Annotated in this window: 102 protein-coding genes and 4 pseudogenes (1 of these 106 cut by a window edge); 46 read left to right on the forward strand and 60 right to left on the reverse strand. The window is 62.8% G+C overall.

Going from position 1 to position 115,343, the window contains the following annotated elements:
- Positions 1-235, reverse strand: the 5' portion of a protein-coding gene (locus tag B0G74_RS25020) for a polysaccharide biosynthesis tyrosine autokinase (protein WP_132377537.1). It extends 2,009 nt beyond the left edge of the window; only the first 235 of its 2,244 coding nucleotides appear in the window; its start codon is at positions 233-235; its stop codon lies beyond the left edge, outside the window.
- A gap of 499 nt (positions 236-734) precedes the next feature.
- Positions 735-1,616 (reverse strand): pirin family protein, encoded by an 882-nt coding sequence (locus tag B0G74_RS25025; RefSeq protein WP_132379352.1) that lies wholly within the window; start codon positions 1,614-1,616, stop codon positions 735-737.
- A 102-nt stretch (positions 1,617-1,718) separates the two neighbouring features.
- Here B0G74_RS25025 and B0G74_RS25030 point away from each other — a divergent pair, with 102 nt between their 5' ends.
- A complete protein-coding gene (locus tag B0G74_RS25030) occupies positions 1,719-2,603 on the forward strand; it encodes a LysR family transcriptional regulator (RefSeq protein WP_132377538.1) in 885 nt (294 codons plus the stop codon).
- A 58-nt stretch (positions 2,604-2,661) separates the two neighbouring features.
- Here the strand turns inward: B0G74_RS25030 and B0G74_RS25035 are convergent, their stop codons facing one another.
- The 5 genes and pseudogenes from B0G74_RS25035 to B0G74_RS25060 all read right to left on the reverse strand — a co-directional run.
- Positions 2,662-3,360 (reverse strand): pirin family protein, encoded by a 699-nt coding sequence (locus B0G74_RS25035; protein ID WP_132377539.1) that lies wholly within the window; start codon positions 3,358-3,360, stop codon positions 2,662-2,664.
- A gap of 261 nt (positions 3,361-3,621) precedes the next feature.
- A complete protein-coding gene (gene wrbA, locus B0G74_RS25040) occupies positions 3,622-4,221 on the reverse strand; it encodes an NAD(P)H:quinone oxidoreductase (RefSeq protein WP_132377540.1) in 600 nt (199 codons plus the stop codon).
- A 136-nt stretch (positions 4,222-4,357) separates the two neighbouring features.
- Complete coding sequence (locus B0G74_RS25045; RefSeq protein ID WP_132379354.1) at positions 4,358-4,780, reverse strand: DoxX family protein; 423 nt, start codon at positions 4,778-4,780, stop codon at positions 4,358-4,360.
- 596 nt (positions 4,781-5,376) lie between these two features.
- Entirely contained in the window at positions 5,377-5,838 is a 462-nt protein-coding gene (locus B0G74_RS25055) for an MFS transporter (protein ID WP_279388617.1), read from the reverse strand.
- Positions 5,839-5,940: 102 nt separating this feature from the next.
- Positions 5,941-6,480: pseudogene (locus B0G74_RS25060) on the reverse strand (aldo/keto reductase); the annotation flags it as partial.
- Positions 6,481-6,638: 158 nt separating this feature from the next.
- On the opposite strand from B0G74_RS25060, the gene B0G74_RS25065 reads away from it, so the two are divergent.
- Complete coding sequence (locus B0G74_RS25065; RefSeq protein ID WP_132377542.1) at positions 6,639-7,553, forward strand: LysR substrate-binding domain-containing protein; 915 nt, start codon at positions 6,639-6,641, stop codon at positions 7,551-7,553.
- A gap of 251 nt (positions 7,554-7,804) precedes the next feature.
- Positions 7,805-8,641, forward strand: a complete 837-nt coding sequence (locus B0G74_RS25070) for an aldo/keto reductase (RefSeq protein ID WP_132377543.1) — start codon at positions 7,805-7,807, stop codon at positions 8,639-8,641.
- Between the two features lie 242 nt (positions 8,642-8,883).
- Here the strand turns inward: B0G74_RS25070 and B0G74_RS25075 are convergent, their stop codons facing one another.
- Entirely contained in the window at positions 8,884-9,498 is a 615-nt protein-coding gene (locus B0G74_RS25075) for a class I SAM-dependent methyltransferase (protein WP_132377544.1), read from the reverse strand.
- 3 nt (positions 9,499-9,501) lie between these two features.
- Positions 9,502-9,633 (reverse strand): hypothetical protein, encoded by a 132-nt coding sequence (locus tag B0G74_RS47500; RefSeq protein ID WP_279388618.1) that lies wholly within the window; start codon positions 9,631-9,633, stop codon positions 9,502-9,504.
- Between the two features lie 319 nt (positions 9,634-9,952).
- On the opposite strand from B0G74_RS47500, the gene B0G74_RS47675 reads away from it, so the two are divergent.
- Together B0G74_RS47675 and B0G74_RS25090 are read left to right on the forward strand one after the other, a co-directional pair.
- A complete protein-coding gene (locus tag B0G74_RS47675) occupies positions 9,953-10,231 on the forward strand; it encodes a DUF1488 family protein (RefSeq protein WP_132379356.1) in 279 nt (92 codons plus the stop codon).
- 25 nt (positions 10,232-10,256) lie between these two features.
- Positions 10,257-11,048, forward strand: coding sequence for a PhnD/SsuA/transferrin family substrate-binding protein (locus B0G74_RS25090; RefSeq protein WP_132377546.1), 792 nt, complete (start codon positions 10,257-10,259; stop codon positions 11,046-11,048).
- A 16-nt stretch (positions 11,049-11,064) separates the two neighbouring features.
- Here B0G74_RS25090 and B0G74_RS25095 read toward each other — a convergent pair whose 3' ends face one another.
- The 4 genes from B0G74_RS25095 to B0G74_RS25110 form a co-directional block, all read right to left on the reverse strand.
- A complete protein-coding gene (locus tag B0G74_RS25095) occupies positions 11,065-13,119 on the reverse strand; it encodes an acetyl/propionyl/methylcrotonyl-CoA carboxylase subunit alpha (RefSeq protein ID WP_132377547.1) in 2,055 nt (684 codons plus the stop codon).
- 80 nt (positions 13,120-13,199) lie between these two features.
- The gene (locus B0G74_RS25100) at positions 13,200-13,985 is read right to left on the reverse strand and encodes an enoyl-CoA hydratase/isomerase family protein (protein WP_132377548.1); all 786 of its coding nucleotides are present in this window, start codon (positions 13,983-13,985) and stop codon (positions 13,200-13,202) included.
- 31 nt (positions 13,986-14,016) lie between these two features.
- Positions 14,017-15,624, reverse strand: a complete 1,608-nt coding sequence (locus B0G74_RS25105; RefSeq protein WP_132377549.1) for a carboxyl transferase domain-containing protein — start codon at positions 15,622-15,624, stop codon at positions 14,017-14,019.
- Between the two features lie 171 nt (positions 15,625-15,795).
- A complete protein-coding gene (locus tag B0G74_RS25110) occupies positions 15,796-16,977 on the reverse strand; it encodes an isovaleryl-CoA dehydrogenase (protein WP_132377550.1) in 1,182 nt (393 codons plus the stop codon).
- A 298-nt stretch (positions 16,978-17,275) separates the two neighbouring features.
- On the opposite strand from B0G74_RS25110, the gene B0G74_RS25115 reads away from it, so the two are divergent.
- From B0G74_RS25115 to B0G74_RS25125, 3 genes are all read left to right on the forward strand, one after another.
- Positions 17,276-18,022, forward strand: coding sequence for a TetR/AcrR family transcriptional regulator (locus B0G74_RS25115; RefSeq protein ID WP_132377551.1), 747 nt, complete (start codon positions 17,276-17,278; stop codon positions 18,020-18,022).
- 93 nt (positions 18,023-18,115) lie between these two features.
- Positions 18,116-18,958: a DUF72 domain-containing protein gene (locus B0G74_RS25120; protein ID WP_132377552.1), complete on the forward strand. Its 843-nt coding sequence runs from the start codon at positions 18,116-18,118 to the stop codon at positions 18,956-18,958.
- 127 nt (positions 18,959-19,085) lie between these two features.
- On the forward strand, positions 19,086-20,204 hold the full coding sequence (locus B0G74_RS25125; protein WP_132377553.1) for a 3-deoxy-7-phosphoheptulonate synthase: 1,119 nt from the start codon (positions 19,086-19,088) through the stop codon (positions 20,202-20,204).
- A gap of 201 nt (positions 20,205-20,405) precedes the next feature.
- Here B0G74_RS25125 and B0G74_RS25130 read toward each other — a convergent pair whose 3' ends face one another.
- Entirely contained in the window at positions 20,406-20,684 is a 279-nt protein-coding gene (locus B0G74_RS25130) for an HU family DNA-binding protein (protein WP_006049832.1), read from the reverse strand.
- Positions 20,685-21,034: 350 nt separating this feature from the next.
- On the opposite strand from B0G74_RS25130, the gene B0G74_RS25135 reads away from it, so the two are divergent.
- The gene (locus B0G74_RS25135; RefSeq protein ID WP_132377554.1) at positions 21,035-21,418 is read left to right on the forward strand and encodes a hypothetical protein; all 384 of its coding nucleotides are present in this window, start codon (positions 21,035-21,037) and stop codon (positions 21,416-21,418) included.
- Positions 21,419-21,603: 185 nt separating this feature from the next.
- Positions 21,604-23,577: an EAL domain-containing protein gene (locus B0G74_RS25140; protein WP_132377555.1), complete on the forward strand. Its 1,974-nt coding sequence runs from the start codon at positions 21,604-21,606 to the stop codon at positions 23,575-23,577.
- A gap of 85 nt (positions 23,578-23,662) precedes the next feature.
- On the opposite strand, the gene B0G74_RS25145 is transcribed toward B0G74_RS25140, so the two are convergent.
- Positions 23,663-24,394, reverse strand: a complete 732-nt coding sequence (locus B0G74_RS25145) for a DUF899 family protein (protein ID WP_132377556.1) — start codon at positions 24,392-24,394, stop codon at positions 23,663-23,665.
- A gap of 235 nt (positions 24,395-24,629) precedes the next feature.
- Between B0G74_RS25145 and B0G74_RS25150 the strand changes: the two genes are divergently transcribed.
- Both B0G74_RS25150 and B0G74_RS25155 read left to right on the forward strand, forming a co-directional pair.
- Complete coding sequence (locus B0G74_RS25150) at positions 24,630-25,568, forward strand: LysR substrate-binding domain-containing protein (protein ID WP_132377557.1); 939 nt, start codon at positions 24,630-24,632, stop codon at positions 25,566-25,568.
- A gap of 108 nt (positions 25,569-25,676) precedes the next feature.
- Positions 25,677-26,927: an MFS transporter gene (locus B0G74_RS25155; RefSeq protein ID WP_132377558.1), complete on the forward strand. Its 1,251-nt coding sequence runs from the start codon at positions 25,677-25,679 to the stop codon at positions 26,925-26,927.
- A gap of 65 nt (positions 26,928-26,992) precedes the next feature.
- Here B0G74_RS25155 and B0G74_RS25160 read toward each other — a convergent pair whose 3' ends face one another.
- A complete protein-coding gene (locus B0G74_RS25160; protein WP_132377559.1) occupies positions 26,993-27,598 on the reverse strand; it encodes a peroxidase-related enzyme in 606 nt (201 codons plus the stop codon).
- Positions 27,599-27,778: 180 nt separating this feature from the next.
- On the opposite strand from B0G74_RS25160, the gene B0G74_RS25165 reads away from it, so the two are divergent.
- The 4 genes from B0G74_RS25165 to B0G74_RS25180 all read left to right on the forward strand — a co-directional run bounded on the left by B0G74_RS25165 (position 27,779) and on the right by B0G74_RS25180 (position 31,385).
- The gene (locus B0G74_RS25165) at positions 27,779-28,195 is read left to right on the forward strand and encodes a cupin domain-containing protein (protein WP_132377560.1); all 417 of its coding nucleotides are present in this window, start codon (positions 27,779-27,781) and stop codon (positions 28,193-28,195) included.
- A gap of 335 nt (positions 28,196-28,530) precedes the next feature.
- Positions 28,531-29,550 carry a VTT domain-containing protein gene (locus B0G74_RS25170; protein WP_132377561.1) on the forward strand — a complete coding sequence of 340 codons (1,020 nt, stop codon included), beginning with the start codon at positions 28,531-28,533 and terminating at the stop codon, positions 29,548-29,550.
- A gap of 108 nt (positions 29,551-29,658) precedes the next feature.
- The gene (locus tag B0G74_RS25175; protein ID WP_132377562.1) at positions 29,659-30,192 is read left to right on the forward strand and encodes a MarR family winged helix-turn-helix transcriptional regulator; all 534 of its coding nucleotides are present in this window, start codon (positions 29,659-29,661) and stop codon (positions 30,190-30,192) included.
- Complete coding sequence (locus B0G74_RS25180) at positions 30,189-31,385, forward strand: MFS transporter (protein ID WP_132377563.1); 1,197 nt, start codon at positions 30,189-30,191, stop codon at positions 31,383-31,385. The genes B0G74_RS25175 and B0G74_RS25180 overlap by 4 nt, the downstream gene beginning before the upstream one ends.
- Before the next feature lie 41 nt (positions 31,386-31,426).
- On the opposite strand, the gene speB is transcribed toward B0G74_RS25180, so the two are convergent.
- The 3 genes from speB to B0G74_RS25195 form a co-directional block, all read right to left on the reverse strand.
- Positions 31,427-32,395, reverse strand: coding sequence for an agmatinase (speB, locus tag B0G74_RS25185; protein ID WP_132377564.1), 969 nt, complete (start codon positions 32,393-32,395; stop codon positions 31,427-31,429).
- 133 nt (positions 32,396-32,528) lie between these two features.
- The gene (locus B0G74_RS25190) at positions 32,529-34,022 is read right to left on the reverse strand and encodes an aldehyde dehydrogenase (protein WP_132377565.1); all 1,494 of its coding nucleotides are present in this window, start codon (positions 34,020-34,022) and stop codon (positions 32,529-32,531) included.
- Between the two features lie 102 nt (positions 34,023-34,124).
- Entirely contained in the window at positions 34,125-34,676 is a 552-nt protein-coding gene (locus B0G74_RS25195) for a cupin domain-containing protein (RefSeq protein WP_132377566.1), read from the reverse strand.
- A 467-nt stretch (positions 34,677-35,143) separates the two neighbouring features.
- Between B0G74_RS25195 and B0G74_RS25200 the strand changes: the two genes are divergently transcribed.
- The 11 genes from B0G74_RS25200 to B0G74_RS25250 all read left to right on the forward strand — a co-directional run bounded on the left by B0G74_RS25200 (position 35,144) and on the right by B0G74_RS25250 (position 48,058).
- On the forward strand, positions 35,144-35,344 hold the full coding sequence (locus B0G74_RS25200; protein WP_193372832.1) for a hypothetical protein: 201 nt from the start codon (positions 35,144-35,146) through the stop codon (positions 35,342-35,344).
- 303 nt (positions 35,345-35,647) lie between these two features.
- The gene (locus B0G74_RS25205; RefSeq protein WP_132377567.1) at positions 35,648-36,442 is read left to right on the forward strand and encodes a gamma-glutamyl-gamma-aminobutyrate hydrolase family protein; all 795 of its coding nucleotides are present in this window, start codon (positions 35,648-35,650) and stop codon (positions 36,440-36,442) included.
- A gap of 32 nt (positions 36,443-36,474) precedes the next feature.
- The gene (locus B0G74_RS25210) at positions 36,475-37,809 is read left to right on the forward strand and encodes a glutamine synthetase family protein (protein ID WP_106277425.1); all 1,335 of its coding nucleotides are present in this window, start codon (positions 36,475-36,477) and stop codon (positions 37,807-37,809) included.
- Between the two features lie 27 nt (positions 37,810-37,836).
- The gene (locus B0G74_RS25215) at positions 37,837-39,285 is read left to right on the forward strand and encodes an aspartate aminotransferase family protein (protein ID WP_132377568.1); all 1,449 of its coding nucleotides are present in this window, start codon (positions 37,837-37,839) and stop codon (positions 39,283-39,285) included.
- Between the two features lie 73 nt (positions 39,286-39,358).
- Positions 39,359-40,480, forward strand: coding sequence for a polyamine ABC transporter substrate-binding protein (locus tag B0G74_RS25220; RefSeq protein WP_132377569.1), 1,122 nt, complete (start codon positions 39,359-39,361; stop codon positions 40,478-40,480).
- A gap of 214 nt (positions 40,481-40,694) precedes the next feature.
- Positions 40,695-41,858: a polyamine ABC transporter ATP-binding protein gene (potA, locus tag B0G74_RS25225; protein ID WP_132377570.1), complete on the forward strand. Its 1,164-nt coding sequence runs from the start codon at positions 40,695-40,697 to the stop codon at positions 41,856-41,858.
- A complete protein-coding gene (locus B0G74_RS25230; protein ID WP_132377571.1) occupies positions 41,855-42,829 on the forward strand; it encodes an ABC transporter permease subunit in 975 nt (324 codons plus the stop codon). Before potA ends, B0G74_RS25230 begins: the two co-directional genes overlap by 4 nt.
- Positions 42,826-43,737 carry an ABC transporter permease subunit gene (locus B0G74_RS25235; protein WP_132377572.1) on the forward strand — a complete coding sequence of 304 codons (912 nt, stop codon included), beginning with the start codon at positions 42,826-42,828 and terminating at the stop codon, positions 43,735-43,737. The genes B0G74_RS25230 and B0G74_RS25235 overlap by 4 nt, the downstream gene beginning before the upstream one ends.
- Positions 43,738-43,775: 38 nt before the next feature.
- Entirely contained in the window at positions 43,776-45,353 is a 1,578-nt protein-coding gene (locus B0G74_RS25240; RefSeq protein ID WP_132377573.1) for a DUF3138 family protein, read from the forward strand.
- A 72-nt stretch (positions 45,354-45,425) separates the two neighbouring features.
- Entirely contained in the window at positions 45,426-46,718 is a 1,293-nt protein-coding gene (locus tag B0G74_RS25245; protein ID WP_132377574.1) for an FAD-binding oxidoreductase, read from the forward strand.
- Complete coding sequence (locus B0G74_RS25250) at positions 46,718-48,058, forward strand: FAD-dependent oxidoreductase (RefSeq protein WP_132377575.1); 1,341 nt, start codon at positions 46,718-46,720, stop codon at positions 48,056-48,058. Before B0G74_RS25245 ends, B0G74_RS25250 begins: the two co-directional genes overlap by 1 nt.
- Positions 48,059-48,105: 47 nt before the next feature.
- Here the strand turns inward: B0G74_RS25250 and B0G74_RS25255 are convergent, their stop codons facing one another.
- On the reverse strand, positions 48,106-48,480 hold the full coding sequence (locus tag B0G74_RS25255; protein WP_132377576.1) for a hypothetical protein: 375 nt from the start codon (positions 48,478-48,480) through the stop codon (positions 48,106-48,108).
- A gap of 262 nt (positions 48,481-48,742) precedes the next feature.
- Here B0G74_RS25255 and B0G74_RS47680 point away from each other — a divergent pair.
- Together B0G74_RS47680 and B0G74_RS25265 are read left to right on the forward strand one after the other, a co-directional pair.
- Positions 48,743-48,868: pseudogene (locus tag B0G74_RS47680) on the forward strand (DUF979 family protein); the annotation flags it as partial.
- Positions 48,869-48,878: 10 nt separating this feature from the next.
- Positions 48,879-49,889 carry a DUF2891 domain-containing protein gene (locus B0G74_RS25265; RefSeq protein ID WP_132377578.1) on the forward strand — a complete coding sequence of 337 codons (1,011 nt, stop codon included), beginning with the start codon at positions 48,879-48,881 and terminating at the stop codon, positions 49,887-49,889.
- Positions 49,890-50,085: 196 nt separating this feature from the next.
- On the opposite strand, the gene B0G74_RS25270 is transcribed toward B0G74_RS25265, so the two are convergent.
- Positions 50,086-50,511 carry a PRC-barrel domain-containing protein gene (locus B0G74_RS25270; protein ID WP_132377579.1) on the reverse strand — a complete coding sequence of 142 codons (426 nt, stop codon included), beginning with the start codon at positions 50,509-50,511 and terminating at the stop codon, positions 50,086-50,088.
- A 230-nt stretch (positions 50,512-50,741) separates the two neighbouring features.
- On the opposite strand from B0G74_RS25270, the gene B0G74_RS25275 reads away from it, so the two are divergent.
- Positions 50,742-53,123 (forward strand): DNA polymerase II, encoded by a 2,382-nt coding sequence (locus B0G74_RS25275; protein ID WP_132377580.1) that lies wholly within the window; start codon positions 50,742-50,744, stop codon positions 53,121-53,123.
- Positions 53,124-53,168: 45 nt separating this feature from the next.
- Positions 53,169-54,149, forward strand: a complete 981-nt coding sequence (locus B0G74_RS25280) for an LLM class oxidoreductase (RefSeq protein WP_132377581.1) — start codon at positions 53,169-53,171, stop codon at positions 54,147-54,149.
- A gap of 28 nt (positions 54,150-54,177) precedes the next feature.
- Here the strand turns inward: B0G74_RS25280 and B0G74_RS25285 are convergent.
- The 4 genes and pseudogenes from B0G74_RS25285 to B0G74_RS25300 form a co-directional block, all read right to left on the reverse strand.
- Positions 54,178-55,447, reverse strand: a pseudogene (locus tag B0G74_RS25285) (MFS transporter).
- A gap of 1 nt (position 55,448) precedes the next feature.
- The gene (locus tag B0G74_RS25290) at positions 55,449-56,003 is read right to left on the reverse strand and encodes a GAF domain-containing protein (RefSeq protein ID WP_132377582.1); all 555 of its coding nucleotides are present in this window, start codon (positions 56,001-56,003) and stop codon (positions 55,449-55,451) included.
- Positions 56,004-56,035: 32 nt separating this feature from the next.
- Positions 56,036-57,448 (reverse strand): MFS transporter, encoded by a 1,413-nt coding sequence (locus B0G74_RS25295; RefSeq protein WP_132377583.1) that lies wholly within the window; start codon positions 57,446-57,448, stop codon positions 56,036-56,038.
- 48 nt (positions 57,449-57,496) lie between these two features.
- The gene (locus tag B0G74_RS25300; protein WP_132377584.1) at positions 57,497-59,281 is read right to left on the reverse strand and encodes a gamma-glutamyltransferase family protein; all 1,785 of its coding nucleotides are present in this window, start codon (positions 59,279-59,281) and stop codon (positions 57,497-57,499) included.
- 224 nt (positions 59,282-59,505) lie between these two features.
- Here B0G74_RS25300 and B0G74_RS25305 point away from each other — a divergent pair, with 224 nt between their 5' ends.
- A complete protein-coding gene (locus B0G74_RS25305; RefSeq protein WP_132377585.1) occupies positions 59,506-60,183 on the forward strand; it encodes an FCD domain-containing protein in 678 nt (225 codons plus the stop codon).
- On the opposite strand, the gene B0G74_RS25310 is transcribed toward B0G74_RS25305, so the two are convergent.
- The 5 genes from B0G74_RS25310 to B0G74_RS25335 form a co-directional block, all read right to left on the reverse strand.
- A complete protein-coding gene (locus B0G74_RS25310) occupies positions 60,124-60,696 on the reverse strand; it encodes a nuclear transport factor 2 family protein (protein ID WP_132377586.1) in 573 nt (190 codons plus the stop codon). The two genes, B0G74_RS25305 and B0G74_RS25310, sit on opposite strands and share 60 nt — an antisense overlap.
- Positions 60,697-61,035: 339 nt before the next feature.
- Positions 61,036-61,833, reverse strand: a complete 798-nt coding sequence (locus B0G74_RS25315; protein WP_132377587.1) for a substrate-binding domain-containing protein — start codon at positions 61,831-61,833, stop codon at positions 61,036-61,038.
- A gap of 164 nt (positions 61,834-61,997) precedes the next feature.
- Positions 61,998-63,596: an FAD-dependent monooxygenase gene (locus B0G74_RS25320; RefSeq protein WP_132377588.1), complete on the reverse strand. Its 1,599-nt coding sequence runs from the start codon at positions 63,594-63,596 to the stop codon at positions 61,998-62,000.
- A 556-nt stretch (positions 63,597-64,152) separates the two neighbouring features.
- Positions 64,153-64,410, reverse strand: a complete 258-nt coding sequence (locus tag B0G74_RS25330) for a hypothetical protein (protein WP_132377589.1) — start codon at positions 64,408-64,410, stop codon at positions 64,153-64,155.
- 152 nt (positions 64,411-64,562) lie between these two features.
- Positions 64,563-65,012: an Rrf2 family transcriptional regulator gene (locus B0G74_RS25335; RefSeq protein ID WP_132377590.1), complete on the reverse strand. Its 450-nt coding sequence runs from the start codon at positions 65,010-65,012 to the stop codon at positions 64,563-64,565.
- A gap of 365 nt (positions 65,013-65,377) precedes the next feature.
- Here B0G74_RS25335 and B0G74_RS25340 point away from each other — a divergent pair, with 365 nt between their 5' ends.
- Positions 65,378-66,445, forward strand: a complete 1,068-nt coding sequence (locus B0G74_RS25340; protein WP_132377591.1) for an alkene reductase — start codon at positions 65,378-65,380, stop codon at positions 66,443-66,445.
- 80 nt (positions 66,446-66,525) lie between these two features.
- Here B0G74_RS25340 and B0G74_RS25345 read toward each other — a convergent pair whose 3' ends face one another.
- The 3 genes from B0G74_RS25345 to B0G74_RS25355 form a co-directional block, all read right to left on the reverse strand.
- Complete coding sequence (locus tag B0G74_RS25345; RefSeq protein ID WP_132377592.1) at positions 66,526-67,992, reverse strand: MFS transporter; 1,467 nt, start codon at positions 67,990-67,992, stop codon at positions 66,526-66,528.
- A gap of 182 nt (positions 67,993-68,174) precedes the next feature.
- Complete coding sequence (locus tag B0G74_RS25350) at positions 68,175-70,124, reverse strand: aconitase family protein (protein ID WP_132377593.1); 1,950 nt, start codon at positions 70,122-70,124, stop codon at positions 68,175-68,177.
- Between the two features lie 198 nt (positions 70,125-70,322).
- Positions 70,323-71,225 carry a LysR family transcriptional regulator gene (locus tag B0G74_RS25355; protein ID WP_132377594.1) on the reverse strand — a complete coding sequence of 301 codons (903 nt, stop codon included), beginning with the start codon at positions 71,223-71,225 and terminating at the stop codon, positions 70,323-70,325.
- A 257-nt stretch (positions 71,226-71,482) separates the two neighbouring features.
- Here B0G74_RS25355 and B0G74_RS25360 point away from each other — a divergent pair, with 257 nt between their 5' ends.
- A complete protein-coding gene (locus B0G74_RS25360) occupies positions 71,483-73,042 on the forward strand; it encodes a serine hydrolase (RefSeq protein WP_132377595.1) in 1,560 nt (519 codons plus the stop codon).
- An 11-nt stretch (positions 73,043-73,053) separates the two neighbouring features.
- On the opposite strand, the gene B0G74_RS25365 is transcribed toward B0G74_RS25360, so the two are convergent.
- Both B0G74_RS25365 and B0G74_RS25370 read right to left on the reverse strand, forming a co-directional pair.
- Complete coding sequence (locus B0G74_RS25365; protein WP_132377596.1) at positions 73,054-73,374, reverse strand: DUF1330 domain-containing protein; 321 nt, start codon at positions 73,372-73,374, stop codon at positions 73,054-73,056.
- Between the two features lie 137 nt (positions 73,375-73,511).
- Complete coding sequence (locus B0G74_RS25370) at positions 73,512-74,177, reverse strand: GntR family transcriptional regulator (RefSeq protein WP_132377597.1); 666 nt, start codon at positions 74,175-74,177, stop codon at positions 73,512-73,514.
- Between the two features lie 239 nt (positions 74,178-74,416).
- Between B0G74_RS25370 and B0G74_RS25375 the strand changes: the two genes are divergently transcribed.
- From B0G74_RS25375 to B0G74_RS25385, 3 genes and pseudogenes are all read left to right on the forward strand, one after another.
- On the forward strand, positions 74,417-76,690 hold the full coding sequence (locus tag B0G74_RS25375) for an alpha/beta hydrolase domain-containing protein (protein WP_132377598.1): 2,274 nt from the start codon (positions 74,417-74,419) through the stop codon (positions 76,688-76,690).
- A 25-nt stretch (positions 76,691-76,715) separates the two neighbouring features.
- Positions 76,716-77,516: a hypothetical protein gene (locus B0G74_RS25380; RefSeq protein WP_132377599.1), complete on the forward strand. Its 801-nt coding sequence runs from the start codon at positions 76,716-76,718 to the stop codon at positions 77,514-77,516.
- A pseudogene (locus B0G74_RS25385) lies at positions 77,511-77,960 on the forward strand (porin); the annotation flags it as partial. The gene B0G74_RS25380 and the pseudogene B0G74_RS25385, both read left to right, overlap by 6 nt.
- Before the next feature lie 67 nt (positions 77,961-78,027).
- On the opposite strand, the gene B0G74_RS25390 reads toward B0G74_RS25385, so the two are convergent.
- The 4 genes from B0G74_RS25390 to B0G74_RS25405 all read right to left on the reverse strand — a co-directional run bounded on the left by B0G74_RS25390 (position 78,028) and on the right by B0G74_RS25405 (position 81,583).
- Positions 78,028-78,885 (reverse strand): helix-turn-helix transcriptional regulator, encoded by an 858-nt coding sequence (locus B0G74_RS25390; RefSeq protein WP_132377600.1) that lies wholly within the window; start codon positions 78,883-78,885, stop codon positions 78,028-78,030.
- A 118-nt stretch (positions 78,886-79,003) separates the two neighbouring features.
- The gene (locus B0G74_RS25395) at positions 79,004-79,552 is read right to left on the reverse strand and encodes a carboxymuconolactone decarboxylase family protein (protein ID WP_132377601.1); all 549 of its coding nucleotides are present in this window, start codon (positions 79,550-79,552) and stop codon (positions 79,004-79,006) included.
- A 186-nt stretch (positions 79,553-79,738) separates the two neighbouring features.
- Positions 79,739-80,959 carry a porin gene (locus B0G74_RS25400; protein ID WP_132377602.1) on the reverse strand — a complete coding sequence of 407 codons (1,221 nt, stop codon included), beginning with the start codon at positions 80,957-80,959 and terminating at the stop codon, positions 79,739-79,741.
- A gap of 81 nt (positions 80,960-81,040) precedes the next feature.
- Entirely contained in the window at positions 81,041-81,583 is a 543-nt protein-coding gene (locus B0G74_RS25405) for a hypothetical protein (RefSeq protein WP_132377603.1), read from the reverse strand.
- A 635-nt stretch (positions 81,584-82,218) separates the two neighbouring features.
- Here B0G74_RS25405 and B0G74_RS25410 point away from each other — a divergent pair.
- Entirely contained in the window at positions 82,219-82,920 is a 702-nt protein-coding gene (locus tag B0G74_RS25410) for a GntR family transcriptional regulator (protein WP_132377604.1), read from the forward strand.
- Positions 82,917-84,224, forward strand: coding sequence for a LysR substrate-binding domain-containing protein (locus B0G74_RS25415; RefSeq protein WP_132377605.1), 1,308 nt, complete (start codon positions 82,917-82,919; stop codon positions 84,222-84,224). The genes B0G74_RS25410 and B0G74_RS25415 overlap by 4 nt, the downstream gene beginning before the upstream one ends.
- Before the next feature lie 30 nt (positions 84,225-84,254).
- On the opposite strand, the gene B0G74_RS25420 is transcribed toward B0G74_RS25415, so the two are convergent.
- Positions 84,255-85,130 carry an NAD(P)-dependent oxidoreductase gene (locus B0G74_RS25420; protein WP_132377606.1) on the reverse strand — a complete coding sequence of 292 codons (876 nt, stop codon included), beginning with the start codon at positions 85,128-85,130 and terminating at the stop codon, positions 84,255-84,257.
- Between the two features lie 487 nt (positions 85,131-85,617).
- On the opposite strand from B0G74_RS25420, the gene B0G74_RS25425 reads away from it, so the two are divergent.
- On the forward strand, positions 85,618-86,214 hold the full coding sequence (locus B0G74_RS25425) for a molybdopterin-dependent oxidoreductase (RefSeq protein WP_132377607.1): 597 nt from the start codon (positions 85,618-85,620) through the stop codon (positions 86,212-86,214).
- A 48-nt stretch (positions 86,215-86,262) separates the two neighbouring features.
- Here the strand turns inward: B0G74_RS25425 and B0G74_RS25430 are convergent, their stop codons facing one another.
- Positions 86,263-88,407, reverse strand: a complete 2,145-nt coding sequence (locus tag B0G74_RS25430) for a tetratricopeptide repeat protein (RefSeq protein ID WP_132377608.1) — start codon at positions 88,405-88,407, stop codon at positions 86,263-86,265.
- A 271-nt stretch (positions 88,408-88,678) separates the two neighbouring features.
- Here B0G74_RS25430 and B0G74_RS25435 point away from each other — a divergent pair, with 271 nt between their 5' ends.
- From B0G74_RS25435 to B0G74_RS25455, 5 genes are all read left to right on the forward strand, one after another.
- A complete protein-coding gene (locus tag B0G74_RS25435; protein WP_132377609.1) occupies positions 88,679-89,098 on the forward strand; it encodes a DUF2946 domain-containing protein in 420 nt (139 codons plus the stop codon).
- Between the two features lie 81 nt (positions 89,099-89,179).
- The gene (locus B0G74_RS25440) at positions 89,180-91,558 is read left to right on the forward strand and encodes a TonB-dependent receptor (RefSeq protein ID WP_132377610.1); all 2,379 of its coding nucleotides are present in this window, start codon (positions 89,180-89,182) and stop codon (positions 91,556-91,558) included.
- Positions 91,559-91,639: 81 nt separating this feature from the next.
- Positions 91,640-93,205, forward strand: a complete 1,566-nt coding sequence (locus tag B0G74_RS25445) for a PepSY domain-containing protein (protein ID WP_132377611.1) — start codon at positions 91,640-91,642, stop codon at positions 93,203-93,205.
- A 119-nt stretch (positions 93,206-93,324) separates the two neighbouring features.
- Positions 93,325-94,119, forward strand: coding sequence for a DeoR/GlpR family DNA-binding transcription regulator (locus B0G74_RS25450; RefSeq protein ID WP_132377612.1), 795 nt, complete (start codon positions 93,325-93,327; stop codon positions 94,117-94,119).
- On the forward strand, positions 94,116-95,282 hold the full coding sequence (locus B0G74_RS25455) for an MFS transporter (RefSeq protein WP_132377613.1): 1,167 nt from the start codon (positions 94,116-94,118) through the stop codon (positions 95,280-95,282). The genes B0G74_RS25450 and B0G74_RS25455 overlap by 4 nt, the downstream gene beginning before the upstream one ends.
- 7 nt (positions 95,283-95,289) lie before the next feature.
- Here the strand turns inward: B0G74_RS25455 and B0G74_RS25460 are convergent, their stop codons facing one another.
- From B0G74_RS25460 to B0G74_RS25530, 15 genes are all read right to left on the reverse strand, one after another.
- A complete protein-coding gene (locus tag B0G74_RS25460; protein WP_243658364.1) occupies positions 95,290-95,931 on the reverse strand; it encodes an isoprenylcysteine carboxylmethyltransferase family protein in 642 nt (213 codons plus the stop codon).
- Positions 95,932-96,010: 79 nt separating this feature from the next.
- Complete coding sequence (locus tag B0G74_RS25465; RefSeq protein WP_132377615.1) at positions 96,011-97,354, reverse strand: vWA domain-containing protein; 1,344 nt, start codon at positions 97,352-97,354, stop codon at positions 96,011-96,013.
- Between the two features lie 50 nt (positions 97,355-97,404).
- On the reverse strand, positions 97,405-98,034 hold the full coding sequence (locus B0G74_RS25470; RefSeq protein WP_132377616.1) for a TadE/TadG family type IV pilus assembly protein: 630 nt from the start codon (positions 98,032-98,034) through the stop codon (positions 97,405-97,407).
- Between the two features lies 1 nt (position 98,035).
- Complete coding sequence (locus tag B0G74_RS25475) at positions 98,036-98,566, reverse strand: TadE/TadG family type IV pilus assembly protein (protein WP_132377617.1); 531 nt, start codon at positions 98,564-98,566, stop codon at positions 98,036-98,038.
- Positions 98,563-99,429: a sterol desaturase family protein gene (locus tag B0G74_RS25480; protein WP_132377618.1), complete on the reverse strand. Its 867-nt coding sequence runs from the start codon at positions 99,427-99,429 to the stop codon at positions 98,563-98,565. The genes B0G74_RS25475 and B0G74_RS25480 overlap by 4 nt, the downstream gene beginning before the upstream one ends.
- 26 nt (positions 99,430-99,455) lie before the next feature.
- Positions 99,456-100,412, reverse strand: coding sequence for a type II secretion system F family protein (locus B0G74_RS25485; RefSeq protein WP_132377619.1), 957 nt, complete (start codon positions 100,410-100,412; stop codon positions 99,456-99,458).
- Between the two features lie 44 nt (positions 100,413-100,456).
- A complete protein-coding gene (locus tag B0G74_RS25490; protein ID WP_132377620.1) occupies positions 100,457-101,434 on the reverse strand; it encodes a type II secretion system F family protein in 978 nt (325 codons plus the stop codon).
- 27 nt (positions 101,435-101,461) lie between these two features.
- Positions 101,462-102,844, reverse strand: coding sequence for a CpaF family protein (locus tag B0G74_RS25495; RefSeq protein WP_132377621.1), 1,383 nt, complete (start codon positions 102,842-102,844; stop codon positions 101,462-101,464).
- Positions 102,845-102,898: 54 nt separating this feature from the next.
- A complete protein-coding gene (locus B0G74_RS25500) occupies positions 102,899-104,101 on the reverse strand; it encodes an AAA family ATPase (protein ID WP_132377622.1) in 1,203 nt (400 codons plus the stop codon).
- Positions 104,102-104,147: 46 nt separating this feature from the next.
- On the reverse strand, positions 104,148-104,441 hold the full coding sequence (locus B0G74_RS25505) for a hypothetical protein (protein ID WP_132377623.1): 294 nt from the start codon (positions 104,439-104,441) through the stop codon (positions 104,148-104,150).
- Positions 104,442-104,464: 23 nt separating this feature from the next.
- Positions 104,465-106,258, reverse strand: a complete 1,794-nt coding sequence (locus tag B0G74_RS25510; protein WP_132377624.1) for a type II and III secretion system protein family protein — start codon at positions 106,256-106,258, stop codon at positions 104,465-104,467.
- An 86-nt stretch (positions 106,259-106,344) separates the two neighbouring features.
- The gene (cpaB, locus tag B0G74_RS25515) at positions 106,345-107,178 is read right to left on the reverse strand and encodes a Flp pilus assembly protein CpaB (protein ID WP_132377625.1); all 834 of its coding nucleotides are present in this window, start codon (positions 107,176-107,178) and stop codon (positions 106,345-106,347) included.
- Between the two features lie 35 nt (positions 107,179-107,213).
- Entirely contained in the window at positions 107,214-107,750 is a 537-nt protein-coding gene (locus tag B0G74_RS25520; protein WP_132377626.1) for a prepilin peptidase, read from the reverse strand.
- A gap of 134 nt (positions 107,751-107,884) precedes the next feature.
- Positions 107,885-108,061: a Flp family type IVb pilin gene (locus B0G74_RS25525; RefSeq protein WP_132377627.1), complete on the reverse strand. Its 177-nt coding sequence runs from the start codon at positions 108,059-108,061 to the stop codon at positions 107,885-107,887.
- The gene (locus B0G74_RS25530) at positions 108,058-108,252 is read right to left on the reverse strand and encodes a hypothetical protein (protein ID WP_132377628.1); all 195 of its coding nucleotides are present in this window, start codon (positions 108,250-108,252) and stop codon (positions 108,058-108,060) included. The genes B0G74_RS25525 and B0G74_RS25530 overlap by 4 nt, the downstream gene beginning before the upstream one ends.
- Positions 108,253-109,430: 1,178 nt before the next feature.
- On the opposite strand from B0G74_RS25530, the gene B0G74_RS25535 reads away from it, so the two are divergent.
- Complete coding sequence (locus tag B0G74_RS25535) at positions 109,431-110,270, forward strand: metallophosphoesterase (protein WP_132377629.1); 840 nt, start codon at positions 109,431-109,433, stop codon at positions 110,268-110,270.
- A 66-nt stretch (positions 110,271-110,336) separates the two neighbouring features.
- Here B0G74_RS25535 and B0G74_RS25540 read toward each other — a convergent pair whose 3' ends face one another.
- The 4 genes from B0G74_RS25540 to B0G74_RS25555 form a co-directional block, all read right to left on the reverse strand.
- Complete coding sequence (locus B0G74_RS25540; RefSeq protein WP_207915729.1) at positions 110,337-111,224, reverse strand: amidohydrolase; 888 nt, start codon at positions 111,222-111,224, stop codon at positions 110,337-110,339.
- Between the two features lie 107 nt (positions 111,225-111,331).
- Positions 111,332-112,366: a substrate-binding domain-containing protein gene (locus B0G74_RS25545; protein ID WP_132377631.1), complete on the reverse strand. Its 1,035-nt coding sequence runs from the start codon at positions 112,364-112,366 to the stop codon at positions 111,332-111,334.
- A 38-nt stretch (positions 112,367-112,404) separates the two neighbouring features.
- Entirely contained in the window at positions 112,405-113,400 is a 996-nt protein-coding gene (locus tag B0G74_RS25550; protein ID WP_132377632.1) for an ABC transporter permease, read from the reverse strand.
- 49 nt (positions 113,401-113,449) lie between these two features.
- Positions 113,450-114,976 carry a sugar ABC transporter ATP-binding protein gene (locus B0G74_RS25555; RefSeq protein ID WP_132377633.1) on the reverse strand — a complete coding sequence of 509 codons (1,527 nt, stop codon included), beginning with the start codon at positions 114,974-114,976 and terminating at the stop codon, positions 113,450-113,452.
- Positions 114,977-115,343 lie beyond the last annotated feature (367 nt).

Consider the following 115,343-nt stretch of genomic DNA (forward strand, 5'->3'; position numbering starts at 1 on the left):
CCAGATCTTTCGAATCCGGCAGCGCGGTCGGCGCATTGTCCTCGACCCTGATCGAGATACTTGCTCGATAGATCGGCGTCGCGCAGAACGCGTACAAGGCGCCCATCAAAATGAAGGCCGCTGTTATCGCGGCGATCATTACGCGGTGATTAATCAACGTATCGATGATCGATCCAGGATCGAATTCATCATTACGTTCGGATAATCCCTCTAACGCTAGATTTTTGTGTTTCATGGGCACGTCTCGTCACGTAGTTTTATTTGACCGCTTTTGCAAGCGGATTCGAACGAGGGAAATGCGCGATTTAGCAGTAATGGTCCTTTTCCCTGACGCCACAATACGCACCGTGCTGCGCCAAGTATGCGCGGTAGTGCACACAATCTTCCCGGTGCTGATTCGCTATAAGCGGCCTGGCAAATTTTTGAGGAAGCGGGAATCGGATTTTTTAGAATAAGGGAAAACCACAAAATGTCCGACCAGACAGATTCGAGTTTTCACGGTGCTCTGCTGCCGCGCGCAGGCAGAGTCTCCCGTCGTTTTCAGGGAGTTCAGGAACGCAGGTTTGCAGCCGGGCGGCAGCGAATTTTTGGATTGCCTGATGGACGCGTCAGGCAATGCATCCGAACATCGCCTGACAGACAACGGCTGTAAGAAGGCTTGTGAGCTTGCCGCGTTCCAGCCGCGGCTTGCCCTTTCCAGAAGACGATGACGCGTTCGCGGACGAGCTACCGCATCAAGTATTTCGCGCTGTTGTGACGCGACGCTGTGCGGCCAGCTCGCGACCGACGCGGCGTATCTCGGCCTCGCCCCGCGCAAGCGCGTCTGCATTCGTATGCACCGAGTAGTAACCGAGCACCAGTGGATACGGATGCTTGATAGCGGAGCCGATGACGAACGACGTCGCCTCCTCGGCGTGTAGCTCAATGGGCGCGCCGTCGGATTCCTCGAACACGGCGAGTTGCCCTGCCTCGATCGGCTCGGACGCGTTCAGGCGGCCCTCGTCAATCGCCAGCCACGCGACGTTGTGCCCGGCAGGCGGCGCATATCGCCAGGTCTTTCCCGCGCTCAGTTGAACATGGAAGTAGTTGATGCCTTCAGGCGCGCGAATGTCGCTCGCCGCGGACCCGTGGCGGCCGAGGATGACGCGGACCGGCCCATCCCGCTGCACCTTTGCCGGCGAGATGTACTGGCTTTCCGGCGGCGAGTTCTCCATCGAAGGCGGTAGCGCGACCCAGAGTTGAAAGAGGCGTACGGTTTCCCCCGGCAATACATTGCCGTCGTGCCAGACACCATTGCCGGCCTTCATCCATTCGAGGCCGCCGGCCGAAAGCTCGCCATTCTTGCCGGTCGTGTCCGCATAGGAGATGCCGCCACTCAGCACGGTGGTGAGCGTGGCGATGCCCGAGTGCGGGTGGAAGCCGAACATCGGTTTACCGGTGGGCACGACCACGGCGTGATCGAGGAACACGAAAGGCTTGATCAATTCTCCGATATCGCCGGGACTGGCCAGGCGAGTAATGCCGCCGTGCGCGCTGCCGCCGGTGCGAAAAGCAATCCGGCGCGGCGCAAGCGCTGTTTCCTGAACCGGGGTGAGTACGGCTGTGTCGATGTTCATGGCTCTGCCTCGAGAAAAAAACGATACACGTAAGGTAAGAGCTTGCACTCCATCTTAAAAGCCTATATTTTTAGATTTCACCTATCGTCTGGAGCGATGGACATGCTTGATGGCCTCACACTGGACCAGCTTCGGACCTTCATCGCGGCAGTCGACGAAGGCAGCTTCTCAGCGGCCGGACGCAAGCTTCGGCGCGCGCAGTCGGTGGTCAGCCAAACCCTCTCGAATCTCGAGGCCCAGCTCGGGGTGAAACTGTTCGACCGCACGGCCCGTTACCCGCAGCTCACCGACGCCGGCAAGAGCCTGCTGCTTGACGCGCGTTCCGTGGCTGACACGATCGATGGATTCAAGGCGCGAGCGCGCGCGATGCGAGACGGTCTGGAGCCCGAACTCTCGGTGGCGATGGACGTGATGTACCCGATGGACAGCTTGACGAGCGCGGCAGCTCAATCCCAGAAGGATTATCCGCACACGCCGCTGCGGCTCTATGTCGAGGCGCTGGGTGGTGTGATGAAGCTGGTACTCGACCGGATTTGCAACATCGGCGTGATCGGCACTCTGCCGATCGTGACGGACGAACTCCAGGTCGAACTGTTGCGCGAGCTCGAGCTGGTTACCGTCGTGAGCCCTGCTCATCCGCTTGCGAAGCGCCGCGGCCTCGTTTCGGCGGCCGCCATCAAAAAGCACGTGCAACTTGTGCTCAGCGACCGAACCGCACTGTCCCAAGGAAGCGAATTCGGGGTCCTGTCGCCCTCGACGTGGAGGCTCGGAGATCTGGGGGCCAAGCATGCCTTCCTGAAGGCGGGACTGGGCTGGGGCCACATGCCGCTGCACATGGTCAAGGAGGATCTCGAAAGTGGCAGCCTGGTGACGATTCGCATTGAAGGCCTGCCGCGCGAAGTCGTGATGCCGATGAAGGTTGTCTACCGCAAGGACGCGCCGCCGGGGCCGGCTGCCCGCGCCTTCATCGCACAACTGGGAAAGTGAGCTAATACCGCGATCTCGTCTGAACGGGGTCCGCGTAGAGGGAGAACAAAAAAAGCGATCAGCCCGCGTCCACCATCACCAGTTCGGAATCTTCGAGGGCGGAGATCTGCACCGCGGCGACCTTCGTGATCGCCACGCCGTCTAGCGGCCCAACGGGCTCGCCATTCACTTCGATGCGGCCCGAGGCCACGACGAGATAAGCGCGACATGACGGACCCAACTCGTGTCGAACGCTTTCGCCTGCCCTTAGCATTGCGCCAAGCACACGCGCATCTGCGCGAATAGGAAGCGCGCCTTCATCGCGGGCGAACCCGCTGGCGAGAGCGACGAAACGCCCTGACCGGTCGCTTTTGGGAAACGGCCGGGTATCCCATGCCGGTTCACCACCGGCCTCGCGAGGCAGCAGCCAGATCTGGTAAAGCTTGAGCGGCACGTCGCCCTTGTTGAACTCGGCGTGGCGTATGCCCGTGCCGGCGCTCATGACCTGGACATCGCCTGCGTGGATCGCTCCCTCGGAACCCAAGGTATCTCGATGCCCGAGCAGGCCCTGGCGCACATAGGTGATGATCTCCATGTCACGGTGTCCGTGCAGGGGGAAACCGGTGCCGACCGCGATCTCGTCGTCGTTCCAGACAATCAGTGGACCCAGGGCGGCGTGCGCGGGATTGCCGTCGGCGCTGACCACGAAGTGATGTTTCGCGCGCAGCCAGCCGCGTTTCGCCCCGTCCAATGATTTCCAACGTCTGTGTGTGAGCATGTTCTCCTCTGTTTCGAGCCACCGCCAATGCGGCGCGCGTCACCTGTGCGAGCGGCCGAGTTGAGCGCCGCTGCAGATGATGAGCGTGGTGTTTCGGGTGAGTTCCGCCGTGGTTTCAGCGTGCGGTATGCAGGCCGGCGCCGGCTGGCAGCTTCTCACTGACAAGCATGCCGATGGCGATTCGATACGCGGACCGGCGGCCAGGCGGGAAAACGCCTGGCCGTCTCACGCAGGCGTAGGCGGTGCGAATTTGAGTGACGTTCAGCCAAACAGCTTGTTAGCCGTCCGGGCGATCAGTTCGCCCTGGTGGCGAGCACCGGCGAGCTCGATAGCGCTCGGCTGGCGCTGACCTTGTGCGCCTGCGATGGTCGTGGCGCCATACGGAGAGCCGCCGACAATTTCGTCCAGCGTCATCTGCCCCTGGTGGCTATACGGCAGGCCGACGATGGTCATGCCGAAGTGCAGAAGGTTGGTGATAATCGAAAACAGCGTCGCCTCCTGTCCGCCGTGCTGGCTGGCGGTCGACGTGAAGGCTCCGCCGACCTTGCCGTTCAATGCGCCGCTCATCCAAAGACCGCCGGCCTGATCCAGAAACGCCGCCATCTGCGACGAGATGCGCCCGAAGCGGGTCGGCGTGCCGACGACGATCGCGTCGTAGTTGGCGAGTTCGGCGACTGTCGCAACCGGCGCTTGCTGATCGAGCTTGAAGTGGGCGCCCTTCGCCACGTCCTCCGGCGCGGTCTCAGGCGCCCGCTTGACGTCGACCGTCGCGCCCGCCGCGCGCGCGCCTTCGGCGACGGCTTCCGCCAGCGCTTCGACATGGCCATACGAGGAATAATATAGAACCAGAACTTTCGACATTTCGACCTCCTTCCTATATCTGCGGTGATGCCACTGTGGGGAAAGATGTGCGCCGGACAACACGCACCGTGTTGCTGCAAGGGCCGATCCAGTTGAGACGATCCGGACGGTCGGTCGTCTCATCGGAGCCGTCTTCCTAGCTCGCGGTCAGAGGCGAAACGCCCGACGCTGTCCGCCCGGAGCGCGCATCGAGGCTGAACGCGCCGGCACCGAAGTAGGTGATCTGCAAAAGACCACCGGCCATCATCACGTTCTTGAGAAAGTGAATCATCTGGTTCTGATCGGCGAAGTTGTGGTGAAAAAACAATGCCGTGACCACGCAGAATACCGCCATTGCCAGTGATACGGCGCGAGCCCTGTAGCCCGACAGCAGCAACAAGCCGCCGCCCAGTTCGGTCAGCACGGCAACGACGAACGCGAGCGGCGGCACCGGCAAACCCATGGCGGCAATATAGCCAACCGTCGCAGCATACGCTCCGAGCTTGCCCAGCCCACTCATGACAAACGGCGCGCCGATCAAGATTCGGCCCAACAACGGAAGAAACTTAAAACGGTCCATGACAATCTCCTGAAAAGAAATGACGACTGGCATGAATGCTACGGCCGCAATGTTGATGCGCATATCTCCGTGGGAGCAAAGTATCGTTGCTTCTGGCAGAACGATAAGGTTCAGTCAGCGCATGCCAATGGACCGGATCGCTCGCCTGGACGATCGCCGGCGCTTCGCAGAGGTTGTGGGGCGTGGAAACTATTCGGCGGCCCTGGCGTGGGCCGGCCTAGACGTCGAAGCTCGAGCGTCGCGTTCGCGCCCGGCCTGCAATTCGGGAGGCGTCCAAACAAGCCGCCTGGAGCAGTTATGTTGCGAGATGAGCGCCGTCCACGGCTAGATCAGCGTCCGTCGCGAAGGAGGTGATGGCCGTCGCCCGTGACGATGCTCGCTTTCCGTTCAAGAGCCCGGCTCATGTTGCCTCTGGCGTCAATGCGTGAACAGCGGCGCGACGTCGATGTAGATACGGTAGTCGTCGATTTGCCGATCGCGCACCCGCCAAGTCGTCACGGGCAACCTTTGCGCGCCCGATGACGGGGTCGTTATTGGCATAGACAAACGTGCAGTTGTCCGTCAAGAAGCGCGCGAACCGACGCTCGTCCTTCGAATCAACCGCCCGTACACCTCCGATACATTTCGAATGCCGCTGTGGACGCCTCGGTGGACATGTCGAGTCTCCTCTTCGAATGGTGAATGTACGACGTCGCAGATAGCAAGCGCCGCGAGGCAGCCACTACCGGCGTCGAGAACGCGGACACGAGACAGGCAACGCCGAAGAGGAATACGGAGGCGATCATCAGAGACCGTCGTCCAACGCGGTCGGACAAAGGGCCGGACACGAGCGCGCCGACCGCGAGGCCGAACAGCGCGGCACTCAGGACCGGTGCGAGATCGGGCTTTGCCAGATGCCATTGCGTCAGTAACGACGGCGCGATGAAACCGATTGCCGCAGTGTCGAAGCCATCCAGCACGACAATCAGGAAGCACATGAGAAAAACGAGTCGTTGAAAACGGCCGAACGGGTGCTCGTTGATGAAGCCTTGGACGTCGACGACTGAAGCACGTTTCACGGTTTGTCTCCTGTGTCGACCGGAGTTGGCGCTTTAGCGCTTACTCCGGTCCCATGCAGCGCGAGTCGACCTGAGTTGGCGCTTTAGCAAAGTCTCACGTCATCCCGCTAGCGGGAAGAACGGCACATAGGCGATGCCCTGCTGCGCGAGCGCATCGACTAACGGGCCGTCGTGGCGTTGCATCACATTGAACATGTTTTGCATGCAAACGACCGGGGCAATTGACTGGGCTTCCTCGACCTGCGCGGCGGTCACATTGCTGAGACCCAGATGCCGTATCAAGCCTCGCTGCTGCAACTCGGCAAGGACCGTAAACTGCTCGGCAATCGATCCCTCGACCGGACGTCTGTCGTCCATCATGGTGCGCAGATTGACGACATCGAGGACATCGACATGCAGATTGCGCAGGTTGTCGTGCACGGCAGCGGTGAGTTGGTTCGTTACGTGGGGACCGTAGCAGTCGCTGGTATCGATATGGTTGACGCCCCTCTCCACTGCCTCGCGCAGGACGGCAATCGCCGTGTCTCGATCCTTCGGCGGCCCGAACACGCGCGGGCCGGCGAATTGCATGGCGCCGTACCCCATGCGGCTCACGTTGCGGTCACCGAGCATGAACGACCCGGGAGCGTTCGTCTTCGTCATGATGAAATTGCTGTGTTGCATTGGTTTTGCTTCTGCCTGCAGGCCGATGGTTTGACCCGTTAGGGATGCTATATCCACAACGATATTTCGCCTATGTCCTGAATTGCAAAGCAACATTGCGAGTGGTAGAACGTTAAAGGCCCCACTCAGAGCCCCCGATGAACCGAATCACTGACCTCAATGATCTTCGACTCTTCGCTGAAGTCGTCGAGCACGGAAGCTTCACGGCAGCGGCCCGCAGCCTCGGCGTACAGACGTCGAAACTCAGCCGGCGTGTTCGCGCACTGGAGGAGGAGCTTGGCGTTCGTCTGCTCAATCGCACCAGCAGGAGCCTGTCCCTGACGGAAACCGGGCGGCGGTTCCATCAGCATTGCCTCGCCCTGGTGGCGGAATCGAAGGCCGCCAAGGATTTTGTGGACCAGACGCGCTCAAAGCCGCAGGGCACCATACGGATAAGCTGCCCCGTGGTACTGCTGACCTCCGGCATCTCCACAATCATTGCGCAGTATGTCCAGGACAACCCGCAGGTGCAGGTCCTCGTCGATGCAACCAACCGTCGCGTGGATGTGGTCGAGGAAGGTCTGGACTTCGCCATCCGGGTCAGGCTTCCCCCTTTGGAAGACACCGATCTCGCAGTCAGGCAACTAGGCTTATCCGTGCAGATTCTGGTCGCCAGTCCGCAACTGGCGGCGCGCCATCCGGTGCCCACGTCCCTTGAGTCGCTCGAAGAATGGCCCACGCTCGCCATGTCCAGCAGCAGCGAGCGCTTCGCGTGGAACCTGGTGGACGCCGAGGGTCACACGACGTCATGGGCGCATCAGCCTCGTCTGGCGACGGACGACCTGGCGAGCTTGCGGATTGCGGCTTTGCGAGGCGTCGGCGTGGCCATGCTGCCCCGTGAACTGGTCGACGCCGATATTCACGCCGGCCGGTTGCAGCACTTACTGGCTGGCCTGGCTACGACGCCGGGCCTCGTTCACGCGATCTTCCCCACACGACGCGGCATGGTTCCGGCCGTCCGGCAACTACTGGACGCCCTGGTTTCGGGGTTCGAAGATCTGAACCGGAAGTGATAGTGCGAGCGTGACTATCCTAAGCTTCGCGAACGGGCGCACGTGGATAAATCCTGCTCAACATGTATCGCCTCCGACGATAGATCTCATCGAAACATATAGGCTTCTTCCTCGACACGCCAACGCTTACTCTTCCCTCCACTTGATCTGAGATCTTCTCTCACGATTTAACGCAGGATTCCTACGTGTGACCTTCAATACAAATTCTTCCCGCTCATCTTCCTTGACACTTAGTCCATAAGGAATAGTTCATGCAAAACGTTCGCGCCGGTAACGCGCTCATTCCGGCCATAGGCTTTGGCACCTACGGGATGAATGGCGACGACATCTATCGAATGATTCCCGCCGCCCTTCGTGCTGGCTTCCGTCATATCGACACCGCGCAGATCTACCGTAACGAGGCCGAGATCGGCGAGTGCGTCGCCGAATCCGGCATCCCAAGAAGCGAAATATTTTTGACGACCAAGGTCTGGGTCAGCAACTACTCCGCGAGACACTTCGATGCGTCCGTGAACGAGAGCCTGCGCAAACTCAAGACGGACTATATCGACCTGCTCCTGCTGCACTGGCCTGGCTCGGATGTGCCGTTGACCGAACAGATCGCGGAGCTCAATGCGGTCGTGCGCGCCGGCAAGGTTCGGCACATAGGCATGAGCAATTTCAACCGTGCATCGATGACGGAAGCTATCCGGCTTTCGGCGGCTCCGTTGGTCACGAATCAGTTCGAATACCACCCGTACCTGAACCAGTCCTTGCTCATCGGAAGCACGCGCCAGGCCGGGCTTGCCGTGACAGGATATTGCGGCATGGCGATTGGCCGCGTGTTCTCGGACCCGACGCTCATGGAGATCGCGGCCCGTCATGACAAAACCATCGCCCAGATCGTCTTACGGTGGCTTGTTCAACAGTCCGGCGTGGTAGCGCTGTCGAGAACCACGCGGGTCGATCGACTGGCACAAAACCTGGCGGTATTCGACTTCGAGTTGGATAGTGCGGACATGACAGCCATATACGCATTGGCGACGGCAAACAGCCGAATCGTAGATCCCCCCGGTCTTGCCCCGCTGTGGGATAGCACGGGCGCTTGACGACCTGGTCCCCGCCGCGAGACCGGAAGCACAACAGCGTGATCGATCATCATTTTGCGCTGTGCGAGCCGGCTTTACCGAGTGTTCCCAATGGTCGCTGCCATGATCCGTTCAAGAGGGTTTACCCGCTACGACGCGAGGCCTCTCTCGAACACGGCGGGTATTTTCTGGTAAGAGAATTTAAGGAATGAATGGCGAACCACGCATTGACACCGGTCAGCCGCTGGCAGCCACTCGCGTCGTCAGCGATACCGGCTGATCTCCAGGCCGGAGCCCACCGGCAACGATAGACTCGTCATGCCCGGCTTCGAGCGAACCGCGCGGATATAGCGCAACGCGTTCTCGCCGCCCGGCCGAACCATATTGTCGGCGACGATGATCGCCCCCGGATTGAGCTTCGGATAAAACGCGTCGAGACACGGCACGTAGAGATCTTTCCAAAGATCGATGAAGACGAAATCCGGCTTGATCGGCATATCCTCGATCAGCGTGACCGCATTGCCGACCTTGAAGTCGACGTAAGCGGCAAGGCCGGCGCGGGTCGTCATCTCGCGTGCATAGGCCGATTTGTCGTCGTGCAATTCCATGGTGGTCACACGGCCGCCCGCGACCCGCGCCGCTTGCGCGAGCCAGAGCGTCGCATAGCCATCCGACGTGCCGAGTTCGAGAATGTGCGGCGTGTGCAGGCTTGCCGCGAGGATGTTGATGAAACGCGCGGTCTCCACGCCCGCCGCGGGAACGTGGCGACCTTTCGTTTCCTTCTGCTTGCGTCGCGGGCGCGGCTTGCGTTCTTTCGTCCGCTCTTCATCTGCGCGCTCCTGATAGGCGTCGAGCACGGCCAGAAAGTCCGGGTCCATCCGTCAGCGGCAACCAATCGCGCAGCCGAGCAGACTGAACGCGCCAACAATCCCGACGCCCGCGCCGAGCCCGAACGTTTCGAGCGACGTGGCGCAGCCCTGCAGACCGCAGGCGCACGCCAGCGTGGCCACCATGAGAAGTTGCCGGGTGCAGTTGCGCGCCGGCCGGCTGTATCGGCTCCTGTGGATCATCGTTCCCCCTTCCGTGTTGATTGGCCTGAGCCAACGCGAAATCGCTAAAACGAGTGTAGCCAGCGCACTTCGCGCAAAACGGTCGAATACCGGGGGCAAAGACGGAGCCGCTTACAAAAGCTTGCGCAGACGTATTCAGCTTCTGTTCGGCGCAGCCCATGAAGTCACGGCCATTTCATCGCAAATGCCGGTTTTCCCACATACCGCCAGCTTACGACTTGTCATCCTGAAGGCTCAGGCGTGTGTATGGCGGGAGATGGCTATGTCGGTCTATGTCGATGAAGGGTTCAGGCCCTGTGTGACGGAATGCGCGACGGTCGCGTTCCGGGTGTGCTGTGATGATCGGGCGCAGATTTTCGAGGTCAGCGCCGAGGCACTCGTGGCCTATTGTGGCGCGGCGAGCAAGCGCAAGGAGGATCTACTCGTCGCATTCGAAGGTGCGCAACTGGAAATCCTTTCGGTCGCCGCGCAGAAGTGGGCCTTCAGACCGACGGAGCCGGTGCGTCTCGGCCTCGACGAATTCCGAATGGTCAGACATTAAACAGCAGGTATGCCAGAATCGCATCATGACCTGGATCGCCGCCCTGCCGATGTATAACGTCACGCCCGCGCTCGACCTCGAGTGGCGCGAGTGGCTCGCCGACGTGCTGCGCATGGTCAAGCCCGCGTGCCGCATTGTCGAACCGGACGAGGAATTGCACGGCTTCTGGCGGCGCCCCAATCTGCTGATCTCGCAGACTTGCGGCTATCCGTTGATGCACGGCTTGCACGAACAGGTTCAACTGATCGCGACGCCGCGCTTCGACGCGCCGGGCTGCGAGGGGGCGCATTATTCGAGTGTGCTGGTGACGCGCGCGGACGCGCAGTTCGACACGCTCGCAGCCTGCCGCGGCGCACGCGCCGCCTACAACCAGGACGATTCGAATAGCGGCATGAACGTGTTTCGCCACGCCGTGGCGCCGCTTTCGAGCGGCGGCATGTTCTTCAGCTCAGTGTTGCGAACCGGCTCGCATCTCGGCTCGCTGCGCGCGGTGGCGGAAAATCGCGCGGACGTCGCCGCGATCGATTGCGTGACCTTCGCTTTCGTGTGTGACGAAATGCCGGAACTGGCCCGCCAGGTTCGCCGGATCGGCACGACTGCGCCGTCGCCGGGCTTGCCTTTGATCGCCTCCGACACGGTGCCCTCGGCGACGATCGAGGCATTGCGCGAAGCGCTGAACGAGGCGCTCGCCAATCAGCCCGAGCGCGCGAAACGCCTGCGTTTGCAGGGCTTTTCCGTGTTGCCGCCCTCGGACTACGAACGCATCGAGCAGCTCGAAAACGAAGCGCGCGCCGTCGGCTATACGCGCCTCGCCTGAGGCCTGAGCCGCCGATTCATTGCTGCTGCACGTCCAGCACCAGAAGCTGCGCGCCGTCGGCAACCTGATCGCCGACCGCATACAGCACCTCCGACACCGTACCGGCCGCCGGCGCACCGATGGTGTGCTCCATCTTCATCGCTTCCATCACGATCAGCGGCGTGCCCTTCTCCACCACGGCGCCCGGCTCGACCAGCACCGCGATCACCTTGCCGGGCATCGGCGCAGTCAAACGGCCTTCGCCGCCTTCGGCGTCCGCGGCGTGCGCAAGCAGGTTCTGCCACTCGAACGAGAGCGCTTCGCCGAGGCAGAACACGTGGAACGTATCGACGTCGACGAACACGCGGCCCGTTGCGCGCGCGTCGCGGATCGTCGCGCGGAATTCATGCGGACCGCTGCCGTCCGACCAGCTGAAATCCTCGCGCACGCCGTCGTGTTCGAGCGTTTGCGTGTTGCCATCGCGCGCGAACGTGACGGTGAAGGTGCCTTCGCTATCGTTAGCCGTGCTACCGCTGTCCAGATCGCGCCAGCCGAGCGTCTGCGTATAGCCGCTATTCAGGCGCCAGTGCGACAGCGCATCCCACGGCGACGCGCCGTGCGCCGTGCCGCCCTCGCGCTTGAGCAACGCCGCGCACGCCAGCGCCAACGCTTCCTTGAACGGCTTCTTGCGCGGCGCGAACAGCGCGTCGTGATGACGTTCGATCAGGCCCGTATCGAGATCGCCCGTTGCAAACGGCTCGCTCGCGACGATGCTTTGCAGGAACTCGACATTGGTATGCGGGCCGACCACCTCGCATGCATGCAGCGCACGGCTCAGACGCGCAAGCGCCTCCTCGCGCGTGGCGCCGTGCACGATCAGCTTGGCGATCATCGGATCGTAGAACGGCGTGATGGTGTCGCCTTCACGCACACCGCTGTCGATACGCACCGGCGCCTTGCGTCCGGGCTCGCCGAGACCCGCCGCGTCGATGGCGAACTCCACGCCATCCGGCATCCGCAGATGCTTGAGCGTGCCCGTCGACGGCAGGAAGCCGCGCGCCGGATGTTCGGCGTAGATGCGCGCTTCGATCGCATGACCATCGATTTTCAGCTGGGCCTGCGTAAGCGGCAGCGGTTCATCGGCGGCGACGCGCAGTTGCCATTCCACCAGGTCCTGGCCGGTCACCATCTCCGTGACCGGATGCTCGACCTGCAGACGCGTGTTCATTTCCATGAAGTAGAAGTCGCCCGTGCCGGTCATGATGAACTCGACCGTGCCCGCGCCGACATAATTCACCGCACGCGCGGCCGCCACCGCCGCCTCGCCCATTTCGCGCTTGATTTCACCGGACAATCCGGGCGCGGGCGCTTCTTCCAGCACTTTCTGATGGCGCCGCTGCACCGAGCAATCGCGATCGAACAGATAGACCGCGCCGCCGTGCCGGTCCGCGAACACCTGCACTTCCACGTGACGCGGCCGCGTCAAGTACTTTTCGATCAGCACGCGATCGTTGCCGAAGCTGCTTGCCGCTTCCCGCTTGCATGAAGCCAGCGCCGCCGCGAAATCCTCGCTGCGTTCGACCACGCGCATGCCCTTGCCGCCGCCACCCGCGCTGGCTTTGAGCAGCACCGGATAGCCGATCGCATCCGCCTCGCGATGCAGCAGTTGCGGATCCTGATCGTCGCCGTGATAACCCGGCACGAGCGGCACGGCGGCCGCATGCATCAGTGCCTTCGCGGCGGCCTTCGAACCCATCGCGGCGATGGCCTCGACCGGCGGCCCGATGAAGACGATGCCGGCCGCTTCGCAAGCATGCGCGAAGTCTTCGTTCTCCGACAGGAAGCCGTAGCCCGGATGCACCGCCTGCGCGCCAGTGGCGCGCGCGGCTTCGATAATGCGCTCGACGCGCAGATAGCTTTGCGCGGCTGTCGAGCCGCCGATGTGCACCGCCTCATCGCACGCGGCCACATGTTTCGCGTTGGCGTCCGCATCCGAATAGACGGCCACGCTCGCAATGCCGAGCCGCTTGCAGGTCGCGGCGACGCGGCACGCAATCTCGCCCCGGTTGGCAATCAGGATCTTGTTGAACATGAAGTGTCTCGATGAAGTGTGCCGTTTTTTCGGGGCTGTTGTTCTGGTCAAGGCGCGGCGCGCGCCCTGGAATGTGTGCTTCAGTTGCGCCAGGCGGGCGTGCGTTTCTCGAGGAACGACGCGACGCCTTCGCGCCCTTCCGCGCCGGCACGCGTGCGCGCGATACGCGCCGCCGTGTCCTCGATCATCGCAGCGTTCAACTCATGGCCCGCGATGTCCTGCACGAGCTGCTTGCACGCGCGCACCGCTTGCGGACCGTTCGCGCAGAGCGTCCCGGCAATCTGTTGGATAGTGGCGTCGAGTTGCTCCATGCTCACCGCTTCGCTGACGAGCCCGAGGCGCAACGCCGTCGCGCAATCGAATTGCTCGGCGGTGGTGAAATAGCGGCGCGATGCCTGCTCGCCCAGCGCGCGAATCACGTACGGCGCGATGGTGGCCGGAATCAGACCGAGGCGCGCCTCCGAGAGGCAGAAGCGCGCGCTGTCGACAGCCACCACGATGTCGCACGCCGAGATCAAACCCATGCCGCCCGCGTACGCGTCGCCGTTGACGCGCGCGATCACCGGTTTGTTGCAGCGATAGATCGACGACAGCATGTTCGCGAGCAGCATCGCGTCGGCGCGGTTCTCGTCGTCCGAGTAGCCGGCCATCTTCTTCATCCAGTTCAGGTCCGCGCCCGCGCAGAACGCCTTGCCGTTCGCGGCGAGCACCACCGCGCGCACGTCGTCGCGATCGTTGAGCGCCGTGAAGACCGCGGTCACTTCGGCGATCATCGTTTCGTTGAACGCGTTGCGCACGTCCGGACGATTCAACGTGACCGTCGCGACCTGTCCGGCGAATTCGACATTCAGTGTTTCGTATTGCATCGTCGCTGCTCCCGCGCTTCGTCGCGCATCGTCACATTCTGAACACGCCGAAACGCGTGTCTTCGATCGGCGCGTTCATCGCGGCGGACAAGCCGAGACCGAGCACGTCGCGCGTTTGCGCCGGATCGATCACGCCGTCGTCCCACAGGCGCGCGCTCGCGTAGTACGGGTGGCCCTGATGTTCGTATTGATCGCGGATCGGCTGCTTGAACGCCTCTTCTTCTTCAGTGCTCCACGAGCCGCCCTTGCCTTCGATGCCGTCGCGCTTGACGGTGGCCAGCACCGACGCCGCCTGCTCGCCGCCCATCACCGAGATGCGCGCGTTCGGCCACATCCACAGGAAACGCGGCGAATATGCGCGGCCGCACATGCCGTAATTGCCCGCGCCGAACGACCCGCCGATGATCACCGTGAACTTCGGCACCTTGGCCGTAGCCACCGCCGTCACCATCTTCGCGCCGTTACGCGCGATGCCTTCGTTTTCGTATTTGCGGCCCACCATGAAGCCGGTAATGTTCTGCAGGAACACGAGCGGAATCTTGCGCTGACAGCACAGTTCGATGAAGTGCGCACCTTTGAGCGCGGACTCCGAAAACAGAATGCCGTTGTTCGCGATGATGCCGACCGGATGCCCCCAGATATGCGCGAAGCCGGTGACGAGCGTGGTGCCGTAGCGCGCCTTGAATTCGTCGAATGCCGAGTCGTCGACGATCCGCGCGATCACCTCGCGGATATCGAACGGCTTGCGGGTATCCACGGGAATCACACCGTACATGCTTTTCACGTCGTAGCGCGGCGGCTTCGGTTCCTGCAAGGCGACCGGCACCTGCTTGCCGCGATTCAGATTACCGACGATGCTGCGCGCAATCCCCAGCGCATGCGCGTCGTTCTGCGCGAGATGATCGACCACGCCCGACAGACGCGTATGCACGTCGCCGCCGCCGAGATCTTCGGCGCTCACCACTTCACCGGTGGCGGCTTTCACGAGCGGCGGACCGCCGAGGAAAATCGTCCCCTGATTCTTGACGATGATCGACTCGTCGCTCATGGCCGGCACGTAGGCGCCGCCCGCGGTACACGAACCCATCACGACGGCAATCTGCGGAATGCCCGCTGCGGACAGATTCGCCTGATTGTAGAAGATGCGGCCGAAGTGATCGCGGTCCGGAAACACGTCGTCCTGGTTCGGCAGATTCGCGCCGCCCGAGTCGACCAGATACACACACGGCAGGTGATTTTCAGCGGCAATTTCCTGCGCCCGCACGTGTTTTTTCACGGTGACCGGATAGTAGGTGCCGCCCTTGACGGTTGCGTCGTTGCAGACGATCACGCACTCCTGCCCGGCGATCCGGCCAATGCCGGTGATCACGCCCGCGCCCGGCGCATCGTTGTGATACATGCCGTAGGCTGCGAGTTGCGAGAACTCGAGAAACGGTGTGCCCGGATCGAGCAGCTTCTCGATGCGATCGCGCGGCAGCAGTTTGCCGCGGCCCGTGTGTTTGTCGCGCGCCGCCTGACCGCCGCCCAGCGCGAGCTTCTCGACCTTCGCGCGAAGGTCGGCGACCAGCGCTTCGAGCGCCGTCGCGTTGGCGCGGAAGTCGTCCGAGCGCGGATTCAGCTTTGATTCGATGATCGGCATTACGGGCTTCTCCTGTCGATCGGAGTGAGTGCTTCAGCACTCACTCCGATCCCATGCAAGGTAATTGCTTTCGCCGCTTCTTTGTAGGCTTTGCGCTGACACGCAGCGTGACGCGCCGTACGATGTATGGTGCGCTGCGAAGTGCACTAAGTGCACTTAGTGCACAACCGCTCAGGCCGTTTCGGCGAACAGTTCGCGGCCGATCAGCATGCGGCGGATCTCGCTGGTACCGGCGCCGATTTCATAGAGCTTCGCGTCGCGCCACAAACGGCCGACCGGATACTCGTTGATATAGCCATTGCCGCCGAGAATCTGGATAGCCTCGCCGGCCATCCACGTCGCTTTTTCCGCGGTGTAGAGAATCACGCCCGCGCAGTCTTTGCGCACCTGGCGCACATGCTCCTTGCCGAGCGTGTCGAGTTGACGACCCACCGCATAGAGATACGCGCGGCACGCCTGCAACGTCGTGTAGAGGTCCGCGACCTTGCCTTGAATGAGCTGAAATTCGCCGATCGGCTGACCGAACTGCTTACGGTCGTGGATATACGGCACGACCGCGTCCATGACCGCGACCATGATGCCGGTCGGGCCGCCTGCGAGCACGGCGCGTTCGTAGTCGAGGCCGCTCATCAGCACCTTCGCGCCGCCGTTCAACTGGCCGAGAATGTTTTCTTCCGGCACTTCCACGTCCTGGAACACCAGTTCGCCGGTATGCGAGCCGCGCATGCCGAGCTTGTCGAGTTTCTGCGCAACGGAAAATCCCTTCATGCCCTTCTCGACGATAAACGCGGTAATGCCGCGCGAATTCGCTTCGGGATCGGTCTTGGCATAGACGACCAGCGTGTCGCAATCCGGGCCATTGGTGATCCACATCTTCGTGCCGTTGAGCACGTAGTGGTCGCCCTTCTTCTCCGCGCGCAGCTTCATGCTGACCACATCCGAACCCGCGTTCGGCTCGCTCATGGCGAGTGCGCCGATATGTTCGCCCGACACGAGCTTGGGCAGATACTTCTGTTTTTGCGCTTCCGTGCCGTTGCGATGAATCTGGTTGACGCACAGATTCGAATGCGCGCCGTACGAGAGACCGACCGACGCCGACGCGCGCGAGATTTCCTCCATGGCGATCATGTGCGCCGTATAGCCCATGTTCGCGCCGCCGTATTCCTCCGAGACCGTCATGCCGAGCACGCCCAGATCGCCGAACTTGCGCCACAGGTCCATGGGAAACTGATCCGTGCGATCGATTTCCGCGGCACGCGGGGCGATTTCTTTGGCAGCGAATCCCGCGATGCTGTCGCGCAGCATTTCGATTTCTTCGCCGAGCGGGAATTGCAAACCGGGCAGGTTGCTCATTGCTGTGTCTCCAGAGTTCGTTGGCGGCCGGCCTTGGGTGGGCGCAGGCTGGTCCGGTTGCGGCTCGGCGGACGGCGGCGGCCTTGTGGGCCGCCCCTGTCGTCCCGCACGAGGCGCGAAACGTTCAAGGCGCATTTCACGCTAGATTTACGTAAGCGTCAATAGGTATTTTTGAGTGTTACTCAGAAACTGAAGCGACCGCCTACAACATCGCTGTGACGTGATAGCATCGCAGTCATCGGACTTATTCCACACCTTTACGAGCCGAATTCGCCTCGCAAATCTGAACTGGACTCATATGACGGTTGCCACGAAGGCCGAGTTACCCGCCTCGCGCCGCCAGCCGGCCGGGCGCAAGTCGCAGCAGCGCGTGAAGGAGATCCTTCAGGCGGGGCGCGACGTGTTCTCCGAAAAGGGCTACGAGCGCGCGACAACGGCCGAAATCGCGCAGCGCCTCGGCATTTCCGAGGCGACCGTGTTCAGCTATTTCCGCGGCAAACGCGAGCTGTGCGCGCGGGTGATCGGCGACTGGTACGACGAGATCATCGACGCGATCGAATCCGGCTTGCCGCGCGACGGCAATGTGCGCCAGCAGTTCGCGTTCATCGTGCGCACGCATTTGCGGCTGATGCTGGTGAACGGCACTGATCTGTGCGCGCTGGTGTTATCCGAAGGTCGGGCCCGGCATCATGAGCTGAGCGAGGCGCTCACGGAGTTGCAGCGCCGCTATACCGCGCCGTTGATGCGCGTACTGGCACAAGGCCAGGAAAGCGGGCAGATTCGCGCCGACATGCCACTGCGCCTGTTGCGCTCGATGGTGTTCGGGCCGATGGAGCACGTGCTCTGGGACGCCACGCTCGCGAACCGGCATATCGATATCGATGCGACCGCGGATCAGCTCATCGACGTCTTGTGGGCCGCGCTGACGCCGCCGGATCTGGCGGTGAGCGCATTGCAGCAGTTCAGAGTGGAAGTGGCGGAGGCGAACCGGCGGTTCGAAGAGGCGGCGCGCGGTGCAACGGATATGTCTCGCGGCAACGAATAGCGGGCGCATTTCCTGCGTTTGCCTCACTTCTGTTCTTCGGCGAAAAAACGGCTAATCTACTGCTTCCCGGTCGAAGTCAGATGGAGACGCCAAGTGCCGAAAGAATCAGCCGCAAAGATCGCCAAGCCAGCCAAGACCTCGAACATCCGCATCGGCATAGGCGGCTGGACCTACGCGCCCTGGCGCGGCACCTTCTACCCCTCCGACCTCACACAAAGCCGCGAACTCGAATACGCGAGCAAGAACCTCACATCGATCGAAATCAACGGCACGTTTTACGGATTGCAAAAACCGGCGAGCTACGAGAAGTGGTACCAGGAAACGCCGGACGATTTCGTCTTTTCGCTGAAGGCGCCGCGCTACGCGACCAACAGAAAAGTCCTCGCCGATGCGGGCGAAACGATCGAACGCTTCTTCGGCAGCGGCGTGCTATTGCTCAAGCAGAAGCTCGGCCCGGTCAACTGGCAATTCGCGCCCACCAAAAAATTCGACAAGGAAGACTTCGAAGCCTTTCTGAAGCTACTGCCGGCCAGTATCGAAGGCCAGAAGCTCAGGCATGCGATCGAAGTCCGCAACGACACCTTCAAGACGCCGGACTTCATCGCGCTCGCCCGCAAATACAAAGTCGCCGTGGTACTGGCGGGCGACAGCGAATACCCGCAGATCGCGGACATCACCGCGCCATTCGTGTACGCCCGCATCATGGGCACGACCGACAAACAGGCCAAAGGCTATTCGAGCAAGGCGCTCGACACGTGGGCCGAACGCGCGCGGCAATTGGCGGCAGGCACGACACCGGACGACCTGGAAACCTCGGCAGAAGCACCCGCGAAATCGGCCACACGCGCAGCCGCACGCGACGTCTATCTCTACGTGATCAGCGGCTTCAAGGAACGCAATCCGGCGGCCGCCATGGCGCTGATCAAACGTCTCTGACACGCGGCGCCCGGCCGCATCGCGCGAGTGTCATAATCCCGGCAGCGAAGACAAGCACGATCAACGCAACCACACTCATGCAGTCAGGCCGCGAGGCCACTTCATCACCAAGGTCCGGGAGAATATTTTGAGCGCCATCGACAATCCTTTGCACGATCAGGAAGTCGGCTCGGCCGACGCCACGCAGGACACCACGCGCATCGACGACGTTCGGATCGGCGCGGTCCGTCCACTGATTTCCCCTGCGCTGTTGCAGGACGAGTTGCCGGTGCCGCCTTCGGTGCAGACGCTGGTCGAGAAAACCCGCACGGAAATCGCCGATATTCTGCATGGCCGTGACGACCGGCTCGTGATGATCGTCGGGCCGTGTTCGATTCATGACCACGATCAGGCAATCGAATACGCACACAAACTGAAGGTCGCCGCCGACACCTACAAGGACGACCTCCTGATCGTGATGCGGGTCTACTTCGAGAAGCCGCGCACCACGGTCGGCTGGAAAGGCTATATCAACGACCCGCGTCTGGACGGCAGTTTCCGCATCAACGAAGGTCTGCGTCTTGCACGGCAACTGCTGCTCGACATCAACGGTCTCGGCTTGTCCACGGCCACCGAATTTCTCGACCTGCTGAGCCCGCAGTACATTGCCGACCTGATCGCGTGGGGCGCCATCGGCGCGCGCACGACGGAGAGCCAGAGCCATCGTCAACTGGCGTCAGGCCTGAGCTGCCCGATCGGTTTCAAGAACGGCACCGACGGCGGCGTGCAGATCGCCGCGGACGCGATCGTCGCCGCGCGCGCGAGCCACGCGTTCATGGGCATGACGAAAATGGGCATGGCCGCGATCTTCGAAACGCGCGGCAACGACGACGCGCACGTGATCCTGCGCGGCGGCAAGAAAGGGCCGAACTACGACAGCGCGTCGGTGGAAGCCACCTGCGTGGCGCTTAAATCAGCGGGTTTGCGCGAGCAGGTCATGGTCGACTGTTCGCATGCGAACTCGGGCAAGTCGCACTTGCGTCAACTGGAGGTGGTGCAGGATCTGGCGCAGCAGTTGTCGCAGCGCGAGTGCCGCATCATCGGCGTCATGCTGGAAAGTCATCTGGAAGAAGGCCGTCAGGATCTGAAGCCAGGCGTGCCGTTGCGTCACGGCGTTTCGATCACGGATGCCTGCGTCAGTTGGGCGCAGACCGAGCCGGCGCTCGAGACGCTCGCCGAAGCCACCCGCAAACGTCGCGCCGGCTAAGCGCGAGCCGGGACGCAAGCGCTGAGTCGGGCACCCCCCCAGGAAGCCCCTTGGGGAGAGCACAAAAACACACGCGCCGCACCAGCCGCCGATCGATCCACCTTACCGGGGTTGGGCAGCGCGTGATTCCTCACGCCCGATGCATCGCTCGCCGCGCGCCAATTTGGCGCGTGTGGATGCTCCGGCGTGAAGCGCGTTGCATTAAGACGCGTTGACGGCTTCCTTGAACGCCTTGCCAGCGGTGAATTTCACCGTCTTGGCAGCCGCGATCTGGATCTCGGCACCCGTCGACGGATTGCGGCCCACGCGTGCTGCGCGCGCGCCAGTCGAGAAAGAACCGAAACCGACCAGTTGCACCGTATCACCACCCACCACGGCTTTGGTCACCGCTTCGACGATCGCGTCGATGGTTTGGCCGGTGGCCGCTTTGCTTTCGCCCGTCGCTGCGGCGACTGCATCAATCAGTTCCTGTTTGTTCATAGCACTTCCCGTATGGTAATCATGGAACCGGCGCCACATCTGTTGCGCCGGGACCGACACACTAACGCATAGGCGCGGGTTCGCGCAAACCTTGGGTGTAAGCCTTGTATCACCCGCCCACAGGGAATTTGACGATTTTTTCCTGCAAAGTGCCATAAGAATCGCGCGCTTACACGTTTCTTCGGCTCGACACGGCTTTTTGCGTTATCACAATCCGTTGCAATTTCAGTGCTTTAGCGCGTCCCAAACCGCCACCAGCGGGCTTTTTTACTATGTTATGGTGGATCGCAGAAAGTCGGAATTTGTCAGGCGCGGCGTCCGGTAAATAAAGAATCCGGGAGGAATAAAAAATGAAATTTCGCCATATTGCAACATGTGCGCTGCTCGCCGCGACGTCCTGGGCGGCCCTCGCAGCCGACGACAAAAGCTGCGCCACGCTCGTCGGCACGGCAAATTCACCCGCTCCGCAGAGCTTTCAGGTACGTGACGGCGAGCCGGTCGACCTCGTCAGCGGCACTGGAACCGTGCACGGCAAGCTGCTGGTTTTCGGCGACAGCGGGGTTTTCCGGGCCTATTGGCAGCCCGAGAACAGCCCGGAGAAGTATGTGCTGGCGAATGCCGGCATGAATACCGTGCGGCTCGTCTCTACGCCGCCACAAGGCACGCCGGCACAGAACGGCCAACCCGGCACGACGCTCACGCCGCAACGCGTGCTCTCCTGTCCGGTGCTTTGATGCGACGAGTCTGTCACTTCGGCCGTTCGAGCGCGGCACAAATGACCCGTCACGCATCGTAAGCAGGTCGTACTTACCGCTTGTTCGCGAGGCAATCGATTTCTATCTGACACGCCCTCAAGGTCTCACCCGTCCTGCCGATATACAAAGCTGCGTGTGCTGCGCAAACGTTTAAAGGAACGGGGATGGTTCTGTTAGCCAAATTGAGGGATGCGCTGTCGGTCGCGGAACGCGACCCCGAGCTCGTGCGTTCGCAGCTCGAAGCATTCAGCTACCAGGTCCCGCTTCTCTATTTCATTCTGCTCGTCAATACGGCGGCCGTCGCCATCACGCACATCAGCTGCGCGCCGGCATGGTTGTCGATCTACTTTCCCGCGACGCTGTGCACCCTGTGCATCATCCGTTGCATACGATGGTGGCGTCTTCGGCACCGCCCCCTGACTCTCGACAAGGCGGTGTCCGAACTGCGCAAGCTGACCTGGCTTGCCGGCCTCTTCGCCGTCGCATTCAGCAGCTGGTCGTTGCTGCTCTTTCCCTACGGCACCGCGTACGAACAGACGCAGGTCGCGTTTTACATGGCGACGACGCTGGTCGGCTGCGTGTTCTGCCTGATGCACTTGCGCGCGGCTGCCATGCTGTTGCTGTCGATCGTCATCCTAAGCTTTTCGACCTTTCTGGTTTTCACCGGCTATCCGGTTTTCATTGCGATGGCCGTCGACATGACGTTGGTCGGCGTCGCGCTTGCCTTCATCATTCAGCTATATTGCCGGACCTTTGCCGACGTCGTGCACGCGCAGCGCGAGTTGCAGGCGAGCCAGCAAAAAACGCAGCGCCTCAGCGACGACAACTTCCGGCTCGCGAGCATCGACAGTCTGACGGACCTGCCCAACCGGCGCAGTTTCTTCGCCTCGCTGCGCGCGCTATCCGAGCAGGCGCTCGGCACCGGTAGCGGCTTCAATGTTGGGCTGATCGATCTCGACGGCTTCAAACAGGTCAACGATATCTACGGCCACGCCTGCGGGGACCTCGTTCTTCAGGAAGTCGGCTCGCGTTTGCTGGCGCTCGCCGAGCCCGGCATTTTCTTCGCGCGCCTCGGTGGCGACGAGTTCGGCGTGCTCGCGCAGCACAAACTGGCGAACGAGACGCTCGTCGAATTGGGCGAGCGCATCTGCGAGGCGCTCGGTCAGCCCTATCGAGTTGCCGGCAACGTCGCCGAGTTGTCGGGCACGATCGGCTGGGCCGCGTTCCCCGAAGCCGGCACGACGGTGGCCCAAGTGTTCGAACGCGCCGACGCGGCACTATACGTGGGCAAGGAAAGCCGGCGCGGCACGCCGGTCATCTTCTCCACCGAACATGAAACGCGCATCCGGCGTTCGAGTCTCGTGACCCAGGAACTCCGCCATGCGGACCTCGAGTCGGAACTGTTTCTGGAGTTCCAGCCGATTTACGACGTCGTCACGCAATGCACCCTGGGTCTGGAAGCGCTCGGGCGCTGGCACAACGCACGGCTCGGCGCGGTCAGGCCGGAAGAATTCATTCGGATTGCCGAGCGTACCGAACTGATTCTGCGCATCACGGAAGTGCTGCTGCACAAAGCGCTCGACGAAGCGGCGCGCTGGCCGTCCGAGCTTTATCTGTCGTTCAATCTGTCGGCGATCGATATCTGCACGTCGGCGCGCGCCCGACGGCTGATCGATATCGTCATGGCAAGCGGCGTGCCGCCGCACCGCGTGTCGTTCGAAATCACCGAGACCGCCGTGACGCGTGATTTCGAACAGGCCCGCTGTTCGCTCACCATGATCAAGAAAGCCGGCTGCCGCGTGTCGCTCGACGACTTCGGCACCGGCTATTCGAGCCTCAGCTATGTGCATCGCCTGCCCTTCGACACGATCAAGATCGACCGCAGCTTCATGACGGACGTGGATACCAATAGCGCGTCGAAGAAGATCGTCAAGTCGGTGCTCGACCTGTGCCGCAACCTTGGGCTCGAATGCGTGGTGGAAGGACTCGAGACGGCATCGCAAGTCGAGGTCGTCAAGGCGCTAGGCGCACGCGCGGTGCAGGGTTATCTGTTTAGCCGGCCGATGCGGGCAAGCGCGATCGCCGCGTATTTGCAGACGGCGCGCGGGCACGATTTTGCGACTGAGGTCCAGCCGTAGTCCTATCGTTTCGCGACACGGTGCGGTGCTGAACCCGCTTCACCGTCGCGCGGCCAGGCGCCACCTGACCGCCCTCATCAGCGCGCTAACGTGCCGCGGTATCGTATTCCAGCTTCGGATACCAGTCCGTGCCACGGCCACCGGGCGTCATGTCGAGCACGGTCCAGATCGGCATCACGTCCGGGGCGCCGCGTGGATCCTGTCCGGGGTCCGCAGTCGACGGCCCCATCTCCTCCGCCCAGAAGTGCCGCACCGTGTCGCCCGAGCGCGTAAACACGTTGAACGCGGGATTGTCGTCGCCCGCCGGATCTTCCGCCGCGTAATCGCGATTGAAGGTGTTGCCGCCCGATGAGTACAGCCGCAGATGCCGCCAGCCCCGCTCCTTCTTGAACGCAACCAGCTTCTCGATCGGCGAGCGGCCGATCACCGCGAACGCGACGCGCTGCAGGATGTCGGGCATTTCGCCGTCGTATGCACTCAAAAGCGAGGTGCACATCGGACACGGCCGGGCGCGCTGCGGGCCGAACATCCAGTTGTAGGTGACGAGCGTGTCATGCTCGCCGAACATCTCCGATAGCTTCACAGGGCCGGCTTCGCCCATGAACAGGTAATCCTCGGGCAGGACGCCGCCGGCCGGCAGCGCGCGGCGCTGGGCGGCAACCCGTTCGATATGGCGGCGCAATTCGATTTCCTCGGCGAGCAGGTCGTTGCGCGCGCGCCGATAGTCGGCGCTTTCGCCGGGAAAGCGGCTCGGCGTGTCGGCCGCTAGTTGGCGGGCCGGCTTCAACGTTTGTGCGGATGCGGATACGTCAGTCATCAGCCATCTCCTCTTACGGAACAAGGATAAAGGGCGCGAGCAGCGCGCCGCGAACGCGGCCGCGTTCTCGTCCTCTATATAGCCACGACGAACCGCGCGGCGGCAAATCGACAGCATCGGCAAAATTTTTTTGGCGATGCTCAGGCGCACCCTGACGGCAACCCAAAGCGCCCGGCAAGGTATCCTTGAGCGCAACAGCACGCGCGCCGAGGCGCGCCGTCCATGGGGATGCAACATGCCGCTTCGTCTGCCACCGCTGCCGGCGCTTCGTTTCTTTGAAGCGGCCGGCAGGCATCAGAGTTTCAAACTTGCCGCCGCGGAACTGAATGTCACGCCGAGCGCGATCAGCCACGGCATTGTCGGACTGGAACAGGCGCTCGGCGTCGAACTGTTCGTGCGCGAGCCGCGCGGCATCTCGCTCACGGCGAGCGGCGCGGATTACTTGTCATACGTCTCCGAAGCGTTTTCGCTGATCGCCATCGGCACGCAGCGCCTGCCGAATCACCGCGCGGATCGGCCAATCGCGCTGAGTTGCGCGCCGACCTTCGCGTCGCGCTGGCTGCTGCCGCGCCTCGCCGGCTTTCGTGCGCGCTGGCCGAATGTGAACGTGAGCGTGGACACATCGCACCGTCAAGTCGGTTTTCCCGTCGACGGTTTCGACTTCGCGATCCGCATGAGCCGTGCGCCGGTTGCAGGCACCGCGTGGACGCGGCTGTTCGGTGAGCGCCTCGTTCCCGTGTGCAGCCCCGCGCATCTGGCGGATCTGCGCGACGAGCACGGCAACGCGGACCTGCGTCGCGCGACGCTCATTCACGTGAACGCCGCCAGCGAGGACTGGCAGGCGTGGCTGGATGCGACCGGCGCCGAAGGCGTCCAGACCACCGCAGGCCTGCGCGTCGACACGATCCAGCTCGCCTTTGAAGCCGCGGCAATGGGCCTCGGCGTCGCGCTCGGCAGACGGCCGCTGGTGGATCGGGATATCGACAGCGGCGTGCTCGTGGAGGCTTATCCGGCAACGATCGCGTCCACCACGGCCTACTGGTTGGTGAGCGCGGAGAACGCGGACCGCCGGCCGGAGCTTTTCGATTTCAAACGCTGGCTGGTGAGCGAGGCCGAGCAGTTCGACGCGCACACCGACGTTGCCGGCCAGGCACTGCAGAACGCCACCACCTAAACCACAGGTTCGCTTCGCACAGGTGAGCCACGCTCACCTGTCGTCGAAAACTTATCTTTTGCCGCTTCTGACGCTCGCTGCGACCATGTGTCGAAGGAGATCAGAACCATGTCGACCGCCAACAGCAAACGCTTCGCCCCCGCCTTCAACCAGACGACGCTCGTGATTCTCGCTGGCGCGCTCATTCTGAGCGCCGCAATGGGCATCCGGCAGACGTTTGGTCTGTTCATCGGACCGTTCTCGTTCGATCGCGGCTTGCCGGTCACGCTGATTGCGTTCGCGATCGCGCTGCACAATCTCGTGTGGGGTTTCGCCCAGCCGTTCGCCGGCGCCGCCGCGGATCGCTACGGTTCGGCGCCGGTGGTCGCCTTCGGCGCGACGACATTCGCGGCGGGCCTCGGCCTCGCGGCAGTGGCGCCCAGCGGCGCCATGTTGATCGTCGGCATGGGGCTGCTGGTCGGCATCGGCGTGAGTTGCACGACCTTCGGCGTGGTGCTGCCGGCGGTCGGCCGCATCGCCTCGCCTGAAAAACGCAGCATGGCGATGGGGCTGGTCAGCGCCGGCGGCTCCGCCGGCCAGGTGCTGATGGTTCCACTCGTGCAAGGCATCCGGCTCAGTTCGGGCATTGCCACGTCGCTCTTCGTGCTGGCTTTCCTGATGCTGCTGATCGCCCCGCTCGGCATGGTGCTCGACCGGCGCGCGCGGGTCGGCACGCCCGTTCACGAAGAGCATGTCGCGCCGCTTCGCAAGGTGCTGGGTCAAGCCGCCGGGCATCGAGGCTACCGGCTGCTGACGCTCGGTTTCTTCACCTGCGGTTTCCAGCTTGCCTTTATCGCCACGCATCTGCCCGAGTACCTGTCGCTTTGCCATATGCCGGTCGGACTCGGCGCCACCGCGCTCGCGCTGATCGGGCTGTTCAACATGGCGGGCAGTTGGGCGTGCGGCTGGCTGGGTGGCCGCTTCCGGCAGCATCATGTGCTCGGCTGGCTGTACGTGATTCGCAGCGTCACGATCGGCGCATTCTTTCTACTGCCGAAAAGCCCGGCGTCGGTGGTGATCTTCGCGGCCGTGATGGGTCTGACCTGGCTCGGCACCGTGCCGCTCACGAGCGGGCTCGTCGCGAAAGTGTTCGGCACGCGCCACCTCGGCAGCCTGTTTGGAGTCTGCTTTCTGAGCCATCAGATCGGCTCGTTTCTGGGCGCGTGGCTCGGTGGTCTGGTGTTCGATCTGACCGGGTCGTATTCGCTGCTCTGGGAAGCGACGGTGGTCGCCGGCCTCGTCGCCGCGATGCTGCACTTTCCGATCGACGACACCACCGTGAGCACGCCCACGCTTCGAGCTAACCCGGCGGTGGCGTGAGTGAGCGTGCCGACAGTGGCCACGAACGCCGCCCACCGGCATGAACTCAAATGCAGCGCGTGCGGCTATTTTTTCGGCGTATCCGCCGCGGCTTTCGGCACGCGTCCCATCAGATAGAACTCGTCGTTCGGACGCATGGAAATCACGTTGGCCATGCGGTTCGACAAACCGAAAAACGCCGTGATCGCCGCGATATCCCAGATGTCTTCATCGGCAAATCCGTGCTCGCGCAGCGTTTGAAAATCGGCGTCGCCGACCGTGCCAGACGCGCTGCACACCTTGACCGCGAAGTCGAGCATCGCCTTCTGACGCGGCGTGATATCCGCCTTCCTATGATTGACGGCGACCTGATCCGCGACCAATGGCGCCTTTTCGTAGATGCGCAGAATCGCCCCATGCGCGACCACGCAATACAAACACTGGTTGATCGCGCTGGTGGCGACCACGATCATCTCGCGCTCGCCTTTGCTGAGGCCGCCTTCTTTCAGCATCAACGCGTCGTGATAGGCGAAAAACGCGCGGAATTCGTCCGGGCGGTGCGCCAGCGTCAGAAACACGTTCGGCACAAAACCGGCTTTCTCCTGCACTTCGAGAATGCGCGCGCGAATGTCGTCGGGCCATGCTTCCGGTTTCGGCACGGGGTAGCGGCTGATCGGCTGAGGCTTTGCCATGCGATGTCTCCGTCGTATCTGTTTGGGTATGACGACGATTCTAGCAAGCCGCACAGCCGCAGCACGTCCACGCTCGACAAGGTCCGATATCGACGCCCATATCGTCTAGACTTTCCACTCAAGGGAGCTTGAGCCGCGCCGCGACGACCGGCGCCGGCCGGACTTCAGCAGGAGCTGACCATGTCAGACGTTTTGCACGACGCGCGATCGCCCGTCGTCAAGGTGCGCCCCGACCGGGAAATGGCGACGTCCCAGCGGCTGCCGTACTTTGTCGGCATCTCCGCCGGCACCGCGGGCACCACGGGTTTGTCGATGTATATGGTCGTAGTGCCGCCGGGCGGTCACGCCGAGCCTCACTTTCACGCCGACTACGAAACCGCGATCTACATGCTCGAGGGCAAGATCGAGACCCGCTATGGGCCCGGCTTGCGCGAGTCCGTCATCACCGAACCGGGCGATTTCCTGTTCATTCCGCCCGGCGTGCCGCATCAGCCGTTCAATCTGGACGCGACCACCGCGGCGCGCGCGATCGTGGCGCGCAACCATGCGGACGAGCACGAACGCGTCGTGCCGTATGATCCGGCCTCTGACGCATGATTCAGCCTCAGACGCGTGATCCAGCAAATGAAGGCAGCGGGGCTGGTACCGGCTAACGGCTGGTACACCGGCCTCGCCGCCGACCGCGACCACGCGCATTTTCCGCCCCGCCATCCCGCGTCAAGCGCCCCGGCATCCGGCCTGCCCCGCAGCGCCGTTTTGCCACCTGTGCTTAAATCCGCTTCTCATATCATTTCTTGTACTATGGCGACCGCCTGCCGACGCGGCATGGCGCTCGCCGTCGTGCGGGAACGGAACATGCGCGGACTGTTCGCCATGCGTCACCCGGGCGCGGACGTTTCAAATTCCAACATTCCATTCTCAGGAGCGCGGTTGTGTGGCATTTTCCGGTTGCTATTCCACCCTCACTGGGCGTGTGGGCCGTGTTCATGAGCGTGCTCATCACGCAACTCGGCGTGCCGATTCCGGCCGCGCCGATGCTGATCCTCGGTGGAACCATGGCCGCCATGGGGCAAACCTCGTATACGAGCGTCGTGTGCGCCGCGGTTGCCGCCACGCTGATTGCCGACTCGCTATGGTTCTTCACCGGACGAATCTATGGCCGCCGCCTGCTGAACTACCTGGTGCGCTTCTCCCTCTCGCTCGACACCACGGTGCGTCTCGCACGCAATACCTATGAACGCCACGGCGCGCCGATTCTCGCCGTCGCGAAGTTCCTGCCCGGACTCGGCCTGATCTCCGCGCCGCTGCTCGGCACGACAGCGATCAGTGTCAGCGTGTTTCTGCTGTGGGACTTTATCGGCGCGGCATTGTGGTCCAGCGTGTGGGTCATCGGCGGCGCCGCTTTGCACGACCAGATCGTGCAACTGATGCTGCTCGTGCGCCACAACGGCGGCACGATTTTCGATGCGTTCGCGGCCATCTTCGTGGCCGTGCTGCTGTATCGCTGGGTGCGCCGCTGGCAGTTTCGCCGCTGGCTCGCGCATACGCGTATTTCGCCGGACCAGCTCGACGAGATGATGAAGTCGAACGAGCCGCCGCTGATCTTCGACGCGCGTCCACGCAGCGTGCGCGAAAGGGAATCGCACCGGATTGCCGGCGCGCGGCGGCTGGATCTCGATTCGCCCGAGCCGATCGATCCCGAGTTGCTGAAGCGGCCAATCGTCGTCTACTGCGTGTGCCCGAACGAAGCGACGGCAAAGCGTATCGTCGACCAGTTGCATCGCAAGAATATCCACCACATCCGCGCGCTCAAGGGCGGCCTCGACGCGTGGCAGAAACGCGGTTATCCGGTCGAACCGTTGCCGCCCGACTTCCACACAGCGAAGGCTCACATGATCGAGGACGAGGGCGAAGAAGGCGAATACACGGTGCGCGCGCGGCTGGCGAAGTAACGACACCGCGCCTCGAAGGCCACGCAACGCTCATCAAAAACCGCTTGCGCTTCACACCCAATGTGTGCAACATGCATATATGCACGTTGCACACATTGAGGCATCCCCATGACGCAGCGCACAGAAAATCTGCTCGGCGTGCTCGCTCTGCTGGTCACGGACGAAATGAACGCGCAACCCACCGTTGACGCGCTCGCCGGCCCCACCGCCCGCGCCATGCTCAACGCGGTCGGCCAATATCCCGAATCATCGATTGAAGTGCTGCGCGAGGCGGTCGATCTGTCGCATCCGGCCGCCGTGCGCGCCGTGGCGGGACTGGTCGAAGCGGGCCTCGTCGAGAAAAAATCAGGCGCGGACAAACGCGCTGTCGCGCTTGCGTTGACCTCAGCCGGCAAGCGTGAGGCCAAACGCCTGCAAACGGCGCGCGACAGGATGCTGCAACGCATTGTCGGCCGGCTCGAAGACAGCGAGCGCGAAGTGCTCGAAAGCCTGCTGATCAAGATCTTGTGGAACGAGACCCGCGACCCCGCGCACGCGATGCAACTGTGCCGCCTGTGTGACGACGGTCCGTGCCTGAAAGCCGGCTGTCCGGTCGAATGCGGCGAACAGGGGCTGCCCATGCCTGCGCGGAGCGGCACATGAAATCCGCCGCGCCGGTGCGTTGGCCGGCAATCGCGGCATTGACCGCGGTGTCGGCACTCTCGCAAGTCGGCCAGTTCGGCATCGGCTTCATGGTGCTGCCGGTGTGGCTCGCCCATCGCGGCCTGGATGCGCCACGCGCCGGCCTCTTCTCCGCTTCGCAATGGACCGGCATGCTGGCCGGCTTGCTGATCGCGCCGTGGCTGATGGCGCGCATCGGCGCGAAACGTACCGTGTCGCTGGGTCTGCTGGCCACGCTCGTGGCGTTCGCCACGATGAGCGCGCTGTCGTGGCCGCTGTGGCTCGTGCCCGGTCTGTTGACGGGGCTCGGCATCGGTTTGCGCTGGATTGCCAACGAAACCTGGCTGTACGGTCTGGTCCCCGCAAAATCGAGCGGACGTGTGGTGGGCGTGCACGAAGCACTGATCGCCACGGCGGGCGTCATCGGACCGGCGCTCGCAGTGTGGTGCGATGTCGATGGACGCATCACGTTCGCGGCCGGTGCGGCCTTCACGTTCGCCGCCGCGCTGCCGCTCTGGCTAACCGCATCGGACGAGAAACGGCCTGCTTTGCAAGAAGCACGGCCTGCGCGAAGAGAAAGCACTCAACGGCGCATGCCCATCGGCCCGCTGGTGAGCCTCGGCATGGTCGTCATCGCAGCGGGCGGAATCGGCGACGGCGCGCTTTACGGCCTCTTCCCGCTGTTCGCCGACGCGCACGGCCTCAGCGCCACGCAAACCGCCACCCTGCTGACGCTGTTCGGCGTCGGCGGCATGGCGCTGCAATTTCCGGTCGGCTGGCTGGCCGATCGCGCAGGGCTCGCGGCCACGGTGATCGTGTGCGCCGCGCTCAGCACACTGGCGATCTGCGGCTTCGCGCTGGCCGTGCCCGCATCGTGGCTCGCGGCCGCGAGCGCGCTCTTGCTCGGCGGCATGAACAGCTCGTTCATCACACTCGGCATGTACGCGGCGGCTTGCAGCGACAAGGCCGCGCTCACACGGAACATGCGGCTGTTGTCGCTTACCTTCACCGCGAGTTCGATCGTGGGGCCGCTCGCCGCGGGCTTCGCGATGAACGCGCACGGCAGCGATATGCTGATGTGGCAACTCGCGCTGATGAGCGGCGCGCTGGTGGTCTACACGCTCGGCTTGCGCGAAGGCCGGCGCCAGCCCGAACGTTCTTCGCCGATGGGCTGAGCTGGTTTTTTTGCATCGATTGGCAGGAAGGTTGGACGCGTCTAAGCCTCGCGTCCAGCAACCTTGCGTTGGCGCCACAGACACAGCAGATCGCACGCAATATGCGCGGCGGCAATCGCCGTGATTTCGCTCTGGTCGTATGCCGGCGCGACTTCGACGACGTCCGCGCCCACCAGATTCAACGCGCCGAGCGCGCGCACGATCGCCAATCCCTGCGCCGACGACAAACCGCCCGCGACCGGCGTACCCGTGCCCGGTGCGAACGCCGGATCGAGACAGTCGATATCGAAAGTCAAATATGCGGGACGTGCCCCCACAATCGACACGATGCGCTCCACTGCCGCTCGTGTGCCATGCTCATGGACCCAGGCGGCATCGAGAATATTGATGCCCATGAAATCGTCATTCCATGTGCGAATGCCGATCTGCACCGAAGTCTTCGGATCGATCAGGCCATCCTTCACCGCCTTGTAGAACATCGAACCGTGGTTCAGGCTGTCGGGACTGTCGTCGGCCCAGGTGTCGCAATGGGCGTCGAAATGAATCAGCGAGAGCGGCTTGCCGTACTTCTCCGCGTGCGCGATCAACAGCGGATAGGTGATGTAGTGATCGCCGCCGAGCGTCAGCATCTTCGCGTCCGAGCGCAGGATCGTACGCGCATGCTCGACGATGGATTCCTTGATCGTGAGCGGATTGTGCGCGTCGAACCAGCAATCGCCATAGTCGGTCACGGCGAGGTCGTCGAACGGATTGAAACCCCACGGATATGGATGCAACTCCGACAACTGCACGCTGGCCGCGCGCACCGCCGCGGGCCCGAGACGCGCGCCCGGGCGAAACGTAGTGGCCAGATCGAGCGGCACGCCGGAGACCACGACGTCGACGCCGTCGAGTTCACGCGTGTACTTGCGGCGCATGAACGACAGCACGCCCGCATAAGTGTTTTCGATCGACGAGCCATAAAGCGACGCACGGCGGATCGCGCCGTCGCCGTAGACGAGTTCAGTCATGGATGACCTGATACCTATAGACAGTCCGGCGCGGCGCGCGAAGCTTCGAAGGCACGCGCAACGCCGGCTTCGGATTCATTGGGAACGCGACGGCGCGCATCACACGCGGCGCCGCGCTGGCTTCGCGAATCCTTTAGCGCAGCCGCACCAGCGTGGACTTCAGCTCGGTGTATTTCTCCAAAGCATGCAGCGACTTGTCCCGGCCGTTGCCCGATTGCTTATAGCCGCCGAACGGGAAGTTCATGTCGCCGCCTTCGTCGTAGCAATTGACCCACACGGTACCGGCGCGGAGTTGGCGTGACACTTCGTGCGCCGTGGTCAGGTTCGAAGTCCAGACCGCGGCGGCCAGACCATACTCGCTGTCGTTAGCGATCCTGATCGCCTCTTCGACCGTGTCGAACGTGATCACCGACAACACCGGTCCGAAGATTTCCTCTCGCGCGACCTTCGCGCCGGAAGCCGGAATTTCGAAGATGGTCGGCTCGATATAGAAGCCGCCCGTTTCCTCTTTCACGCGCGCACCGCCGAGCAACAGTTTGGCTTCGGCGCGGCCTGCCTCGATATAGCCGAGCACACGTTCGAGCTGAACCTTGTCGACGATCGCGCCCATCGACGTTTTCGGGTCGAGCGGATTGCCCGGCGTATAGCTGCGCGCCGCGGCGACCAGCTTGTCGAGGAACGCGTCCTTGATGTCGCGATGCACGAGCAGGCGCGAACCCGCGGTACACATTTCACCCATGTTGTAGAAGATCGCACCCGCCGCCGCATTCGCCGCGCGATCCATATCCGGGCAATCCGGCATCACGATGTTCGGCGACTTGCCGCCGAGTTCGAGCCACACGCGTTTCAGGTTCGATTGTCCCGCGTACTGCATGATCAGCTTGCCGACGTTGGTCGAGCCGGTAAAGGCGAGACAGTCCACGTCCTGATGCAGCGCCAACAGCTTGCCCGGCTCGCCCGCGCCCGGCACGACGTTGAACACGCCGGCGGGAATGCCTGCGTCCAGTGCGAGTTGCGCGAGTCGGATCGCGGTGAGCGGCGACTTCTCCGACGGCTTGAGCACCACGCTATTGCCCGCCGCCAGCGCCGGGCCAAATTTCCACGACGCCATCAGAATCGGGAAGTTCCACGGCACGACCGCAGCCACCACGCCGATCGGCTCGCGCGTGACGAGTCCGACCAGATGATGATCGGCCGGCGCGACTTCGCCGCCAACCTTGTCGATCGCTTCAGCGAACCATTCGACGCAATACGCCGCGCCCGGCACGTCCACGCTGGTGGTATCGGCGATCGGCTTGCCGGCGTCGAGCGTTTCGAGCAGCGCGAGTTCGTCCATGTGCTCGCGAATCGACGCGGCCCAGCGCAGCAGCACGGCCTTGCGTTGACGCGGGTTGAGGCCCGCCCACACGCCAGAGTCGAACGCGCGGCGCGCAGCGGCCACGGCGGCGTCGACCTCGGCCGCGCCGCTGTCGGCGACCTTGGCGAGCAGTTTGCCGTCGATCGGGCTCAGGCAGTCGAACGTGCGGCCGCCTTCGGCATCACGGTATTCGCCGTCGATAAACGCGCGGCCTTCGATCGAGAGCGTAGCGGCCTTGTCTTGCCAGAAAGCGAGAGATTTCTTGTCCATCAGGATGCCTCAATGTTATGCGCTCGACGCGAACCTGCATCGACTTCATGCGGCACCGAACTACGGCACTGAGTCGAGTCGAGGCGCGTTGGCGCGGAGTCTTCAGAAGGTGGGCGGCGAATTGGCCGACACGATCTCGCAGAGATGCTCCGCGCTGGGATTGCGAAAACGGTGCGGAAGACGGCTTTCGAAATAGTAGCTGTCACCGGGGTCGAGCAGCCACGTGGTGCCGTCCACTGTCAGTTCGATCTGACCGCTGACCACCACACCGCCCTCGTGCCCTTCGTGCTCCAGCATTTCCGGCCCCGTGTCCGACAACGGCTGATAGACCTCGCGCAGAATGCCCATATTGCGGTCTTTTACGCTCGAACCCGCGAGATAGAACTCGATCGACTCATTGCCGAGGTTCGGCATGTCGGCACGGCGCGACACCACCGAACGCTCCGCTTCCACTTCGAAGGTGAAGAATTCGGCGAGACTCATGGGTATGCATTCGAGCAGTTTCTTCAACGAGCCGACCGAGGGGCTCACGCGATTCTGTTCGATCAGCGAGATCGTGCCATTTGTCACTCCCGCCCGTTTCGCCAGTTCACGCTGGGACAAGCCGTTCTTCTTGCGGATGTATTGCAGACGGGTCGCTACTTCTATGGACATCGCTAGGTTCTCTGACATTGAAGACGATCGGGGCGCTAAGTGACCAGATGAATGGACCACATGACTTGGGCAACGACAGGTGCCCGCGAGTGTTGAATATTCTAATCACTTTGATTGTTGCGCCGCTGGGGAAAACCCTGAAAGGTTTCCGAAATATGAATGACGCAACGAACGTTCCCAATGGGCGGGATTCTAGCCGCGCCCTCGGGAAAGCCCTGATAAATGTTTTATCAAAAAGGGTTTGACGGCTTTATTGGCTCGTATATGCTGGTTCCCAGGCGATCGTCATGCCGATGTCACGGGGCACCCAAGTGTGCTTCGCGGCGCAGCGAATTCAATTCGCTTAGGTTCAAGGCGATCAACCCAGCGTCCTGTTTCTTTAAACGCCTCGTGCGGATTTCGAGCAGGCCGTTCAATACTTTCAACGTCGCCAGTCGAGTGTAATCGTGAGAGTCCGAGGCCCTTTGGTGAGATGGAATCGTAGTCAGGCGAGTTGTCCTCGCGCTGACGGCGCCATCGCCGACGGCAGCAGCGGCAGCCTTGCGTTCCGCCGCTTCCTGTCCGTCTTCACGATCCTGTCCCGCCGTTCAGTTCGACGCCACAACTCTATCTCCGCGCGCGCCTTCATTGCCGTGCGCACGGACGAAGTCGCCTCGCTGCTGCCGTAGCGCCTCCCCCTTTTCGCCGTTCGATTCATCCGTTTGCGTGAGCGCGCTCTTTCGAGCCGTGCGTTCCTGCATGTGCGGTGCCGTCTGCCGCCTGCGCGTTTCACGCTCTTCGGAAAAGTTGCGCACCGCAGCGGATCGAATCGAACAGCCCATCTGACTATCACGCGCGGCGCGTCTCAGTTGACGACGACCGCCTGCACTACCCGGTGGCCTTGCGCACGGCGCACGGCTGCTGAATCGTGCCGCGCTGTGTTTAACGTTGTTCATGCCGCGTCCCGCGGGGAACACACACTTCTATTCGTTATGCGAAACAAAGCCCTGGTCGGCATCAGTGCCGACAGAACGATGATGGGAGTCCACCCGTCGCACGTGGTCGGCGAGAAATACATCGCCGCGATCGTGGACGGTTCACAGGCGCTGGCCATGTTGCTGCCTGCGCTCGGCGAGCGTCAGCCCGCCGAAGACGTGCTGGCGACGGTCGACGGCCTGTTCTTTACAGGCAGCTATTCGAACGTCGAGCCGCACCGCTATGGCGGCCATCCCAGCACGCCGGGCACGCTGCACGACGCCGCACGCGATGCGACGACGCTGCCGCTGATGCGCGCGGCGATCGCCGCGGGCGTGCCGGTGCTGGCCGTCTGCCGGGGCTTCCAGGAAATGAACGTGGTTTTCGGTGGGACGTTGCATCAAAGCGTTCACGCGGTGGACGGTCTGAACGACCATCGCGAGAACAAGGAAGACGATTTCGACGTGCAATACGCACCGTCGCATTCGATCACGCTGACGCAGGGCGGCTTGTTGCAGCGCCTCGCGGGCGGCACGAATGAAGCGGGTGTGAATTCCTTGCACGGCCAGGGCGTCGAGCGGTTGGGCGTGGGCCTCACGGCCGAAGCCACCGCGCCGGACGGCTTGATCGAAGCGGTGAGCGTGAAAGATGCGCGCGCGTTCGCGCTGGGTGTGCAGTGGCACCCGGAGTGGAAGCATGCCAACGACGCACTATCTACCGCGATCTTTCGGGCGTTCGGCGACGCCTGCCGCGATCGAATGCGCACCAAGGCCGGCTATGGCGCGGCATCCGCCGCTGCCACGCATGCCTGAGCCGGTCGCGCACCAAAACTGAGAGAATAAACATGCATGACATCGACGATTTTCTGAAGAAGAACCGTGTCACCGAAATCGAAGCGATCATTCCGGATATGGCCGGGATCGCGCGCGGCAAGATCATTCCGCGCAGCAAATTCGAATCCGGCGAGTCCATGCGCTTGCCGCAGGCGGTGATGATCCAGACCGTCACAGGAGACTATCCGGAAGACGGCACGCTCACCGGCGTGACTGATCCGGACATGGTGTGCGTGCCCGACGCCAGCACCATCCGCATGATTCCGTGGGCCGTCGATCCGACCGCTCAGGTGATTCACGATTGCGTTCACTTCGACGGCACGCCCGTCGCGATCTCGCCGCGCCGCGTACTGCGCCGCGTGCTCGAACTCTATAAAGCCAAAGGCTGGAAGCCGGTCATCGCACCCGAGCTCGAGTTCTATCTGGTCGATATGAACAAGGACCCGGACCTGCCGCTGCAACCGCCTATCGGCCGTACCGGTCGCCCGGAAACCGGCCGGCAGGCGTACTCGATCGAAGCCGTCAACGAATTCGATCCGCTCTTCGAAGACATCTACGAGTACTGCGAGGTGCAGGAACTGGAAGTCGACACGCTGATTCACGAAGTCGGCGCCGCGCAGATGGAAATCAACTTCATGCACGGCGATCCGCTCAAGCTGGCCGACAGCGTGTTCCTCTTCAAGCGCACGGTGCGGGAAGCCGCGCTGCGCCACAAGATGTACGCGACCTTTATGGCCAAGCCGATGGAAGGTGAACCGGGCTCGGCCATGCACATGCATCAAAGCCTCGTCGACGAAGAAACTGGCCACAACCTCTTCACCGGCCCGGATGGCAAACCGACGTCGCTGTTCACGGGTTATATCGCTGGCTTGCAGAAGTACACACCTGCGCTAATGCCGATCTTCGCGCCGTATATCAACTCGTATCGTCGTCTGTCGCGCTTCATGGCCGCGCCGATCAACGTGGCATGGGGTTACGACAACCGCACGGTAGGTTTCCGGATTCCGCATTCGGGGCCGGCTGCGCGCCGCATCGAAAACCGTATTCCGGGCGTGGACTGCAACCCATATCTGGCGATTGCCGCGACACTCGCCGCCGGCTATCTCGGCATGACGCAGAAGCTCGAAGCCACCGAACCGCTGCTCAGCGACGGTTACGAATTGCCCTACCAGTTGCCGCGCAATCTCGAAGAGGGTTTGACGCTGATGGGCGCGTGCGAGCCGATCGCCGAAGTGCTGGGCGAAAAGTTCGTCAAAGCCTACCTCGCTCTGAAGGAAACCGAATACGAAGCGTTCTTCCGCGTGATCAGTTCGTGGGAACGCCGGCATTTGCTGCTGCACGTGTAAGGCAAACGCAAAAAAATTGGAGGCAGTATGAGCTACAGAACAGAAGAAGTCGCTTACGTGCAACCGGCCCAGCCGGCCGCGAGCGCACAGGCAGCACAAGCCGCGCAACAACAACGCAGCACCGCCGAATACCGCGCGCTCGACGCCGCGCACCACATCCATCCGTTCTCGGATATGGGCTCGCTCAATCGCAGCGGCAGCCGCGTGATCGTCAAGGCGCAAGGCGTGTATCTGTGGGATTCGGAAGGCAACAAGGTGATCGACGGCATGGCCGGCCTGTGGTGCGTGAACGTCGGTTATGGCCGCAAGGAACTGGCCGACGCCGCGTACAAGCAGATGCAGGAACTGCCCTACTACAACACCTTCTTCAAGACGACGCACCCGCCTGTAATCGAGCTGTCGGCGTTGCTCGCGGAGTTGGCGCCCGAACCGTTCAATCACTTCTTCTACTGCAACAGCGGTTCGGAAGGCAACGATACGGTACTGCGCATCGTCCATCAATACTGGGCGACTCAAAACAAGCACTCGAAGAAGTTCGTGATCTCGCGCAAAAACGGCTATCACGGTTCGACGATCGCCGGCGGCACGCTCGGCGGCATGGGCTACATGCATGAACAGATGCCCTCGAAAGTCGAGAACATCGTCCACATCGACCAGCCCTATTTCTTCGGCGAAGCAGAAGGCAACCTGACGCCGGAAGAGTTCGCGCTGGCCCGTGCGCAGCAACTGGAAGCGAAGATTCTCGAAATCGGCGCGGACAACGTCGCCGCGTTCATCGGTGAGCCTTTCCAGGGAGCGGGCGGCGTGATCTTTCCGGCTTCGACGTATTGGCCGGAAATCCAGCGCATCTGCCGCAAGTACGACATTCTGCTGGTCGCCGACGAAGTGATCGGCGGTTTCGGCCGCACCGGCGAATGGTTCGCACATCAGCACTTCGGTTTCGAGCCGGATCTGATCACGCTGGCGAAAGGCCTGACGAGCGGCTATGTGCCGATGGGCGCGGTCGGCCTGCATGACCGCGTCGCCAAGGCGATTATCGAAAACGGCGACTTCAATCACGGTCTCACGTATTCGGGTCACCCGGTCGCGGCCGCCGTCGCGCTCGCCAACCTCAAGCTGCTGCGCGACGAGAAGATCGTCGAACGCGTCAAGAACGACACCGGCCCGTACTTCCAGAAGCAACTGCGCGAGACCTTCGCCAATCACCCGATCATCGGCGAAATCTCCGGTGCCGGGCTGGTGGCCGGTTTGCAACTCGCAGAGGATCCAAAGGCGCGCAAGCGCTTCGCCAATGGCGGCGACGTCGGCACGATCTGCCGCGACTTCTGCTTCAACGGCAACCTCATCATGCGCGCCACTGGCGACCGCATGCTGCTGTCACCGCCGCTCGTGATCAACAAGCTGGAAATCGACGAAATCGTCTCGAAGGCCAAAAAAGCCATCGATGCGACAGCACAACAACTCGGCATTTCGTAACGGCAGTCCGTTCCGGCATGAGCACACCCACAAATCACGCCCATGCCGGTTCTTCACATCAAGGGAAAAAACCATGAGCGTTAGTCATCTTCGTCATGCGGTCGCGGGGGCCGCGCTTCTCGCCTTCACGGGTTTTGCGGCGCTGTCGGTTACGCCGGCCCTTGCGGCCGACACGGAACTGAATGTGTATAACTGGTCGGACTACATCGCGAAGGATACGATTCCGAACTTCGAAAAGCAGGACGGCATCAAGGTCAAATACGACAACTACGATAGCGACGACACCTTGCAGGCCAAGCTGCTCGCCGGCAGCTCGGGCTACGACATCGTGGTGCCAACCTCGAACTACATGGCCAAGCAGATTCAGGCCGGCGTGTACCAGAAACTCGACAAATCGAAGTTGCCGAACCTCGCGAATCTCGACCCCGTGCTGATGAAGATGATTGCCGACGCGGACCCGGGCAACCAGTACGGCGTGCCCTGGGCATACGGTACGGACGGCATCGGTTACAACGTGCAGGCCGTGCAGAAAGCGCTCGGCGCCAATGCACCGGTGGATAGCTGGGCACTGGTTTTCGATCCGGCCAATCTCTCCAAGCTGAAAGGCTGCGGCGTTTCGATCCTCGATCAGGCCGTCGACGTGTTCGCCGCCACGCTGCAATACATGCACAAAGATCCGAACAGCACGAACCCCGCCGACTATCAGGCCGCGTTCGAAGTGCTGAAAAAGATCCGCCCGTATATCACCCAATTCAATTCGTCCGGCTACATCAACGACCTCGCCAATAACGACGTGTGCGTCGCGCTGGGTTGGTCGGGCGACGTCGGCATTGCCAGCCGCCGCACCGAAGAAGCCAAGCGCTCGTACCAGATCAAGTTCTCGAACGTGAAAGAAGGCGGCCTGCTGTGGTTCGACGTGATGGTGATCCCGAAAGACGCGCCGCATCCTGAAGCCGCGTTGAAGTGGATCAACTACATCTCGGACCCGAAGGTCAACGCCGCGATCACCAACGAAGTGTTCTACCCGACCGCGAACAAGGCCGCGCGCCAGTTCGTGACGCCGGCTGTCGCACAGGACAAGACCGTTTATCCGGGCGATGAAGTGTTGAGCAAGATGACGCTCATGAAGCCGATGCCGACCGACATTCTGCGCCTTGAAAACCGTCTTTGGGCGCAGCTTAAAACCGGCCATTAATCCAGTCATTCAAATCGATTATTGATCCCGCGCTCAGGGATCGCTCGATCCCTGAGCGCATGAATAGCAGTAACGGTAGTCAGCCTGCGCGCTTTTTTTAAAGTCCCATCCGCGCGCAGTCCCATGTTTTCCGATCGCAGCGTACGTTGCGAGACGCTTCCCGCGCCTCGTATGGAGACACTTGCGCCCGCGATCCGCAAGGAACGGTTACATCATGAACTCGACGACCTCAAAAAGCGCAGCCGGCGCCACCCAGATGGCCCGCCCCGCAGTGACGACAAAATCGAAATCGGACGAATTCGTTCGCATTGAAAATGTCGTGAAGAAATTCGGCGACAGCACCGCTGTCGACAACGTCAACCTGAGCATCGCCAAGAACGAGTTGTTCGCGCTGCTCGGCAGTTCCGGCTGCGGCAAGTCCACGCTCCTGCGCATGCTCGCGGGACTCGAGACGGTGACCTCCGGGCGCATTTTCGTCGACGGCGAAGATCTCGCTGCGATGCCGCCGTACAAGCGGCCGGTCAACATGATGTTCCAGTCGTACGCCCTCTTCCCGCACATGAGCGTGGAGGCGAACATCGCCTTCGGCCTGAAGCAGGAAGGCACGCCGAAGAACGAGATCAAGGAACGCGTCGCCGATGCGCTCAATCTCGTGCAGATGAGCAAATACGCGCAGCGTAAGCCGCATCAACTGTCAGGCGGCCAGCAGCAGCGTGTGGCGCTCGCGCGTTCGCTCGTCAAGCGCCCCAAGCTGCTGCTGCTCGACGAGCCGATGTCGGCACTCGATAAAAAGATCCGCCAGAAGACCCAGCTCGAGCTCGTGAACATCATCGAGAAGGTCGACGTGACCTGCGTAATGGTCACGCACGATCAGGAGGAAGCCATGACGATGGCCGGGCGCCTAGCCGTGATGAGCGAAGGCCGCATCGTGCAGATCGGCTCGCCGAGCCAGGTCTATGAGTTTCCGAAAAGCCGCTTCTCCGCCGAATTCATCGGCTCGACCAACCTGTTCGAAGGCACGGTGGTCGCGGACGAACCGGATCACATTTTCGTTGAAAGCGAAGACCTCGAATCGCATATCTACGTGAGCCACGGCATTACCGGGCCGCTCGGTATGCCGGTGGGCATCTCGGTGCGTCCGGAGCGCATCAAGGTATCGCTCGACAAACCGTCGACGCCGCACAACTGGGCGCGCGGCGTGGTTTCCGATGTCGCGTACATGGGCAGCTATTCGCTGTATCACGTGCGCCTGCCAAGCGGCAAGACCGTCGTGTCGAATCTCTCCAGCTCGCACCTGATGGCCGAAGGTGCGCCCTCCTATAACGACGACGTGTTCGTCTACTGGTCGCCGGCTAGCGGCGTGGTGCTGACGCAATGAGCAATCCCACTACCTCCTCCCCCGCGGCGCTCGGTGCGCCGTCCGGCAGCCACCTGTTGGGCTCGCTGAAAAAAAGGCTGTCGATGCTGGTGCCGTCGGGCCGCACGACCGTGATCGGCGTGCCGTTCCTCTGGCTCACCGTGTTCTTCGCGTTGCCGTTCGTGCTGGTGCTGAAGATCAGTTTCGCCGATCTGCGTCTCGGCATTCCGCCGTACACGGATCTCGTGACGATCAAGGACGGCATGGTGCATTTCGCCATGCAACTCAGCCACTACGCGTTCCTGCTGCAGGACGACCTGTACGTCGCCACGTATCTCAGCTCGCTGAAGATGGCCGCGGTCTCGACCTTCTTCTGTCTGCTGATCGGCTATCCGATTGCGTACTACATCGCGCGCTCGGAGCCGACCAAACGCAACCTGTTGATGATGGGTGTGATGCTGCCGTTCTGGACGTCCTTCCTGATTCGCGTCTACGCGTGGATCGGCATCCTGAAGGACGACGGCCTGCTCAATCACACGCTGATGGCGATCGGCATGATTCATTCGCCGCTGCGCCTCTACCACACGGATATTGGCGTCTATATCGGCATGGTCTATTCGTACCTGCCCTTCATGGTGATGCCGCTGTATGCGCACCTCGTGAAGATGGACCTGACGCTGCTCGAAGCCGCTTACGACCTCGGTTGCAAACCGTGGACCGCGTTCACGCGCATCACGTTGCCGCTCTCCAAGAACGGCATTATCGCCGGCAGTCTGCTGGTGTTCATTCCGGCGGTCGGCGAATACGTGATTCCGGAACTGCTCGGCGGCGCCGACACGCTGATGATCGGCCGCGTGATGTGGGATGAATTCTTCAACGATATGGACTGGCCGATGGCATCCGCCGTCACCGTCGCGATGGTGCTACTGCTGCTCGTGCCGATGGCCGTGTTCCAGTACTACCAGGTCAAGGAACTGGAGGGCGCGAAATGATCAAGCCTAATAAGACGCTTTCCAATAGCGTGCTGACGTTCGGATTTCTGTTTCTCTACATTCCGATCATCAGCCTGGTGGTGTATTCGTTCAACGAGTCGAAGCTCGTCACGGTGTGGTCCGGCTTCTCGCTCAAATGGTACGGCGCGCTGTTGCAAGACGGCGAATTGCTCAACGCCGCATGGCTTTCGCTGAAGATCGGCCTGTTGACCGCGTGCGCCTCGGTTGTGATCGGTACGTGGGCCGGTTTCGTGCTGGCGCGCTTCGGACGCTTTCGCGGCTTCACGCTGTTCGCCGGCATGATCAACGCGCCGCTCGTGATTCCTGAAGTGATTCAGGGCATCTCGCTGCTGCTGCTGTTCGTCGCGCTCGAACAGATGCTCGGCTGGCCGAAGGGGCGCGGGCTCTTCACGATCTGGATCGGCCACGTGATGCTGTGCGTGTCGTATGTGGCGATCATCGTGCAATCGCGGGTGAAGGAGCTCAACAAGTCGCTCGAAGAAGCCGCGCTCGATCTCGGCGCCACGCCCTTCAAGGTGTTCCTCCTGATCACCCTGCCGCTGATCTCGCAGGCGCTGATGTCGGGGTGGCTGCTGTCGTTCACGCTGTCTTTCGACGACCTCGTGCTCTCCGCGTTCCTCTCCGGTCCCGGCTCGACCACGCTGCCGCTCGTGGTGTTCTCGCGTGTGCGTCTCGGCCTGAATCCGGAAATGAATGCGCTCGCCACGATCTTCATCACCACGGTGACGATCGGCGTGATTGCCGTGAACCGCTGGATGCAGTTGCGCGAACGCAAGCGCAACCGCGACATGCAAATGGCTTTCGCACTCGCCGAAGCCGCCGCCCCCTTGCCCGCGGCACCACAACAAGCCGCCGTACGAAAGTCGCTCGATACGGCACGCGCATAAGAAGTCCTTTCGCAATACGACCAATAAGGAGAATTTGAATGAGAAGAAAGCTTATCTGTCTGTTGGTGGCGGGGAGTCTGCCTGGCATAGCCATGGCGGACGCCACCAGCGACCAGATCAAGGCGCTCCAGGCGCAACTGAATGCACTGCAAAAGGAGGTAAAACAGTTGCGCGCCGAAGTCGCCACCAAGCCGAAGGCAGCCACCGCGGCGACGGCGGCGACTGCGGCCCCCGCCCCGGCGGTGGTGGCCGCGCCGGTGGATGTCTCGTCGCCTGATTACGGCAAGGCTCAGGCGACGCTGACCAACGACGACGTGACGGCGATGAAGCAACAGATCGCCAATCAGCAGTTGAAGGTCGATTCGCTCGAAGACGCGGCGCAGACCGGACCGATCGCCGGTTTGTCGGTGACGGGCTATATCGATCCGACCTACCTCTATAACCGTGCGCAGAGCAGCTCGTCGTTCCTGTTCGCGAACCACGAAAGCAGCTACAACTACTTCAACAGCACGTTCGGCGATCTGTACCTCGACATCAAGAAGACCTTCGGTGTCGGCCCGATGGCGCCGTCGGCCGAGATCACCTTGATGCCGAACCGCGGCAACGGCATTACGCTGCTGCAGAACTCGCACGGCGATATCGGCAACAACATTCTGAATACGGCCGTGGTCAACGTGCCGTTGACGGCGACCACGACACTCGTGGCCGGTTTGATCCCGAGCTTCGGCGGCTATGAAGTGCAGCAGTCGAATCAGATGCTCACGCTCACGCACAACCTGCTGTATGACTTCTCGGATCCGGGCAGCTATGTCGGGATCGGCGCGAACTACACCGTCGGCAACTGGGCGTGGAAGTTCTTCCTCGGCAACGAACAGTACCGCACGTTCGGCGCAGTCACGCAGACGGGCACCAACGCACTGGGCGATCCGATCACGACCAGCAACAAGATCCCGACCTTCACCGCACGTACCGACTACACGTGGTCGAGCGCACTGGATATCGGCGGTTCGTTCAACATCGGCCGTCAGACCTTGCCTAGCTCGATCGACGCGAACGGCGCGGTCAGCTACGGCGTAGGCGGCCAGTCGCCGAGCTCGGGCGGCACGTTCTTCTTCACCGAAGCCGACCTGACCTACACGCTCGCCGATGTGCAGTACAACGCCGAACTCGACTACGGTCAACAGCAGAACGCCGCGTACAACGGCGGCCAGGCACAGTGGTATGGCCTGTCGCTGCTCGCGCACCGCAAGTTCAATCTGCCGGTGGTGGGCCGTATGGGCGCGACCGTGCGTTATGACCTGCTGGTCGACAGCAAGAACGGCGGCGGCGGCGGTGGCATCGCGTTGAACGGCAACGGCATGGACACGGCGAACGGCTTCGGTATCGGCGCGGACTGTCTCGCCAATTCGCAGGCGAACGGTGGCCTCGGCTTCGAATGCAAGGGCGCGACCCGCCAGGACGTTTCGCTCGACCTGCTGTTCTATCCGACCCAGCAGATCACGGTCAAGGTGGAATACCGCCACGACTGGGCCAACAAGCAGGTGTTCCTGAAGAACGACGGTTCGTATGGCAAGTCCAACGACCTGCTCGCGACCCAGTTCATCTACTCGTTCTAATCCGACTTGCCGGCGCGTGGCCTTGCTGTCGAAAAAGGCCACGCGCACAGGCTCTTTCCGCATGCTCTGCCTATGCTCCGATTCTCGAACCAGCCTCACGTCGCCTCGTACTACGCCGCCACCGCCAACGACACCACCCGCCATCCCGCGCTCGACGAAACGATTACCGTCGACGTTTGCGTGATCGGCGCGGGACTGACCGGCATTTCCGCGGCGCTCAATCTTGCCGAACGCGGCCATTCGGTCGCGGTGCTCGAAGCATCGAAAGTCGGATGGGCGGCGAGCGGCCGCAACGGCGGCCAGTTGATCGGCGGCTTTGCGTGCGACATCGACACGTTCGCGAAGTACATGCCCGCGGACGACGTGAAGCGTGTTTGGGACATGGGGATCGAAACCCTCGACATCGTCAAGGAACGCGTCGCCAGGCATCAGATCGACTGCGATCTGACCATCGGCTATCTGACCGCGGCGAATAAACCGCGCGATACCGACGCGCTGCAAAAATGGCGTGACGAAGCGCAACAGCGCTTCGGCTACGACCGCTTCCGTTACGTCGACGCCGACGGCGTGGGCAACTATGTGCAATCACAGCGCTACCTGGGCGGCCTGTTCGACGCGGACAGTGGCCACCTGCATCCGTTGAATTACACGCTAGGTCTGGCGCGCGCCGCGCGCGAGGCCGGCGTGCGGATTTTCGAAGACAGTTGCGTCACGGCTTTGCGTGAAGAAAACGGCCGGCATGTCGCCGAAACCGCGCGCGGCCAGGTGCGGGCGCGCTTCGTCGTGCTCGCCTGCAACACGTACCTCGGACAGCTCGCACCGGACGTGGCGAACAAGATCATGCCGGTCGGCACCTACGTGATCGCCACCGAACCGCTCGATCCCGATCGCGCCGAAGCGCTGATGCCCGCCAAAGCCGCCGTGTGCGACAGCCGCTTCGTACTCGACTACTTCCGCCCCGCGCCCGATAACCGCTTGCTGTGGGGCGGCAAGGTGAGTTATTCGAAACTCGCGCCGCGCAATCTCGGCGAAGCGATGCGCCGCGACATGCTGAAAACTTTCCCGCAACTCGACGATGTGAAAATCGACTATGCGTGGGGCGGTTTCGTCGATATCACCATGAACCGCGCGCCGCATTTCGGCCGGCTCTCGCCGACCGTGTACTTCGCGCAAGGCTTCTCGGGGCACGGCGTGAATACCACCGGTCTCGCGGGTAAACTGATCGCCGAGGCGATCGACGGCCAGGCGTCGCGCTTCGATCTGTTCGGCAAGATTCGTCACCGCGACTTCCCCGGCGGCGCTACACTGCGCACCCCTGCCCTCGTACTCGCGATGGCCTGGTATCGAATGAAGGACCTGCTTTGATGAACGCTCCGACTCCCGGCCTCAACACACTTAACACGCTTAACACGCTCGACCGCCGTGCCGATGCGCTGATCGCCAACTCCTACTACGAAGCGAGCGTCGCCCGTCCGCTCGCCGACGACCCCACGCTCGACGGCACGCTGGAAGCCGACGTGTGCGTGATCGGCGCGGGCTTCTCCGGTTTGTCGGTGGCGCTGGAGTGCCGGGCGCGCGGTTTGTCGGTGGTCGTGCTCGATGCGCATCGTCCCGGCTGGGGCGCGTCGGGCCGCAACGGCGGGCAGACGCTGGTGGGTTTCGCGAAAGACGAGATCATGGAACGCCAACTCGGTCTCGACGGCGCGCGCGCCACGTGGGCGATGTCGGTGGAAGGCGTGGCGCTGGTGCGCGAGCGCATCGAGCGTTACGGCATCGACTGCGATTTCACGTCCGGCTATCTGACGGTCGCCACCAAACCGAAACGCGTGCCCGATTTGCGTTCGTGGATGGAAGCGGCTTCGCAACGCTGGGGTTATACGAAACTCTCGTGGCTCGATACCGACGAGGTCCGTTCACGCGTCGCTTCGAAGCGCTACCTGGCCGGGGTCTACGATCCGTTTTCCGGCCATCTGCATCCGCTCAAATACTGTCTCGGTCTCGCGGAGGCGGCACGCCGCGAGGGCGCGCAACTGTTCGCGCATTCGCCGGTGATCGAGGTCGTGCGTGGTACTCGGCCTGTCGTGCGGACCACTCGCGGTGAAGTGCGCTGCCGTTTCGTCGCGGCGTGCGGCAACGCCACGATCGGCGACGTGCTGCCCGCGCCGGTGGCCGCGCGCATCGCGCCGATCGCGTCGTATATCGTTGCAACGGAACCGCTCGGCAAACAGCGCGCGGATGCGCTCATCAAAGGGCGCGAGGCGATTTGCGACAACAACTTCTTTCTCGACTATTTCCGTTTGTCGGCCGACCATCGCGTGCTGTTCGGCGGGCGGGCGAGTTCTACCGGCGCTTCACCCGTGCAGCTTGGCAAGGAGATTCGGCAGCGCATGATCGGTGTGTTCCCGCAACTCGGCGATGTGAGAATCGACTATGCATGGGGTGGCTTTGTCGACGTGACGCGTAATCGCGCGCCCGATTTCGGGTCGATCGATCCAAATTACTTCTATGTGCAGGGGTTCTCGGGGCATGGCGTCGCGTTGACCGGTATTGCCGGGCGCGTGGTTGCCAAAGCGATGGCGGGTGAGACGGCGGCCTTCGATCTGTTCGCGCAGTTGCGGCACGCGCGCTTTCCGGGCGGCCCGGCGTTGCGGGGGCCGGCGCTAGAACTCGGGATGATGTATCACCGGATTCTGGAGCTGTTTTAGGCGTCGTCGCATGGTGGGGGCGGTCCGCCGCCCGAAGTAAACGGCTGCTACGCAACCGTGTCGATGTTAGTCCCCGTGTGGTCGAAGCGGAACGGTGCAGAACCGTTTTGCGCCGACGAGTCGGACGCGGACGCATTGAGCACCGCCTGACTATTCGCCGCTTGAGTTGCGTCTCCGGCCGCAGCACCGGATTCCACAGCACCCGACTGTTTGGAGGTGGCTTCAGCTGCGGCAACTGTTCGAAGCATCTCCGCATGGGCCGTAGCCGCCGACGCCGAGGAAGCGCCCGTATTCGTGATCTGCGTGATGTCCCGCTGCAAGGCAGTAATCTGGCTGGTGAGCATCATGACGCGCGCATGATTCTCCGGCGACTGCCCCGCCGTTTTCCACGCCTCTTGCAGTTGTTTGCTGAGCGCTTCCATCTGCTTCTTCAGGCTTTCGACGTCGGGCGTGCTATCAGCGCTGTCCTTTTTCGGGTCCCACGGGTAAGGAACGGCGGTATCGGTGGTCGCTGAAGTAGAGCTGACTCGCATGGAAACCTCGTTTATAACCTCGAACGCGCATCAAGGCCCGCTCAGAATATGCGGCGGGTATTATTGGGTAGAAAGCCGGCCGTCAGATTACCAGAAAACCGCTGTTTTCAAGTATTTACCCTCCGATCTCGCCGGAATCACGCGCTCTGCTATCGTGCCGTTTGCGCTGCTGAAGCTGAAAGATCCGAACGGCATAATCAAGTCACAAAAGCCAACCGCTTTACTATTGTTGATCCTCAACAGCATACTGTTACATCTATGTGTATTCCGCTTTTGAGGAGGCGCCGATGACCATTCAACTCACTCGCCAATTCGCATCAAAATTCGCCAACCTCGCGCTCGCCCATCTCACGCGCGAATACCCGAACAAGCTGACGCATTCGCTCGCCGGACCGCAAGACGTGCAGGGTCCGCGTGCGCTGCATCCGATTTTTTACGGCAGCTACGACTGGCATTCGTGCGTGCACGGCTACTGGTTGATTCTGCATCTACTCGAGCGCTTTCCCGATTTGCCTGAAGCGGCCCGCATCGTCGCGGTGGTCGACGAGCATTTCACCGCGGCGAACGTGGCCGGAGAACTTGCGTATCTCGATCTGCCGCACAACCGCGGTTTCGAGCGTCCGTATGGCTGGGCCTGGCTGCTCGCGCTGAGCGCGCAACTCAATTCGCTGAAGCTCTCGGAAGCAGCGCGCTGGTCGAAGACCTTTGCGCCGCTCACCAAGGCGTTTGTCGAACGTTTCGAGGAATTCCTGCCGAAAGCGACCTACCCGCTGCGCGTGGGCACGCACTTCAACATGGCCTTCGCGTTGGCGCTGACGCTGGATTTTGCACGGCAAACGTCGCGTGATTCGCTGGAAGCGCTGGTCGTGAATACCGCGGAACGCTGGTTTGTGAACGACGTCGCGTGTCAGGCATGGGAACCTGCCGGTGACGAATTCCTCTCGCCTTCACTCATGGAAGCCGAGTTGATGCGCCGCATCTTGCCGCCCGCGCAATTCGTCGACTGGTTCGGCCGCTTTCTGCCGGATCTCGGCGTGAAAAAGCCCGCCACGCTGTTCGAACCCGTTACCGTGACGGATCGTACCGACGGCAAGATCGCTCACCTCGACGGCCTCAATCTCAGCCGCGCATGGTGCCAGCGTTCGCTGGCGCGCGCACTGCCCGCAGGCGATATCCGCCGGACGGTATTGTTCGATGCAGCCGAGCGGCATCTGCAAACCGCGCTGCCGCACGTGGCCGGCGACTATATGGGTGAGCACTGGCTGGGCACATTCGCCACGCTTGCATTGGAAGCCTGAATAAAGGCCTGATTCAGGGCTTAGAATCGAACTCAACTCAGCGGCATGGTCCGCTGAATATACGAAAGCGGCGCCGCACACGCGAAACGGTTTCTCCCACCAACCGATTCGCGCGGCGAGCGCCGCTTTTCCATGATTGCGTCGATCAAGAGCCGCTTCCTGCGGCTCAGCCGGCGACCGCGCCGGCTTCCAGGCTTTACTGCCCCGTCAGCTTTTTAGGCTTCGGCGGCGCCTGGACCTTGTTGTACTGGAACTCGGGCGTCGCCTTCAGTGCGTCCTTGGTGGCGCCGGCCAGATAGAAATTCCCCTCGCGGATGTCCAGCGCGGCGATGGGCACCGCCACGTCGTGCGACGCCACGCCCAGGAAACCGCCAGCTGAGACGATGGCTGCGGACAGCGAGCCGTCCGGTGCGATCACCAGATCGCGGACCGTGCCGATTTTCGCGTTCTGGTCGTTGTATACCGATTTGCCGAGAATGCTCTTCTTCACACTCCAGCCGCTCAGCAGTGCATTCGACTGCTCGACCGTGACGCTCAGCGGTTGCGTGCCGGCGACTTGCGCCTGTGCACCGAGGCTGGTTGCAGCTACTGCGACGACAACAACAAATTTGCCCAATGTCATATCGTTCACTCCACTCTTAGTAGACTTGACCGGCGCATGGCGTGCGCCGAAAGGAATCGCTGCACCACGATCATACAGACTGCGCGGCACGGCTGCATCCAGCGTGCAGGAAGGCCGCACGCGGGCACCGCATCGAGCCTGCACGGCAACGCTCGGGGATGGCGTCACGGCCCGCGGCGCATGGCGGTAAAATCGCGCAAGGCGATCACGCCGGTTTTAGAGGTGGCAGTTTGACTGAGCTTGAACAGGGTTTCATTTTGACCCGACATTGGCGGGACACGCCCGCCGGCACGGAAGTCGATTTCTGGCTGGCCACGGACAGCGGGCCCCGGCACGTCCGCCTGCGCCCACAGCCTTCGGTGGCGTTCATTCCCGCCGAACATCGCGAGCGCGCCGAGACGATCCTGCGCCGCGAAGCGCCGCTCGATCTACGAACGCTCAATCTGTGCGACTTTCAGCATCGACCGGTCATGGGACTCTACTGCCCGCAGTACCGGCAATTGACGGGCTTCGAGAAACGCCTGAAACAAGGCGGCGTCGACGTCTACGAAGCCGATGTCTTTCCGCCCGAGCGCTACATGATGGAGCGCTTCATTACGGCGCCGGTGTGGTTCAGCGGCGACAGCGACACACAGAGCACCGGCCACTGCGGCCCGCTCCTGAACAGCGAACTCAAGCCGGTCACTGGCTATCGTCCGCCCTTGAAGCTGGTGTCGCTCGATATCGAAACCAGCGCTCACGCCGAGTTGTATTCCATCGCGCTGGAAGGTTGCGGACAGCGCCAGGTGTATATGCTCGGACCGCCCAACGGCGACGCGAGTTCGCTCGACTTCGACCTCGAATACTGTGAAACCCGCGCACAGTTGCTGGAAAAACTGAACGTGTGGCTGGAGCGGCATGACCCCGATGCGATCATCGGCTGGAATCTTGTGCAGTTCGATCTGCGTGTGCTGCAGCAGCATGCCGAACAATATCGCGTGCCGCTGCGGCTCGGCCGTGGCGGTGCGGTGATGGAATGGCGCGAGCACGGACTCAAGCAGAACCACTTCTTCGCCGGCGCCGCCGGACGGCTGATCATCGACGGCATCGAAGCGCTGCGCTCCGCAACGTGGAGTTTTCCTTCGTTCAGTCTCGAACATGTCTCGCGCACGGTGCTGGGCGAAGGCAAGGCGATCGACAATCCGTATCAGCGCATGGACGAAATCCAGCGCCGCTTCGACGAGGACAAGCCCGCGCTCGCGCGCTACAACCTCAAGGACTGCGAGCTGGTCACGCGCATCTTCGCCAAAACGGAGTTGCTGCCGTTCCTGCTGGAACGTGCGAGCGTCACCGGTTTGCCAGCGGATCGCAGCGGCGGATCGGTGGCGGCGTTCACGCATCTGTACATGCCGCGCATGCATCGGCAAGGCTATGTCGCGCCCAACCTCGGCGATGTGGCCGGTGCCGCGAGTCCCGGTGGCTTCGTCATGGACTCGCGCCCCGGTCTCTACGATTCCGTGCTCGTGCTGGACTACAAGAGCCTGTATCCGTCCATCATTCGTACCTTTCTCATCGATCCGGTCGGCCTCGTCGAAGGCATGTTGAATCCCGCCGACGATCAGTCGGTGCCCGGCTTTCTCGGCGCGCGCTTCTCACGCACGCGCCATTGTTTGCCGTCGATCGTCGGGCAAGTCTGGCAAGGCCGCGAAACGGCCAAACGCGAGAACAACAAGCCGCTTTCGCAGGCATTGAAGATCATCATGAACGCCTTTTACGGCGTATTGGGATCGACCGGTTGCCGCTTTTTCGATCCGCGCCTCGCGTCGTCGATCACCATGCGCGGCCACGAAATCATGCATGCCACGCGCGAACTGATTCAGGGCGAAGGCTACGAGGTCATTTACGGCGACACGGATTCGACCTTCGTGTGGCTGAAGCATGCGCACAGCGAGGAGGATGCGAGCCGTATCGGCCGCGCGCTGGTCGAGCATATCAACGCGTGGTGGCGGCAGAATCTGCGGGAGCGGTTCGGGCTCGAAAGCGCGCTCGAACTGCAATTCGAGCGCCACTATCGGCGCTTCTTCATGCCGACGATTCGCGGCGCCGAGGAAGGTAGCAAGAAACGCTACGCGGGTCTCACCGTTTTGCCGGACGGCAGCGAGGACATCGTCTACAAAGGACTCGAAACGGTACGCACGGACTGGACGCCGCTTGCGCAGCAGTTTCAGCAGGAACTGTACCGGCGCATCTTCACGCAGCAACCGTATCAGGACTACGTGCGCGACTATGTGCGCGACACGCTCGAAGGCAAGCTCGACGATCAGCTCGTGTATCGCAAGCGCCTGCGCCGGCCGCTCGAAGAATACGAGCGCAACGTGCCGCCGCATGTGCGCGCGGCGCGTGTGGCGGACGAATTCAATCGGCGGCAAGGGCGCCCGCTGCAATACCAGAACGGCGGCTGGATCAGCTATGTAATGACGGTTGCCGGACCCGAGCCGCTGGAAACGCTGCGCTCGGCAATCGATTACGAGCACTATCTGACGCGGCAATTGCAGCCCGTCGCCGACGCTATTCTGCCACTGCTGCGCGACGACTTCACGACCTTGATGTCAGGCCAGAAGCAGTTGTTTTGAGGCAGTGCTAGCATCGAGCGTATCGACGCAAAGCACAGGTCACGCATGAACGAGTCGAATTTGAACGCGGCAGACGAGCTGAAAGATCAGGCGCAAACCACCGCAAATCGCGTGTTTTCACACGGTGCGCTCAGTCTCGGACTCACCCTGCCGATGCTGCGCGCCGGCACGATCGTGGCCGATTTCGACGAGCAACTGGCGCTCGCACGGCTTGCCGACGAACGCGGCTTTCGCGCACTCTGGATACGCGACGTCCCATTGAACAGCGCGGACTACCCGGACCCCGTCGGCCACCTCGACCCGTGGGTGTTGCTCGGCGCGCTCGCCGCGAACACGCGGCGTATCGCGCTCGTGAGCGGGGCCATCGTGCTCACGCTGCGTCATCCGCTGCATATCGCCAAAGCGGCGCTGTCCGTCGATACGCTCAGCCATGGACGCTTCATTCTGGGTCTGGGTTCAGGCGACCGCCCACCGGAATATGCCGCATTCGGGCGCGATTCCGACGAGCGGCGCGAACTGTATCGCAGTCACTGGGAGACGGTTGCCGCCGCGCTCGGCGAACCGTCGCGCGTGATTCCCGATCGCACGCCTGAGAGCGCGCCGACCTTTCAGCTGCTGCCCGAGAATTCGCACGCAGTGCCGCTGCTTGCCGTCGGTTCGGGCGGTCAGAGCGTCGACTGGATCGCGCGCCATTCGCTCGGGTGGATGACCTATCATCGCGAACCCGACGCGCAGCGCGCCCGTTACAGCATGTGGCGCGCCGCCGTCGAACGCGTGGCGCCCGAGGCCTTTCGCGCGTTCGGTGTCGCGATGCGGCTCGAACTCAGCAGCGATCCGCATGAGCCGGCTCAGGCCGTGTCGCTCGGCTACCGAACCGGCCGGCATGCGTTGATCGACATACTCAAAGCGCTACGCGCGGACGGGACACATCACGTGACGTTCAATCTGTCGTCGGAGCGTCCCGTCGCCGAGGTCATCAATGAACTCGCCGATGAGGTGTTGCCGCGGTTTCATCAAGAGAAATAGAAAGCGCGTTGCGCACACCTGCTTCGACTCACGGCGTGGACGGGCGGTCCGTGTCGTACAAGCGGTCCGGGATGAACACCGCGGTCACGCCGCTCAGGAAGAACACCGCGCCGACCACAAGGAAGCCCAGACCGATGGAGAACTGTGTGGCCAGGAAGCCGATCACGATAGGCGCCGCGCCCGAGCAGAAACGGCCCAGGTTGTAGGAGCCGCCCACAGCAGTGCCGCGGATCGAAGTGGCGAAACTCTCGGACATGAAAGTGCCGATCGTGCCCAGCGGTACGCCGTATAGAAAACCGAAGAAAAGCATGAGAACGGCAATGTTCTCTCGCGTATGCCAGAAGACGATCACCGGCAGAAAAAAGCGCGGCGCCCACGCAGCCGAAAATATACACACCACGCCGGCTCCAGCGGTCGCCCAGCCAGCCGGCGAAAATCTTGCCGACGAAGGCGACGACGTAAGTGCCGATCATGTACCCGGTCAGCGCGCTGAACTTGATATGCAGCTCTTTTTCGAGGTACGTCGGTAGCCAGTTATTCAGGCCATAGAACCCGGAAAGAATGAATACCGAGGTCAGGGTCCACAGGATAAACAGGGTTCGTGTCTGTCGATTGCTGAAAATCACGTGGTAACGGCTGCCGCGCCATCGACGTTGGCTCGTGCGCTCGACGGCGTGGCTCGCCTGCCAGCTAGCCGGCTCGGGGACCGCGAACTTGATCGCCAGGGCAAACACCACGGGCAACGCCGACACGTAGTAGAGCGTGCGCCAGCCGTAGTGCGGCAATATCCAGCTGCTCAGCGCAATCACGACGATGTAGCCGGCCGAAATGCCGGTCTGCAATGCGCCGAGAATCAGCGAGCGCCGTTCCGTGGGCACGTATTCGGCAACCAGCGTCGTGACCAGCACCATAGAGCCGATGCCCAACGAACTGATGAAGCGGACGATCGCGAATTCCAGAAAGCTGTGCGTGAGCCCGAGCAGCCCCGCACCGAGCGAAAAGAGGGCGAGCGCCCAGACCACCACCCTCACCCGCCCTATGCGGTCACTCGCCCAGCCGCCGAGAATCCCGCCGACGGCCATGCCTAACAACGTCAGGCTGCCCAGTGCTCCCGCCTGGACATTGCTCAGCCCGAAGTCGTCCTTGATTCGCGTCAGCGTGAGGCCGTACATCATGACGTCGGCGCCATCGGCCATGAGCGCAAGATAGCCGAGGATGAAAACGAGCAGCCAGCGGCCTTGCGATACGGAGGCCTGGCTCACCGGTGACGCGGTTGCAACACGATGGGTAGTGGTCATGTCAGAGAGGAGTCAAGCTGCTGGCGGATATCGTATTGCGCGAAATGAGAGCGGGCGCCAGGAAGGAACCGATCAGTAATCCCAACTCTTCATGCCTCGTCGTGTACCACCTTTCCTGATGCGTCAGGTTCATCGTGCCGATGCACACGCCGTCGTACGCGATCGGGATGTTCAGGATCGATCCGAGGCCCATCTCGGTCATCACGGTGTGATCGTCGAACGCTTCGCGAATGCCTTGCGGCGTCTCCGCACGAAATGGCTTGAGATCGTGCAGTATCTGTCTGGCCCACGCGGTGCCCTGTTTTTTCTTGCGTCCACCAACCGGGTAGACGTCGGGCATGTTCGTGTAGACGCGTTCCACCTCCTGATTTCGCGCATCGTAGGACATGATCGTGAACAGGCTGAAGCCGATTGCGCTTGCCGCCACCTCGTGAACTGCGCGGAAAATCGCCATCGGCTGACCCTTGAGCCGCATGGCCTTCGCGAGATGCTCAAGGTTCGAAATGTCCAGCGCTTGCGAAACTGGCGGCGCAGTTTCGATCCGGTTGCCTTGCATAGTCTGTACGGGAAGTTGGCAAATCACGGCGTTCAGCCGTGTAGTTCAGTGGAATTGAGCGGGCCTCGAACATCCTGCGTGCGCCCGAGTTCCTCGGCCTCGATGTCTTCGAGCGAGCGGTTGCGAGTCTCGATACCCAGGAAGAAAACCACACACGCCCCGATGAGCAGAACCGTCGTGGTCATGGCGAACACGCCCAGGAATCCGAGCACGGGATAGACGAGGCCGACCAGAATGGGTGCGCTCACCGAGCCGATGCGGCCGAACGATGAGGACGATCCGGTGCCGGTGGTGCGCACCGCGGTCGGGAATACTTCGGGGGTGTACGCATACACGCCTGCGAATGCACCGTTCATGAAGAACGACAGGCATATGCCCGCGACCATGATCCCGATTCCGGTGTGAGAGAACGCAAGCGCGATCGCCGCGATACCTCCCAACAACATGTACGATGCGACCACGGCCTTCCGGCCGATCCGTTCATTGAGCCATGCGGCCGAAAAATATCCCGGAATCTGCGCCCCATAGATCGCGATGGAATAGCCGAAGCTCTTCGTCATGGTGAGCCCCTCCTTGAGGAGCAAGCTCGGAATCCAGGAGAAGAACGAGTAGTACGCGAATGCAACCGAGAACCACATCAGCCAGCTTACCGCCGTGGTGCGCGCGAGTCGCGGCGACCACAACGTCAGCACGTTCTGCAACGCGCTACCGCTCGCACGCGCCGATGCGGGAATCATGCCGGCGGCGGCGGCAGGCGGAAGATGAATGCCTTTACCGGCAAACCATGCCTCGATCGTGCTCACGATGCTGTTCGCTTCATCCGTTCGCCCCTGGCTCTCGAGCCATCGCGGCGACTCAGGCAGCGTCCTGCGCCACCAGAGCAGCATCACGACGGGCAACGAAGTCACCACGGCCAGGTAGCGCCAGCCATCGACAAAATTTCGCACCACGACGAAGCCGAGGATGGATGAACTCAGATAACCGAACGACATGAAGCCGACCAGCGCGCCGCAAAACATGCCCCTGTAACGACGCGGCACGAATTCCGCAAGGAATGGCGCGATCACCACCGTCTCCGCGCCGGACCCAAATCCCGCGACGATACGCAACGCGAAGAACGTGTGCCAGTCCGTAGCAGCGGCACTCGCGAGCGACGCGACACAGTAAATTGCTAGCGCCGTCATCATGATGCGGCGACGGCCGATCAGATCGGCGAATACGCCTGACAGAAAGGCCCCGAAGAAGTAACCGATATAGGTGCTGCTCGCGACGAGCCCGGTCTCGGCGCTCGTCAGGTGCCATAGCTTGCTCACGACCGGCAGCAGGAACGCGAGCGACGATGAATCGAGTCCATCGAACAGATACCCCAAGCCACCGATGAGCAGGAGTTTCCGATGAAAGCCCGACAACGGAAGTCTTTCAAGACGAGCGGCTATGGCAGACACGGTAACTTTCTCCCAGGAGGAATGGACACGAGGTCCGCAATGCCGACGTTATCGCCCGACCGCATAGGCCTGCATCTGGCGAGGCGTCGCTGCGCCACGCATCAGACCGTTTCTGATCCCGACCGCGCAGACCCGCCCCAGCGCCCACGGTTCGGCCACGGTCAGGTCGTGCCCCCGCGCGCGCAACTCGGCGAGGGTGTTTTCCGGAAAACGGGACTCGGCGGACATCTTGCCGAGATGCATCGCGCGCGGGTAGAACGAGCCGGGAAAGTGTGCAGTCTGGAACGAGGGCGAATCCGCGGCGGCCTGAAAGTTCATGCCGGCGTGCACGTGTTTGAGGAATAGCTGGAGCGACCATTGATCCTGCTGGTCGCCACCAGGCGTGCCGAACGCCGCGTACGGCTTGCCTGCGCGGGTAACCAGCGTCGGCGACAGCGTCGTGCGCGGACGGCGCCCCGGCCCGAGCGACGAAGGCAGCCCCTCTTCCATCCAGAACATCTGTGCGCGCGTGGTGACGTTGAAGCCGAGACCGGGCACCGCCGGCGACGCCTGCAGCCAGCCACCCGAAGGCGTGGCCGACACCATGTTGCCCCAACGGTCGACGACATCGAGATGAACCGTATCGCCTCGCAGTTCAGGCAACGGGGCGAAGGTCGGTTCGCCCTGGCCGAAGCCGCCGGACTGTTCCTTGCCGGCCAATGCCATGATGCGCGCGGCACGCTGCTCGCTGTCGCCCAGCGTGCCTGGACGGAATTCGAGTGACGCCCGGTGCGGGTCGATCAGCCGACGACGCTCGTTGTTGTAGGCGTCGCTCAGCAGCACATCCATCGGCACGTGCGCGAACGCAGGGTCGCCGTAGAACACGTCGCGATCGGCGAACGCGAGCTTCGAGCATTCGATGATGGTATGGACGAAATCCGGGCCCATCGGGTCCATGGCCGCGAGATCGAAGCCCTTGAGCAGCGCGAGCTGCTGCAGGAACATCGGCCCCTGGCCCCACGGACCGGTCTTGTGGACGCGCAGATCCCCGTAGTCGTATGAAACGGGGTCTTCATAGGACGGTTCCCAGCGAGCGAGATCGCCGGCGTCGAGCAGGCCGCGGTTGCGCTGACCTGACGTATCGAGAACGGCGGTCGAACCAAAGTACTGGTCGATGGCGTCAGCCACGAAGCCGCGATAAAAGACCTCGCGGGCGCGTTCGCACTGTTCGCCGCGGTCACGCCGGGTGTTCGCTTCGCGCAGAATGCGCTTGTACGTGTTGGCAATGGCCGGATTGGCGAACAGCTGGTTTGGCATTGGTGCGTCGCCGTCGCGCAGCCATTGCTCGGCCGAAGTCGGCCACTCGGTCCGGAAGAAATCCTTGATGGCGAGAATCGACGAAGTCATGCGCGGCAGCACCGGATAACCGTTTTCCGCATATCCGATCGCGTAGCTCAACACGTCCTCGAGCGGCAACTGGCCGTAATCGCGCAGCATGGCCATCCAGGCGCCGAATGCACCGGGCACCACGGCAGGCAGCAATCCCGTACCCGGAACCACTTCCAGACCTAACTTCCGCATGCGCTCGATGGTCATGGCCGCGGGTGTCACGCCCTGCCCGCAAAGCACGCGCACGCGATCTTCGCGCGCGCTGTAGAACACCACCGGGAGTTCGCCGCCCGGACCGTTCAGATGCGGCTCGACGATCTGCAAGACAAAACCGGCGGCGGCCGCTGCATCGAATGCGTTACCGCCTTTCTCCAGCACGGCCATGGCCGACGCGCTGGCGAGCCAGTGCGTGGAGGCCACCATGCCGAATGTGCCGATCAGTTCCGGGCGGGTTGTGAACGACATGCGCTGCTCCTTTGCGATCGCGGGCGACTGGCAGCTGAACCAATCACCATAGGTACGAATTAGATAAACGTTGAAGATACGGCCAAAGCCAATCAGTTTTACCTGATGCTAACCCGAAACCTCGTTGTAACAAACCGGGTCAAAATAATTTCTGGAAACTGCGGGTCAAGGCGCGCCAAATCTGCTACCGTTGATACCAATGATCATTGGTTCGCCTGAAGACAATGGAAAACACGGCACTGGAAGGGTTACTCGGCTATATCGCCAGCCATCAACTCAAGGACGGCGACGCGCTGCCGCCGGAAAGAAAGCTGGCCGAAGACCTTGGCGTCAGTCGAAGGGAACTGCGCGCGGTGCTGGCTTCGCTGGAGGCGTCAGGCCGGGTCTGGCGCGGTGTCGGGCGCGGTACCTATCTGGGCGCGCGGCCGCTGAAGTTCGGTCCCACGCTGCGTGGACTGCGCGCGGGGACCAGTCCGGCGGATATCGCCGAAATGCGGCTGCTGTTCGAGCCCGCACTTGCGGAACTCGCCGCTACGAAGGCCAGTTGGGATGATCTGCTGGAACTGGAAAAGTGCGCACGTAAAAACGCCGCCGCGAAAAACGACGAAGAGTGGCAACAATGGGATCATCGCTTTCATTTGCTGATCGGCCAGGCCACCCGTAATCCCGCACTCATCGCGCTGATGGAAGTCATCAACGGCATGCGCGTGAAACCGGACGTGCGTGAGAAGACCGTGGCCCAGGAGACCCGGCAGTATTTCGCCCAACAACATCAGGCAATCGTCAATGCGATGAAAGCCCGTGATGGAGAGACAGCGGCCCGCTGCATGCGCGAGCATTTGCTAAGTGTTCAGGGGCGTGCATCCGCCAGAGTGGGCGGGCTCTCGGATCAACAGGTTTGACGTAGCGGTCGCCTGCGCGAAGCTCGGCGAAAACGGGCGCACGCCCGCGCCGCCGCTTTGCAACATGGCGGCAATCTCGTGCTTCATGCAAAGAAACGCGCCGGTGAGGTCGACGTCGACGACGCCCGGCCGATTCCGCCGCCTGCGCCTGTGACGATAATTGCGCGGCCGTCCAGTTCTTTGTCCATAACTTCCTCCATGTCTCACATCGGGGTGTAATTGCACTACGGTGAACAGCCGCGCGGCATCGAGCTTCTGACCCAAGCCATCGACGTACAGCACACGGCCTTCGCAGCTGGCGACGCCATCAACCGACCAGAAACGGTCGGCTGTGCGCGCAATCGACTTCAGCGACCGAAGCACTGACGTCACCACGCTCACGATCGGCTCCCGCCCGTGAACCGCTTTGCCGTTGCCAAATACGAAGCGAGCGTCGTCGGCGAGGAAGGTTCCAAAAGCCGCCATGTCCTGCTGGTCGATCGCAGAGAGCATGTCGCGAATTTTCTGTTCCATAGTTGTCCTGTCTCCGTCCATTCAATTGAAAGCGGCTGGCAATCCTGCTTGCTTGCCCCGGCCGAAGTGAAAACATCAGAACCGCATATCTGATGTCATTCTCCGATCCCGGTATTTACGTAGTGCTACTACTAACATAAATCGGACTATGTCCATCAACGCCGCACCGACTGCGACTACACCTGATTCAGCAGCGCTTCGCCCTCTTTCAGTCTGCGGCAATTCTCGACCAGCAGCGCAATGCTGCGCGAGAGAGTCTGCGGGGTGAGCCATGCCACGTGAGGCGTAGCGATTTCACCGGCCACTCAGATGGAACAGCGCATAGGACACGCGTTTCGCTCAATTTGCAGGCGTCGCCGAAAGCGGTTCGAGCCCTGTCCTCGAAATCGCGGATGCCGCGTCCGGCGACGACAGAAAATGGATCAGCGCCGCTGCGCCGGCTGGATTTTTCGCACTGGTGGCGATGCCCCCGGAGAACACCGTGTACCACTGCACCTCTGCGGGCAAACTGCCGACTACCGTCACCCCCTTCACCGTTAACAGTTCGACGATCTGTTGAATTCCGAGCTCGGCTTCTCCATTCGCGACTGCATCGGCGACTTGCCCGGCCGGAATCATGCGGCTCTTGCTCTGCATCCGCCCCGCGATGCCGAGACGCCAGAACAGCTCGCTGCCGACAAAGACGCCACTCGGGCTGTCCGGATAGACGATCGACCTCGCTGCGAGCAGCGCTCGCCGTAATGCGTCGACCGAACTGATATCCGGCTTTGGCGCCCCCTGGCGAACCACCATGCCGATTGCCGAGCGTGCCAGGTCCACCTTACTGTCCGGCAAGACCTTGCCGGCATTGATCTGTTCGTCGAGCGCATACCCAACCACGATCAGCACGTCGGCCCACTCGCCACGCGCAAGCCGCACAGGGATCGCATTCGCGGCCGTACCTACCGCGGGCCCCCAGACGGTGATTAGCTTACGGCCGGTCGACTCTTCGAATTGCGGGCCCAGGTCGCGATAGGCTGACGCAAACCCGCCCGAAATCATCACCTTGACTTCGTCTGCCCATGCGGCCCCGCTGCCTAATAACGCGCCCGCTACGCAGAACGCAAGTGCGCGAATCCTCAGCTTGCGGATAGTCACGGCCCCGCCCCATGTCGATCGAATGGCTTAGTCTGGATATGCATCGAGTGCAAGAGCGGAGCAGGTTCCGAAGATATAACGGCCATTCAGCCGGTCTGCGGTGAAGGAGAACCCCGCAGGCCCATCGTCCATTCGTCTGGTTCCACCCGCGCCCCCCTCAAAAATCAATCGACCCGCATCGAACGCCGTAACCATCCTGTCACTGTCTCTTTCGAGCACGCGCAGCTACGCCAGCCGATATGCGCGTCAGGCCGCACGCCCCACACTGTGCCGCCTGAGGCACGAAGCGCGATAGTGAATTCATTTGCCGCATCCGTGAGCACCGTGAACTGCTCATTGGCAGGCACGTCACATCCCGGTGCCGCGATCAACACCGCAGACGCCAACTCACGAGGCAGGGCATCGAGCGCAGAGCACCCCTCGACGAACGCATCATATTGTGCGCCGGGTGCATCGATATAGCCGAGCAGGACATGCCGCCCCCGGCCGACATATTCATGCAGGCGCTGCGCATGGCCGACGAACCTTTGCTGGAAGCCGCCCACTTCGGGAACACGATCGCCGGGCGCGGGTAACGTCGCGTCCATCTCGGGACACTCGTCGGCGACGATGCGACTGCCTCGATACGTGATGAGCAACTGGGTTTCGCGCATGGCCGGTGTCGCCGCCTCGCGAGCGAACACCGCATTCAGCGCCGCGCTCGTCGATCGAACGACGTCGACCCCGACGGGATGCCGTTCTTCTGAATAGCTCTCGAGCAATTCAGGCTGTGCGAGGTCCCTCGCCGCGAGCGATAGCTTCCACGCCAGATTGTGTGCATCCTGCAACCCCGTATTCATACCCTGACCGCCCACCGGAGGATGGATATGCGCCGCGTCGCCGGCAATGAACACGCGGCCCCGGGCATAGGCAGGCACGATGCGATGGCTGACCCGGTAGACCGACGACCAGCGCATCGACGACAGCCGCGTGTTATCCGGTAACGCCGGCAGGAGCAGCTCGCACATCTTATCGAAATCGGGCGACGGAGTATCGACAAGCGCCGCCTTGTCTTCAGGCACGATGATCGAGAGCCGGTAGCGTTGCTCCGAGCCGCGAACCGGAACCGCCGCGAGCGAAGCTTTCGGGCGTTTCCCCGCGCTCCAGTCGAACCGATACATGGGTCCCCGGGGCAGGTCCCATTCCACGTCGAGATCGGCGAGCGCGAATGTTTGCGGGTATTGACCGCCTTCGAACGCAAGACCAAGCGTCGAGCGAACCTTGCTGTGCGCGCCATCGCAGCCCACGAGCCAACGGCAACGCAGGGTGTGCGTTTGCCCGCTGGAATCGGTGAGTTGCGCGTGGACCGCACCCTCGCGCTCTTCGAAAGCGACCAGCTCGACGCCATACTCCACACGTCCGCCCTGCGCAGCGAGTGCGGCCTCGAGCAGGCGTTCCGTTTCGAACTGCGCGAGCGACAGCGAGCCGTACGGCAGGCCTTGCCCCTGAATGCTCATACTGCGTGCGGGGACAGGCGTACCGTCCTGCCACGTTTGAACGCCGGTGAGCCATACGCCGGCTTCGATCGCGCGTCGGGCGATGCCGATGTCTTCGAAAATCTCGATGGTGCGTGGGGTAACTCCGAGCGCCTTGCAATAGAAAATCCGGGCGGGCATACGGTCGACGAGGCGCACATCGACGCCGTCGCGTCGCAACTCTGTCGCGAGCAATAGACCGACCGGGCCGGCGCCGACGATCAGTATGTCTGGAGCATCGTTCGACATGTCAACGAATCCTCAAGATGAGCCGCGGGACGGCTGCCAGTCACGCCGGACTATCGATTCCTTATACAAATTGCCGAGATACGCAGGGTGACAGAGGCGGCGCTCTCGTGTTCGCGCAAGCGTCGAACGACGGCAGCTCGTGCAAACAGCTTACGCATATCGGGAGTGTCGCTCTGCAGCTTCTGTCGAAATGTAGTCCCGAATTCAACTGTTTGCGCGCATTTTCGACATTTTCATGTAGCTCCCGTGGCAGTGTCGAATGTCCATTGCTGGCCGCACTCGGTAGCCCATCCTGCAGCGCGGACAATCCGCCCGAACTTCTAAAATCGTTGTCGCAGCATCGCTTGTGACGGGCCGCCGGTACATTCGGCGTCGCTTTTTCATGCGACCGGTCGGCGCGATGATCATCGGCGCTTACGCGGACCGCGTGAGACGCCGCGCAGCGATGACGAGGACCTGCTGGATGATGGCTCTGGGAACCGCCGCGCTCGGCCTGTGCCCGTCGTTTGCCAGCATTGGTGTGATTGCGCCGCTCGTCGTCAGCGCCGCTCGATCGTCAGCGCCGCTCGATCGTCAGGGCTTTGCCGTCGGCGGCGACATCGTGAACTGGCGATCCCACGTCCACAGCCTGGTATGTGGCGCCGGCGTGTGCGGTGAGCTTCTCTGCGCTGATGCTTTTCAAGGAACGGCGCTTCGAAGCGGCCAATTGCGGTGCGTCCGCAGCCGACGCGTTTTGCCGGTCGCAGGGAATGGGGAACGCCGTGAGCTTTGCTGTCAAAGCGGATGTACCGCTGACCATCGTGACATCGAGCAAACGCAACTGTCGGCATCTGGGATGCAAGGCGTTCGAGCGGGTCGATTGCGGGACGCGCAAATAGCCGTTGCATCCATTCAAGCCATCGAGTGACATCTCAAGGCATGACTGGCGGATGGAACGTCGAAGCCGACACACATAATCCCCCAGATTCAGCCACGTTTTTTCGATGGTTGCGATGCGAGAGTATCTGCGAGTACCGCTTCGATCGTCGTGGCGGCAAGCGTCTTTCGAACGCCATTATCGATCGAATCATAGACGTGGCTCAGCGTCGACCCGATGCCTCGCCCGACGGGGCAAGCCTGACTCGGTTTCGAAGGGTGCAGCGCGAAGCGTGCACCCTCTTCAAGCGCATCAAAGACGTCGAGCAAACTGATTGCGTCCGCACTCCTCGTCAGACGCCATCCCGCATTGACACCGCGATAACTCTCGACAAGCCCGCCTTTCGCAAGCAACCCAAGCGTCCGACGAATCACCACCGGATTGGTGTTGACGCTCGCAGCGATGCGATCGGATGTGACCGGGTCAGAACTGCGCCGCGCGACGAGCGCCATCCACGCCAGGATGTGGGTCGCCACGGTCAAGCGGCTGTTGGCGCTCATGGAAAGTCTCTGTTAGTCGGTTTAGTTGTAACTATATTCGTTACAGCATGGGTAGTCAATCCTGCCATGTCTGATAATCCCGGCGACATAGCGCGTTCCCCGCCTTAAAAGACGGACGATTTCGGGCTACACGCATCGTCCCATTGGCGTGACGAAACCACCCTGCCCCCGTCATTCGAGTCCCGGCGACGACGCCTCGTCACGAGAAGAGACTTGTGTTGATGGTCTGGATAGTTTATGTTGTAACAACTATTGTTACATCGAATGCGCTGTAACGATAAACGTATGGCTTGCGACGCTCCATAACCAATGGAAACGGAGCATCCGTTCTTGCTACTTTCAACACCGAAATGAGAAGCCCGCAGATGTCCACACTCTTCGATCCCATCCAGATTGGCGCGCTGAAGTTGTCGAACCGCATTGTCATGGCACCGCTCACACGCATGCGCGCGTTCGCCGAGCGCAGTCCAGGTGTCCTCCACGCGCACCACTACGCATTGCGTGCGAGCGCAGGACTCGTCATTACCGAAGCCACTTCCGTCACGCCTCAGGGCGTTGGCTATCCCAACACTCCGGGCATCTGGTCCGAAAAGCAGATTGCCGGCTGGAAAGAGGTGACGTCAGCGGTACACGATGCGGGTGGTCTGATCGTCTCGCAGTTGTGGCACGTCGGGCGAGTTTCCGACCCGCTCTACCACGACGGCCAACTTCCCGTCGCCCCCAGCGCCGTTGCGCCGGAAGGCCATGTCACCCGCGTGCGGCCTCAGCGTCCGTACACCGTACCGCGCGCACTGGAGACCGAAGAAATTCCCGGTATCGTCGAGGATTTCCGGATTGGCGCCGCAAACGCACAACGCGCTGGTTTTGATGGTGTCGAACTGCACGCGGCAAATGGTTACCTGTTCGATCAGTTCCTGCACGACGGATCGAACCTGCGGACCGACCGTTATGGCGGCTCGATCGAGAACCGTGCGCGCTTCCTGCTGGAGGCAGTCGATGCGTTGCTCACGGTTTGGCCCGCGGACCGCATCGGCGTGCATCTGAACCTGATGTCGAGTTCATACTCGATGCACGACTCGGATCCGCGCGCGCTGTTCACTTATGTCGCCGAGCAACTCAACGCACGCAACATCGCTTTCATTTTCGCGCGCGAGGCGCTGGATCGCGGCGACGATCGCATCGGCCGTGACGTGCGGCGCATCTTCAAAGGGGCCTACATCCTCAATGAAGGGCTGACGCGGGAGAGCGCGGAACGGGCCATCGAACGCGGCGACGCGGACGCGGCAGCGTTTGGTCGTCCTTTCATCGCCAACCCTGATCTGGTGGAGCGCTTTCGACGCGGTGCGCCGCTCAACGCGGTCAATCCGGAAACCATCTACACGGACGACGAAACCGGCTACAACGACTATCCGCTGCTAGATGAAGCTGTGTGAAAGAGGCGTGCGATGGGCTTCCGGTATAAAGGATCGACCCGGGTACATGGCAGCTCGCCCAGTGAGAGGCGTCTGCCTTGCTATTGAGATATCTTTTCCAGTTCAATACCCTTCGTGCGCGGTCCCATCAATCCAATCGCCAGCATCACGATCAGCATCGCCCCGGCGATAAACACGAACACGCCGCTAGTGCCGAAGTGCTTCAACACCGCTGCAATCAGAAAGGCTGTGAAAATCGCGGAAAACCGGCTCCACGAGTAAACGAAACCCACCGCGCGCGCTCGAATGCTGGTCGGAAAAAGCTCAGTCTGATACGCATGGAAGCTATACGAAATGATGTTGCCCGCGAGCGTCAGACACACGCCGAGACTGACCAGCAACACCGCGCCCGCCGCCTGACTGAACCACAGGCCGCAGACGATATTCACGCCTGCCATCACCACGATCACCGTCTTGCGCTCGAAGCGGTCGCCGATAAAAAGCCCGATCACCGGACCGATTGGCGCGGCCAGCGCGATCACGCTCGAATACATGAGGCTGGTGGTGATCGTAATGCCCTGCTTGATGAGCAGCGTGGGCACCCAGTTCGCGAAGCCATAGAAGCCCACGGTCTGGAAGATATTGAAGATCGTCATCATCAGCGTGCGGCTGCGGTACGGCGGCACCCACATATCGCGGAAGCTGCCGCGCGGTGCGACCGGCGCCGGCGGCGCGGGCGGCGGCAACTCGCGGCCATACTCGCGGCGCACTTTCGCTTCGAGTTCGGTCATCACGCGATCGGCTTCGGCAAGACGCCCTTGCTGCGCGAGCCAGCGCGGGCTCTCCGGCAACGCGCGACGGATCCACCATACGAAGAGCGCACCATGTGCGCCGATCAGCACGACCCAGCGCCAACCGTCGAGGCCGAGCAGCGTGCGCGGCACCAGCAGATACGACAGAAACGCCACCACGGGCACCGCGGTAAAGCCGACCGCCTGCTCGCATGCAAACGCGCGGCCACGAATCTGCTTGGGCACCAGTTCGGAGATATATGTGCCAATCGTCACCAGTTCGACGCCGATGCCGATCCCCGCCACGAAGCGCCAGAAGTTCAGACCCGTGGCCGACTCCTGAAACGCCATCACGACGTTGGCCGCCGTGTACCACAGCAGCGAATACGTGAACACGGCGCGGCGTCCGAAGCGATCCGCCAGAAACCCACACGCGATCGTGCCGATAAAGAGGCCGCTGAACAGCGCCGCGATAAAACTCGCGACGCCGGTCGAGCCGAACAGGCCGTGCGTGGTCGCCGTCAGCAGACCGCTTTTGACGAGGCCCGGCGCGACGTAGCCGGAGTACAGCAGATCGTAGAGTTCGAAGAAGAAGCCGAGGCTCAGTAGCACCACCAGCTTCCAGACGGAGCGCGTGGCGGGCAGCCGGTCGAGGCGCGCGGAAATGCTGCCGGCGTCGAGCGGCGCGGCCGCAGCGGTGCGACTGGCCGCGCTATCGGAATGCGCCGCGCCGCCGTTCTTCTTCGCGACGGAGCCGGCGTGATCTGGGGATGCCATCTTGTCTGTCTCCTTTGTCGACCAGAGTTGGCGCTTTAGCGCTTACTCCGGTCCCATGCAACATAGTTGCCGATGATTCTGGCGAAAGAATAAGCCTCGCCGGGCCGGTCTCGTGCCGGCCTCTCGTACTTTTGCGCGTCACACGCACCACGATCTGCCGGGCCCAAGGTCCGGCCAGCATTCTAGCCGCGTGCGCGCTTCAATTGTTCGAAGGTCGTGATTTTTCCAGCCAGCGCGCTCGCCGCCACCGTGTACGGACTCGCGAGCCACACATCGCCCGGCCCCGAACGACCCGGGAAATTACGGTTGATCGCACTGATCGTCACCTCGTTCGCCTCGGCCGATTGACCCGGTCCGCAATTCGCGCACGACCCGCAGCCCGGCATGACGAGCGTCACGCCCGCGCGTTCGAAGACCGGCAAATAGCCCTGTTCCTCGCAATACGCGCGCACGGCCATGGTGCCGAACTGCAGGAACAGACGCGTGCCCTCGGGCACACGAATGCCTTGTTCGACACCCCAGCGCAGCACCTCGTAATAGAAATCGAAGTCTTCACGCTTGCCCGCGGTGCACGAACCACCGTAAGCGATATCGATCGCGACGTCCTGCTCCAGTTGCGGCGCCGGCACGCCGTTGCCGGGATCGCCGGGACGCGCGAGCATCGGCTCGATGGCGCTGGCGTCGATACAAATCGTGTCGCGATAAATAGCGCCCGCGTCGCTTTTCATCCAGTTTTCAAGCGTGAAATCGACGCCGCGCCGCTCTTTGAGAAATGCGACCGTGCGTTCGTCCGGCTCGACGATGCCGGTGAACCCACCCAGTTCCGCGACCATGTTGGTCAAGGTCGCGCGCTCGTCGATCGACATCGCGCGCACCGCCGCGCCGCCGTATTCGAACACGAGGCCGATCGCCTGACCCGAACGGATCGCGTCCATTTGCAGCAGATGCAACACCACATCTTTCGCCGTCACGCCGTCGCGCAAGTGACCGCTGATTTCGATGCGCAAGGTCTCCGGCACCTTGCAGCGCACATAACCCGTCACCCAGCTATTGGCGATTTCCGTTGCGCCCGCACCGAATGCGAGGCAGCCGAGCGCGCCCGAATGCGGCGTATGCGAATCGGTGCCGCACGCCACCTGTCCCGGCAACGCGTATTGCTCGGCCATCAACGCGTGACAGATGCCTTCGGACCCCGGCAGGCTGTCGAGCGCGCCGTGCGAGCGCACCGGATAGTCGCGCGAGAACGACGTATGCCCTTCCATCAGATTGGCGACGCCCGGCAGCAAACCGTCGCGCACGTGTGGAATGCTTTGCGACGCGAGCACCAGATGATCCTGGAACGCGATGATGTGATCCGGCGCATGCAGCGGCGCAGGCTTGCCGAACGCGCGATGCATCAGATGCGCGCACATGCCGGTGAAGTAATCGTGGCTAAAGCGCCAATCCGCGGCGATGAACACGCCGTCGCCGCGCTGCGCGCCCACGCTGCCCGGATGCAGATGCCGTTCGATGATCTTCTCGACCAGCGTCTTCGGCTCCGCGGCCTGCGTCGCGTTAGCGTTATCGCACACGCGCGGCGCGGGCCAGTCGGCGAACTTGCTGTATGCGAGCAGGCCGCCGCTGCGGATGATCTGCTGCGTGAGCGCGTCGCGGCCTTTGAGAAATTCGTCGATGGGCACCGCTTCTCCCGCGCTCAACCGATCGAGCACGGAAAAGTCAGTGGTGGTGAGAATGCCGATGTTGTCGCAATTCTGCTGATAGATCCGCTCGAAGCTCTCCGCGACGATCAGCCGGATACCGGCCGAGAGTTCCGCCAACGGACTCGATTCGCGCGATGAACCCTTACCGTAGCGCTTGCCCGCCACCGTCACCTGGAAGCCGCCGTTCTTCACCGCATCGCGGCCGATCGGCATGCGCTCGCCGGCTTTGAAGCCGACATACGGGTACTGGCCGAGGCGTTCGTCGTACGTGAGCATGACGGTGACCGGCGTGATCTCGTCGGTGGAGACGTTGTCGCGCAACGGACCGGCCGTGGCGCGCGTGAAGTTGTCGCCGGCGAGCTGCGCCTCGATCACCGCGGGGTCCTGGGACAGGTACAGCACGCGGCCGTCCAGACGAATCGTGTCGCTCATGGGCATTCTCCTTGCGCTCACTATACGGCGCGCGCAGGCAATGCCGAAGTGCCGGTACGGCAACGCAGACCTCTCGTTTGGCGATGATCGGCGCGATCGGGCTCGACGCGGTCCGGGCGCTGACGCGTCGCCGCCGGCATATGACAGCCGGCAGCCGGCGCAGACATGCCTCTGCCGATCCGCCCGCCGTTGCTCGCGTCAAACACCCTTGCCGAGAAACCCGACCAGCGCCGCCGCGCTCGCACTCAACTGGCTGCGCGTCTTGAAGATCATGATGAGGCGGCGCACCGCCCACGCATCGCTCAAGGACAGGAGGCTCACGTCGAGCGCATTCACATAGAGCAGCCCGACCTGCTCGGGCACGATCGCGATGCCGAGCCCGGCATGCACCATCCGGCAAAGCGCGTCGAGACTGCTGACGCGAATCTTCACGTCGAGTTGCCGCCCCGCAGCGGCCGCCTGTTGCGTGAGCAGTTGCGTCAGCGCGCTCTCGCTGCGCAAGCCGACGAAGCTGTCGTCGAGCAGTTCGTCGAACCTCACGCGCAACGCGCTGGCGAGTCGATGGCCGCCCGGCACCAGCACCGCGAGACGATCCTGCCGGTACGGCACCTGTTCGAACGCCTCGCTGCCGGCCACCGGATTACAGATGCCGAAGTCCGCCGCGTGCTCCCCGACGATCCGCAGCACGTCGGCGCTGTTTTCCTCTTCCAGTTCGATCGACACTTCCGGGAACGCGCGGCCGAACGCGGCCACGTCTTCCGGCAGAAACTGCACGATCGAGGACAGATTCGCCACCACCCGCACGCGCCCTTTCGCGCCCGACGAGAAGCGCGACAGCTCCGCGCTCATCTGTTCGATATTGCCGATGATCGCCAGCGCGTAGCGCAGCACGGTCTCGCCGACCGGCGTCACGGTGATGCCGCGCGACTGGCGCTGGATCACGGGCAGGCCGATCGCCGCCTCGATCTCGGCGATGCGCCGGCTGACGGCGGACGATGCGATGAACTCGCGCTCCGCCGCGCGCGCGATGTTGCGCTCCTGGCAGACGGCGACGAACAGGCGCAGCGAGGTGAGGTCGAGCTTCTTGAGAAGGTTTTCCATGGTTGCTTCTTCATGCACGGTGAAGCCGAAGAACTCGCCAGCGAACCCGGCACCACGATGAACGGATCTACGCAAAAAGATGGGCAAGTGTAACGCTCTTCTCCAGGCCAGAATGCCTGCCATTCCCGCAACCAGCTTTCGATTCGCTTCTTTCCTGCCTACACTACGCAACGCAACAACGCGACGCGTCAAGCGGTCAGGGCCGCTGTACGAGCCTGGATTCAAACAAGCCAGAAGAAGTTATCCGGAGACACGACATGACCTCAGTGCAAGGACGCCGGCGCTTTCTCGGCGCGGCGCTATGCGGGGCCGTCACGGCATGCGGCGGTTCCAACGAATTGAACAATTCGGGCAGCGGCGGCAACACCAATCCAAACGGCCCCGTGCCTGATTCCCACATCGACGCCGCCCTCGCGCAACTGGACACGCTCGTCAACAACCTCATGGCCAGCACCGGCGTGCCCGGCATGTCGGTCGCCGTGGTGCGCAATCTGCGAACGGTCTATGCGAAAGGCTTCGGCACGCGGCTGGTCGGCTCGGGCCTCGCCGTGGATGCCGACACGGTGTTCCAGCTCGCGTCGCTGTCGAAGCCGGTCGGTTCGATGGTGGTGGCGCATCAGGTCGGCATAGGCACGGTGTCCTGGGATACACCGTTGCGCGCGCATCTGCCGTGGTTCACGCTGGCGGATCCGACCGTGAGCGCGCAAGTCACGGTCGGCGACATGTACGCGCATCGCTCCGGCTTGCCCGATCACGCCGGCGATCTGCTGGAAGACATGGGCTACGATCAGACCACCATCCTCGAACATCTGCGTTATCTGCCGCTGGCGCCGTTTCGCCGTTCGTACGCCTATACGAACTTCGGCCTGACGGCGGGCGCGATCTCGGTGGCCACCGCCACCGGAATCGATTGGGCGACGCTCTCGGATCGCACGCTCTATCAGCCGCTCGGCATGACGAGCACGAGTTCGCGCTACGCTGATTTCATCGCGCGCGCGAACCGGGCCACCGGGCACGTGCAGCGCAACGGCCAATGGGTCGTCGGCCTGGGCTCGATGCCGGATGCGCAAGCGCCCGCGGGCGGCGTGAGTTCCTCCGCGAACGACATGGCGAAGTGGCTGACGCTGATGCTGGGCCAGGGCGTGTTCAACGGCACGCGCATCGTCGACGCCGCCGCGCTCAACGCGGCGATCAGCCAGCAATCGCAGATTCAGCCGGCCGGCAACGGCCAGAACGCGTCCTACTATGGCTTCGGTTTCAACGTCGGCACCACCGCGGCGGGGCGCGCGTCATACAGTCATTCGGGCGCATTCGGCGCGGGTGCCGCGACCAATTTCGTGGTGGTGCCCTCGACGGGCTGCGCGATCGTTGCGCTCACCAACGGCTATCCGCTCGGCGTTCCGGAAACGCTCACCGCGCAGTTCTTCGATATCGTGCAGTTCGGCTCCATCCAGCGTGACTGGTTTGCGGCTTATAGCGAGGCGTTTGCGGACCTCAACAAACCGGCCGGTTCGCTCGTCGGCGTGAAGCCGCCCGCAGCACCGCTACCCGCGCGGGCACTCGCCACCTATACGGGCACCTATAACAACGACTATTACGGGCCGATCCAGATATCGGCAGCGAACGGCGCCCTGCTCCTGACCATCGGCGCCACGCCCTTGCGTCTGCCGCTTTCGCACTGGGACGGCGATACCTTCACCTTCATGCTCGTCAACGAAAACGCCGCGCCGGGAACGATTTCCAAAGTGTCGTTCCTGAGCAATCAGGTGACGCTCGAGTACTACAACGCGGAAGGACTCGGGACGTTCACGCGGTGATGCCGCCGCGTTCATCTCAGGATGTCGGCCGCCTTGTGCCGCTCGTCCACGCCGTCGATCAGGATCACCGGCCCGCGCGCATGCCGCGTGCGCAACGGCAGGATGCGCTGATACGCGTCCGATGCGTACCAGGCGCGCGCGGCGGCGAGATCGGGGAACGCAATCGCGATCAGATCGCCGTGCCATTCGCCTTCGAGTATTTCCGGGCGTGCGCCATGCACGATGAAATGGCCGTCGAACGGCGCGAGCGTGCCGTCGATGCACTCGAGATATTCGACGATGTCGTCGCCCGGTTCGACATCGTGCAGATGGGCAATCGCGAAGGCGGTCATGGCGTGGCTCCTGGCAATCAGTGGATGCGGATCGAAACTTGCATGCCACTCATGGTCGCCTCGCGCATGACGCGCGTCGATTACCTGTGAGGTAAAAGAACACCCGCCTTCGTGCCCGAGGCCGCCACGCCCCGCCGCTATTCCGCGCTGACTTGCGCGAGCGCGGCAATCAGGTCGCCGAAGCGCTCGCCCTGCACCAGAATGTGCCCTCTCAACGCGGCGGCGGCTGCTTCGCCGTCGCCCGCTTCGAGCGCATCCACGACCGCCTGATGTTCGTCGAACGAGGCGGCGACACGCCCTTTGACGCGCAACTGCAAACGCCGGTACGGACGCAGCAGTTTGTGGAGCGCCTTCGCCTGGTCATGCAGAAAACCGTTGTGGCTGCCGTGATAGATCAGGCAGTGAAAGCGCTCGTTCAGGTGGTAATACTCGTCCGGGCTGCCGCCGTCGCGCGCTTTCTGACACGCGACGTGCGCCTCGCGCAGCGCCTGCAACTCCTGCGCGCTCATGCGCCGCGCGGCAAGGCGGCTGCACATCGCCTCGAGCTCGGCCATCACCTCGAACATCTCGATCAGTCTGTGCAGACTGATCTTCGCGACCACGGCGCCGTGCCGCGGCCGCATCTCCACCATGCCCGCCGCGGCCAGTTGCAGCAACGCTTCCCGCACGGGCGTTCTGGACACCTCGAAGCGCGCGATCAATTCCGCCTCATCCAGCCGTGCGCCCGGCGGAAGATCGCCGGTCGCAATGGCTTCCTCGATGGATTCCCGCAGCCGGTCTGCGAGCGTGAGCTTGTTTGTCATGTTTGGACTCCACACGGAATCGAGTTGACCACAACGAGCATGCTGCCACTGTACGCGTAAACGATAGTTGAGAACGGTGTCGGGCGAATTATAAATATCTACGAACGTTATAAATATAAATATAGACCCTTACAAAATATTGACAGGCCTTTTGGGCATATCGGCGGTTTTCGCCCGATGACGGTCCGTCCGTTCCATACGCACACTACTTTTCCCTGACCGTGTTCGGAGGCCTGACCATGAAGGTGCAGTCGCTAGCTGTATCGCTGGGAGTCGGTGTCGGAATCGCGTTGCTAGGTGGATGCGGACACGACAACGTGTCGCCGTCGTCGCCGCCCGTCACGGCGAAGGGCGCTGGCTTTATCCAGAGCTTCCAGATCCTGTCGAGCGCACCGGCGTTCGGCGGCGCGACGCCGGCCGGCGCGGCGGGTCCCTACCAGGTGATCACCGCGGTCGTGCACGGCGAACTCGATCCGAACAATCCGCTCAATGCGGGCATCGTGAACATCAAGAACGCGCCGGTCGGCAGCGACGGTTACGTCGCCTATACGACCGACGTGGTGATCCTGCGCCCGCAAAGCGCGGCGGCCGCCAAGCGCGTGCTGTTCTATGACGTCGTGAATCGCGGCAGCAAGATCGGCGCGGCGTCGTTCGTGGGCGGCGGCGCGCTCGATACCGGCGCGGCGCCCTCGTCCAGCTTCCCGTCGCTGCTGCGTAACGGCTATACGATCCTGTGGAGCGGCTGGCAAGGCGACGTTCCGGTCACCGGCAACAGCAGCACCGCCGGCGCGGGCCTGCTCGGCGCCAGCTTCCCCGTGGCGACCAACAAGGACGGCACGCCGATGACCGGCTTGAGCCGCGAGGAATTCATCCCGGACTATGCGGGCGGCCCGCCCACCACCATTCCGCTGACTTACCCGCCGGCCAATCTGTCCGACAAGAGCTCGGTCACCTTCACCGCGCGCCAGTCGTGGCTCACGGCATACGGCAGCATTCCGGGCGGCCTCGAAACCTATACCGCGCCTTCCCAGCCGGTGACGACATGGAGCTACGTCAGTACGCCGAACAATGTCTACGAAGGCAACTATTCCGTCACCTTTACGCCGCCCGCGAGCGTGCCGGGCCCGAACGGCACGCAGGTTGCGCCTGACGCCGGGACCATTTACAGCTTCGTCTATCAGGCCGCCGCGCCGACCGTCGACGGCATCGGCTTCGCCGCCTTGCGCGATCTGGTGTCGTTCCTGCGCTACGACGCGGCCGACGCGCAAGGCGTCGCCAATCCGCTCAACGATCTGAAGAACGCGGGATGCGTCGCGTCGACGTGTTCGACCAGCACGAACTTCGATATCGCGATCGGCGAAGGGATTTCGCAGTCGGGCCGCTTCATGAAGGACTTTCTGTACGAGGGCTTCAACGCCGACAAGAACGGCAAGATCGTGTTCGACGGCATGTTCCCGATCATCTCGGCCGCTCGCCGCACGTGGACCAATGCCGCGTTCGCGCAACCCGGCCGCTGGTCGAAGCAGCATGAAGATCACTTCATGCCCGGCTTCCAGTTCCCGTTCACTTACGCGACGACGACCGACCCCGTGAGCGGCGCCACTGACGGCATCCTGAAGCAGTGCACGGCCACCAACACCTGTCCGAAGATCATGCAGCTCGACGGCGCGTTCGAATGGTGGGGCGGCGCGGCGTCGCTGGTCGTGACCGACGGACGCGGCAATGACATCCAGTTGCCGGCGAACGTGCGCTACTACCTGGTGGCGGGCACGCAGCACGGCGGCGGCAATGGCGTAACGACCGGCAACATGACAGTTCCGGCCGCGGGCAGCCAATGCCAGTTGCCGGGCTCGCCGGTCGAAGAAACGCCGGTCGAACGCGCGCTGATTCCGGCGCTCGTCAACTGGGTCGGCAAGGGCACGCCGCCGCCCGCCTCGCAATATCCGACGGTCGCCGCGGGCACGCTGGTCGCGCCGACTCAGACCGCGCTGGGCTTCCCGTCGCTCACCAACGTAATGGTGCCAAGCGGTGCGGCCGCGACGCCCACGTCTGTGCAATTGACCTTCAATGGCGAGTACAACCAGCTGTTCGTGACCGACTATAGCAATGCGGTTCCCGTGGTGAACACGGCACAGGCGTACACGATTCTCGTGCCGAAAGTGGATGCCAACGGCAACGAAACGTCCGGCGTGCTGGTGCCCGACGTCGCCGCCCCGCTCGCCACCTATACCGGTTGGAATTATCGCGGCGCGGGGCACGCGATCGGCGACGGCTGCATTTCGAACGGCGCTGCGATTCCGTTCGCGGTGAGCGCCGCCGCGCAGGCCGGCGGCACCGATACGCGCACCACGCTTGCCACGCTTTATGGCGGCAGCCGGTCAAAGTATCAGACCGCGGTCGCGGCTGCGGCGAACGCGTTGGTCAGCCAGGGCTATCTGTTGCAGGACGACGCCACCAACGTCTTCATTGCAAACGCGAGCGCCGTGTCCGCGACTTTGCTGCCGCAACCTTGAGACGCAACGCACCGGGGGCGACGACATGATGCACAGAGCAGGATGCACCGCCGCCGCGTTCGCCGCCGCGCTGCTTGCCGCATGTGGAGGGGGCGGCGGAGGCGGTGGCAGCGGCGGCAGCGCACCGCCCGCTCCGTCTTCGAATGCCTCGGTCTATCAGAACAGCACGACGCTCGGCAGTGTCGGGGCGGTTTCGTTGTCGCTCATCGCGGCGACCACGACCGCCAATGCAATGCTCGTGAGCCCTGTCGCCGCGCCGCTGCTGACGGCGGGGAACAACACGCTCGTGTCGACGCATCTGGCCACCAACGTGACGGGCGCCGGCACGGCATGCGTATCGGCGGCCACGAACAGCATCGGCACGGTGACCGGGGTCAATGCGGGCGTCAATATCAAGAGCGTGGCCGCGCTGCTGGACAATGGCTGGACTGTGTCGGCCACGCCGTCCGCGAACTGGACGACGCTCAGCGCGAGCAGCGCCGTGTTCGACGGCTGGGAAAACTGCGGCGCCAAGGCCGAGGGCGCGCCGTCGCCGTCGTCCACGTTGACGGTCAACGCGGACGGCAGCTTCTCCGACAACGTGTTCGACGGCAATCCGTCCACAACCGTCACGACAGTCAACCAGAGCTTCACCGCGGCGCAGGCTGCCTCGTTATTGTCCGATGCCGGCTACCTCGACAGCAGCCAGCCCGCCAATCCACAGACCATCCGGTTGAAGATTTACCACAACGCCGCACAGCAGACCGTGCTGGTCGAACAGGGCATTCCGGTGAGCGGCGCGACAAGTCAGAATGCTGGGTTTGTTGCGATCTATTTCCCGCGTTAATTGGGTGCTGCTGGCGCGACATGCCCGTACGAATTCGGCCCCGCGATCGTCGGCGTGAATTACAGCAACGTGCAATACCGCTCGGGCGCCGACTCGCTGTTCAAGGGACACGCTACGTTCAACATCGCGGGCGTGTTCGGACAATGGACCATCCGTCCGGCCGTGCAACTGTTCGCGGGCTACAGCTACACGCGCGGCGGCGAAGTGGATGGCGTGGATGAACGCGCGCAATATCACAACGTGACACTCGGCGCGCAGTATGCGTTGTCCAAACGTTCGACGTTGTATCTGATGGGCGGCTATCAGCACGCGTCGGGCGGCACGCTGAATGCGCTCGGCAATCCGGTCGCGGCGACTGCATCGGTCAGCGACAAGGCCAATGGCCACTCGTCGGCGACACAGTCGCAGGCGATTGTCAGCATCGGCGTGCGGCACAAGTTCTGATGCTTCCGTGCGACGCTGGAATGCGTCGCCGTGGTTCAGGAGCGGCGGCGGCCAGCCGCCGATTGATCTAGCGGTGCGATTGCGGCGCCGCGTCGAGCATCTCCAGATGGCGCGCTTCCGTTTCGTCGTCCGCGGGAAACATGCATTCCAGGCGCAGTTCCTGCGCCGCGATCGTTTGCGGCGTGCCAACGCTCGCGACCATCGAAAAATACTTCATGACGTAGCCGTTCCTGACGAAGCCAATGGGGATCACCGGCATGGCCGCCGCCGATGCATCCGCAACCGACGGATGGCCCGGCTCGAAGCCCGTTTGCACATTCGGGTAGGCACGCAACGCATCGAGCAACTCGCGCGTTCTGTCATCGATTACGCGTCCCACCGACTCGCGGTAGACACGCTGGATAAGACTGTCCGCCACGGTCTGCCAGTCGGCCACGAACGGGCGCATGCCATCCGGATCGAACACCAGATGCAGCATGTTGCGCGGCCCCTTGCGCGCCGCCATGTCGATGAAGCAATTGAAGAAGCGCGGCGCGGCGTCGTTGGTCATCAGCACATTCCAGTAGCGGTCCATCACGAGCGCCGGAAACGGCTCATGCTGACGCAGCATGCGTCCTAGTGCATTCGTGACACTTTGCATCTCTTGCGCATTCCACGCGGCGTCGGCATACATCGGCGCGTAGCCCGCGGCCAGCAGCAGCGTGTTGCGTTCGCGCAGCGGGATATCGAGTGCCTGCGCGATATCCATCAGCATCTGACGGCTCGGCACGCTGCGCCCGCTTTCGATAAAGCTGATATGACGCTGCGAGACGCCGGCATTGAACGAGAGGTCCAATTGACTGATGCCGCGTACGTCTCGCCAATGACGCAGCAAGACGCCGAGATCGTTCGGTGGGGCTTTCTTGACCAGGTTCGCAGGATTCATCGTGCTCTTGTCCGCAAGTCGACGCGATAAAAGGTTCGGTGAACGGCGAGCGCCGTTCAACCGAAACTCGCCGGTCAGCATACTCGCTTGTGCTGACCGAGCCCATCCCTCACGCAACTCAAGCCGTCCAGGCGTGAACCTGGAACTGTTCTTCCAGCGGCGGCCGCGTGATGCTGCCCACGTAGTTCGTGATCGTCGAAGCCGCCGCCACCGCGAGCACTTCGAGTACCTGATCGCGACGGAAACCGGCTTCGAGAAATGCGCCCACCTCACGCTCGTCGAGATGTCCGCGCTTCTGGATCGCGGTCTTCGTCAACGTGGAGAGCGCGGCGTGTTTGCGGTCCGTAGGCGTGCGGCCTGCGCGAATCGCGTCCACATCGGCGGGCGTGAGTCCTTCGTTCAACGCCAATGCGGTGTGAAACGCGACCGCCCACGTACATGCGTTGGTGACGGCGTTCGTCAACAGCAGCGTCTGGATCTGCGCTTCCGTGAACGTGCCCGAGTGGACCTTCTGGAACAGTTGAATGAAGGCGCTGACCAGCACGGGCGATTCGGCCATGGTCCCCGCGATGTTGGGGATGAAGCCGAAAGTTTGCTGGAGCTGCCGCAAGACCGGTTTGGATTGTTCCGGCGCGGAGTCGATGGTGTAGACCTGAAACGTCGACATGTTGTGTCCTCGATAGTGAACGCGGTTCGGAGTGAATTGCGCGACAACCGAAGATTAGGCGTGAGCGTGAGGCTCGCCAATTACCTCGCATGTAATAGGAACAGCGCGCCGCGAGAGCGCACGCGCCAATAAGAAAACCGGGTGCGATAGTCGCAACCCGGCCCGCGTCATCACCGAGGCTTCAAATCAGAACCGGTGAATAATGCCAACCCCCACCGCCACCTGACTGCCTGACGAAGAAGGCGTGGAGTTGTATCCATCGCCGAGCGTCGCCGTGGCGTCGATGATCTGCCCCGCGCCATTGGTGCCCAGCGTCTTGCCCTTCGCCTTCTGATACGCCTCAAGTGCATACAAGCCCGTGCGCTTGGACAACGAGTAGTACTGGGACAGGTTGAACTGGTGATACTGCGCGTTGTCGTCGATGCCGTTCGCGCGCGTCGCACGCGTGTAGCTGTAGCCCGCGCCGAAATCCCAGGCAACCGCCGGCTTCCAGTGCAGGACCAGACCGCCGGTGTTCCAGATCTCCGTGTCGTGGAACTTGGAACCCGTGCCCGGAATGTACTGGACGTTCGAATACGTGGCCGTGACATCCCACGCGCTATTGAACGTGTAACCACCGCCAACCGCAAAACGCTGCTGTGCCTGCGCGGTCTGATAGCCGTTCGTCAACGCGGACACGCCAATCTGCGAGCCGCCGTTGGTGGTGGTCGAATCCGCGCCCCACGCACCGCCGCCCGACGTCGAATTGTTGATCCGCGAGAAGCCGACTGCGAGGCCCACCGGGCCCATTGCATACTGCACCGCCGTCGACCACGTCGAGCCACGGTTCGTGCTGCCCGCGACACCGCCCAGCGAATACGAGCCGCTCGCCGTCAGACCATAGAACTTCGGCGACGTGTACTCCAGCGTGTTGTTCGCACGGTAAATCGTGTCGAGGCCGTCGATATCGCCCGGGTGCGCGCCGTAGTATCCGGTGATCCAGGTGGTCGGGCTGTAAGGAGAGAGCAACTGGTAGTACGACGCGTATTGGCGACCCGCCGTGAAGGTACCGTACACCGGGTTGGTCAAGCCGACCCACGCCTGGCGGCCGAACATCGCATTGGTGTATTGCTGGCCGCCCGTCGCCGAATTGAAACCGGATTCGAGCTGGAAGATCGCCTTCGTGCCGCCGCCCAGGTCCTCGCCGCCCTTCAGGCCGAAGCGGCTGCCGGCCCATACGCCAGGCGTCATCTTGACGGCCGATTTGCCGCCACTGGTCGAGCCGAGGGTCGATTGATTGTTGGTATACGACAGGCCGTTATCGACAATACCGTACAAGGTCACGCTGCTTTGAGCAAAAGCCGGCATGGCGGCTGCGATCGCCGCGCCGAACAGCACGGCGTCGACACGTCTGATACTTTTTTTCATGCTCCAGATCTCCAATTGCTACATCTCTTGTTGAAATACTTTTTTGCTAGTACCTGGGCGACGGGCATTCACGCAGCAGCACTATTGCCCCTCGTTTTGCAGCCGCCGTTTCACCGTCAGGGCCAACGGCACGGTGAAGAAGATGTGCGACATGAATCCGCCGATGATCACAGCGGGGTCGTAATAGTTCGGGTGGTTGTCGGAGGCGATCATGATCGCCACATGCATGGCGATCCACGCCAGCACCGCGTAGAACAACGCCACCAGCGTCGCTTCATATCCGCGTCGGGAGAAGTACGGCCAGATCGCTGCAAACAGCACGCCCCAGGCGCTCGCGAACACGAAGTGGATCGCCGTGCCCACCACATATGCCCAGATCCCGAGCGACGCCTGCACCTCTTTGCCGAACACGAGGCCGGTCGCGTTACGGGGAATGCCCGCGAGCGGCATCATGTGTTGCGCGGCCACCCACACGAGCGCCTCATAAATCCAGATGACCACCGCGCCGATCAATCCGCCGGTCACGCCGGCGCGAATCATCGCCGCGCGGTTCGGCCATGTTGGTTGCGATGCAGCCGCACCGCCCGCGAGTTCCGTTCCGCTCACGCTGAAATTGCCGCCCATGTCTCTCTCCTTGTAACGCGTCTCACATCAGTGATGTCATACGGGCAGCAGCGCGCGAGGTCTCGCGCGGCGCTGCCGCTCTTTCTCGTATCGAATTGAAAACCGCTGCAGAGACGGCGCAGGTCACGTGCGCTTACTCGGCTTCGGACTCGGGCAACCCGACATGTTTCATCGCGGCAAGACGCTGTGGTTCATGCACACACGGGACCTCCCGATGCCACCCATGATCCTTGCCATATCGTCGTCTTCCGTCGCTTGCTGCTGCGCGAGAGCCGCTTGCCGATCGGATACGCGGTCGTTTCCGGCGAGGTGGCCTTCGCAACCCTCTTGGGATACGAAGATAAGAATCGCGCAGGCTCTCAGAAAGTGCGGGTAAACCTCATGCGAGACGGGAAATACAGTTCAAAGCGGCTTGGGTTACCGCTTTATGGCATTCGCAGCACTGCTGCAACCCGCTCGGCGTATGGCTTTGTCGGTATCCCGAGCAGGCACATCGGGCTTTAGCGGGCACTCTCGCTCGACCGTTCTCGATAAACAAAACAGATGACCCTGAAACGAAGACGCAAGCCTCTCGAGAAGCGTGGTGTACCGCTGCGCGCATGGCTATACTGACGGCGTCCAACGAGTCGATATCCATGAACGAGACCACCCAACAGGCGATTGTCCAGACCTTACGCGAGAAGATTCTGGCGGGCGAACTGTCGCCCGGCCAGCGGCTCGTGGAAGCGCAGCTCGCGCAATGGCTCGGCGTTTCGCGCACGCCGCTGCGCTATGCGCTGAGCGTGTTGTCCTCGGAGGGTCTGCTGGACCGTTCCGGCGGGCGCGGTTATGTCGTGCGCCGCTTCAGCGTCAGAGACGTGCTCAACGGCATCGACGTGCGCGGCGTGCTCGAAGGACTGGCCGCGCGTTCAGTCGCGGAGAGCGGCGTGGGCCCGGCGCTGGCTGCATCGCTCGACGAGTGCCTGCGCGAAGGCGACGAGATCTTCAGCAAGGGCCATCTGAACCAGGGCGACGACGTGCGCTACGCCGCCATGAACGGGCGCTTTCATGCGCTCATCATCGAGGCTGCGCAAAACACGGCCGTGAGCGCGGCGTTGAGCCTGAACGACAAGATCCCGTTCGTCTCGCCCGCCACGGTCGCCTTCGACGAATCCGCCAGGGAGCGCCAGTTCTTGATGCTCATGTACGCGCATCGCCAGCATCATGCGATTACGGATGCACTGAACAAGGGCGAAGGCGCGCGTGTGGAAGCGTTGATGAAGGAACACACGCACATCTCGAAGGAAAGCCTGAATCTGTCGCTGCCCACGCTGCATCTGATCGCGGGCGCGGCATGACGAGCACCGCTACTTCCTCCGTCAGCAACGCGGCGCCGGCGAGGACGGCGTCATCCGCAAGCGGCAAGGAATTGCTCAACCTCGCGCAGTTGCGCGCGTTTCGACTCGTCGCCGACATGGGCAGCGCGACGCGCGCCGCCGCCGCGCTGTTTCGCGCGCAGTCGGCCGTCACGCGTTCCGTGCAGGAACTGGAGTCCGCACTCGGCGAGCCGCTGTTCGATCGCGGCCCTTCCGGCATGCTGCCGACCGCTGTGGGACGTGCCGTGTTGCAGCGCTGCGAACGGATTTTCGCGGAACTGGAAGAGCTCGCGCAATGGTGCGGCGCGCGGCAGGCGCGTCGCCGGCCCGCGGCGGAAGGCGCACTGCCGGCGTATCTGCTCAACACGCGGCGATTGCAACTGTTCGTGGCGCTCGCGCGGCACCGGCATATGCCGAGTGCCGCGAAGACCTTCGGCATCAGTCAGCCCGCCGTGAGCACCGCGATTCGCGTGCTGGAAAGCGGCTCGGGCCTGAGTCTGTTTCATCGAAGCCCGCGCGGCATTCTGCTCACCACCGAAGGCGAAACGTTCCTGCTGCACGTACGTCGCGCATTGAACGAACTACGGCACGTACCCGACGACATCGCCGCATTGCACGGCAAGATTCAGGGCTCGGTGACGGTCGGCGCGCTACCGCTCGGCCGCACGCTGCTCCTGCCCAAAGCGATCGCGCGCATGACCTCGCAAAATCCGGGCGTGCGGGTCGTCACCGACGAAAGCAACTACGAGGCGCTCGTCGCGGGGCTGCGTGCCGGCGACATCGATTTCATTCTCGGCGCGCTGCGCGACAACGACGCCAGCAGCGGCCTAAAGAACGAGCGCTTGATGTCGGAAGACATGGTGGTGCTGGTGCGCCGCGATCATCCGCTCGCGCAGGCGCGCAACCTGACCATCATGGACTTGCGCGACGCGCAGTGGATCGTGCCGCGCAGCCATGCGCCGGCGCGCGCGCTGTTCGAAGCGCAATTCAGGCGCATGAAAGTGAAGCCGCCCATGCCCACGGTCGAAACCGCGGACCTCGCGGTGATTCGCGGCCTGCTGTTCGGCACGGACATGGCGGCCGCGCTATCGGCGCAGCAGTTGCATCACGAGGTGCAGTCCGGGCAGCTGGTGGTGCTCGACGTGCAGTTGCACAACACCCGCCGTGAGATCGGCCTGACGGTGCGCGCAACGGGCACGCCCTCGCCTGCCGCGCGCGCGTTGATCGACGCGATTCGCCTCTCGGTGGTCGATGTGACGCGTACGATCAACATCGCCGCGAACTAGTCGCGGTGGACGCGTGTGGCCGGAGAAACGCTATTCCGGCAGTCCGTCGAAGAAGGCACGCCAGTCGAATGGCGTGGCTAACGAGCCGTAGTCGATGCCGCCTTCCTGCATTGCATCCGCGATGTTGTCCTGCAAACGCGCACACGCGTCGCTCATGAACGGCACGATGCCGGCCTCTTCCAGCGTCTGCGAGACTTCGCGCATTTCCGCCGCGCGTCGCCGCCCATGCTCCGCGACGCGGCTGATCAGGTAGCCAGGCACGTCCGCGTCGTCGCGCATCTTCGTGAACGTTTCGGCCAGCGAGGCCAGTACGATCGACTCGGCGTCGTAGTGCCGTGCGGCGCGCAGACACTCCACCGTCAATGCTTCGATGCCTTTGATCATGACGCTGCGGCACATCTTCGCGGCCGACGCCACGCCGATCTTCTCCGACACGGCACGCGCGTTGAGGCCCAGCGGCGTGAGCAGAGCCGCGACCCGCGCGGCCTCGGCGCCGCCCAGCAGCATCGGCACCGCGAGACCATAAGGCGGCACGGGCGCCATGACGGCGGACTCCACGTACCGCGCACCGGCGTCTTCGATGCAAGCCTGCGCGTGCTGCTTGGTGTGCGGCGAAACCGAGTTGATGTCGAGGTAGATTTGATCCGGCGCGATGCAGCTTGCGACCGCTTGCGCCACTTCGAAGTCGGCTTGCGCGGTCACCGCGGAGACGATGATCTGCGCATGCTCGATGGCACTTGCCAGCGTATCGCCGACCCGAACGCGCGCGGCCTGCGCCTTCTCACGCAGCGCGTCGCGCCGCAGGTCGAACATCGATACCTGTACGCCTTTCGCAGCCAGCGCCGAACCGAGTATTCCGCCGGCCTCACCGAAGCCGACGAATGCAATGCGAGAAAGATCGTTCATGGGCGCGCTTCCTGCGCCGATACATCGCGCGAACTCGTTGCAACGCACCCGACCTTCGCGCGATATGCATTGTGTTTGCGCGCAGCGATTGGGCTTCCTGCCCGCCGCAAGAAACCGGTGCGTTGCGTGCTCATCACCAGCATTGCCTTGTCCGCCATTTCCACCTCGCCAATGTTCGCCATGTGAAAATGATCATTGTAGGATCCGATAGCGCGAAGGGAAGCACCTAAAAGTGCGCACATTGCCATCCAATCTGTTTATCGGCGCCGAAAAGCCGCGTCGCGAGCCCGATTTCCTCATCAACCTGCGAAGAACCGTGCGAGTTTCAACGTCGTAACAGCGGCGCTCCCGCTTGCGACATGAGCATATGAAATCAACGCGATATATAAAGCGTGGCCGTGACACAGTCGGCGCCAATTGCCCGACAATAGGGGCCGCGACGATCTGGCCGAGGCCGTCGCCCATCACATCGCCCAGAGACCACGCAATGAATAAACGCCACTTCCTGACCAGCGCCGCGCTACTGAGCGCGGCGGCTGCGCCTGCATTCGGGAGCCAGCGCGTCCGGAAAGAAGCCTGTGCGGCATCGCCCGTCGTTCTGACGATCACCGGCGCGATCAAGCGGCACAATCGCGGCGCGGTCGATCCCGCATTCGACCAGTTGCTCGCCAAGCATCAGGTGAAGTTCTCCGAAGCGTATGGCGTCGATTTCGCTACGCTCGCCGGCATGCCGGCCATGACGATCAAGCCCACCACCGAATACGATTCCCGTCGGCACACCTTGAGCGGCCCGCTGCTCATCCAGGTGCTCGAACACGTCGGCGCACCCAGCGCGGGCAGCACGCAAATCGTCATGCATGCGGTGGACGGCTACGCGGTCGCGACGACGCTCGACAAAGTGCGCGCCTACAAATTCATCGTGGCGACACAAATGGACGGCAAGCCACTGCCGCTCGGCGGCGTCGGTCCGCTGTGGGCCACCTACGACGCGGATAACATCCCCGAGTTGTCGAGCAAGCCGCTCAAAGACCGCTTCGAGCTGTCACCTTGGGGCCTGTATCACCTGCAGGTGACTGAGGCTTAAGGGTTAAGGGCACGTCGACGCAATCGCCCCGCAAGCGCACCACGCGAGTCAACTGAGCGTGCGCCCCGCCGCGCCAAACCGTTCGACGCACGCCTGCCGCACCCGCTCGACCGGCATCGACCAATCCTCATCCGGCGCGCGGCGGAACAGGCGCAGCGTGTGCGGATACCACGGCGAATCGCTGCGATCGTGCAGCCAGCGCCAATCGATATCTATTTCCGGCAGCATCACCCAGCACGGCTTACCGAGCGATGCGGTCAGATGCGCGATGGACGTGTCCACGCAAATCACCAGATCGAGTTGCGCGATGATCGCGGCGCTGTCCGCGAAATCCGTCACGCGCGAGCCGAGGTCGAACAGCGGTTGATCGGCTGGCGGATGGCGCGCCTCGTCCTCGCCGCGCCCTTTTTGCAGACTCACGAAGCTCAGTCCGGGCACGCTCCAGAGCGGCGCCAACATGGCGAGCGAAGGTATCGACCGGTTCGCGTCGTTATGATGATTCGCGTTGCCCTTCCACACGAGGCCAATCTTGCGACCCGGCGGCAGCGCGTCCAACACCGGACGCCACCGCTCGACCAACTCCGGCTCGGTCGCTAGACGCACGGCGCGCGGAATCGTGTCCATGCTAGTGCGCAGATGCAGCGGCGCGCTCAGCAGGCTCGCCCAGCAGTCGTAGTCAGACGACTGGGCGCGCGCGGTGTCGTGATCGAGCACGGCGTCGACACCGTCGACGCATGCCATCAGCCGGTGCAGCGACGGTGCGCACGCAAAAGCGATATGCGAGGCGCCCTGCGCTTTCAGCAAGGCGAAATAGCGGCTGAACTGGATCATGTCGCCGAGGCCGTCTTCCTGCCACACCAGCAGGGACTTGTCGGCGAGCGTGCCGCCTTGCCACTGCGGGCAACCCAACATCGACGTGGTCTTGTGATGGACGAAACCGGGCTGCTCGTAGCGGCACTCGTACAGACGCCAGCCCTCTTCGAAGCGTCCCATGCCGAGCAGCAGTACAGCCAGGCCGAATTTCGCGTCGCCGTAATCGGCACGTAAAGCGAGCGCCCGGCGATACGCGGTTTCTGCCTCGGGCAGTTGCATGAGTTGCGCCCGCGCCGCGCCGAGGTTGTAATGCGCCTCCGCCATCTCGGGACACACGCTCAATGCCCGCTCGAAAGCGTCGACGGCCGCCGGTAGACGGTCGAGCCGGCGGAGCACGCACCCCAGGTTGTTGTGCGCATGCACGAGATCGGGCCGCAGGCGAATCGCTTCACGGTAAGCCGATTCGGCCTCGAACAAATGCTCGAGTTTGCACAACGCCACGCCGAGGTTGTAGTGCGCTTCGGCGTAGTCAGGGCGTCGCGCGATGGCTTCGCGATAAGCCGCTTCGGCTTCGGGTAAACGTTCGAGATCGGCGAGCACGGTGCCGAGATTCAGGAGAGCTTCCGCGTAATCTGGACGAATGGCGAGGGCAAGGCGAAAAGCCAGTTTGGCTTCGGTGAGACGGAACATCGCCTTCAGCACGCCACCGAGATTGTTGAGCGCCTCCGGATACTGCGGCCGGATGGTCAGCGCCTCGCGGTAGGCGGCGTCCGCTTCGACGAGACGGCCGAGTTCCATCAGCACGTTGCCCAGATTGTTATGGGCTTCGGCATGAGCCGGCAGTCCCGGCAGCGCCTGGCGGAACGCCGCTTCCGCTTCTGGCAGGCGGCGCAGTTCGTGCAGCACGATGCCGCGGTTATAGTGGGCTTCGGCGTAGTCGGGGCGAATCGCCAGCGCCTCGCGATACGACGCCTCCGCCTCCTCCTTGTAGCCGAGCCCGTAGAGCACGGCGCCGAGATGATTGCGGGCGTCGGCGTGGCCGGGCCGCAGCACGACCAGTTGCCGGTAGATTGCCTTGGCCGCCGACAGACGGCCGAGCGACTTGAGCAGCATGCCGAGACTGCCGTACACCTCGGCATAGGCGGGTTTGATTTGCAGGCAGCGGCGCCAATGGCTTTCCGCATCAGCGGGCCGCTGCAAAGCAAACGAGCAGGCCCCGGCGATATTCAACGCGTCGGCGAGGGCGTCATCCGGCATCGCATCGCCGTCGACGAGCGGCGTCACCATCGACAAAGCCTCGGTGAATTGTCCGGCCGAGAACAACGAGACGGCCTGCTGGTTGATATCGTCGATCGAGGATGCGAGCTGCGTGTGGTTCATGAGTCGTGGTAACTGGGGTCGGCGATGATCCGGCCGGGTCGATCGCATGTGCCGCGCCTAACCGGCGCTTCAGCAGCCGGATCTGGCGTGCCGAAGCCTCGGTGCGGCCGGGAAAGCGGAACATGTACCACGCAGCTTACGTGAATCGACGCCCCTGTAACGCGGCGAAATGAGCGGATTTCGGCCTTCTAATCTCACGCTATAACCGGCATTACGCGAGAAAAGACGGCGCGGCAATGTTAGAATCGCCCGCGTCCTTATGCCCACCATCATGATTCCACGCTCTCGCAACCGCATGACCGCATGGCTTGGCCTGTTCGCCATGTGGCTCGTCGTGTTCGCGCCGGTCGTGAGTCAGATGCTGGTGTCGAACAGCGCGCACGAGCCCTTCGCCGCGCTCTGTTCGGCGCTGCAGCCGCGCGATTTCAGCGTGGCAGGCGTGGTAAGCACGGCGAGCGTGACGACCCAGACCGCCCCCGCACCGGTCCATCTGAGCCATGACGACGCATTCGGCGCGTGCGGCTACTGTCATCTGCTCCAGCACCACGTCGCCATGCCGACGGTCGCCGCGGCCGAGCCGCCCGCCGCCCTCGCGCTTGCCGGCACCGCGCCGCCCACGCTATCCACCCGCTTCACGCCGCTCGGCGCCTTTCCGTCCGGCCGTCCTAGAGCTCCGCCCGTCGTTTCCTGATCGCCATCGGTCCTGATCGCGCATTCGTCGCACCCGTCGAGGGGGCGCGCGATCGCCTGTTCATGCATCAAGGAAACGTTCATGCTCAACTTCGCCCTGCGAAGGCTGCCCTTTTGCGCCCGCCGTGGCGCACGCGGCTTCTCGCGTCAACCGCTATCCCGGCCGTTTTTGTCCGGCTATCTGCCAGCCATCGTTCCGGCGTTCGTGCCGGCTTTCGTCGCCTCGCACGCTCATGCGCAGAGCGCGAGCGCCGAGGCCGCGCTGCCCGCCATCAGCGTCAGCGCGAATGCGAGCGCCGCACCCCGCGCCGTCGATCCCAACCTGCCGGCTTCAGTCGAGACCGTCACCCGCGAGCAGTTCGACAACTGGACCGTCGTCAACACCGAAGACGTCCTGAAGTACATGCCGAACCTCGCCGTGCGCAAGCGCTTTATCGGCGATCTGAATTCGATCATCGCCGTGCGCGGCACCAGCAACACGCAAAGCGCGCGAGGTCTCGTCTACGCGGATGGTCTGTTGCTCAGCAATCTGCTCGGCAACAGCTATTCGTTTCCGCCGCGCTGGTCGATGGTGTTTCCCGACGAGATCCAACAAGTGGATGTGATCTATGGGCCATTTTCCGCGCTCTATCCGGGCAATTCGCTCGGCGCGACCGTGCTCATCAGCACACGCATGCCGAAACAGTTCGAAGCGACCGCCGACGTCAAGGGCTTCACCCAGCACTTCAGCCTGTTCGGCGTGAATCAGAATTTCAACGGCAGCGAAGCCAGCGCGACGCTCGGTGACCGCATCGGCAAATTTTCGTTTCTGCTCGGCGTGAATCATCTGGAAAACACCAGCCAGCCGCTGCAATTCGCCACGCTCGCCAAGTCCAGCACACCCGCCAAAGCCGGCGACACGCCGGTCACCGGCGCCTACTTCTACAACAACCAGACCAACACCCCGACGGCGGTACTCGGCGTGAACGGCGAAGGCATCGAACACACGGTGCAGGACCAGTTCAAGCTGAAGATGCAGTACGACTTCACGCCGACATTGCAGGCCGGCTTCACGCTCGGATACTGGCATCAGACTTACAACAGCCAGACCTCGAGCTTTCTGCGCGAGGCGAACGGCAATCCGGTCTACGGCGGCAAGGTGGCGATCGACGGTTACGAATACACCATTCCCGCCGCCGCATTCGCGCCGAGCCTGGGCCATAGCGAGAACTGGCTCTATGGCCTGTCGCTGAAAACGCGCAATGCCACCGGCTGGAATGGCGAAGCGATCGCTTCATACTACGACGTCGGCAATAGCGTGGCGCGCACCGCGAATTCCGGCGCGCCGGGCAACGGTCCAGGCACGGTGATTTTCGGCGACGGCGCCGGCTGGAAAACGCTCGATCTGCGCAGCACCTATACGCCCGCGACGCAACAGGCGGGGCTCACGAATCATGCGCTCAGCTTCGGCTATCACTACGACAACTACTTCCTCGACAACGAGAGTTACAACACGCTGAACTGGCGCGACGGCGCGGCGACGTCGTTCGCCAATGCGTTTGCCGGCAAGACGCAGACCCAGGCGCTCTACGCGCAGGACGCATGGCGCTTTCTACCGCGCTGGAAGCTCGTCTACGGCGTGCGCTACGAAGACTGGCAGGCGTATGGCGGCTCGCAGTCGCTGGGCGGCACGACCCTGCCGTACAGCGACGCGAGCCAGCAGCACTTCTCGCCGAAAGCCTCCTTGTCGTTCGACGTCACCGAGGATCTGATCGTGCGCGCGTCCATCGGCCGCGCCTATCGCTTTCCGACGGTCAGCGAGTTGTTTCAAGGGCAGATCAACGGCTCCACGATCGTCAACAACAATCCGAACCTGAAGCCCGAAGACGATCTCTCGAAGGAACTGACCGCCGAATGGGCGCACTGGAACGGCGTGTTCCGCTTCTCGCTGTTTCAGGACGACGTGAAGAACACGATCTTCAGCCAGACCGATACGACCGTGATTCCCAACGTGACGAACTTCCAGAACATCGGCAAGGTCCGCTCGCGCGGCGTGGAAACGAGCTACTCGGGAGAGGACGTGCTGGTGCGCGGCCTGGACCTGCTGGCGAGCGTGGCCTACACGCAGTCGAAGATCATCGCCAACGCGCAGAACCCGGCCACGGTCGGCAAATACTTCTACCGGATTCCGCTGTGGCGCGCGGATCTCGCCGCGACGTATCACTTCGACGAACGCGCGGCCCTCACGCTTGCCGCGCGCTATTCGGGCCGTCAGTACAACACGCTCACCAACACCGACACGAATCCGGATGTGTTCGGCGGCACGAGTTCGTACACGGTGGCCGACGCGAAATTCACCTACAAGCCGACCAGGCTAAGTGAAGTCGGCATCGGCGTCGACAACCTGTTCGATGCCCGCTACTTCGTCTACCACCCATATCCCGGCCGCACGTTCTACGTGGAAGCGAAGCTGCGCATGTGAGCGCGCTGAACGCGCCGCAGTCGAGTGCGCAGCCACGCTGCTCGAACCGATCGATTCATTTTTTGCTTCAGGAGGATTTTCATGTCCACCACCGCTCCCACCGACGCTCGGAGAATCACACCAGCGACCACCGCGGTCCATCCGGGCTACCGGACGCTCTGGCGCTGGCATTTTTATGCGGGCCTCTTCGTGATGCCGTTTCTGGTCGTGCTGGCGATCACCGGCACGCTGTATTGCTTCCAGCCGCAAATCGAGCCGCTGCTTTATCCGCAGCGCCTGATCGTCGCACCGCAAGCCGTACCGAGGCTGCCCGAAGACGCGCTGCTGGCGAGAGCGCGTGCGGCCATGCCGCCGGATGCTGTCGCAGTGACCGCGGTCGTCGCGAGCGCGCCGGAGCGCAGTGCCGAATTCATCTTCCGTCTCGCGGACGGCGATAAGCAGAGCGTCTATGTGAATCCCTACACCGGCGCGGTGCTGGGCACGCTGAGCGTCGAGCGGCGCTTCATGCAGGTGGACCGGATGCTTCATCGCAAGCTGCTGCTCGGCAAACCCGGCGAGTTGCTGATGGAACTCGCCGCGTGCTGGACGCTCGTGATGATCGGCACCGGCGTCGCGTTGTGGTGGCCGCGCGAGAAAACCACCGCACGTGCGGCACTGTTGCCGCGCTTCACGCTGAAGGGGCGCGCGCTGTGGAAGAACGTCCACGCCGTGTTGGGCATCTGGCTCGCGCTCGGTGCGCTCGCGTTCGTATTGACGGGACTGCCGTGGACGGGTTCATGGGGCAAGCAGTTCAAGGCGCTCGCGACCGCCGCGAATCTCGGCGCGCCGCCGGGTTCGTGGGGCGGTTTGCCGTTGCAATCCGCCATGCCTGGAAAGAGCGGCAAGCAGCCCTCCGCGGCGGACACGCGCGCAGCGGATACGGCGCAAGATGAGCACGCCGAACACAATGGCCACGGCACCCCAGCGGCCAACACGGACTCGATGCCCGGCATGGTCATGGACGACCTGCCTCTGCCGCTCACGCCTTGGGCCGTCGGCAACACACGCGTGCCAAACTCCGACGCCAACACCAACTTCGGCTCCGATGAGGCAACCGCGATACACCCGCTGCCGCTCGGCCGCGTCGTCGCACTGGCGGCCTCGCTCGGCGTGACGGACGGCTACAACATCGTGCTGCCTGCTTCCTCGACCGGCGTCTACACCGTCTCGTACTTCCCGGACGATCCCAAAGACGAACGCACGCTGTACATCGAGCAATACAGCGGCGCAATCCTGAAGGACATCCGCTATGCCGATTACGGCGCGGTGTCGAAGGCCGTGTCGTACGGCACGTCGCTGCATATGGGCCGCTATTTCGGCGTCGCCAACCAGATTCTCTGCGCCGCGATTTCGTTAGGGCTGGCGGCGATGGCCGTCACCGGCTGTGTGATGTGGTGGAAGCGGCGGCCGCAACGCACGCTCGGCGCACCGTCGCGCGAACGTGCCGCGCCGCCGATGCGCGGCTGGAAAACCGGCCTCGTGCTGCTCGGCATCGTGTTCCCGTTGATGGGCGCCACGCTGCTCGCGGTGTGGCTCGCCGACCGCGCGATTTTCGGCCGTGGTTCGCGCCGCGCCGGTGTCGTCCAGACGGAGGCTGCGCAACAGTGAGCCGGCCCGTGTTTCCGCGGAAACGGACTTTGGCTTGCACAAACACGTTGCAGGCTTTGAACGTTTACGCTACATTTTGCTCGATTATGATCGTTTCATAAACCGAGCAAGGTGAAGACATGCAACGAACGCGACAGGAAGCCATCGACGGGCTGCTGCCCGAGCAGCGCGAACAGCTGATTCTGGAGCGGCTGCGGGCGCACGGGCGCGTGCTGGCGTCGGCACTCGCGGCGGAACTCCAGACTTCGGAGCACACGGTGCGACGCCATCTGCGTGATCTCGCCGATCAGGGCCATTGCAAGCGCGTCTATGGCGGCGCCCTGCTGATCTCGCCGGCCGACAAACCCGCGTCGGTGCGCATGGGCGAAGCTGTGGATCGCAAGGCCTGCCTCGCCGCCGCCGCGGTGTCGATCGTCCGCTCGAAGCAGATCATCCTGCTGGATGCGGGTTCGACGAACGTCGCGATTGCCGACGCGCTGCCCGACAACGCGGACCTGACCGTCGTGACGAATTCACCCGAGGCCGCCGCTCGTCTGCTGAACCGGCCGGGATTCGAGGTGATTCTCGTCGGCGGACGGATCGCGCGCGGCGCGGCGGGCTCGCTCGGCGCAACTGCCTTGCTGCAGATCCAGCAGATCCGCGCCGATCTCTGTTTCCTCGGCGCCTGCGCGCTCGATGCGGACGAAGGTGTCGCCGCCTTCGACGCCGAAGATGCCGAACTCAAACGGGCGATGCTCAAGGCAAGCGGCCAGATCGCCATCGCCATGACTTCGGAAAAGCTGATGACGGCGGCGCCGTTCTCGGTGGCGCCCGCTTCCGCCGTAGACTACCTGTTCGTCGAAGCCGACGTGAGCGCCGCGCGCCTCGCCAGCCTCGAAGCGGTCTGCGACAACGTGATGGTGGCCCGCTCATGACATCGTCCGCTGCTGCCCCTATCAAGCCCGTCAAGGAACGCATCGCGACCTTGGGCGTGTTTCTCGCCAACGGCTTCGGCATCGGCGCGTGGGCCGTCGAAGTCCCGCGCATCAAGGAAAGCCTGGCGCTGGGCGATGCCTCGCTCGGGATCGCGCTGTTCGCCTTCGCGCTCGGCGCCATTGTCGCGATGCCGCTGGCGGGACAACTGGCGCCGCGCTTCGGCAGTGGCCGCGCCACCGCGCTGCTCGGCGCGGCATTCGTCATCGCGCTGCCGCTACCCGCCCTGGCACCGGGCATGGCGGCGCTGTGCGTCGTGCTGTTTCTGCTCGGCGCGGCGAACGGCGCGCTCGACGTCTCCATGAACGGTCACGCCAGCACGATCGAAACGCAGTGGCACGCGCCGATCATGTCGTCGTTTCATGCGGCCTGGAGCGCGGGCGGCCTGCTCGGCGCCGCCACGGGCGCAATGCTGCAGAAAGGCGGTGCCGGCGTGATCGGCGGCCTGTTGATACCGGACCTGTTCATCGCTGTCCTGGTCGTCGCCGCCGCGGTGCTCGCGTTGCGTGATCTGGGTCCGAGAGCTGCTGCCGCGTCGAGCGGCCTGGCGTGGCCTTCGTCAGCCGTGATGAAGCTCGCGATGCTCGCGTTCCTTTGCATGCTGGTGGAAGGCGCGGTCGCCGACTGGAGCGCCGTGTATCTGCGCTCGGCATTGAACCGCGAGGCCAGCGTCGCCGCGATCGGCTACTCCGCGTTCGCCTTCTCGATGGCGGCGTGCCGCATCGTCGGCGATGTGTCCGTGCGCCGTTTCGGCTCGAGCAAGGTCGTTGCGCTGGGCGGTCTGATCGCGGTGGCCGGGCTTTCGCTCGTGCTGAGCTGGCCGACAGTCTTCACCGCTTGCGTGGGCTTCGCGATGGTTGGTGTCGGCCTCGCGAATATCGTTCCGGTGATTTTCAGCGCGGCGGGCCGCTCGACGCTCACGCCGGCGACCGGCGTGTCGATGGCCGCCACCTTCGGTTATGCGGGCTTCCTGGTCGGGCCGCCGTTGATCGGCCTCGGCGCGGGCCTGCTCGGCCTGCGCCTCGCCTTGTGCGTGCTCGTCATGGCGACGTTGGTCGTCTGCCTGGTCGGCGGCAAGGCGGTGCGCAGCGCACGGCTTGCTTAGAACACGCCTAGAACAGGCCCGGAATCACGCGGTAACGCACGCGGGCCTTGTAGGTACGATAGCCTTCGTCCGCCGAGAGAAGCTGCTCCTCGCGCACGATGCGCCCGACCTGCAACGCGAACTGACAACCGTACACCAGCAGGTTTTGCAGACCGAAGTTCACCAGCAGAAAACCGATGTCGGTGATGAAGTAACCGAGGTACATCGGATGCCGAACGAAGCGATAGGCGCCACGCGATACGACGCCGCGATTGGCCGGCAAGATGCCGAACGAGCGGCGCAGCGAGGCCTTGGCGAACAGCTGCCAGCAAATCCCCAAAAGTTGCAGCGCTGCGCCGATGGTCTCCGGCACGAGCTGCGCGCCGGGCGCGAGACGCACGGCGAGAAAGTAGTACGTACCGCCCATCGAGCAAATGAAGGCGAACGGCCGCCAGTCGCGTTTCATCGGCACCCGCGTGAAGAGCGACAAGCCCACCGTGAAGCAAGCGGCGACCACCAGCAATAACAGCGTGATCCGCGACGGCGCCGCGCGCCATTGCGTGATCGCAGCGTAGGCAAACAGACTCAGCATGAGCGCGGCGCCCGCGCGCGCAACCACCTCCACCAGCGCGTGGCGCAGGCCGGCCGCGCTGCCCGAATCGGCGGACATGGTGCTCGATGCCGAAGCGCCTTGCGCGCTGACGGCGAGTGGCAGGTCTTGCAAAGGTGTCGTCGGGGTCATGGCGCGCTCACTTGGAAATACGAAGGATTTGCGAAGCCAGTTGCGAAAAGCACGGCTTCAGATCGGCTGGCGTCGCGGCGTAGCAGTACACGCCGACGGGCTGTTTTGAGTTGTAGCAACGCGAGGGCGAATCGGCGGTGTTCGCCATGCACTTGAGCACGTCCTGGCCGATTTCGTTGTCCGGACCGGCGGGCTGCACCAGTTCGGGTCCGTAACCGAGCGTGAACACGTAGGTGCCTTCGGCGCGCGCCGCCGCGGCCATCGCTTCGAGCAGATTGCGCGACGCGCGGTTGACGTTCACATACGTGATGTCGCCGTTCGGCACGGCGCGCGGCGCGGTCACGGGCCAGATCGGGAAGACCTGTTCGTTCTTGTCGTGCGCGTTGTACCAGTTCGGCATGGCCGTCACGAGCTTGGTCACGTTGCTCTGGTAGCACGGCGAACCGAGCTGCTGGCTGAGCGAATTCATGTTGTACAGCCCGGACATCGTGCCCGCGCTGTCCGGGCTCGCGATCGTGCCGGCGGTATTGTTGCAACCGCTCTGATTGGTCGTGAAGAAAGAGGAGAAACTGTTCGGCGCGCCGTCCGAGAAGAACACGATCACCCGCAAGCTGGACGGCTGCGTGATCACCGTATTCAACTGGTTGCGCGCGTTCCAGATCGCTTCGGCCGAATTGGTGCTGCCATTGAACGAGTATTTTTTGATGTCGGCGGTCATCGTCGCGCGATCGAAACCGCGCGTATTGCCTTTGAACGGCACGTCGACCACGGTGCCGTAAGCGAAGTGCATCAGCGCCACACGGTCGTTGGTCACATCGAAATTATTGAGGAAGGCCACCGCATTCGAGCGCACCGCGGCCGGCACGCCGGAAGTGTTCAGCGAGCCCGTGGTATCGATCACGAACGCCATATCCAACGTCTTGCGAATCGCCTGCGAGGACGAACTCACGTTCAGCACCTTGAATCCAAGTACCTTCGTGAAGCTGACCGGCACGCTCGCCTGCGCGGTCATGCCGATCGTCACCGTGCCGCCGGTGTTGAACACGATCGAGGGTGTGCCCGCCGTCACGCTGGAGCCGAGAAAACCCGCCGGATAGTTCGCCGCGAAAAAGGCCGTCGCCGCCTGCTGTGCGTTATTGGTCTGCTCCGTCTGGTTGCTGCCGCGCGTGACCGCCTCGCCGGCCGCGATCACCGCGCCGTCGGTGGCGGCATCCAGACGTGCCTTGATCATGTAGCCGAAACCGGAATCCACCGCGAGACCGAGGATGCCTAGCAACGCGATCAGCGACACCGCCACGATGATGCTGACCGATCCCCTCTGCCGTCTTCTGAACGCCGCTGTTGTTTTCATTACTACCCCCGGTCCTGCGTTTTTTTTATTTGGCTCGGCTGTTCGCCGGGTCAGAACACCGTCATTGCGTAGAGATTCGGCGAGAGCGCAGGTGTCGTGAAGCCGCCGCCGAGATCCAGCGAACCGATCAGTGGCGTCTGCAGATAGAACGCCTCGACCACGTAAGCGATCTGGCCGTCGGAGAGCTTGCCTTGCAGCAGGTTTACCACCGGCGACGTCTTCCCCGCGGCTGGAATGCCACTGCAACTGCCGGTGCCGTCCGTCGCCCAGCGCGTGCCGGCGTTGCCGCAATTCCATAACTGGCTCGCCGGATAGTAATTGCCGCCGTTCCAGCGATACTGCGCGACCACCACGCCCGTGCAATTGTTGCCGCTGCTGTCGCAGTTGTTGTTACCCATGATCTCGGTGATGTAGATCATGCCGTTGGCGTTCATGTTCAGCGGCGGCGTGGTCGATGTGAGCGAGGACATGATGGTCTGCATCGGAAACGTGAGCGACGCGCGCGAAGACAGGCTCGCGCCTTCGCGGCTCACGTTGATCAGAATCATCTGTGCCTGGACGTTGCGCGCAATGTCATACACCGGCAGCGCGAGCGCCACCAGCATCGGCAGCAACAACGCCATTTCCACGCTGACGATGCCTTTGGACGCGCGGCGGCTTCGCAAGGAACGTGTACGCATGTCAGAAGCCCTCGTTGCGCATCGTCGCCGCGACGCTGAAGCTGAAATTGCCGTTGGCGAAGAACGGCTTGACCAGCGGCGTGAGAAGCGGCCAGATGCAGTTGATCTGCAACACCACGATATCGCCGGGATTACCGAACATGCCGGTGCTGTAACTCGTCTGCGTGTTGTAGGTCTGGCTCGCGCCATTGATGGTGATCACGTAACTCGGCGAGACGAGTGAATAGAGACCCATCGAGCTGTCCTTGATCTCCTGCACGACGGCCAGGTAACGCTGCTGGTTGGTCGCGTTCGGGTCGAGGTTGGTTTGCCCCGTTACCGAATAACGCGCGCCTTCCCTCACCGCGTATTGCATGGTCAGATTGACCCACAGCGCGACGCCGAGATCCATGGCGATGCACAGCAGCAGAAACAGCAGCGGCGCGACCAACGCGAACTCGATCGTGGCGGCGCCGCGCTGCTTGCGCGCAGGTCCGCGCTTGCCCGCGCGCGCCACTGCGCTAAAGGTGGACTTCTGGCGAGCGGCTTTCATTTCGTCTCCTTGTCCAGCAGCGGCACCGGCTTGCCGCCGAGCCCCGTGCCGCGCTCGGCGTGCAGGCGCAGCGGCCAGCAGAATGCTTCCAGCAGCGAACGCGGTTGCGCGCCGTCGTCGAGACCGGTAGCCGGCCACTCCTCTCGGGCCGGCACCCACTGCGTGTCGAACAGGTGATCCCACAGCGGCAGCAGTTGCGTGAAGTTATGGTCGAAATGCTCAGTGCGGTTCGAATGATGCAGGCGGTGATATTGCGGATTGTTAACCCACGTGATGTAGCGGCCGAGGTCCACGCGCAGATTCAGATGCGCGAAATAATTGCCGAACATGAATACGATCGAAGTCAAACCGACAATCCACGGTTCGACCTTGAACAGCACGCCGACGAGCGGATAGAGCAGACAGCCCTTGATGAGCGATTCGATCCAGTGGTGCCGCCACGTGACCGTGACATTGAACTCGACCGCGCTATGGTGCAGCGAATGCAGCTTCCACAGCATGGGCCACGTGTGCTGCAGGCGGTGAAACGCGTATTCGAGCACGTCGATGGTCAACAGCACGATCACGAACGAGGCCAACGCGCCGAACCCGTGCGAATTCAGGACCACCATGCCGCCGCCGAGCGCATTCACGATCGCAATGCTCGCCGCCGCAGTCAACGGCCTCATCGCTTCCACCATCGCCAGATACACGCCCGCGTAGGCCACGTTGAAACGCTGCCCGGCGCGCGATTGCAGCATCACGGCAGGCCAGCGCCGTTCCAGCGCCGCGCCCGCGGCCATCACCACCAGCCCGAGCGCGTACGCGCGCAGCCAGATGCTTGCGTGATTCATCAGATCAGGAAACGGGCTGGATGCAAACATGTGATTCCCCAGTGAATGCCTGGCGTTCAACCACCCGAGATGCCGTTGATGGCCGGGAACAGCTGACGCATGACCTGGATCGCTGACGGACCGACCAGCACAGCCAGCAGCGTTGGGAAAATAAAAAACATCAGCGGAAACAGGAGTTTCAAAGCGATCTTCGCAGCCTGCTCTTCCGCGCGCAAGCGCCGTTTGGTGCGCAAGTTGTCGGTATAAACACGGAGCGAGTCGCCCACGCTGGTGCCAAAGCGGTCAGCCTGAATCAGCATCGCGGCGAGCGTGTCGATATCTTCCACGCCGGTGCGCAACGACAGGTTGCGCAAGGCCTTGTCGCGCCCCGAGCCGGCGCGCAGTTCCAGCAGCACCATGTCGAGCTCGTCTTTGAGCGCGTGGCTCCTCACGCCGATTTCCTGAGTGACGCGCATCATCGCCGCGTCGAGGCCGAGACCCGCTTCCACGCACACGGTCATCAGATCGAGCGCGTCGGGCAAATCTTCGAACAGCTTGCGCTGCCGGCTTTCGACGAGCCGCGTCATCACGAGGTTCGGCAGGTAGAAGCCGAGCGCCGACGCGGCCAGCACCGTCAGCAGCAGATAGATGCGCTGACCAGCTTCGAAGGCGTTGCCGAAACAGATCAGCGCGATGGCCGGCAGCGCGAGCGCCAGCACGGTCTTGGCGGCGAAATAGATCGCCGGCGCAGACGGTGTGCGGATGCCCGCATTCGCGAAGCGCAGACGCAGCGCCGATTTGTCCCAGTCCTCTTTCGGCAGCGACAGTTTGGCGACCCGCTCGGACATCTTCGTGACCGTCTCGACCCAGTTCTTCTGTGCGCCGGCGTCCCTTTCGCTGGCGACGTCGGGCTGCCCGAGTTCCTCGATGCGCCGTTGCACAGGATCGGGGCGCAGCAGTGACATCGCCTTCAGCGCCGCGCCGAACACGATCAGGAACATCACCCCCAGCAGCACGATCTGTTCTATTTTCATGATCTGCGGGCAGGGCCCGCGCTCCTCGTGTCGAAAGCAGTGGTCTAGATATGGATGCGCACGACTTTGCGCATCCACAGGATGCCGAACAGCATCATCGTTATCGCCACGCCGGCGAGTTGCACGCCGGCCGGGTCCGTCCAGAACACACTGATGTAGCCCGGATTGAGCACCGTCAGCAGCCCAAGAATGGCGAACGGCAACACGCCGAGCACCCAGGCCGACAGGCGTCCTTCCGCCGACAACACCCGCACCTTGCCGAGCAGCTTGAGCCGCTCGCGAATGATGCCGGCGATGGAACCCAGAATCTCCGCCAGATTGCCGCCCGCCTCACGCTGGATCAGCACGGCGATCACGAAGTAGCGCAGGTCCTCGACCGGCACGCGGCTCACCATGTTCAGGAGCGCGTCGTTCATCGAAACGCCGTAGTTGATCTCGTCGAACACCAGCGCGAATTCGCCGCCGAGCGGTTCGGGCAACTCCTCGCCGACCATGCCGAGCGCGGCGGGAAAGGAATGCCCGGCACGCAGTGCGCGAGCGATCAGATCGGCCGCATCGGGCAACTGCCGCTCGAGTTGCAGCACGCGTTTGGTGCGGTTGCGGCGCAGAATCGTGACCGGCAGCAGGCAGGCCACGACGGCGAGCACGCTCATGACCGGCACTGGCACGTGCAACACGAAACCGGCAAAAGCGCCCGCGAGTCCGCACAGCAACGTGTAAGTGATGAAGCGCGCCACCGACCACTTCAGCCCGGACTGCTGCAACTGCCGGTCGAGCGCATGCACACGCGGCATGCGCAGTAGCAGGTTCGTGACGAACGGCGACTCGCTCAGCATGCGCTGCTTGAGAATCGAGAGCTGTTGGCTGCTCACGTTGCCACCCGCGGAGAGCGCGCGAATGCGCTCGTCCATGCGTTTGACGTCCTTGCCGTGATGGCTGCTCCAGAACAGATAGACGGCCTCGATGGCGAGCACGACCGCGAGAAACGCGAGCACCGCAAAACCGATAAACGACGTGTTCATGTCCCTCTCCTCACACCCGTTGCGCGTTCATACTTCGAAACGCCGTGCCGGATCGAACATCTGGTCCGGCAGCACGATGCCGAAGCCCGCCAGCCGCTCGCAGAATTTCGGCCGCACGCCGCTCGCGCAAAAATAGCCTTTGATCATGCCGTTTTCGTCGACGCCGGTGCGCTTGAACGTGAAGATCTCCTGCATGTTGATGATGTCGCCTTCCATGCCGGTGATTTCCTGAATGCTCATCAGCTTGCGGCGCCCGTCGGTCAGACGCGAGGCCTGTACCACCACCGTGATCGCCGAAGCGATCTGCTGACGGATCGCCTTGATCGGCATCGGCAGACCCGCCATGCCGACCATGTTCTCTAGACGCGTGAGCGCGTCGCGCGGCGTGTTCGCGTGCAGCGTCGCCATCGAACCTTCGTGGCCGGTGTTCATGGCGTGCAGCATGTCGAGCGCTTCGGCGCCGCGCACTTCGCCGAGCACGATACGGTCGGGGCGCATTCGCAGCGCGTTGCGCACCAGCGAGCGCTGCGAGATTTCGCCCTTGCCTTCGATATTCGGCGGCCGCGTTTCGAGCCGCAGCACGTGCTGCTGGCGCATCTGCAATTCGGCCGCGTCTTCGATCGTCACGACCCGCTCGTCTTCCGGAATGAAGCCGGAGAGCAGGTTGAGCAGCGTGGTTTTGCCGCTGCCCGTGCCGCCGGAAATCAGCACGTTCAGCTTCGATTTGATCAGCGCTTCGAGCAGTTGCGCCATCGCGGGCGTGAAGCTCTGGTTGTTCACCATGTCGGTGACCGTGAGCGGATTCACCGCGAAGCGGCGAATCGACACCAGCGGGCCGTCGATCGCGGACGGCGGAATGATCGCGTTGACACGCGAGCCGTCAGGCAGGCGCGCGTCGACCATCGGCGTGGATTCGTCGATCCGGCGGCCCACGCGCGAAACGATGCGCTCGATGATCTTCATCAGATGCGCGTCGTCGTAGAAGGTCACGTCCGTATGTTCGAGGCGGCCGCGCCGTTCCACATACACGTGCTGCGACGTGTTGACCAGAATGTCGGAGATGGTCGGGTCGTTGAGCAGCGGTTCGAGCGGGCCGAGGCCGACCATTTCGTCGTGCACGTCCTGGGCAAGACGGCGGCGCTCGAGTTCGTTCATCGGGATCTTGTCTTCGTCGACGATCCGCTCCACCAGTTGCGCCAGTTCGCGCTTGATCTGCTCGGGCGACAGGCGTTGCAGCTTGTCGAGCTCCACCCGGTCGATAATCGCCTGATGAATGTTCATCTTGAGCTGCTGATACGCGCGCCGCGCCGCGAGGCTGTCGGCGGCCGCGCCGGCTGCCGCCGTCGCGGGACTGGCGCTGTCGAACGACAACGTGCCGCTCTGGATCATCAACTGTTCGCGCAATGACATGGTGCTCTCCGCATTCTTTTCGATGGCAACCGGGCTTGAACGGATTCAGGCGGCTCAGTGTCCGGGCTTCAACTGCGGCGGCGAATTGGGCCGGCTGGCGAACAGACGCCCGAGCACGCTCTTGCGCTCCGCAACCGGCAACGGCCACAGCAACGCGGCCAGTTGCGAGATGCCCTGGGCGAGCGCGCCGCCCTTCGCGCCGGTGACGAGCGGCACGCCGTGATTCAACGCCTCGGTGGCCTGCTTCTCATCGCGCGGCAAGTGATGCGCGACTTTCGCGCCGAACGTTTCTTCGAGCGTCGCAAGGTTGATGCGCGCATTCTTGTCGTACTGGTTGACGATCACTTTCAACTTGCTCGCCGGATAGCCGAGCTCCTTGAAAATGTCGAGCATGCGGCGGCCCGCATGCAGGTACAGAATGTTCTGCCGCACCACCATGCAGATCGAGTCGCTATGATCGAGCGCGTGGATTGCGAGCGGATTGATGTTCTGGCCGACGTCGATCAGCACCGCGTCGTATTGCTCGCGCACCAGCGTAAGAATCCGTTCGAGATGCGCGGCGCGCAATTCGCCCGATTTGACCGGATCGCCCGCGCCGGCCAGCACGTCGAGATTCGCGTGCACGTGCATCACGCAAGATTCAAAGAAAGCGGCGTCGAGCCGGTCGATCTGCGAGCACAGGTCCGCGAGCGTGGCAGGCGGCGCTTTGTCGGCGACCAGCAAGCTCGCGTCGGCGAATTGCTGGTTCAGGTCGATCAACAGCACGCGCTTGTCGCGCAAGGCGGCCAGCGCGTAAGCGAGATTCACGGCGATCAGGGTGGTGCCGCTGCCGCCCTTGCAGGACGTGAACGACACCACGCGGCCGTCGCGACGCACGCCGGCGTGTTTCTTCGCCGAGACGTGGGCGAGCGCGTCGGCGATCTCGCGGTCGTCGAGCGGCCAGGACAGCACGTGCCGCACGCCGACGCGCATCGCCGCCATCAGCAGCGTGGTCGACGGCGCCGGGGTCACCAGCATGCAATGCAGATGCGGGAGGTGGGACAGCACCTCCTCGACGCCGCTCAGATCACGCGGCGTCAGGTCGGCGTCGTCGACGATCAGCAGATCGGCGCTCTTGATCGCCGCGGCGTGCACGCGCAACTGCTTCGCTGTACCGTGCAGCGTACGCAGACGAAACGCGATGCCGCTTGCCTCGAGACGCGCCGCGATCTGCGGCGCGCGCTCGGCGCTGGACGAAATCAGAAGGGTGTCGATCATGGTCAGTCTCCGCTGGCGCTAAACCGAGCCGCCTGGTTGTGTCGCTTCAATACCCGTTCGATGAGCCGACGCCGATCGTAAAGGCATTGGTCGGCGGGGGCGGCGCGGTAAACGATTTGGCGTAGCTCTTCTGCGCCGCGGCGGCCGCCGTGCCGTCGATACCCGCAACCGGATCGTTATTGGCCGAGGCATTGGGATTGAGCGTCTGCATTTCCTTGATCTGGTTGACCGAGTCGCCGAACGTCGCGTCCCAGTGCGGCGTCGAGCTCAGGCAGCCGGCGAGCGCGGCGCTCAAGCCGGCGCACAGCGCCGTGCGGATCAGTGTCTTGGTGTTTGTCATGTCGATCTCCGGTAGGCCGCGCGTTACTGCGAGGCGTGTGAGTCGCTGGTTTCCGGCGCGGCCGGGATCACAGCCACCGACGCAGCCGCGCTCGGTGCGGGTGCGGGAACCGGCACGGGTGCCGGCGCCGGTGCCGGTGCCGAAGCCCCCGCAGCTGGCGCGGCGCGCTTCTCGCCTTCCATGTGGCCGGTCAGGTACACGTTCGCTTCGCTGGCGTCGCCGAAGTGGTCGGTCGGCAGCGGATAGTGCTCCGGCAGCGGTTTGGCGAGACGCGGCGTCACGACGAACACCAGTTCGGTCTTGTCCTGCTCGTAGCTGGTGCTGCGGAACAGCGCGCCGAGCACGGGCAATTCCGCGGCGCCGGGCAAGCCCTTGATCGTGCCGGTCACGTTGCTCTTCAGCAGGCCGCCGATCGCGAAGCTCTGGCCGTCGAACACCTGCAGCGTGGTGGAGGCGCGCCGCGTCGTGATCAGCGGCAGGATTGAGGTCGTGTTCGAGTTGCCGGCGCTGACCACCACGCCGGTGGACGAAAGTTCGGACACTTCCGGCGCCACCTTCAGGTTGATGCGGCCGCCTTCGAGCACGGTCGGCGTGAAGGTCAGGCCGACACCGTACTGTTCTTCCTGCAGCACGATGGTCGTGCCGCCCGCGCCGTTGCTTTGCGGCACCGGAATATAGACTTTGCCGCCCGCGAGGAAACTCGCTTCCTGGCCGCTGATCGCGATCAGGTTCGGCTCGGCGAGGATCTTCACGAGCTGATCGGTTTTCTGCGCGTCGATGGCCATCCTGAGCGGCGAGTTGTTCGCTTTCGATGCGGTCAGCGCGCTGAGTCCGCCCGACAGGTAATTGGCCAGCAAGCCGAAGCTCCAGCTGCCGATGCCGCCGTTGATGTTGGCCGCCATACCGAGCTGGTCGATCAGCGTCTTCGAGACTTCGGCGACCTTCACTTCGAGCATGACCTGCTGCGGCGCAGCCACATGCATCATGTTGATGATGCGTTCGCCGCCCGCGCTGCCGAGCGACGGCGCCGGCATGCCCATCGCGCGCGGCGCGGCGCCGACCGGCAAGGGGCCGTTGCCCATCGGTGCGGCGCCTTGCAAGGCGGTGGTGGGACGGGACACGAAGGCGCGCGCCAGTTCGAGCACGCGTTCGGCCTTGACCGCATCGGTGACCGTGCCGGTCAGCACCAGCGTATCGGCGGCGGCCTTCACCTGAATGCCGGTTTCCTCGGGCATCAGCGCGGCGAGAGTTTGTTGCAGCCCGCCCGGGTCCGCGCCGACGCTCACGTCGATGATCGTGCAGGAGCCGCTGCGGCCTTGCACGATCATGTTGGTGGTGCCGACGTCGGAGCCGAGCAGATAAAGTGTTTGCGGGGAAACGAGCATGGCCTGCACGACCGACGGATTGCCGACGGTGCGGCTCTTCACCGGTTCGCGCACATCGACCATCGCGGATTTGCCGACCGGGATCGTCACCGAGCTATGTTCGGCGACCGGGCCGCTGCAATTCGGTCCGCGGCTGCCTTGCTGCGCGCCGCCTGACGAAGGGCCCGCGCCCATGCCGCTCGCGGCGATGGTCAGACGCACCGAACCATTCGACGCCAACGTGAGCGGCACGTCCGGCAGGCCCGGCACGCCCGCGGCGGCGTTCTGGCCGGCCGCTTGCGCCACCGGCAGCATCGTCAGGTACATGCCCAGCAGCAAACAGGTGCAGGCTTCGGCGATCCGCGTGCGCCCGCGCGGCGAGCGCGGATTCGCTTCGCGCTCGCCGCGCGGGTGCTGCGGCGCGCTAGCGCGCTGAGTCGTTATGGCGTTCATGTCCTACCCCCGTTATATGCCGCTTTTTTTGCGTGCCGGTCTGGATGTCAGTCACGCATCGGTCGCGGCTTGCAGGCTCGAGCCTGTCAAAAGCATTCTTGTCTTGCGTCGGCGCCGTCGAGCACTCGCACGCAGTTGGCCGGCGCATGCGCCGCCACCTTGCGCACGATGCGCACCGGCTTCGGCTCGGGTGCGGGCACCACGGCGACCGGCGTTTGCAGCAGGCTGGCCTTGGTGGCGCCGGCGGTGTCGATCGCTTTCGGATCGATCTGGTTGCGCAACACCAGCGACAGCGTGCCGATGCTGCGTGCAAGGTCGATCTTCTCGGCCTGTTCCGGCGACACTTCGAGCGTCACCGCGTCGACCACCTTCGGCTTGGTTTCGTCGCGACCCACTTCCTGCGCGACGGCCAGCACGAGAATCTTTTCGAGCACGATCTTCGAAATGTTCTGATCTCGCGTTGCGCCAGGATCGCGGCCATCCTTCTGCGTGTTGACGATGATGTCGACGTAATTGCCCGGCAGCGCGAAGCCCGCCACGCCGATCACGTCGTTTACGCGCACCGTGATGGCGCGCTTGCCTTCACCGATCACCGCCGAGAGGCCACCGAGCGTGCCGACCGGCGTGAGCTTCGCCTCGAGAATCGGTTCGCCGTGCAGCAGGCTTTCCTTCAGCACGCGGCCGTCGAGTTTCTGGATGTCGGTGAAGGAACCGGGCGGCACGCTATTGGACGGCCAGTCGGTGAGCTTGAGGAAGTCCGGGCCGATCCGCTGACCGAGATTGATATCGGATGCCGCCACCACGACCTTGGTCGTGGCATTCGACGACTGCGAGACCATCCAGCGCGAGGCGAACACCACCGCGGTGAGGCCTGCCAGCGTCGCGATCAGCAGCATCGTTACAGCGCGCGCGTTTTTCATTTTCAACCCCCGATTTTGTCCTGCCCCGGCACCCGTCACACGCTGGCGAACAGCACGCATGCGCTGCCTATTGCTATCGCGACGCCGTAGGGCATGGTCCCCGTCGCACTGCTTTCAGCCACACTGCCCGACCTTCGCAGCGCGCCGTTTCCCGGCGTCGCGCAGCTGATCACCAATGCCGCCACCCCGCTTAGTCCGGCGCGCATCTGGCGACGCCGAAGCCATATTGCGAGCGACCCGATCCCACCGATCACGCAGGTCGCCAAACCTATTTCGAGTGCGCCGTAAGCGCCGCAGAAAGCGCCGATCGCCGCCATCAGCTTCACGTCGCCCGCGCCCAGCAGCCGCATCGCGTAGCCCGGCAGGAAAATCGCGCCGCCGGCCAGCAGGCCGCCCAACCACATCGCCATTCCGTCGACACCGCCGTGCGTGAACCACTGCACCGGTATCGCCACGATCAATCCTGTCGCCACCAACCAGTTAGGAATCCGGCGCGTTTGCATGTCCCACAGTGCAGCGACGAGTACCAGTGTCATCACGCACGGTCCAACCGGAAAGGGAACCCCGTTCATTGCCTGCTCCGTTTCAAGGATCGAATTGCCCTTCTGGAGTCGTTTCTTTGAGCGCTGGGCCGTCGCTACCCTGTCTCGAAGGACCGTCGAGGCAGGGCGGGCGATCGGCTTTGCACCCGCTGCTACGCAGTGCGTCAGGCCGCGGCGGTGGCCAACTTGGTCGAGATGGTCGTGAACACGGCTTTCAGGTTCGTGCCCATCGTCGTCACCGTCGCGATGATCGCCACTGCGATCAGGCCGGCCAGCAGGCCGTATTCGATTGCTGCCACACCGTCTTCTTCGCGCAGAAATTTCTGGATCATGTTCTTCATGCTAACCCCCGTAGAGTGAAAGTTGACTTCGGTTTTGTGCCGTCTTCAGCCGCCTGAAAAACAGGCGTATCGGAGCGGCGTTCAAGCCCGTCACGAGGACGGAAAAAAGGGGCGAGGCCAACGCTTTGCTTCGTCACGATCACAAGTGGCCGATACCCCGTATCGATCACCGTGTCGTTGTTTATCGACATCTGTTTTCGTTGACCCCGCCGCACCCCGTAAAACGCGTGGACTTCCCCGAACGCGGTTCACGAAGACTGTTGTTGCTGCCGGAATCTTTTTGCTGCGTCCCGGTTGCAACGTGTTTTTTCGTTTTGTGACTCTCTATTTGCAACGGGTATGCCAGCAGGCCTCAAAGCCTTGCTGGGCAAGGATTGGCGATTCGGCGGGGAGTGCTGGATCAAGTTCGCAACACGCGATGACTCGAATTTGAGACACCGGAAAGGGCCGGGGCGGAGTCCGCCTACCATGCGTCGTGCATTATTTCCGGCGTGTGGAAAACCCGTAGGACCATTGGCTGGCAATGGTTCGACAAATGCTTCGGTCAAATATGCTGCCATTGAGCGGACAAAAGTACGTTTTACTGGGCGCGTCCGGAATGTTGCAAGCGTGAGACGGACGGCCTGAGAGCGGCGCGCTGGCACGGCAGCGAAAAGCGATGTCCGCACACTTCCCTATGTGGGGTAGCGCGCATTGTGCGATTGACGGTCGCTCGCCCCATTGTTCTCGCGTGCGATGAAACGCTTGGGATCGACGCCGCGGCAAAAAATTTTTGGGTTTGCGCAAGGAAAGCATCGGCTGCCCTCGGATGATGCGCGGCACCCTGCTAGTGGCGCTTATCAACGCGATTTGGGTCCCATTCGGCATCGCGGTTTGGCAAGCGCAACGATAAAACCATCGTTCATGGCGCGCGCCATGGCGACCTGGACAGCGAAGAAGGGCGACGCGTCCGGTTTCGTTCAGCCCTGCGAGCCGGCCCAGTCAATGGACGCGCCCACAACGGTTGGTCGTCGAGGACATCGGCTATGAACTGCGAGCGCCTTCACGCGCCACTTGTAACCGAGCGTAAAAGACACTGCCCGCGCCCCCCGCCTAATGCGACGATGTCGCCGCTCCGCCCGCACCCCACCAAGGCCCCGTTCGTCCTGAAGCTCGATCCGGACGATGGAAACGGCATGCTCGTCCCAACACCTCGTTACAAATCGACACTGAAAGCGCCCAATCGGCGGTCAACACTGAGTGACGCGTTGCGACTGCGCGCGAAATCCAGCCAGCGAGGACACGTTCGAGGTCGAAACCATAGGGGCTTCGCGCAACAACCGTTCAGAAGTCTTTCGTCGTTTCACGTCAACCTCATTGCGGTGAAAACATGCAGCAGACTTTCATACCCGTGCGACGCTTCAAAAAGAACACGGCCGGTCGCGACTTCGTCGTAGGCGATCTGCATGGCTGTTTTAGCCGGCTTCGAAGAGAACTGGAACTGCGCCGGTACGACCCGTCTCGCGACAGGCTTTTCGCCGTCGGCGACCTGGTCGATCGGGGCATCGAATCGCCGGCCGTGCTCGAATTCGTGAGTCGATATCGGATTCAATCGGTGCGCGGCAATCATGAGGACACGATCGTGCGGTGGCACCGCCACGGCGGCAAGAACGCGTCGATTCGCTCCAACGGCGGAGAGTGGCTGTTCGATATGGCCTACGACAAAGCGGCGCTGGACGACATCGTGACGTATATGGCGGCCCTTCCCTACGCGATCGAAATCGAAACGGACGACGGCCTTGTGGGAATCGTGCACGCCAACGTGCCCATGCAATCGTGGCCGAAGATGGTTCAGGCGCTCGAACAGGAGGACCGCAACGGACCGGTGCGCCGAAAGGCCATCTGGGATCGCTCGCGCTGGATTCCGGGCAAGGCGGCAGGTTTTGTTTCGATGCGGCGGGCCTTCGCGCAACTGTGCCAACGGTTTGCTTCGGGATGGCGTGACCCGGGCGGCCGCATCGACGGCGTGGCCGCGGTCATCGTCGGACACACGCCGGTGCGCGAGCCGAGGGTTCGCGGCAACGTCATCAACGTCGATACGGGACTGGTGTATGGCGGAGCGCTGACGCTACTGCGTCTGGACGAGATACCCATGCTGCTCAATCGCACCGCTCGCGAACAACCCGCGTTCGGCCGGTCGAAAGGATATCCGGCGGGTTCGGGCGTGTGATCGGGCGGGCGATTGCGCGCTCGCCGTCCGCCATTCCATCCGCCCACGCCAACCGTCTCGCCGGCATCACAGCCTGTACACCCGCTCCGCGTTGTCATGAAACAGCGCAGCCCTTTCCTGCGCAGAGAAGTCCCGGGTAATCTCCTTGAACGCGTTGAACACGTCGTCGTAACTGCTGAACAGTTTGTCGACCGGGAAGTTGCTCGCGAACATGCAGCGTTCCACGCCGAATGCTTCGATCGCATGCAGGACGAACGGGCGGATGCTGTCCACGGTCCACTTCCAGTCGCCCATGCCCAGGCCGGAGATCTTGCAGAAAACGTTGTCCGCTGAAGCAAGCAAGGTCATGCTCTTTTTCCACGCCTCGATCTCTTCGGGAGCGCGATCGACTGGCATGCCGGTGTGGTTGAGCACCATGGGCGTACCGGGAAAGTCGCGCGCTAGTGCGAGCGCCTCTTCCATCTGCGTGTAATAGAGTTGTAGATCGAACGACAAACCGTACTCCTTGAGCAGCGCATAACCGCGCCGCCATTGCGGATCGCTCATCAGATGCGGGCTGTCGATAAACGTCTTCACCGGATCGCGGTGAAAATTCAGGCATTGGCGAATGCCTCGCACGTTCTTGTACTGACAGTGCTCTTCGATCACGGCCTGTGCGTTCGGCGACGACAGATCGGCAAAACCGACAATGCCATGCGGATAGCCGTGTTTGTCCGCGACACTCTGAAGCCATCGTGTTTCGGCCACCGGATCGTTGTGGTCGTATTCGACCTGAAGATGAACCGTCTTCACCACGTTCTGATTCTTGATGTCGGCAAGAAAATCGTCGATCAGATAGTCCTTGCGAATGGCCGAATAGTCTCCGAACACGCGTTTGAGCATCGGCCCTTGCAACCACGGATAGTTGCCGGTCTTCAGATCGTACAGGTGATGATGCGGGTCGACGATAGGCAGATTGTCCACAGTGCCTCCTTATAGGGTTATACGACGCGCCGCTCGGCTCGCGACAAAACGCAATGCAACGAAACGAGCGGCCGCGCAATCAGCTCAACATCGATTCCTCAGTACTTGCCCGCTGAAGGCGGATAGACACGCTTGACGGTGGCCTGCGCGTCCGGCTGATCGATCGTCTCCTTCGTCACGAGCGGCTCCTTGAGCGCGAGTTCCTGGGTGGTCGGCTTGTGGTTCAGCGCATTGAACACCTGCGTGGTCGCGTCGATCCCTTGCCCCACCGCCTCTTGCAGGAAGATGCCCTGGATCGTGCCGTCGCGCAGCAGCTTGATCGTCGTCGGGCTGCCATCGGCGGTGACGACCGCCACCTTGCCGACAGCACCACGCGTTTGCAGCGCCTTGGCGGCGCCGGTCGCGGCTTCGTCGTACATGCCGTAAATCGCCTTGACGTCCGGATGAGCGGTCAGCACGTCGTTGGCCTGCTGCACCGCTTCATTGACCGTGAGCCCGTGCGTTTCGAGCACTTGCACCAGATCGCAGCCATCGGCCTTGAACGACTCCTGCGCGCCCTTCATATACTTCTGCGCATTCTCGCGATCCTGCGGCAGCGACAGCATCGCCACCTTGTTGCTGCCGCGTTCCTTTGCGAGCTTGCAGACGTACGTGCCCTGAGCCTTGCCCGTATCGTAGTTATTCGCGGTCACGGCCGACGTATAGTCCGTCTGTCCCGCTTGCGGCCCGATACCCGTAAAAGCCACCGGCACGGACTTCGACTTCAGCAGACGCAATACGGGCGGCGTGCTGGTCGAACTGACCGGCCCGATCACGATCGCGTTGACGCCGCGCGTCATGGCCGTGCGCACGTTGTCCATCTGCTTGGCCGGCGAGTTCTCCGAGGTGAACTCGACATAGTCCATGCCGAGTTCCTGCGCCCGTTGCTTGACGCCATACGCGACCCACTGCCAGTACGAAATATCCAGCGACGGCGCGATATACGCGACCGTCTGCTTGTCCGCCGCCACCGCCATCTGCGAGGCGAACGCCGCGGCGAGCGCGACTATAGATGCCGCCACCGATGCCGCCGCGACCCGTGCGACCGGCCGGCCCGAGAATCCGCCGGCTGATTTGAACGTGCGCTTGTTCATGATGTGTCTCCTTCCTGATAGTTTTAGCGAACCCGTGCTCAACGCCGGGCTTTGGTAATGCGGTCCACGAGAACCGCGATGAGAATGACGACACCGGTCACGGTGCCTTGCCAGAAACTGTTCACGCCGATCAGATTGGCGCCGTTCTGAATGATCGTGATCATCAGCGCACCGAGCAGCGCGCCGATCGCCGAACCGGTCCCGCCGAACAGGCTCGCGCCGCCGATCACCACGGCCGCGATGGCCTGCAGCATCAGGCTCGATCCTGCGGTGGCTTCCGCATTGCTGATGTACGAGACGCTGACGATGCTTGCAAACGAAGCCAGCAAGCCCGAAAGCAGATACGCGCCGAGCCGCACGCGATTGACAGGAATCCCGATCACACGCGCCGACGAACTGCTGCTGCCGATCGCATACAGCCAGCGGCCCGCCACCACCTTGCGCAAGCAGAATTCGATTGCGACGAGCAGCAGCACGCACCACAGCGCATAGTTCGGCAGGCCGGGAATCAGCGTCCCCGAATCGAGCAGCCAGTAGTCGGGGTTGGAGATCGGCAGCGAATGGCCGTCGGTCACGATGAACGAGAGGCTGCCCGCAATCGCATACGTGCTCAGCGTCACGACGAACGGCGCGAGTCCGACGAACGTCACGAGTGCACCGTTTAGCGCGCCGATCACGATGCCGACCGAGAGTCCCGCGACACTGCTCGCGACCGCGCCGTAGCCGTGCGCCATCGCAAGGCCGGTGACCATGCCGGTCAGCGAGAACACCGAACCGACGGACAGATCGATGCCGCCGGTGATGATCACGAGTAACACGCCGAACGCCATGATGACGAGCGGCGCAGCCGCCTGCGTCACGTTGGAAATATTGCCGCCCGACAGCGCGGCCGGCACGATCATGCCGACCGCGAGTTCGATCACGATGATCGCAATGGCAATCGCGATTTCGGTGCGGTAGGCGGATAGCAGGCGGCGCCCCGCGCCACTGCGTTTGGGCTGCCCCTCCACGATCGGATGAGTGGCTGATTTCATGACTGTCTCCAGATTGATGATGTTTTGTGCGAAGCGGCGTTAGCCTTCGCTAGGCGGCCATGCCCGTTGCGGCGGCGAGTTGCGTTTCGTTGACGTCGGCGTGGCGCAAGACTTCGGTGGGCTTGCCGTCCAGATCGAACGCGAGCACGGTGTCGCACAGTTCGACCAGCTCGATGTATTCGGTCGACCACCAGACGATCGTCGTGCCCTGCCGCGCCATCTTGCGAATCAACGCGTAGATTTCGCGCTTCGTGCGAATGTCCACACCGCGGGTCGGCTCTTCGAGCACCAGCAGTCTTGGGCGGAGTAATAGCCAGCGGGCGATCAGCAATTTCTGCTGCGTGCCGCCGCTCAGTGTGGCCGGCAGATCCCACAGCGAGCCCGCGCGAATCTTCAGTGCGTCGAGCAGCCGTGTGCTCTGCTCGATCTCCTCGCGCTTCACGACACTGCGCCGGTTGACGACACGCGCGGCCGCGACGAGGTTGTCGACGATAGGCAGCGTGGCGAGCACACCCTTGTTCGAGCGATCGCCCGAGACGAAGCCGACGCCATCGCGCGCACCGGCCGAAGGATGCCCATAGCTGACGCGCGCGCCGTCGCGTGTGATGGCCCACGAACCGGCGGGCGCGATGCCGGTCAGCGCATCGATCAGCGAAGACGGACCGACCGGCGCACCCGCTAGACCGATGATCGCGCCCGCCGGCACCTCGATCGCCACGCCGTCGCGTTCGATGCGCAATGCGCCTGCATGGATGCGAGCATTGTTACCGCCGGTGTCCTGCTCCGCCAACTCCGCCGACTCCGCGACGCTTGCTGCCGCCTCGTCGACCACGATGCTCTGGCCCATGCATTCGATGATCTCGCGGTCCGTGATCGCATCGAGCGCGACGCGATCGACGGCCGTCTTGCCGTCGCGAATGATCGTGCAGACGTCGGCGATCTGGCGAATCTCACGCATGCGGTGCGAGACGAACAGCACCGCGAGCCCCGTATCGGCGATCAGTCGCCGTAACACCGCAAAGAGCCGAATCGTTTCTGCGGCGGTCAGATTGGCGGTCGGTTCGTCGAGCAACAACAGCTTGGCGCCCGAGCCGAGCGCGCGTGCGATCTCCACGAGTTGACGCTCGTGCAAGGTCAAATCGCCGACCAGCCGTCCCGACGATTCACGCGCGAACTGCGGATCGATCAGCGACAGCGCTTCGACGGCGATCTCCATCGACGCGCGTTCGCTATATTTCGCCGTACCGCGCCGCAGCCGCGGCATCGCGATGTTCTCGGCCACGGACAGATGCGGCAGCAGCGCCAGTTCCTGATTGACGACCGCGATAGTGCCGGCGGCAACGTGCCCGCCTACGGATGCGCCGATCGCTTGCCCGTCGAATTCGAGCGTGCCGCCGTCGCGTTCGAACTGACCGGAGATGATCTTGATCAGCGTCGATTTGCCCGCGCCGTTGCCACCCAGAAAAGCGTGCACTTCACCGGGTGCGATCGAAAGATCGAATCCCTTCAGCACGCTCGTCGGTCCAAAGCTCTTGACGATCGAACGCGCCGTCAGCAAGAAGCGTTGTTCAGTCATGTCCTGTCTCCTTCCGCGTTTTTCCGCACGCTGCGTATGTTCTGCGAGCGCGTGGCATGAAGCCCACCGGTACACCGCATCGGCGTAGACCGGCGAGTGCTTTCACTGGATAGGGGAACGAACGGGATGAAATGGCTGCGTATGAGCGTCGGCTAATCGCGCGCTCACCGGGAAAGTCGGATAATCCATTACTGTCTCCTGCACAGTTGTTGCACTGCGCAACCTATGTTTATGATTAGCCGCTCTGCGGCAGTGAAACTGCCGGATCAGTATCGAGAGGACTTCATGCATCCCTGGCTGCGCGGCTTGTCGACAGAATGGCAGTGCGAATGGCGTGCGAACAAGGCGGTTTCATTCAACTGCATCT

The sequence above is a fragment of the Paraburkholderia sp. BL9I2N2 genome (assembly GCF_004339745.1).
In the GTDB taxonomy this organism is placed as follows: Bacteria; Pseudomonadota; Gammaproteobacteria; order Burkholderiales; family Burkholderiaceae; genus Paraburkholderia.

Excerpts from the sequence above, each read along its gene's own strand:
- B0G74_RS25500 (WP_132377622.1), bottom strand. The coding sequence starts at position 104,101 with ATGATCGACACCCTTCTGATTTCGTCCAGCGCCGAGCGCGCGCCGCAG.
- B0G74_RS25445 (WP_132377611.1), top strand. The coding sequence starts at position 91,640 with ATGTCCACCACCGCTCCCACCGACGCTCGGAGAATCACACCAGCGACC.
- B0G74_RS25215 (WP_132377568.1), top strand. The coding sequence starts at position 37,837 with ATGAGCTACAGAACAGAAGAAGTCGCTTACGTGCAACCGGCCCAGCCG.
- B0G74_RS25370 (WP_132377597.1), bottom strand. The coding sequence starts at position 74,177 with ATGACAAACAAGCTCACGCTCGCAGACCGGCTGCGGGAATCCATCGAG.
- B0G74_RS25100 (WP_132377548.1), bottom strand. The coding sequence starts at position 13,985 with ATGCAATACGAAACACTGAATGTCGAATTCGCCGGACAGGTCGCGACG.
- B0G74_RS25190 (WP_132377565.1), bottom strand. The coding sequence starts at position 34,022 with ATGGACAAGAAATCTCTCGCTTTCTGGCAAGACAAGGCCGCTACGCTC.
- B0G74_RS25400 (WP_132377602.1), bottom strand. The coding sequence starts at position 80,959 with ATGAAAAAAAGTATCAGACGTGTCGACGCCGTGCTGTTCGGCGCGGCG.
- B0G74_RS25180 (WP_132377563.1), top strand. The coding sequence starts at position 30,189 with ATGAAATCCGCCGCGCCGGTGCGTTGGCCGGCAATCGCGGCATTGACC.
- B0G74_RS25070 (WP_132377543.1), top strand. The coding sequence starts at position 7,805 with ATGCAAAACGTTCGCGCCGGTAACGCGCTCATTCCGGCCATAGGCTTT.
- B0G74_RS25535 (WP_132377629.1), top strand. The coding sequence starts at position 109,431 with ATGCAGCAGACTTTCATACCCGTGCGACGCTTCAAAAAGAACACGGCC.
- B0G74_RS25030 (WP_132377538.1), top strand. The coding sequence starts at position 1,719 with ATGCTTGATGGCCTCACACTGGACCAGCTTCGGACCTTCATCGCGGCA.
- B0G74_RS47500 (WP_279388618.1), bottom strand. The coding sequence starts at position 9,633 with ATGGTGGCCACGCTGGCGTGCGCCTGCGGTCTGCAGGGCTGCGCCACG.
- B0G74_RS25025 (WP_132379352.1), bottom strand. The coding sequence starts at position 1,616 with ATGAACATCGACACAGCCGTACTCACCCCGGTTCAGGAAACAGCGCTT.
- B0G74_RS25410 (WP_132377604.1), top strand. The coding sequence starts at position 82,219 with ATGAACGAGACCACCCAACAGGCGATTGTCCAGACCTTACGCGAGAAG.
- B0G74_RS25270 (WP_132377579.1), bottom strand. The coding sequence starts at position 50,511 with ATGACATTGGGCAAATTTGTTGTTGTCGTCGCAGTAGCTGCAACCAGC.
- B0G74_RS25255 (WP_132377576.1), bottom strand. The coding sequence starts at position 48,480 with ATGGAAGCGCTCAGCAAACAACTGCAAGAGGCGTGGAAAACGGCGGGG.
- B0G74_RS25265 (WP_132377578.1), top strand. The coding sequence starts at position 48,879 with ATGACCATTCAACTCACTCGCCAATTCGCATCAAAATTCGCCAACCTC.
- B0G74_RS25235 (WP_132377572.1), top strand. The coding sequence starts at position 42,826 with ATGATCAAGCCTAATAAGACGCTTTCCAATAGCGTGCTGACGTTCGGA.
- B0G74_RS25210 (WP_106277425.1), top strand. The coding sequence starts at position 36,475 with ATGCATGACATCGACGATTTTCTGAAGAAGAACCGTGTCACCGAAATC.
- B0G74_RS25510 (WP_132377624.1), bottom strand. The coding sequence starts at position 106,258 with ATGAACGCCATAACGACTCAGCGCGCTAGCGCGCCGCAGCACCCGCGC.
- B0G74_RS25525 (WP_132377627.1), bottom strand. The coding sequence starts at position 108,061 with ATGAAGAACATGATCCAGAAATTTCTGCGCGAAGAAGACGGTGTGGCA.
- B0G74_RS25460 (WP_243658364.1), bottom strand. The coding sequence starts at position 95,931 with ATGTCCGCCGATTCGGGCAGCGCGGCCGGCCTGCGCCACGCGCTGGTG.
- B0G74_RS47675 (WP_132379356.1), top strand. The coding sequence starts at position 9,953 with ATGTCGGTCTATGTCGATGAAGGGTTCAGGCCCTGTGTGACGGAATGC.
- B0G74_RS25375 (WP_132377598.1), top strand. The coding sequence starts at position 74,417 with ATGAAGGTGCAGTCGCTAGCTGTATCGCTGGGAGTCGGTGTCGGAATC.
- B0G74_RS25465 (WP_132377615.1), bottom strand. The coding sequence starts at position 97,354 with ATGAAAACAACAGCGGCGTTCAGAAGACGGCAGAGGGGATCGGTCAGC.
- B0G74_RS25345 (WP_132377592.1), bottom strand. The coding sequence starts at position 67,992 with ATGGCATCCCCAGATCACGCCGGCTCCGTCGCGAAGAAGAACGGCGGC.
- B0G74_RS25520 (WP_132377626.1), bottom strand. The coding sequence starts at position 107,750 with ATGAACGGGGTTCCCTTTCCGGTTGGACCGTGCGTGATGACACTGGTA.
- B0G74_RS25160 (WP_132377559.1), bottom strand. The coding sequence starts at position 27,598 with ATGGCAAAGCCTCAGCCGATCAGCCGCTACCCCGTGCCGAAACCGGAA.
- B0G74_RS25240 (WP_132377573.1), top strand. The coding sequence starts at position 43,776 with ATGAGAAGAAAGCTTATCTGTCTGTTGGTGGCGGGGAGTCTGCCTGGC.
- B0G74_RS25490 (WP_132377620.1), bottom strand. The coding sequence starts at position 101,434 with ATGAACACGTCGTTTATCGGTTTTGCGGTGCTCGCGTTTCTCGCGGTC.
- B0G74_RS25320 (WP_132377588.1), bottom strand. The coding sequence starts at position 63,596 with ATGTCGAACGATGCTCCAGACATACTGATCGTCGGCGCCGGCCCGGTC.
- B0G74_RS25530 (WP_132377628.1), bottom strand. The coding sequence starts at position 108,252 with ATGTCGATAAACAACGACACGGTGATCGATACGGGGTATCGGCCACTT.
- B0G74_RS25340 (WP_132377591.1), top strand. The coding sequence starts at position 65,378 with ATGTCCACACTCTTCGATCCCATCCAGATTGGCGCGCTGAAGTTGTCG.
- B0G74_RS25335 (WP_132377590.1), bottom strand. The coding sequence starts at position 65,012 with ATGAGCGCCAACAGCCGCTTGACCGTGGCGACCCACATCCTGGCGTGG.
- B0G74_RS25165 (WP_132377560.1), top strand. The coding sequence starts at position 27,779 with ATGTCAGACGTTTTGCACGACGCGCGATCGCCCGTCGTCAAGGTGCGC.
- B0G74_RS25390 (WP_132377600.1), bottom strand. The coding sequence starts at position 78,885 with ATGAATCCTGCGAACCTGGTCAAGAAAGCCCCACCGAACGATCTCGGC.
- B0G74_RS25305 (WP_132377585.1), top strand. The coding sequence starts at position 59,506 with ATGGAAAACACGGCACTGGAAGGGTTACTCGGCTATATCGCCAGCCAT.
- B0G74_RS25425 (WP_132377607.1), top strand. The coding sequence starts at position 85,618 with ATGAATAAACGCCACTTCCTGACCAGCGCCGCGCTACTGAGCGCGGCG.
- B0G74_RS25455 (WP_132377613.1), top strand. The coding sequence starts at position 94,116 with ATGACATCGTCCGCTGCTGCCCCTATCAAGCCCGTCAAGGAACGCATC.
- B0G74_RS25360 (WP_132377595.1), top strand. The coding sequence starts at position 71,483 with ATGACCTCAGTGCAAGGACGCCGGCGCTTTCTCGGCGCGGCGCTATGC.
- B0G74_RS25115 (WP_132377551.1), top strand. The coding sequence starts at position 17,276 with ATGACGGTTGCCACGAAGGCCGAGTTACCCGCCTCGCGCCGCCAGCCG.
- B0G74_RS25195 (WP_132377566.1), bottom strand. The coding sequence starts at position 34,676 with ATGTCCATAGAAGTAGCGACCCGTCTGCAATACATCCGCAAGAAGAAC.
- B0G74_RS25110 (WP_132377550.1), bottom strand. The coding sequence starts at position 16,977 with ATGAGCAACCTGCCCGGTTTGCAATTCCCGCTCGGCGAAGAAATCGAA.
- B0G74_RS25450 (WP_132377612.1), top strand. The coding sequence starts at position 93,325 with ATGCAACGAACGCGACAGGAAGCCATCGACGGGCTGCTGCCCGAGCAG.
- potA (WP_132377570.1), top strand. The coding sequence starts at position 40,695 with ATGAACTCGACGACCTCAAAAAGCGCAGCCGGCGCCACCCAGATGGCC.
- B0G74_RS25250 (WP_132377575.1), top strand. The coding sequence starts at position 46,718 with ATGAACGCTCCGACTCCCGGCCTCAACACACTTAACACGCTTAACACG.
- B0G74_RS25290 (WP_132377582.1), bottom strand. The coding sequence starts at position 56,003 with ATGCAAGGCAACCGGATCGAAACTGCGCCGCCAGTTTCGCAAGCGCTG.
- B0G74_RS25405 (WP_132377603.1), bottom strand. The coding sequence starts at position 81,583 with ATGGGCGGCAATTTCAGCGTGAGCGGAACGGAACTCGCGGGCGGTGCG.
- B0G74_RS25220 (WP_132377569.1), top strand. The coding sequence starts at position 39,359 with ATGAGCGTTAGTCATCTTCGTCATGCGGTCGCGGGGGCCGCGCTTCTC.
- B0G74_RS25045 (WP_132379354.1), bottom strand. The coding sequence starts at position 4,780 with ATGGACCGTTTTAAGTTTCTTCCGTTGTTGGGCCGAATCTTGATCGGC.
- B0G74_RS25380 (WP_132377599.1), top strand. The coding sequence starts at position 76,716 with ATGATGCACAGAGCAGGATGCACCGCCGCCGCGTTCGCCGCCGCGCTG.
- B0G74_RS25205 (WP_132377567.1), top strand. The coding sequence starts at position 35,648 with ATGCGAAACAAAGCCCTGGTCGGCATCAGTGCCGACAGAACGATGATG.
- B0G74_RS25365 (WP_132377596.1), bottom strand. The coding sequence starts at position 73,374 with ATGACCGCCTTCGCGATTGCCCATCTGCACGATGTCGAACCGGGCGAC.
- B0G74_RS25155 (WP_132377558.1), top strand. The coding sequence starts at position 25,677 with ATGTCGACCGCCAACAGCAAACGCTTCGCCCCCGCCTTCAACCAGACG.
- B0G74_RS25145 (WP_132377556.1), bottom strand. The coding sequence starts at position 24,394 with ATGACTGACGTATCCGCATCCGCACAAACGTTGAAGCCGGCCCGCCAA.
- B0G74_RS25310 (WP_132377586.1), bottom strand. The coding sequence starts at position 60,696 with ATGGAACAGAAAATTCGCGACATGCTCTCTGCGATCGACCAGCAGGAC.
- B0G74_RS25090 (WP_132377546.1), top strand. The coding sequence starts at position 10,257 with ATGACCTGGATCGCCGCCCTGCCGATGTATAACGTCACGCCCGCGCTC.
- cpaB (WP_132377625.1), bottom strand. The coding sequence starts at position 107,178 with ATGAAAAACGCGCGCGCTGTAACGATGCTGCTGATCGCGACGCTGGCA.
- B0G74_RS25475 (WP_132377617.1), bottom strand. The coding sequence starts at position 98,566 with ATGAAAGCCGCTCGCCAGAAGTCCACCTTTAGCGCAGTGGCGCGCGCG.
- B0G74_RS25135 (WP_132377554.1), top strand. The coding sequence starts at position 21,035 with ATGAAATTTCGCCATATTGCAACATGTGCGCTGCTCGCCGCGACGTCC.
- B0G74_RS25355 (WP_132377594.1), bottom strand. The coding sequence starts at position 71,225 with ATGGAAAACCTTCTCAAGAAGCTCGACCTCACCTCGCTGCGCCTGTTC.
- B0G74_RS25175 (WP_132377562.1), top strand. The coding sequence starts at position 29,659 with ATGACGCAGCGCACAGAAAATCTGCTCGGCGTGCTCGCTCTGCTGGTC.
- B0G74_RS25140 (WP_132377555.1), top strand. The coding sequence starts at position 21,604 with ATGGTTCTGTTAGCCAAATTGAGGGATGCGCTGTCGGTCGCGGAACGC.
- B0G74_RS25485 (WP_132377619.1), bottom strand. The coding sequence starts at position 100,412 with ATGAAAATAGAACAGATCGTGCTGCTGGGGGTGATGTTCCTGATCGTG.
- B0G74_RS25075 (WP_132377544.1), bottom strand. The coding sequence starts at position 9,498 with ATGGACCCGGACTTTCTGGCCGTGCTCGACGCCTATCAGGAGCGCGCA.
- B0G74_RS25105 (WP_132377549.1), bottom strand. The coding sequence starts at position 15,624 with ATGCCGATCATCGAATCAAAGCTGAATCCGCGCTCGGACGACTTCCGC.
- B0G74_RS25230 (WP_132377571.1), top strand. The coding sequence starts at position 41,855 with ATGAGCAATCCCACTACCTCCTCCCCCGCGGCGCTCGGTGCGCCGTCC.
- speB (WP_132377564.1), bottom strand. The coding sequence starts at position 32,395 with ATGACTGAACTCGTCTACGGCGACGGCGCGATCCGCCGTGCGTCGCTT.
- B0G74_RS25495 (WP_132377621.1), bottom strand. The coding sequence starts at position 102,844 with ATGTCATTGCGCGAACAGTTGATGATCCAGAGCGGCACGTTGTCGTTC.
- B0G74_RS25150 (WP_132377557.1), top strand. The coding sequence starts at position 24,630 with ATGCCGCTTCGTCTGCCACCGCTGCCGGCGCTTCGTTTCTTTGAAGCG.
- B0G74_RS25470 (WP_132377616.1), bottom strand. The coding sequence starts at position 98,034 with ATGCGTACACGTTCCTTGCGAAGCCGCCGCGCGTCCAAAGGCATCGTC.
- B0G74_RS25280 (WP_132377581.1), top strand. The coding sequence starts at position 53,169 with ATGAACGAGTCGAATTTGAACGCGGCAGACGAGCTGAAAGATCAGGCG.
- B0G74_RS25130 (WP_006049832.1), bottom strand. The coding sequence starts at position 20,684 with ATGAACAAACAGGAACTGATTGATGCAGTCGCCGCAGCGACGGGCGAA.
- B0G74_RS25555 (WP_132377633.1), bottom strand. The coding sequence starts at position 114,976 with ATGACTGAACAACGCTTCTTGCTGACGGCGCGTTCGATCGTCAAGAGC.
- B0G74_RS25035 (WP_132377539.1), bottom strand. The coding sequence starts at position 3,360 with ATGCTCACACACAGACGTTGGAAATCATTGGACGGGGCGAAACGCGGC.
- B0G74_RS25065 (WP_132377542.1), top strand. The coding sequence starts at position 6,639 with ATGAACCGAATCACTGACCTCAATGATCTTCGACTCTTCGCTGAAGTC.
- B0G74_RS25415 (WP_132377605.1), top strand. The coding sequence starts at position 82,917 with ATGACGAGCACCGCTACTTCCTCCGTCAGCAACGCGGCGCCGGCGAGG.
- B0G74_RS25550 (WP_132377632.1), bottom strand. The coding sequence starts at position 113,400 with ATGAAATCAGCCACTCATCCGATCGTGGAGGGGCAGCCCAAACGCAGT.
- B0G74_RS25420 (WP_132377606.1), bottom strand. The coding sequence starts at position 85,130 with ATGAACGATCTTTCTCGCATTGCATTCGTCGGCTTCGGTGAGGCCGGC.
- wrbA (WP_132377540.1), bottom strand. The coding sequence starts at position 4,221 with ATGTCGAAAGTTCTGGTTCTATATTATTCCTCGTATGGCCATGTCGAA.
- B0G74_RS25545 (WP_132377631.1), bottom strand. The coding sequence starts at position 112,366 with ATGAACAAGCGCACGTTCAAATCAGCCGGCGGATTCTCGGGCCGGCCG.
- B0G74_RS25480 (WP_132377618.1), bottom strand. The coding sequence starts at position 99,429 with ATGTTTGCATCCAGCCCGTTTCCTGATCTGATGAATCACGCAAGCATC.
- B0G74_RS25300 (WP_132377584.1), bottom strand. The coding sequence starts at position 59,281 with ATGTCGTTCACAACCCGCCCGGAACTGATCGGCACATTCGGCATGGTG.
- B0G74_RS25435 (WP_132377609.1), top strand. The coding sequence starts at position 88,679 with ATGATTCCACGCTCTCGCAACCGCATGACCGCATGGCTTGGCCTGTTC.
- B0G74_RS25350 (WP_132377593.1), bottom strand. The coding sequence starts at position 70,124 with ATGAGCGACACGATTCGTCTGGACGGCCGCGTGCTGTACCTGTCCCAG.
- B0G74_RS25395 (WP_132377601.1), bottom strand. The coding sequence starts at position 79,552 with ATGTCGACGTTTCAGGTCTACACCATCGACTCCGCGCCGGAACAATCC.
- B0G74_RS25095 (WP_132377547.1), bottom strand. The coding sequence starts at position 13,119 with ATGTTCAACAAGATCCTGATTGCCAACCGGGGCGAGATTGCGTGCCGC.
- B0G74_RS25245 (WP_132377574.1), top strand. The coding sequence starts at position 45,426 with ATGCTCCGATTCTCGAACCAGCCTCACGTCGCCTCGTACTACGCCGCC.
- B0G74_RS25440 (WP_132377610.1), top strand. The coding sequence starts at position 89,180 with ATGCTCAACTTCGCCCTGCGAAGGCTGCCCTTTTGCGCCCGCCGTGGC.
- B0G74_RS25505 (WP_132377623.1), bottom strand. The coding sequence starts at position 104,441 with ATGACAAACACCAAGACACTGATCCGCACGGCGCTGTGCGCCGGCTTG.
- B0G74_RS25430 (WP_132377608.1), bottom strand. The coding sequence starts at position 88,407 with ATGAACCACACGCAGCTCGCATCCTCGATCGACGATATCAACCAGCAG.